This window comes from Mesorhizobium sp. J18 (assembly GCF_007829525.1).
GTDB lineage: Bacteria > Pseudomonadota > Alphaproteobacteria > Rhizobiales > Rhizobiaceae > VLJP01.
Genome location: NZ_VLJP01000001.1, coordinates 204,496 through 313,970, shown reverse-complemented (window position 1 = coordinate 313,970; position 109,475 = coordinate 204,496). Strand labels below are relative to the sequence as shown.

Annotated in this window: 110 protein-coding genes, 2 tRNA genes and 1 pseudogene (1 of these 113 running past the window's edge); 56 read left to right on the top strand and 57 right to left on the bottom strand. The window is 60.5% G+C overall.

All coding sequences use genetic code 11. From position 1 onward, the window contains the following. Together L598_RS01500 and L598_RS01495 are read right to left on the bottom strand one after the other, a co-directional pair. On the bottom strand, window positions 1-171 hold a 171-nt coding region (locus tag L598_RS01500; RefSeq protein ID WP_144859335.1), incomplete at its 3' end, for a transposase. A gap of 105 nt (window positions 172-276) precedes the next feature. Continuing rightward, window positions 277-1,608, bottom strand: a complete 1,332-nt coding sequence (locus tag L598_RS01495; RefSeq protein ID WP_144859333.1) for a lipopolysaccharide biosynthesis protein — start codon at window positions 1,606-1,608, stop codon at window positions 277-279. Between the two features lie 193 nt (window positions 1,609-1,801). Between L598_RS01495 and L598_RS01490 the strand changes: the two genes are divergently transcribed. After that, window positions 1,802-1,878, top strand: a tRNA-Pro gene (locus L598_RS01490). Here L598_RS01490 and L598_RS01485 read toward each other — a convergent pair. The 7 genes from L598_RS01485 to L598_RS01455 form a co-directional block, all read right to left on the bottom strand. Next, the gene (locus L598_RS01485; protein WP_144859331.1) at window positions 1,879-2,598 is read right to left on the bottom strand and encodes a Crp/Fnr family transcriptional regulator; all 720 of its coding nucleotides are present in this window, start codon (window positions 2,596-2,598) and stop codon (window positions 1,879-1,881) included. It lies immediately after the preceding tRNA gene. A 116-nt stretch (window positions 2,599-2,714) separates the two neighbouring features. Then, window positions 2,715-3,254 carry a MerR family transcriptional regulator gene (locus L598_RS01480; RefSeq protein WP_144859329.1) on the bottom strand — a complete coding sequence of 180 codons (540 nt, stop codon included), beginning with the start codon at window positions 3,252-3,254 and terminating at the stop codon, window positions 2,715-2,717. Between the two features lie 90 nt (window positions 3,255-3,344). Next, the gene (locus L598_RS01475) at window positions 3,345-3,677 is read right to left on the bottom strand and encodes an integration host factor subunit alpha (RefSeq protein WP_144859327.1); all 333 of its coding nucleotides are present in this window, start codon (window positions 3,675-3,677) and stop codon (window positions 3,345-3,347) included. Window positions 3,678-3,789: 112 nt separating this feature from the next. Beyond that, a complete protein-coding gene (locus tag L598_RS01470) occupies window positions 3,790-4,761 on the bottom strand; it encodes a beta-ketoacyl-ACP synthase III (protein ID WP_144859325.1) in 972 nt (323 codons plus the stop codon). A gap of 9 nt (window positions 4,762-4,770) precedes the next feature. Then, the gene (plsX, locus tag L598_RS01465) at window positions 4,771-5,838 is read right to left on the bottom strand and encodes a phosphate acyltransferase PlsX (protein WP_144859323.1); all 1,068 of its coding nucleotides are present in this window, start codon (window positions 5,836-5,838) and stop codon (window positions 4,771-4,773) included. A gap of 110 nt (window positions 5,839-5,948) precedes the next feature. Further along, window positions 5,949-6,497, bottom strand: a complete 549-nt coding sequence (locus L598_RS01460) for a DUF177 domain-containing protein (protein ID WP_144859321.1) — start codon at window positions 6,495-6,497, stop codon at window positions 5,949-5,951. Then, window positions 6,494-7,042 (bottom strand): ubiquinol-cytochrome C chaperone family protein, encoded by a 549-nt coding sequence (locus L598_RS01455; RefSeq protein WP_144859319.1) that lies wholly within the window; start codon window positions 7,040-7,042, stop codon window positions 6,494-6,496. The genes L598_RS01460 and L598_RS01455 overlap by 4 nt, the downstream gene beginning before the upstream one ends. Before the next feature lie 127 nt (window positions 7,043-7,169). On the opposite strand from L598_RS01455, the gene L598_RS01450 reads away from it, so the two are divergent. Then, window positions 7,170-7,685, top strand: a complete 516-nt coding sequence (locus tag L598_RS01450; protein WP_144859317.1) for an outer membrane protein assembly factor BamE — start codon at window positions 7,170-7,172, stop codon at window positions 7,683-7,685. Between the two features lie 70 nt (window positions 7,686-7,755). Here L598_RS01450 and L598_RS01445 read toward each other — a convergent pair whose 3' ends face one another. The 12 genes from L598_RS01445 to L598_RS01390 all read right to left on the bottom strand — a co-directional run bounded on the left by L598_RS01445 (window position 7,756) and on the right by L598_RS01390 (window position 19,623). Continuing rightward, window positions 7,756-9,888 carry a sodium-translocating pyrophosphatase gene (locus L598_RS01445; RefSeq protein WP_144859315.1) on the bottom strand — a complete coding sequence of 711 codons (2,133 nt, stop codon included), beginning with the start codon at window positions 9,886-9,888 and terminating at the stop codon, window positions 7,756-7,758. A gap of 90 nt (window positions 9,889-9,978) precedes the next feature. Next, window positions 9,979-11,229, bottom strand: a complete 1,251-nt coding sequence (locus L598_RS01440) for an MFS transporter (protein ID WP_144859313.1) — start codon at window positions 11,227-11,229, stop codon at window positions 9,979-9,981. After that, the gene (nusB, locus tag L598_RS01435; protein WP_144859311.1) at window positions 11,226-11,702 is read right to left on the bottom strand and encodes a transcription antitermination factor NusB; all 477 of its coding nucleotides are present in this window, start codon (window positions 11,700-11,702) and stop codon (window positions 11,226-11,228) included. The genes L598_RS01440 and nusB overlap by 4 nt, the downstream gene beginning before the upstream one ends. Before the next feature lie 31 nt (window positions 11,703-11,733). After that, a complete protein-coding gene (locus L598_RS01430) occupies window positions 11,734-12,177 on the bottom strand; it encodes a 6,7-dimethyl-8-ribityllumazine synthase (RefSeq protein WP_144859309.1) in 444 nt (147 codons plus the stop codon). A gap of 43 nt (window positions 12,178-12,220) precedes the next feature. After that, window positions 12,221-12,835: a riboflavin synthase gene (locus L598_RS01425; protein WP_144859307.1), complete on the bottom strand. Its 615-nt coding sequence runs from the start codon at window positions 12,833-12,835 to the stop codon at window positions 12,221-12,223. Further along, window positions 12,835-13,956, bottom strand: a complete 1,122-nt coding sequence (gene ribD, locus L598_RS01420) for a bifunctional diaminohydroxyphosphoribosylaminopyrimidine deaminase/5-amino-6-(5-phosphoribosylamino)uracil reductase RibD (RefSeq protein ID WP_144859305.1) — start codon at window positions 13,954-13,956, stop codon at window positions 12,835-12,837. Before ribD ends, L598_RS01425 begins: the two co-directional genes overlap by 1 nt. A 3-nt stretch (window positions 13,957-13,959) precedes the next feature. After that, window positions 13,960-14,424, bottom strand: a complete 465-nt coding sequence (gene nrdR / locus L598_RS01415; RefSeq protein WP_144859303.1) for a transcriptional regulator NrdR — start codon at window positions 14,422-14,424, stop codon at window positions 13,960-13,962. A 37-nt stretch (window positions 14,425-14,461) separates the two neighbouring features. After that, window positions 14,462-15,775 carry a serine hydroxymethyltransferase gene (gene glyA, locus L598_RS01410; RefSeq protein WP_144859301.1) on the bottom strand — a complete coding sequence of 438 codons (1,314 nt, stop codon included), beginning with the start codon at window positions 15,773-15,775 and terminating at the stop codon, window positions 14,462-14,464. Between the two features lie 162 nt (window positions 15,776-15,937). Then, window positions 15,938-17,194, bottom strand: coding sequence for a L,D-transpeptidase family protein (locus L598_RS01405; RefSeq protein ID WP_144859298.1), 1,257 nt, complete (start codon window positions 17,192-17,194; stop codon window positions 15,938-15,940). Between the two features lie 302 nt (window positions 17,195-17,496). Next, on the bottom strand, window positions 17,497-18,012 hold the full coding sequence (locus L598_RS01400) for a MarR family winged helix-turn-helix transcriptional regulator (protein ID WP_144859297.1): 516 nt from the start codon (window positions 18,010-18,012) through the stop codon (window positions 17,497-17,499). Between the two features lie 145 nt (window positions 18,013-18,157). Next, on the bottom strand, window positions 18,158-18,577 hold the full coding sequence (locus L598_RS01395; protein ID WP_144859295.1) for a DUF6163 family protein: 420 nt from the start codon (window positions 18,575-18,577) through the stop codon (window positions 18,158-18,160). Continuing rightward, on the bottom strand, window positions 18,577-19,623 hold the full coding sequence (locus L598_RS01390; protein WP_144859372.1) for an enoyl-CoA hydratase/isomerase family protein: 1,047 nt from the start codon (window positions 19,621-19,623) through the stop codon (window positions 18,577-18,579). The genes L598_RS01395 and L598_RS01390 overlap by 1 nt, the downstream gene beginning before the upstream one ends. A gap of 147 nt (window positions 19,624-19,770) precedes the next feature. Here L598_RS01390 and hemB point away from each other — a divergent pair, with 147 nt between their 5' ends. The 5 genes from hemB to L598_RS01365 all read left to right on the top strand — a co-directional run bounded on the left by hemB (window position 19,771) and on the right by L598_RS01365 (window position 25,020). Next, window positions 19,771-20,808, top strand: coding sequence for a porphobilinogen synthase (gene hemB, locus L598_RS01385; protein WP_144859293.1), 1,038 nt, complete (start codon window positions 19,771-19,773; stop codon window positions 20,806-20,808). Window positions 20,809-20,883: 75 nt separating this feature from the next. Continuing rightward, a complete protein-coding gene (locus tag L598_RS01380; RefSeq protein WP_144859291.1) occupies window positions 20,884-21,354 on the top strand; it encodes an RDD family protein in 471 nt (156 codons plus the stop codon). A gap of 113 nt (window positions 21,355-21,467) precedes the next feature. Then, the gene (locus L598_RS01375) at window positions 21,468-23,291 is read left to right on the top strand and encodes an SLC13 family permease (protein ID WP_144859289.1); all 1,824 of its coding nucleotides are present in this window, start codon (window positions 21,468-21,470) and stop codon (window positions 23,289-23,291) included. Window positions 23,292-23,310: 19 nt separating this feature from the next. Beyond that, window positions 23,311-24,066: an arginyltransferase gene (locus L598_RS01370; RefSeq protein ID WP_144859287.1), complete on the top strand. Its 756-nt coding sequence runs from the start codon at window positions 23,311-23,313 to the stop codon at window positions 24,064-24,066. A 111-nt stretch (window positions 24,067-24,177) separates the two neighbouring features. Beyond that, window positions 24,178-25,020, top strand: coding sequence for a DMT family transporter (locus L598_RS01365; RefSeq protein ID WP_144859370.1), 843 nt, complete (start codon window positions 24,178-24,180; stop codon window positions 25,018-25,020). Window positions 25,021-25,023: 3 nt separating this feature from the next. Here the strand turns inward: L598_RS01365 and L598_RS01360 are convergent, their stop codons facing one another. From L598_RS01360 to L598_RS01345, 3 genes are all read right to left on the bottom strand, one after another. Further along, window positions 25,024-26,532 (bottom strand): ATP-binding protein, encoded by a 1,509-nt coding sequence (locus L598_RS01360; RefSeq protein ID WP_144859285.1) that lies wholly within the window; start codon window positions 26,530-26,532, stop codon window positions 25,024-25,026. A 123-nt stretch (window positions 26,533-26,655) separates the two neighbouring features. Continuing rightward, window positions 26,656-28,557, bottom strand: coding sequence for an LTA synthase family protein (locus L598_RS01355; protein WP_144859283.1), 1,902 nt, complete (start codon window positions 28,555-28,557; stop codon window positions 26,656-26,658). Between the two features lie 377 nt (window positions 28,558-28,934). Then, entirely contained in the window at window positions 28,935-29,870 is a 936-nt protein-coding gene (locus L598_RS01345) for a GlxA family transcriptional regulator (protein WP_144859281.1), read from the bottom strand. A 94-nt stretch (window positions 29,871-29,964) separates the two neighbouring features. On the opposite strand from L598_RS01345, the gene L598_RS01340 reads away from it, so the two are divergent. Further along, a complete protein-coding gene (locus L598_RS01340) occupies window positions 29,965-31,116 on the top strand; it encodes a DJ-1/PfpI family protein (RefSeq protein WP_144859279.1) in 1,152 nt (383 codons plus the stop codon). 34 nt (window positions 31,117-31,150) lie between these two features. Here the strand turns inward: L598_RS01340 and parC are convergent, their stop codons facing one another. Continuing rightward, on the bottom strand, window positions 31,151-33,406 hold the full coding sequence (gene parC / locus L598_RS01335) for a DNA topoisomerase IV subunit A (protein ID WP_144859277.1): 2,256 nt from the start codon (window positions 33,404-33,406) through the stop codon (window positions 31,151-31,153). A 172-nt stretch (window positions 33,407-33,578) separates the two neighbouring features. Here parC and L598_RS01330 point away from each other — a divergent pair, with 172 nt between their 5' ends. Then, the gene (locus L598_RS01330; protein WP_144859275.1) at window positions 33,579-34,751 is read left to right on the top strand and encodes a hypothetical protein; all 1,173 of its coding nucleotides are present in this window, start codon (window positions 33,579-33,581) and stop codon (window positions 34,749-34,751) included. 12 nt (window positions 34,752-34,763) lie between these two features. Here L598_RS01330 and L598_RS01325 read toward each other — a convergent pair whose 3' ends face one another. Next, on the bottom strand, window positions 34,764-35,411 hold the full coding sequence (locus tag L598_RS01325) for a pyroglutamyl-peptidase I (protein WP_144859273.1): 648 nt from the start codon (window positions 35,409-35,411) through the stop codon (window positions 34,764-34,766). A gap of 145 nt (window positions 35,412-35,556) precedes the next feature. Between L598_RS01325 and L598_RS01320 the strand changes: the two genes are divergently transcribed. Genes L598_RS01320 through L598_RS01310 form a run of 3 tightly spaced genes read left to right on the top strand, consistent with a single transcriptional unit; the run spans window position 35,557 to window position 36,891 of the window. Next, window positions 35,557-35,871, top strand: coding sequence for a metalloregulator ArsR/SmtB family transcription factor (locus tag L598_RS01320; RefSeq protein ID WP_144859271.1), 315 nt, complete (start codon window positions 35,557-35,559; stop codon window positions 35,869-35,871). Continuing rightward, complete coding sequence (locus L598_RS01315) at window positions 35,868-36,230, top strand: SRPBCC domain-containing protein (protein WP_144859269.1); 363 nt, start codon at window positions 35,868-35,870, stop codon at window positions 36,228-36,230. The genes L598_RS01320 and L598_RS01315 overlap by 4 nt, the downstream gene beginning before the upstream one ends. Window positions 36,231-36,270: 40 nt before the next feature. Then, window positions 36,271-36,891 (top strand): ATP-dependent Clp protease proteolytic subunit, encoded by a 621-nt coding sequence (locus L598_RS01310; RefSeq protein WP_144859267.1) that lies wholly within the window; start codon window positions 36,271-36,273, stop codon window positions 36,889-36,891. A 15-nt stretch (window positions 36,892-36,906) separates the two neighbouring features. On the opposite strand, the gene L598_RS01305 is transcribed toward L598_RS01310, so the two are convergent. The 3 genes from L598_RS01305 to L598_RS01295 form a co-directional block, all read right to left on the bottom strand. Continuing rightward, window positions 36,907-38,586, bottom strand: a complete 1,680-nt coding sequence (locus tag L598_RS01305) for an NAD+ synthase (protein ID WP_144859265.1) — start codon at window positions 38,584-38,586, stop codon at window positions 36,907-36,909. An 81-nt stretch (window positions 38,587-38,667) separates the two neighbouring features. Continuing rightward, window positions 38,668-39,027 (bottom strand): diacylglycerol kinase, encoded by a 360-nt coding sequence (locus tag L598_RS01300; protein WP_144859263.1) that lies wholly within the window; start codon window positions 39,025-39,027, stop codon window positions 38,668-38,670. 37 nt (window positions 39,028-39,064) lie between these two features. After that, window positions 39,065-39,484, bottom strand: coding sequence for a GFA family protein (locus L598_RS01295; protein ID WP_144859261.1), 420 nt, complete (start codon window positions 39,482-39,484; stop codon window positions 39,065-39,067). Window positions 39,485-39,592: 108 nt separating this feature from the next. On the opposite strand from L598_RS01295, the gene L598_RS01290 reads away from it, so the two are divergent. Beyond that, a complete protein-coding gene (locus tag L598_RS01290) occupies window positions 39,593-40,498 on the top strand; it encodes a lipid kinase (RefSeq protein ID WP_144859259.1) in 906 nt (301 codons plus the stop codon). Window positions 40,499-40,535: 37 nt separating this feature from the next. On the opposite strand, the gene L598_RS01285 is transcribed toward L598_RS01290, so the two are convergent. From L598_RS01285 to rpiA, 4 genes are all read right to left on the bottom strand, one after another. Continuing rightward, window positions 40,536-41,915 carry a 3-deoxy-7-phosphoheptulonate synthase class II gene (locus L598_RS01285; RefSeq protein ID WP_144859257.1) on the bottom strand — a complete coding sequence of 460 codons (1,380 nt, stop codon included), beginning with the start codon at window positions 41,913-41,915 and terminating at the stop codon, window positions 40,536-40,538. A gap of 140 nt (window positions 41,916-42,055) precedes the next feature. Continuing rightward, entirely contained in the window at window positions 42,056-43,441 is a 1,386-nt protein-coding gene (gene gor / locus L598_RS01280; protein WP_144859255.1) for a glutathione-disulfide reductase, read from the bottom strand. Between the two features lie 115 nt (window positions 43,442-43,556). Next, window positions 43,557-44,132, bottom strand: coding sequence for a DUF2059 domain-containing protein (locus tag L598_RS01275; protein WP_144859253.1), 576 nt, complete (start codon window positions 44,130-44,132; stop codon window positions 43,557-43,559). A 20-nt stretch (window positions 44,133-44,152) separates the two neighbouring features. Beyond that, entirely contained in the window at window positions 44,153-44,851 is a 699-nt protein-coding gene (gene rpiA, locus L598_RS01270; RefSeq protein ID WP_144859251.1) for a ribose-5-phosphate isomerase RpiA, read from the bottom strand. Window positions 44,852-45,003: 152 nt separating this feature from the next. On the opposite strand from rpiA, the gene gph reads away from it, so the two are divergent. Further along, on the top strand, window positions 45,004-45,687 hold the full coding sequence (gene gph / locus L598_RS01265; RefSeq protein WP_144859249.1) for a phosphoglycolate phosphatase: 684 nt from the start codon (window positions 45,004-45,006) through the stop codon (window positions 45,685-45,687). Window positions 45,688-45,769: 82 nt separating this feature from the next. Next, window positions 45,770-45,844, top strand: a tRNA-Val gene (locus L598_RS01260). A 191-nt stretch (window positions 45,845-46,035) separates the two neighbouring features. Here the strand turns inward: L598_RS01260 and L598_RS01255 are convergent. Next, window positions 46,036-46,410 (bottom strand): hypothetical protein, encoded by a 375-nt coding sequence (locus tag L598_RS01255; RefSeq protein WP_144859247.1) that lies wholly within the window; start codon window positions 46,408-46,410, stop codon window positions 46,036-46,038. Between the two features lie 410 nt (window positions 46,411-46,820). On the opposite strand from L598_RS01255, the gene L598_RS01250 reads away from it, so the two are divergent. Continuing rightward, a complete protein-coding gene (locus L598_RS01250; protein WP_144859245.1) occupies window positions 46,821-47,582 on the top strand; it encodes a L,D-transpeptidase in 762 nt (253 codons plus the stop codon). Between the two features lie 167 nt (window positions 47,583-47,749). Continuing rightward, a complete protein-coding gene (locus L598_RS01245; protein ID WP_144859243.1) occupies window positions 47,750-49,204 on the top strand; it encodes a TrkH family potassium uptake protein in 1,455 nt (484 codons plus the stop codon). A gap of 9 nt (window positions 49,205-49,213) precedes the next feature. Here the strand turns inward: L598_RS01245 and L598_RS01240 are convergent, their stop codons facing one another. Beyond that, a complete protein-coding gene (locus L598_RS01240; protein WP_246658567.1) occupies window positions 49,214-51,103 on the bottom strand; it encodes a L,D-transpeptidase family protein in 1,890 nt (629 codons plus the stop codon). A gap of 397 nt (window positions 51,104-51,500) precedes the next feature. On the opposite strand from L598_RS01240, the gene L598_RS01235 reads away from it, so the two are divergent. Next, the gene (locus L598_RS01235) at window positions 51,501-53,120 is read left to right on the top strand and encodes a fumarate hydratase (RefSeq protein WP_144859239.1); all 1,620 of its coding nucleotides are present in this window, start codon (window positions 51,501-51,503) and stop codon (window positions 53,118-53,120) included. 33 nt (window positions 53,121-53,153) lie between these two features. Here the strand turns inward: L598_RS01235 and L598_RS21695 are convergent, their stop codons facing one another. Then, entirely contained in the window at window positions 53,154-53,717 is a 564-nt protein-coding gene (locus tag L598_RS21695; protein ID WP_246658566.1) for a lysophospholipase, read from the bottom strand. Then, window positions 53,638-53,823 (bottom strand): hypothetical protein, encoded by a 186-nt coding sequence (locus L598_RS21690; protein WP_246658577.1) that lies wholly within the window; start codon window positions 53,821-53,823, stop codon window positions 53,638-53,640. Before L598_RS21690 ends, L598_RS21695 begins: the two co-directional genes overlap by 80 nt. A gap of 347 nt (window positions 53,824-54,170) precedes the next feature. On the opposite strand from L598_RS21690, the gene L598_RS01225 reads away from it, so the two are divergent. Together L598_RS01225 and L598_RS01220 are read left to right on the top strand one after the other, a co-directional pair. Next, a complete protein-coding gene (locus L598_RS01225) occupies window positions 54,171-54,623 on the top strand; it encodes a MarR family transcriptional regulator (RefSeq protein WP_144859237.1) in 453 nt (150 codons plus the stop codon). Between the two features lie 30 nt (window positions 54,624-54,653). Next, on the top strand, window positions 54,654-54,977 hold the full coding sequence (locus L598_RS01220) for a YnfA family protein (RefSeq protein ID WP_144859235.1): 324 nt from the start codon (window positions 54,654-54,656) through the stop codon (window positions 54,975-54,977). Here the strand turns inward: L598_RS01220 and L598_RS01215 are convergent, their stop codons facing one another. Beyond that, a complete protein-coding gene (locus L598_RS01215) occupies window positions 54,978-55,589 on the bottom strand; it encodes a pyridoxamine 5'-phosphate oxidase family protein (RefSeq protein WP_144859233.1) in 612 nt (203 codons plus the stop codon). It abuts the gene before it with no gap. Window positions 55,590-55,648: 59 nt separating this feature from the next. Continuing rightward, the gene (locus tag L598_RS01210; protein WP_144859231.1) at window positions 55,649-55,999 is read right to left on the bottom strand and encodes a DUF971 domain-containing protein; all 351 of its coding nucleotides are present in this window, start codon (window positions 55,997-55,999) and stop codon (window positions 55,649-55,651) included. A 181-nt stretch (window positions 56,000-56,180) separates the two neighbouring features. Here L598_RS01210 and moaA point away from each other — a divergent pair, with 181 nt between their 5' ends. The 10 genes from moaA to L598_RS01160 all read left to right on the top strand — a co-directional run bounded on the left by moaA (window position 56,181) and on the right by L598_RS01160 (window position 64,671). Next, entirely contained in the window at window positions 56,181-57,194 is a 1,014-nt protein-coding gene (gene moaA / locus L598_RS01205; protein ID WP_144859229.1) for a GTP 3',8-cyclase MoaA, read from the top strand. 87 nt (window positions 57,195-57,281) lie between these two features. Beyond that, on the top strand, window positions 57,282-58,202 hold the full coding sequence (locus L598_RS01200) for a DMT family transporter (protein WP_144859227.1): 921 nt from the start codon (window positions 57,282-57,284) through the stop codon (window positions 58,200-58,202). Window positions 58,203-58,227: 25 nt separating this feature from the next. Next, the gene (locus L598_RS01195; protein ID WP_144859225.1) at window positions 58,228-59,433 is read left to right on the top strand and encodes a multidrug effflux MFS transporter; all 1,206 of its coding nucleotides are present in this window, start codon (window positions 58,228-58,230) and stop codon (window positions 59,431-59,433) included. A gap of 25 nt (window positions 59,434-59,458) precedes the next feature. Continuing rightward, entirely contained in the window at window positions 59,459-59,968 is a 510-nt protein-coding gene (gene mobB, locus L598_RS01190; RefSeq protein ID WP_144859223.1) for a molybdopterin-guanine dinucleotide biosynthesis protein B, read from the top strand. Between the two features lie 101 nt (window positions 59,969-60,069). After that, entirely contained in the window at window positions 60,070-60,834 is a 765-nt protein-coding gene (locus L598_RS01185; RefSeq protein ID WP_144859221.1) for an ABC transporter substrate-binding protein, read from the top strand. A gap of 130 nt (window positions 60,835-60,964) precedes the next feature. Beyond that, window positions 60,965-61,678: an ABC transporter permease gene (locus L598_RS01180; RefSeq protein WP_144859219.1), complete on the top strand. Its 714-nt coding sequence runs from the start codon at window positions 60,965-60,967 to the stop codon at window positions 61,676-61,678. After that, entirely contained in the window at window positions 61,675-62,508 is an 834-nt protein-coding gene (locus L598_RS01175; RefSeq protein WP_144859217.1) for an ABC transporter permease, read from the top strand. The genes L598_RS01180 and L598_RS01175 overlap by 4 nt, the downstream gene beginning before the upstream one ends. Before the next feature lie 34 nt (window positions 62,509-62,542). After that, on the top strand, window positions 62,543-63,412 hold the full coding sequence (locus L598_RS01170) for an NAD(P)-dependent oxidoreductase (protein WP_144859215.1): 870 nt from the start codon (window positions 62,543-62,545) through the stop codon (window positions 63,410-63,412). Between the two features lie 13 nt (window positions 63,413-63,425). Beyond that, window positions 63,426-64,121, top strand: coding sequence for a DNA alkylation repair protein (locus L598_RS01165; protein WP_144859368.1), 696 nt, complete (start codon window positions 63,426-63,428; stop codon window positions 64,119-64,121). A 4-nt stretch (window positions 64,122-64,125) separates the two neighbouring features. Next, complete coding sequence (locus tag L598_RS01160) at window positions 64,126-64,671, top strand: GNAT family N-acetyltransferase (protein ID WP_144859213.1); 546 nt, start codon at window positions 64,126-64,128, stop codon at window positions 64,669-64,671. Here the strand turns inward: L598_RS01160 and L598_RS01155 are convergent. The 5 genes from L598_RS01155 to L598_RS01135 all read right to left on the bottom strand — a co-directional run bounded on the left by L598_RS01155 (window position 64,668) and on the right by L598_RS01135 (window position 68,512). Next, on the bottom strand, window positions 64,668-65,156 hold the full coding sequence (locus L598_RS01155; RefSeq protein ID WP_144859211.1) for an Lrp/AsnC family transcriptional regulator: 489 nt from the start codon (window positions 65,154-65,156) through the stop codon (window positions 64,668-64,670). The two genes, L598_RS01160 and L598_RS01155, sit on opposite strands and share 4 nt — an antisense overlap. 101 nt (window positions 65,157-65,257) lie before the next feature. Then, entirely contained in the window at window positions 65,258-65,881 is a 624-nt protein-coding gene (locus L598_RS01150; protein WP_144859209.1) for a uracil-DNA glycosylase family protein, read from the bottom strand. A 28-nt stretch (window positions 65,882-65,909) separates the two neighbouring features. Then, window positions 65,910-66,521: a glutathione S-transferase gene (locus tag L598_RS01145; protein ID WP_144859207.1), complete on the bottom strand. Its 612-nt coding sequence runs from the start codon at window positions 66,519-66,521 to the stop codon at window positions 65,910-65,912. A 31-nt stretch (window positions 66,522-66,552) separates the two neighbouring features. After that, a complete protein-coding gene (locus tag L598_RS01140) occupies window positions 66,553-67,167 on the bottom strand; it encodes a thermonuclease family protein (RefSeq protein WP_144859205.1) in 615 nt (204 codons plus the stop codon). 358 nt (window positions 67,168-67,525) lie between these two features. Beyond that, on the bottom strand, window positions 67,526-68,512 hold the full coding sequence (locus L598_RS01135; RefSeq protein WP_144859203.1) for a nicotinate-nucleotide--dimethylbenzimidazole phosphoribosyltransferase: 987 nt from the start codon (window positions 68,510-68,512) through the stop codon (window positions 67,526-67,528). Window positions 68,513-68,660: 148 nt separating this feature from the next. Between L598_RS01135 and L598_RS01130 the strand changes: the two genes are divergently transcribed. Together L598_RS01130 and L598_RS01125 are read left to right on the top strand one after the other, a co-directional pair. Further along, window positions 68,661-68,894, top strand: a complete 234-nt coding sequence (locus tag L598_RS01130; protein ID WP_144859201.1) for a DUF1289 domain-containing protein — start codon at window positions 68,661-68,663, stop codon at window positions 68,892-68,894. Window position 68,895: 1 nt separating this feature from the next. Next, on the top strand, window positions 68,896-69,600 hold the full coding sequence (locus tag L598_RS01125) for a TIGR02281 family clan AA aspartic protease (RefSeq protein ID WP_144859199.1): 705 nt from the start codon (window positions 68,896-68,898) through the stop codon (window positions 69,598-69,600). Window positions 69,601-69,606: 6 nt separating this feature from the next. On the opposite strand, the gene dusA is transcribed toward L598_RS01125, so the two are convergent. Continuing rightward, a complete protein-coding gene (gene dusA, locus L598_RS01120) occupies window positions 69,607-70,599 on the bottom strand; it encodes a tRNA dihydrouridine(20/20a) synthase DusA (RefSeq protein ID WP_281407348.1) in 993 nt (330 codons plus the stop codon). A 206-nt stretch (window positions 70,600-70,805) separates the two neighbouring features. Between dusA and L598_RS01115 the strand changes: the two are divergent. From L598_RS01115 to L598_RS01105, 3 genes and pseudogenes are all read left to right on the top strand, one after another. Beyond that, a pseudogene (locus L598_RS01115) lies at window positions 70,806-71,059 on the top strand (PIN domain-containing protein); the annotation flags it as partial. Window positions 71,060-71,325: 266 nt separating this feature from the next. After that, on the top strand, window positions 71,326-72,297 hold the full coding sequence (locus tag L598_RS01110; RefSeq protein WP_144859197.1) for a nitronate monooxygenase: 972 nt from the start codon (window positions 71,326-71,328) through the stop codon (window positions 72,295-72,297). Between the two features lie 7 nt (window positions 72,298-72,304). After that, window positions 72,305-72,673, top strand: coding sequence for a DUF423 domain-containing protein (locus L598_RS01105; protein ID WP_144859195.1), 369 nt, complete (start codon window positions 72,305-72,307; stop codon window positions 72,671-72,673). 6 nt (window positions 72,674-72,679) lie between these two features. On the opposite strand, the gene L598_RS01100 is transcribed toward L598_RS01105, so the two are convergent. Further along, window positions 72,680-73,225, bottom strand: coding sequence for a TetR/AcrR family transcriptional regulator (locus L598_RS01100; RefSeq protein ID WP_144859193.1), 546 nt, complete (start codon window positions 73,223-73,225; stop codon window positions 72,680-72,682). A gap of 160 nt (window positions 73,226-73,385) precedes the next feature. Between L598_RS01100 and L598_RS01095 the strand changes: the two genes are divergently transcribed. The 6 genes from L598_RS01095 to lpdA all read left to right on the top strand — a co-directional run bounded on the left by L598_RS01095 (window position 73,386) and on the right by lpdA (window position 83,041). Beyond that, window positions 73,386-74,600 carry an efflux RND transporter periplasmic adaptor subunit gene (locus L598_RS01095; RefSeq protein WP_144859191.1) on the top strand — a complete coding sequence of 405 codons (1,215 nt, stop codon included), beginning with the start codon at window positions 73,386-73,388 and terminating at the stop codon, window positions 74,598-74,600. Then, on the top strand, window positions 74,597-77,674 hold the full coding sequence (locus L598_RS01090; RefSeq protein ID WP_144859189.1) for an efflux RND transporter permease subunit: 3,078 nt from the start codon (window positions 74,597-74,599) through the stop codon (window positions 77,672-77,674). Before L598_RS01095 ends, L598_RS01090 begins: the two co-directional genes overlap by 4 nt. Window positions 77,675-77,939: 265 nt before the next feature. Next, window positions 77,940-79,172, top strand: coding sequence for a 3-methyl-2-oxobutanoate dehydrogenase (2-methylpropanoyl-transferring) subunit alpha (locus L598_RS01085; RefSeq protein ID WP_144859187.1), 1,233 nt, complete (start codon window positions 77,940-77,942; stop codon window positions 79,170-79,172). Window positions 79,173-79,174: 2 nt separating this feature from the next. Next, on the top strand, window positions 79,175-80,188 hold the full coding sequence (locus L598_RS01080) for an alpha-ketoacid dehydrogenase subunit beta (protein ID WP_144859185.1): 1,014 nt from the start codon (window positions 79,175-79,177) through the stop codon (window positions 80,186-80,188). Window position 80,189: 1 nt separating this feature from the next. Next, window positions 80,190-81,548 carry a dihydrolipoamide acetyltransferase family protein gene (locus tag L598_RS01075; RefSeq protein WP_144859183.1) on the top strand — a complete coding sequence of 453 codons (1,359 nt, stop codon included), beginning with the start codon at window positions 80,190-80,192 and terminating at the stop codon, window positions 81,546-81,548. Window positions 81,549-81,652: 104 nt separating this feature from the next. Further along, on the top strand, window positions 81,653-83,041 hold the full coding sequence (gene lpdA, locus L598_RS01070) for a dihydrolipoyl dehydrogenase (RefSeq protein ID WP_144859181.1): 1,389 nt from the start codon (window positions 81,653-81,655) through the stop codon (window positions 83,039-83,041). A 171-nt stretch (window positions 83,042-83,212) separates the two neighbouring features. Here lpdA and L598_RS01065 read toward each other — a convergent pair whose 3' ends face one another. From L598_RS01065 to doeA, 4 genes are all read right to left on the bottom strand, one after another. Continuing rightward, window positions 83,213-85,714 carry a heavy metal translocating P-type ATPase gene (locus L598_RS01065; protein ID WP_144859179.1) on the bottom strand — a complete coding sequence of 834 codons (2,502 nt, stop codon included), beginning with the start codon at window positions 85,712-85,714 and terminating at the stop codon, window positions 83,213-83,215. Between the two features lie 139 nt (window positions 85,715-85,853). After that, window positions 85,854-86,591: a GntR family transcriptional regulator gene (locus L598_RS01060; protein ID WP_144859177.1), complete on the bottom strand. Its 738-nt coding sequence runs from the start codon at window positions 86,589-86,591 to the stop codon at window positions 85,854-85,856. A gap of 4 nt (window positions 86,592-86,595) precedes the next feature. Continuing rightward, window positions 86,596-87,768 (bottom strand): acetylornithine deacetylase, encoded by a 1,173-nt coding sequence (argE, locus tag L598_RS01055; protein WP_144859175.1) that lies wholly within the window; start codon window positions 87,766-87,768, stop codon window positions 86,596-86,598. A 6-nt stretch (window positions 87,769-87,774) separates the two neighbouring features. Further along, entirely contained in the window at window positions 87,775-88,959 is a 1,185-nt protein-coding gene (doeA, locus tag L598_RS01050; protein ID WP_144859173.1) for an ectoine hydrolase DoeA, read from the bottom strand. A gap of 209 nt (window positions 88,960-89,168) precedes the next feature. Between doeA and ehuB the strand changes: the two genes are divergently transcribed. The 12 genes from ehuB to maiA all read left to right on the top strand — a co-directional run bounded on the left by ehuB (window position 89,169) and on the right by maiA (window position 100,556). Then, the gene (gene ehuB, locus L598_RS01045) at window positions 89,169-90,023 is read left to right on the top strand and encodes an ectoine/hydroxyectoine ABC transporter substrate-binding protein EhuB (RefSeq protein WP_144859171.1); all 855 of its coding nucleotides are present in this window, start codon (window positions 89,169-89,171) and stop codon (window positions 90,021-90,023) included. A gap of 101 nt (window positions 90,024-90,124) precedes the next feature. Further along, complete coding sequence (ehuC, locus tag L598_RS01040) at window positions 90,125-90,790, top strand: ectoine/hydroxyectoine ABC transporter permease subunit EhuC (protein WP_144859169.1); 666 nt, start codon at window positions 90,125-90,127, stop codon at window positions 90,788-90,790. Window positions 90,791-90,793: 3 nt separating this feature from the next. Beyond that, on the top strand, window positions 90,794-91,462 hold the full coding sequence (ehuD, locus tag L598_RS01035) for an ectoine/hydroxyectoine ABC transporter permease subunit EhuD (protein WP_144859167.1): 669 nt from the start codon (window positions 90,794-90,796) through the stop codon (window positions 91,460-91,462). Further along, window positions 91,462-92,283 carry an ectoine/hydroxyectoine ABC transporter ATP-binding protein EhuA gene (gene ehuA, locus L598_RS01030; RefSeq protein ID WP_144859165.1) on the top strand — a complete coding sequence of 274 codons (822 nt, stop codon included), beginning with the start codon at window positions 91,462-91,464 and terminating at the stop codon, window positions 92,281-92,283. Before ehuD ends, ehuA begins: the two co-directional genes overlap by 1 nt. Further along, the gene (eutB, locus tag L598_RS01025; protein WP_144859163.1) at window positions 92,280-93,287 is read left to right on the top strand and encodes a hydroxyectoine utilization dehydratase EutB; all 1,008 of its coding nucleotides are present in this window, start codon (window positions 92,280-92,282) and stop codon (window positions 93,285-93,287) included. Before ehuA ends, eutB begins: the two co-directional genes overlap by 4 nt. Then, window positions 93,277-94,269 carry a cyclodeaminase gene (locus tag L598_RS01020; RefSeq protein WP_144859162.1) on the top strand — a complete coding sequence of 331 codons (993 nt, stop codon included), beginning with the start codon at window positions 93,277-93,279 and terminating at the stop codon, window positions 94,267-94,269. Before eutB ends, L598_RS01020 begins: the two co-directional genes overlap by 11 nt. A 6-nt stretch (window positions 94,270-94,275) precedes the next feature. Beyond that, a complete protein-coding gene (locus L598_RS01015) occupies window positions 94,276-94,773 on the top strand; it encodes an Lrp/AsnC family transcriptional regulator (protein ID WP_186444894.1) in 498 nt (165 codons plus the stop codon). Between the two features lie 170 nt (window positions 94,774-94,943). Further along, window positions 94,944-96,428, top strand: coding sequence for an NAD-dependent succinate-semialdehyde dehydrogenase (locus L598_RS01010; protein ID WP_144859160.1), 1,485 nt, complete (start codon window positions 94,944-94,946; stop codon window positions 96,426-96,428). A gap of 18 nt (window positions 96,429-96,446) precedes the next feature. Then, window positions 96,447-97,661 (top strand): Xaa-Pro peptidase family protein, encoded by a 1,215-nt coding sequence (locus tag L598_RS01005; RefSeq protein WP_144859158.1) that lies wholly within the window; start codon window positions 96,447-96,449, stop codon window positions 97,659-97,661. A gap of 11 nt (window positions 97,662-97,672) precedes the next feature. Next, on the top strand, window positions 97,673-99,043 hold the full coding sequence (locus L598_RS01000; protein WP_144859156.1) for an aspartate aminotransferase family protein: 1,371 nt from the start codon (window positions 97,673-97,675) through the stop codon (window positions 99,041-99,043). A 161-nt stretch (window positions 99,044-99,204) separates the two neighbouring features. Beyond that, window positions 99,205-99,909, top strand: a complete 705-nt coding sequence (locus tag L598_RS00995; RefSeq protein WP_144859154.1) for a fumarylacetoacetate hydrolase family protein — start codon at window positions 99,205-99,207, stop codon at window positions 99,907-99,909. Then, window positions 99,906-100,556 (top strand): maleylacetoacetate isomerase, encoded by a 651-nt coding sequence (maiA, locus tag L598_RS00990; protein ID WP_144859151.1) that lies wholly within the window; start codon window positions 99,906-99,908, stop codon window positions 100,554-100,556. Before L598_RS00995 ends, maiA begins: the two co-directional genes overlap by 4 nt. 4 nt (window positions 100,557-100,560) lie before the next feature. Here maiA and L598_RS00985 read toward each other — a convergent pair whose 3' ends face one another. Together L598_RS00985 and L598_RS00980 are read right to left on the bottom strand one after the other, a co-directional pair. Then, window positions 100,561-101,046 (bottom strand): MaoC family dehydratase, encoded by a 486-nt coding sequence (locus tag L598_RS00985; protein ID WP_144859149.1) that lies wholly within the window; start codon window positions 101,044-101,046, stop codon window positions 100,561-100,563. 166 nt (window positions 101,047-101,212) lie between these two features. Then, window positions 101,213-101,779 carry a GNAT family N-acetyltransferase gene (locus tag L598_RS00980; RefSeq protein ID WP_144859147.1) on the bottom strand — a complete coding sequence of 189 codons (567 nt, stop codon included), beginning with the start codon at window positions 101,777-101,779 and terminating at the stop codon, window positions 101,213-101,215. Window positions 101,780-102,034: 255 nt separating this feature from the next. Here L598_RS00980 and rirA point away from each other — a divergent pair, with 255 nt between their 5' ends. Beyond that, window positions 102,035-102,502 carry an iron-responsive transcriptional regulator RirA gene (gene rirA, locus L598_RS00975; protein WP_144859145.1) on the top strand — a complete coding sequence of 156 codons (468 nt, stop codon included), beginning with the start codon at window positions 102,035-102,037 and terminating at the stop codon, window positions 102,500-102,502. Between the two features lie 10 nt (window positions 102,503-102,512). On the opposite strand, the gene L598_RS00970 is transcribed toward rirA, so the two are convergent. The 5 genes from L598_RS00970 to hemP are packed head-to-tail and all read right to left on the bottom strand — an operon-like array spanning window position 102,513 to window position 106,592. Further along, window positions 102,513-103,304 carry a heme ABC transporter ATP-binding protein gene (locus L598_RS00970; protein ID WP_144859143.1) on the bottom strand — a complete coding sequence of 264 codons (792 nt, stop codon included), beginning with the start codon at window positions 103,302-103,304 and terminating at the stop codon, window positions 102,513-102,515. A gap of 10 nt (window positions 103,305-103,314) precedes the next feature. Continuing rightward, complete coding sequence (locus tag L598_RS00965; RefSeq protein ID WP_144859141.1) at window positions 103,315-104,376, bottom strand: iron ABC transporter permease; 1,062 nt, start codon at window positions 104,374-104,376, stop codon at window positions 103,315-103,317. Window positions 104,377-104,407: 31 nt separating this feature from the next. Beyond that, window positions 104,408-105,325, bottom strand: a complete 918-nt coding sequence (locus L598_RS00960; protein WP_144859139.1) for an ABC transporter substrate-binding protein — start codon at window positions 105,323-105,325, stop codon at window positions 104,408-104,410. 10 nt (window positions 105,326-105,335) lie between these two features. Then, window positions 105,336-106,397 (bottom strand): ChuX/HutX family heme-like substrate-binding protein, encoded by a 1,062-nt coding sequence (locus tag L598_RS00955; protein WP_144859137.1) that lies wholly within the window; start codon window positions 106,395-106,397, stop codon window positions 105,336-105,338. Window positions 106,398-106,406: 9 nt separating this feature from the next. Then, window positions 106,407-106,592: a hemin uptake protein HemP gene (gene hemP, locus L598_RS00950; RefSeq protein ID WP_144859362.1), complete on the bottom strand. Its 186-nt coding sequence runs from the start codon at window positions 106,590-106,592 to the stop codon at window positions 106,407-106,409. A 304-nt stretch (window positions 106,593-106,896) separates the two neighbouring features. On the opposite strand from hemP, the gene L598_RS00945 reads away from it, so the two are divergent. Beyond that, entirely contained in the window at window positions 106,897-109,095 is a 2,199-nt protein-coding gene (locus L598_RS00945; protein WP_144859135.1) for a TonB-dependent hemoglobin/transferrin/lactoferrin family receptor, read from the top strand. A 100-nt stretch (window positions 109,096-109,195) separates the two neighbouring features. Then, window positions 109,196-109,475, top strand: the 5' portion of a protein-coding gene (locus L598_RS00940) for a hypothetical protein (protein ID WP_144859133.1). 161 nt of this gene lie beyond the right edge of the window; only the first 280 of its 441 coding nucleotides appear in the window; the start codon lies at window positions 109,196-109,198; the stop codon falls past the right edge of the window.

Here is a 109,475-nt window from a genome sequence, read left to right as displayed (position 1 = left end):
AAGCTGGTCACGGCTCATGCCGCCATATTGCTTACGCCACCGGTAGAACGTCAGCTCGGAAACGCCGATCTGGCGAACAGCATCCGCCATCGCCATGCCTTGGCCGCGCAAAACCTCAMCCTGCCGAAGCTTCGTGACGATCTCGTCGGGCTTGTGTCGCTTGTTTGCCATTGTGGTCCTCCTTCATGGTCAAAACCATACTTCAAGGTGGACCCGTTCAATGGGGGTGGATCAGCGTATCTGGTATCAGGTATTAGGTTCGCGGAGTTCAATCCGTCAGCGGCGGGCCATCCCAAACATGGATGGGTCAATACCGAGATCACGCCTGGCTGTGTAGATCGCCAAAGCATTCCAGACTATCGAGGTAAAGGACGCGCCCACGGCGGCGCCGATCGTACCGGCGAAATAAACCAGGGAGACGATAATGATCACTCCCACTGCATTCGATACGATCAGCAAGTTCAGCAGCGTATGCTGTTTACCGGTTAACTGAAGCAAAATGCTGGTCGGCCCGGCCATAGCATTGAACAGCTGCCCAACCATCAGCACCATCAGCGCGATCCACAACTCGTGGGTGGCAAAGCCAGGGTCGAACAGCCCAAGGGCGCACCTTCCGAAGATCGCGAAAAAGATCAGTCCTAACAATCCCACGCTCGCGCTGATTGCCGCGCCAAGCGACACGAAATGCTGAAGCTGTTGCTTCTCGTCCCTATAGTAGGCACGTGATATCTGAGGAGCCAGGACCTGGTTCAAGCCGGCAAGCGCAACCGAAATCAAAAGCGCAGAGCGCTGTGCCGCAAAGAAGGCTCCTGCCTCTACCGGTCCGAGGATTGCCAGGACGACAAGCGATACGCCATGTGCGATCGCAGGATTGAGAGCCGTTACCCCCCAAAGGCCAAGTGTCACGGATCTGAATTCTGCTTTTTGTTTCGGCTCCAGGGCCTTTCGGGGACTCAAATATGCCCGCACTACCAGGATCACGGTTTGTGGCAGAAGGACAAGGATGAGCAATGTGCCAGCGAGCAGAACAGCTTCAACAGCACCTATACGGCCCCAAACGAACCCGCATGCCCAGGCCGCCGCAATAGCAAGAAACCTCCAAAGAACTTCCTTGGGAAGCAAGGCGAGAAGAAGCCGACCTTGCGCCCGCAAGGCGCTCGACAACACCTCCGCCCATCCAAGCGCCACAAGAAGAAGCGCGGTTGAAGCCCCGAACGCAAACCAAACCGAACGTCCGACCGCCAGATCATACAGATAGGCGGCTGCACAAAGGGCGGCTGCGACCACGATCAGCCCGATGGCGCCGACGGAAACAGAAAGAAGCAGGAATGAGCGAGCGGCATCCGTATCGCCTCTGCCCTCCCATTCAGGCCAGAACCGCAAAATCGCGCTTTGCTGCCCCAGAGAGCCGGCGAAGGCAAGCAGGCTTGCCAGAGCGAAAGCCGAAGCAAAATAGCCGAACGCGCTTTCACCCGTAATCCTGGCCATGGCAATGAACATGACATAGGTCAAACCCGCCCCGGCCAGCTTGACCATTGCCGCCACGGCACCATCGCTTGCGAGCCGTAGAAAGGCGGAGCTTTGACGCAGATGGGGCCGGATTTTCATGTCGTGTCGCTATCATCGGTCAGTCGGACGTTCAATGCTTCCTTTCCGTACCGCCTGACAGCCTTCTGCGCAGATGCCTGATTTCCGGCAACTGAGCCCCTCTCGAACTGGGAGCTGTTCTTCCGATTTGCTTCTTTTTCGCCGTCTCGGGGCTTGCGCCGGAAACCCAACAACTATAAGGCTTTCGGCGGTTCGGAGCGTAGCGCAGCCCGGTAGCGCACTTGACTGGGGGTCAAGGGGTCGTGGGTTCGAATCCCGCCGCTCCGACCACTATCTCGCTTCCACATTAAGGCTCAGATAGGTCGGATCGAACTCGGCGAGCTCCGATAGCCGGTCCCAATCCCTGATCGTCACCCGGGAGCCCTCCCAGACTATGAATCCGGTTTCGCGGAGCTTCTTCACGTTGCGGTTTACGTGAACGATGGAAAGGCCGAGCATGTCACCGAGATCGGCCTGCGTGACCGGCAGCACGAAGGACCATTCGGTCACCTTCCCCACCGCATGCAGGCGCAGATACATCTCGCACAAGAGATGCGCCAGGCTGGCCTGGGCCGATCTGCGACCAACGGAAACCAGCCATTCCCTGTGAATCGCGGCGTCGATCACCGTGTTCAGCCACAAAAGCCGTGTCAGATGGGGATAGCGCTCCGTGATGAGCTTCAGCCGCTCATGCGGAACGATCGCGATCCTGCATTGGGTGAGCGCCACGATTGTGTGATCCATCACCTTCAGAACAAAGCTGTGCAGGTCAATGAAGTCGCCGTCGATGTGCAGCGAGGCAATCTGTCTGGTTCCGTCACGAAGGATCTTGCAGCGCGCGGTAAAACCCTCGATCAATAATATACTGTGGTTCAGCCGCGCGCCTTCGGCCACCAACTCACGGCCAGCCGCCACCATATCGATCTTGGCGATGGCAGCCTCGACTGCCTGCCTTTCCTCGTCAGACAATTCGTCGCGACGGGCGAGTTTGATCAAGAGTGGCTGAGACATGGCCCCGCCCGGATTGGTTCTTGTTCTCGTGATGCAGCCAGAAACGCAGCAGACGGAATGGTTTAGCTGGAAGCCAGCCTTGTGAATATGTCCAAAGTTATATCACGGCCCGTTTGCTACCGCACCTGATCAAGCAGACGCTTGCATTCAAGGAGATCGAAAAGCGCTTCCTGAAGCAGCGCCCGGTTGTCCTTGGAAAGGCGGCCGTCATCAGCCTGCACCGGGCCGTCGTCGCTCTTGCCCAGGCCGAAGAATCGCCGGCTGGGTTTTGCCGTCGGCGCTCCGACAAGCATCTCGTCCTCGCTCCCCCGCGCACGCTCGGCACCTGAACCCGTCTCCGTCTCGGTGTGTGCCTTCTGGGCGATGGCCTCCACAGCCGCCAGATCACCCCGTCCGACAGCGACAACGAACTGATTGCCATTGTCCCGCAAGAGCTTCTGCACACCCTTGATGGTATAGCCCTGATCGTAAAGCATGTGGCGGATGCCCTTGATCAGGTCGACATCCTGAGGCCTATAGTAGCGACGGCCTCCACCGCGCTTCATCGGCTTTATCTGCGTGAAACGGGTTTCCCAGAAGCGCAGCACATGCTGTGGCAGGTCCAGCTCTTCGGCGACCTCACTGATTGTGCGGAATGCGTCGGGGCTCTTGTCCAAGTAACGTCCTCGCAACCTGTCTTTGCGATTCGCACGTTATTTCAGACCTTTATACCGCGCTTTTCAAGCCTTGGAGAGTCCGGAGTCGACTTATCCAGAGCTTTCGGCGATTCGGCGTGTATCCCTCTGATGCGCAGCCAGGATGCGATCCTTCAACACATTCGATGCCTTGAAGGTCATCACCCGGCGCGGCAAGATCGGCACTTCTTCGCCGGTCTTCGGATTGCGACCGATGCGCTCGTTCTTTTCACGGACATGAAAGGTCGCAAAGGAAGAGAGCTTGACCGTTTCGCCGCGTACAATCGCCTCGCAGATCTCTTCAAGGACCATCTCGACGAGTTGTGCGGACTCGGTACGGGAAAGACCCACCTTCCGATATACGGCTTCAGCGAGATCGGCACGCGTGACTGTCTTTCCCCCCATCCGGCCGTCCAACCATCTCAAAATCTGAAAAAATACTTACGTCTCGAAGACGTTACAAAAATTAGTCAAGGCAGGTCAAGTGCCTGTCCGGACAACTGAAATTTCGCTGGCTTTACCAGCGCAACAGCACCGCGCCCCAAGTAAAGCCGCCGCCCATAGCTTCGAGCAGGACCAGATCGCCGGTCTTGATCTTTCCTTCGCCGACCGCATGGGCCAGAGCAAGCGGTACGGAGGCGGCTGAAGTATTGCCATGAAGGTGGACGGTGACAATCACCTTTTCTTCGGCAATGCCAAGCTTTTTGGCCGAGGCATCGATGATGCGTTTGTTGGCCTGATGGGGCACGAACCAGTCCAGATCATCCGCGGTTATACCGGACTTGGCGAACACGTCCTCCACGACGTCGGTGATCATGGCGACGGCATGCTTGAAAACCTCGCGCCCTTCCATGCGCAAATGACCGACCGTGCCGGTCGTAGACGGACCGCCATCAACATAGAGCTTTTCCCGATGCGTCCCATCCGATCGCAGGCTTGAAGCAAGTACCCCGCGATCGGCGGTCGTTCCCTTGCCTTCCACAGCTTCGAGCACCAAAGCGCCGGCGCCGTCGCCGAACAGAACGCAGGTGGTGCGGTCTTCCCAGTCGAGAATGCGCGAAAAAGTTTCCGAGCCGATGACCAGAATGCGCTTCGCCATGCCGCCGCGGATATACAGATCGGCCGTCGTCACGGCATAGACGAAGCCCGTGCAGACGGCCTGCATATCGAATGCGTAGCCATGCCGCATTCCGAGCCGCTCCTGAATTTCGACGGCGCTGGCAGGAAAGGTGTTGTTCGGGGTCGAAGTGGCAAGGAGGATCATGTCGATATCGTCCGGAGTCATTCCGGCCGCATCGAGAGCCTTGTGTGCGGCGGCTTCGCCAAGCGACACGGTCGTCTCATCCTCGGCGGCGATGTGGCGCTGCCTGATGCCGGTGCGCTGCACGATCCACTCGTCGGATGTGTCCACAAGCTTCTCGAATTCGGCATTCTTCATGATGCGGCGAGGCAAGGCAGAGCCGACGCCACGCACGGCGGATCTTATCATTTCGAGGTCCTATTCGTTGAGCGCCGCGTCATCCAGGGCGGAATTCGTGTCCGGCGGTTGCTGGCGCGCGTGGTACAGATCGAGGCTTGCGCGGGTCTTGTCCACCAACCGACTGCGGACCATCTCATATCCGAGCTCGACAGCAGCCGCGAACCCTTCATCGTCGGCGCTGCCATGGCTCTTCACCACCAGGCCGTTGAGGCCAAGGAAAACACCGCCGTTTATCTTGCGCACATCCATCCTTTCGCGCAGGCGCTCGAAAGCTCCTTTGGCAAAAAGATAACCGATGCGGGCCATAAAAGTTCGGTTCATCGCCTCACGCAGATATTCGGCGATCTGCCGAGCCGTTCCCTCAGCCACCTTCAGCGCGATATTGCCCGAAAAGCCTTCCGTCACGACCACATCCACGGTTCCCTTGCCGATGTCGTCGCCTTCCACGAAGCCGCGATAGTCCATGGAGTCGAGATTGGCGTCGCGCAGCATGCGCCCGGCTTCCTTCACCTCCTCCTGGCCCTTGATTTCCTCAACGCCGACATTCAGCAGGCCGACGCTCGGGCGGGCCACATCGAAGAGCGCATTGGCCATGGCTGCACCGAGAATGGCGAAATCGGCCAGTTGCTGGGCGTCGCCGCCGATGGTGGCGCCGACGTCCAGAACGATGCTCTCCCCGCGTATGGTCGGCCAGATGGCCGCGATCGCGGGGCGCTCGATATCCGCCATCGTGCGCAGGCAGAATTTCGACATGGCCATCAGGGCGCCGGTATTGCCGGCGGAGATGCAGACATCCGCCTCACCCGACTTCACCGCCTCTATGGCCTTCCACATGGAGGATTTCCACCGGCCCTGGCGGAGCGCCTGGCTTGGCTTGTCGTCCATGCGGACCGACACTTCGCAATGATGGAATTCGCCGACCGCGCGCAGCTTCGGCAGCTTGTCCAAAACCGGCAAGACAGCATCATCACGTCCGTAGATAACGAAACGGACGTCAGGCCGGCGCTCCACCACCTTGAGAAGCCCGGGGAGTGTCACCCGTGGGCCGTGGTCTCCGCCCATTGCGTCAATCGAAATGCGTATCACGCGATAACCGTCTCATCTGTGCCGGGATGGCGCAGCCAGAAAGAAGTTGCGGGGAAAATACCGGTTTTGCGTGGTCGCACAACCGTGATTTCTTGCCAACCCACGCAATTTCAACGCTGCGGATAAAGCTTTCTGAGCTTTTCATGGAGCGGGCCGGAAGGTTCGGCCTCGGGCACCGGCAGTTCCGATTCGATCGTCGAGCCGGCTTTGCGCGGGTAAGGGTCGATGCCAAGCTCGAAGAACTCCTCGGCAAGCGCGCCGACATCGATCGTGTCGCCGCTAAAGGTTTCGGGACTATCCGGTCCTTCTGCATCCAGCACCATCTCGCCGCCTTCCACCTCGTCGCGCGCCAGGCTCGAGCCTTCCGGCACGAAGACGGCGGAAATTTCCTCCTCTATGTGAGCAGCGAGAGGTTCGAGAGTCACCACGCAGGTCTGGACGATATCCGCCTTGACCGAGCCGCTGACGCGAACACCGTCCTTCTTCCAGGGAAGGATCGTTACATCGCTGCGGAAGTCCTCGACGGAGACCAGATCGTGACCGGCCGCCAACGCCTTGCGCTGTTCGGTATCGGCGATGATGGTCACAGGCATCCCCCTCTGCGGCAGCCTTTGCACATTCGCCATAAAGGATACAGGACTCTTCGAAATGGATTTCATGGTGCCGCCCTTTCCAGTTTTGAGAAGGGAGATGCACCTCTCAGTATGGCCTCGACCGGGACGTTCGAGCTGAGGCCGAAGGTCGCCAAGGCGTAGTCAGCCAGTTGATCTGCCTCCGGCCATTCCCCTGCCTCTGGTCTGACATTGCGCCTGAGAGCGGCAGCAAGCCCTGCCCTGTCGCCGCGGTCAATGGCCTCGCCATAAGCGCTCGCGCGCCCGTAAAACATCTGTGCCAGCTTCTTCATACGCTTCGGCACTCCCATGTCACCGATTCCGAGTTCACGCAGGGAATGCTCGAGATCACGGAAGAATTCGTCCGTAACGCCTTGCGCGATCTCCCTCGCGGCTCCGGTCTCCGCACGCATGCGGTGCAGGAACAGGAAAACATGCAGCGCTAGCATCTCGTAGCGGCCGAGCGGAGTATCCGGAACCTTCCATTCCGCATAGAAGACCGGCTGSCGCGCCTCCGCCACGATTTGCTCATAGACGGCATCGATAGTGGTTTGGCTGGACTTTCGGCCGCTGCCGAACAACTGCTTGAACATGGTGGGCGCTCTCCTTCGGGCCGGATCAGACAAGCGTCAGGTTGCATCGGCGCCAAAGCTGGTTTACCGGTTTTGCCGTTCGGCGCAAGGCAGGCACGACCGGCAAGCGGCGAAGTGGGGATATCTGATGGAGATGTTGTTGCTGTTGCGTGAAGTCAAGACCAGAGGTGCCGGCCGGGTCCTTTTCGCTAGCGTGCTCGGTGGTGCCGCGCTGGCGCTTTCAGGGTGCAGCGTCTCACAGACACTCGACACCCGCGAAACCCTGACCCAGGGCTATGTGATGGATGAGGACGCAATCGAACTCGTCCCTGTAGGATCGAGCCGTGAACAGGTCATGCTGGCCCTTGGCACGCCTTCCACGACCGCGACGTTCGACAACGAGGTCTTCTACTACATCTCGCAGACGCGCGTGCGCAACGCCGCCTTCATGAAACCCAAGATCGTCGATCAGCGGGTGCTTGCGGTCTATTTCGGTGACGATGATCGCGTCACGCAGATTGCCAATTACGGCCTCAAGGACGGCAAACTCTTCGACTTCATTTCCCGCACGACGCCGACCGGCGGCAAGGATCAGAACTTCCTTGGCCAGCTCATCTCCGGTGTCGCCAGCGGTGCCGCACCGCCCAATCCGTTCGGCCGCTGATTGCCGCTCATTTAAAGAAAAAGCCCGCGGGGATCCTCCTCGCGGGCTTTTTCTTGGCGATGCTCTCCCGTCAGTGTGCAAGCACCGCGAGCAAAAGCAACGCAATGATGTTGGTGATCTTGATCATCGGGTTCACAGCCGGGCCGGCCGTGTCCTTGTAGGGGTCGCCTACCGTGTCACCGGTGACTGAAGCCTTGTGAGCCTCCGATCCCTTGACATGCTTGACACCATCCTTGTCGATGAATCCATCTTCGAAGGATTTCTTGGCATTGTCCCATGCACCGCCGCCGGCGGTCATTGATATTGCCACGAAGAGACCGGTCGCGATGACGCCAAGGAGCATTGCACCGAGCGCAGAGAAAGCCTCGCCCTTGCCTGCGATCAGATAGATCACAAAGAAGGCTATGATCGGCGACAGCACTGGCAGGAGGGAGGGCACGATCATCTCCCGGATGGCGGCGCGCGTCAGCATGTCGACCGCGCGGCCGTAATCGGGTTTCTCCTTGCCTTCCATGATACCGGGCTTCTCGCGGAACTGACGGCGCACTTCCTCCACAACCGCTCCGCCAGCACGGCCCACGGCCGTCATCGACAAGCCGCCGAACAGGAAGGGCAGAAGCCCGCCGAACAGGAGACCGACGACCACATAGGGGTTGGTGAGCGCGAAATCGACCGTCACACCATCAAAGAAGGAGCCCGGCTCCGCATTGGCGGAGAAGAATTTCAGGTCTTCCGTATAAGCGGCGAAGAGCACCAGAGCACCGAGACCCGCCGAACCGATAGCATAGCCCTTGGTGACGGCCTTGGTGGTGTTGCCGACCGCGTCCAGCGCGTCGGTGGTTTTGCGCACTTCCGGAGGCAGATCGGACATTTCGGCGATGCCGCCGGCATTGTCCGTCACCGGGCCGAAGGCATCGAGCGCCACCACCATGCCGGCAAGGGCGAGCATGGTCGTCACCGCGATGGCGATGCCGAACAGGCCAGCCAGATTGAAACTGACGATGATGCCGGCAATGATGACGATGGCCGGGAGCGCAGTCGCTTCAAGCGAGACGGCAAGACCCTGGATGACATTCGTGCCATGCCCTGTCACTGATGCCTGGCTGATGGAACGCACAGGCCGATAGCCGACACCGGTATAGTATTCCGTGATCCAGATGATCAGGCCGGTAACGGCAAGGCCGACCAGACCGCACCAGAAGAGATCGCTGCCTGTGAAGCTGACGCCATTGCTGGCGCTGAACTCCGTTCCGCCTCCAAGCCAGCCCCATATCACGACCGCCAGCGCCACGAGCGAGAGGATCGCAGTGGCCCAGAAGCCCTTGTATAGGGCGCCCATGATGGAGTTGTTGGCGCCCAGCTTGACGAAGAAGGTGCCGATGATCGAGGTCACCACGCAGACACCGCCGATAACCAGCGGGAAGAGCATCAAAGTGGTCGCGACGTCACCGGTAAAGAAGATCGAGGCGAGCACCATGGTGGCGACGATCGTCACGACATAGGTCTCGAACAGATCAGCCGCCATGCCGGCGCAGTCGCCGACATTGTCACCGACATTGTCCGCGATCGTGGCCGGATTGCGCGGATCGTCTTCGGGAATGCCCGCTTCCACCTTGCCCACGAGGTCGCCACCGACATCCGCACCCTTGGTGAAGATGCCGCCGCCGAGACGGGCGAAGATCGAAATCAGCGAAGCACCGAAGCCGAGCGCCACCAGCGCATCGACTACAATGCGGTCAGTCGGCGCATAGCCCATCGCACCGGTAAGGATCGCGAAATAGACCGAGACGCCGAGCAGCGCCAGACCGGCGACGAGAAGGCCCGTGATCGCACCCGATTTGAAAGCGATTTCCAGGCCCGCAGCCAGGCTGTTGGAGGCGGCTTGCGCGGTGCGCACATTGGCCCGCACCGATACGTGCATGCCGATGAAGCCTGCTGCGCCGGAAAGCACCGCTCCGATCAGGAAGCCGATCGCGGCCGCGCCGGTGAGCAGCCACCAAGCGAGAATGAAGACCACGACGCCGACGATGGCGATCGTGGTATACTGACGTGTAAGATAAGCTTGTGCCCCCTCCCTGATGGCGGCGGCGATTTCCTGCATGCGCGCATTGCCCTGGTCGGCCGCAAGGACCGACTGAGTCGCCCAGATGGCGTATAGGACAGAGAGCAGGCCGCAGGCGATGACTACGTAAAGCATTGTCATTGCCGATTCCCTTGATTTCGACCCAATGGAACCCCTCCCCGGGTCATGTGGACGAAGGCCGCTGGACTCAGTGTCGCATGCGACCTTTCGTCAGGGGTTATCGGAAACGCCTTGCCTATCGTCAAGTCCGGCTGTTGCAGTTGAGCGCCTGCCGAGCATGACCAGGCCCCCAAGGCCCAGGAGGCAAAGACCTACCACCGGAAAAACGATCCAGTTGAGCATCTCCCAGCCCCACCAGTTGTAGACCAGCCCGGAAGACAGCGAGGCAAGCGCCACACTGCCGAACAGGATCCCGTCATGGAGGCCGAGCACCCTGCCCTTCTCAGAAGGTCGATAGGTATCGGCAACCATGGCCGTGGCGGCGATGAAGCTGAAGTTCCAGCCCAGACCCAACAGGATCAGCGATGTCCAGAACTGCCAGAGCGCGATGCCCGAAAGGGCCACGACCGCACAGCCAACCAGAAGCAGGAGACCGGCAGTCAAGATCGTTTCGCGGCCGAATCGCGAGATCAGCCGGCCTGTAAAGAAGCTCGGAGCGAACATCGCCATGACATGCCAGGAAATGCCGAGGGTCGCCTCATCCGGAGAGAAGCCGCAGCCGACCATTGCGAGCGGCGCACCGGTCATGACGAAGCTCATTAGCGCATATGAGCCGACGGCACAGAGCAGCCCGACCGTGAATCGCGGCTGAAGCACGATGGTCGACAAAGGGCGAGGCGGCGCATCGGCTGCCAGATCGCCCGCACCGTCACGGTCGCGCACACGCAGAAAGGAAAGGATGAGAGCGCCGACCGCGGCTAACCCCAGTATAGCGGCGAACGAGCCGGCGAACATGACCGGCGCCAGCAGCTCGCGCGTAAAGATGACGATCTGAGGGCCGACTATGGCCGTGATCACGCCGCCGGCAAGCACGAAGGAGATGGCGCGGGCCTTGAATTCCGGCGGTGCATTGTCGGCTGCCGCGAAACGGAATTGCTGCACGAACGCATTGCCAAGTCCGATGATCGTTAGTCCGAAGGCAAAAAGCCAGAAACTGCCATTGAAGAGACCAAGCGTGGCCGTGGCTCCACCCAAAGCGGTAAAGCCGGTGCCGGTCATGAAGCCATGACGCTGCCCCAGTACCCGGATGAGCGCTGCAGAGGGAATCGCACCCAGCGCCACGCCGACGCTGAAACCGGTGATCGGCAAGGTGGCGAGCGACTTGTCGCTTCCCAGGAGATAATGTCCCGCCAGGCCGCCAATGGAGATCGCGATTGGAGCAGCCGAGCCGACGATGGCCTGCGAGGCAGCGAGAATGATCGCCGTGCGCCTCGCTTCCCTTTCATCGACGGTCGCCGTCATGAGGCTCGTTCTCGGCCTCTTCCCTCTCCACGCACACGCCGTGCGACGCGATCAAGAACTGCATTGACCAGCTTGGGCTCGTCCTCCTCGTAGAAGGCCTTGGCGATGTCCACATACTCCGAAACGATCACCGGAACGGGGACGTCCTGCCGCTTCAGCAATTCATAGACCGCCGCGCGCAATATGGCGCGCAGGGTCGAATCGAGACGTGATAGCGGCCAATCATCGGTCAGGGATTGGCGGATGACAGGATCAATGGATTTCTGGTTCTCGACCACACCGGACAGGATTGCGCGGAACCATTGCGGATCGGCCTCGCGGTAGAGTTCGCCGTCCACCTCCTTGCCAAGCCGAAAAGATTCATATTCGGCCGTGATTTCGAGCAATCCACTGCCCGCGACATCCATCTGATAGAGCGCCTGAACGGCAGCCAGCCGCGCGGCTCCGCGTTTGTTCGCCGGCTTGTAGTCCATTGGGCGATCGTCGGATTCGGACGTCACTTCGTCATGCCCCCAGGCGTTCGCGCAATTCGATCATGGTGAGCGCGGCGCGTGCGGCAAAGCCGCCCTTGTCACCTTCGCTGAGCTTCGCTCGCGCCCATGCCTGTTCTTCGTTTTCCACTGTCAGAATGCCATTGCCGATGGCCAGCGCCTCCTCGACGGCGAGGTCCATCAAGGCACGGCTCGATTCATTTGCGACGATGTCGAAATGATAGGTCTCGCCGCGAATGACGCAGCCAAGCGCGACGAAGCCATCATAACGGGTTTCGCCATCGAGCGCGAAGGAGATCGCCGCCGGAATCTCCAAGGCGCCGGGCACGGTCACCACGTCATAAGCCGCACCGGCCTTGTCGAGGGCCGTCCTGGCTCCCTCCAGGAGAGCATCGGAAAGATCGTTGTAGAAACGCGCTTCCACGATAAGCAGTTTGAGGCCTTGCGATGACGGCATGGGAACTCCGGCGGGGTGGTCGTGTCTGGAACGAGGAGCTGAATTAGGCTTCTTTGGCGGCTTCCGCAAGCCGGGCCGCATACCGCGCCATTGTGTCCACCTCCAGGTTGACCCGATCCCCCGCGGATCGTTCGCTCCATGTGGTCACGGTCAACGAATGATGGATCAACAGAACGTCGAAAATATTGCCCTGGACGCCGTTCACCGTCAGGGATGTACCGTCCAGCGCGACCGATCCCTTGGGCGCGATGAATTTTGCGAGTTCCTTGGGCGCCCGCAGGCGGAAGCGCACGGCCTCCCCTTCTTCGCGCCGTTCAACGATCTCAGCCATGCCATCGACATGACCGGAAACGATATGTCCGCCGAGCTCGTCACCGATCTTCAGCGCGCGCTCTAGGTTGACGCGCGCTCCTTCCGTCCATTCTGCAACGGTGGTCAGGCGCAGGGCTTCCTCCCAGGCCTCCACGTCGAACCAGCGCTGGTTCGAGCCGCTATCCGGCAGCGCCACTACGGTCAAACAGACGCCCGCGCAGGCAATCGAAGCCCCAATCTCGATGGTCCTAGGATCATATCTTGTCTCGATACGGATGCGCACGCCCTTGGCCAGCGGCTTGACAGAGGTGACCGTGCCTACGTCCGTTACTATACCCGTGAACATCAGCCATTCCTCGTGAATTCGACATAGCCGTCGTCGCCGAAACGTGTCCGCCGGATTTCCCTGAACCCCTCCGGCAGTTGCGAAGCGGTGATCGGTGAATCGATGCCGTCTGCGCCAATAGTACCCGGTCCATTGAGCAATGCGATCCGGTCGACAAGCCCCTCCTCCAGCAAGGTTGCCGCCGTGCGCGCACCTCCTTCTACAAGGACACTCATCATTCCTTGCGCCGCAAGGTCCTCCATCAATTCGGGCAGCGCGATCATACCGTCATAAGTCTCCGCCCCGAGAAAGCGCACTCCCTGCGCAGCCAGCGCCTCGCGTCTCCCGCCATCCGCATCCTGGCCTGCTACGACGAAAAGTGGCACCTGACGTGCCGTCGCGACGAGCTTAGAGGCGAGAGGCAGGCGAAGATTTCGATCAAGTACGATGCGTGCCGGCGAACGTTGCTCCAGACCCGGCAAGCGGCATGTCAGTTCCGGATCATCGGCCAGCGCCGTGCCGATGCCGATCAGGATGGCATCTGCCTCGGCGCGCATCAAATGCACCTGCCTGCGGGCAATCTCGCCCGTGATCGCTATCTGCCCTTCACCCTTTCTGCCGATTTTTCCATCTGCGGAAACTGCAATTTTCAAAACCACTTCCGGACGTTTCTTAAGAGATCGTGTCAAGTATCCGGCCATTGCGTCGGCTGCCTCGGTGGCCAGCACACCTTCCACGACCTCGACCCCTCCCTCCCTCAGGATCGCATAGCCCTTCCCGGAAACGCGCGGATCAGGATCGCTGGCACCGCCAACCACGCGCGCCACTCCCGCGGTAACGAGGGCTTCGGCACAAGGCGGGGTGCGGCCGTGATGGGCGCAAGGCTCAAGCGTCACATAGGCTGTCGCTCCGCGTGCCAGTTCACCGGCCTGGGCCAGGGCTTCCGTTTCGGCATGCGGTCTGCCGCCGATAGCCGTCACGCCGCTGCCGACAATATAGGGTCCCTGCCCGTCATCTCTCACGATCAGCGTTGCTACCGACGGGTTGGTCGCTGTCAGACCAAGATGGCGGCGCGAAAGCCGGATGGCGGCCGCCATGAAGCGCCGGTCAGTCCCAGAGGGACTTCCACCTTCCGAGGGCATGATTCAACTCGTTTCCTCTTCGCCCCGCAACTCGCCCAGCACTTCCTGGAAATCCTTCGGCTCGCGGAAATTACGATAGACCGAGGCATAGCGGACATAGGCGACGTCATCGAGCGCCTTCAGCGCCTCCATGACAAGCGTTCCTATGTCGCCGGACGGGATTTCCGCCTCGCCGGAGCTTTCGAGCTGGCGCACGATGCCGCTGACGGCACGCTCGACCCGTTGCGGATCGACATTGCGCTTCCTGAGGGCAATGTCGAAGGAACGCATCAGCTTGTCGCGATCAAACGGCACCTTGCGGCCGGTCTTCTTGATGACCACCAGATCGCGAAGCTGCACCCGCTCAAAGGTGGTGAAGCGGCCGCCGCAGTCGGGACATATCCTGCGGCGTCTTATCGCCGCCCCGTCCTCGGCGGGACGCGAGTCCTTCACCTGTGTATCTTCCGATTGGCAGTAGGGGCAGCGCATTGGCAGTTCCGTTCAAGCGACTCTCAGCCGCGTAGACTTACCCCAAATACGGATAAAGCGGAAAGCGGTCCGTAAGCGCCACGACTTTTGCCTTCACAGCCTCTTCGACGGCGTGATTGCCCTCGTCGGAATTGGCCGCTTTGAGGCCATCGAGAACTTCGGCGATGAGCTGGCCGATCTCCTGGAACTCGGCGACCCCGAAACCGCGCGTGGTGCCGGCAGGCGTTCCAAGACGAATGCCCGAGGTCACGAACGGCTTTTCCGGATCGAAAGGAATACCGTTCTTGTTGCAGGTGATGTTGGCGCGGCCAAGGGCGGCCTCGGCACGTTTGCCGGTTGCGTTCTTGGGCCTCAGATCGACCAGCATCAGATGATTGTCCGTGCCGCCGGAAACGATATCGAGGCCAGTGCTCTTCAGGCTTTCCGCAAGCGCCTTGGCATTGGCGACAACATCATGAGCATAGGTTCTGAAGGAGGGCTGCAGCGCTTCTCCGAGCGCAACCGCCTTGGCTGCTATAACATGCATCAACGGACCACCCTGAAGACCGGGGAAAACCGCCGAATTGATCTTCTTGGCGATATCCTCTTCATTGGTCAGGATCATGCCGCCGCGCGGACCACGCAGCGATTTGTGCGTGGTTGTCGTGACTACATGCGCATGGGGCAAGGGCGAAGGGTGCACGCCGCCCGCGACCAGTCCGGCGATATGCGCCATATCGACCATCAGCCAGGCGCCGACCGAATCCGCAATCTCGCGGAAACGCTTCCAGTCCCAGATGCGCGAATAGGCGGTCCCGCCGGCGAGGATCAGCTTCGGCTTGTGCTCATTGGCCAGTCGCTCCACCTCGTCCATGTCGAGCAGATGATCGTCGCGGCGCACGCCATAGGAGACGACGTTGAACCATTTGCCGGACATGTTGACCGGCGATCCATGGGTGAGATGGCCGCCCGAATTGAGGTCGAGGCCCATGAAAGTGTCGCCCGGCTGAAGCAGAGCGAGAAACACCGCCTGGTTCATCTGGCTGCCGGAGTTCGGCTGCACATTGGCAAATTTGCACTCAAACAGCTTCTTGGCCCGTTCGATCGCCAGTTCCTCGGCGACATCCACAAACTGGCAACCGCCGTAATAGCGCTTGCCGGGATAGCCTTCGGCATATTTGTTCGTCAGGATCGACCCTTGCGCTTCAAGAACGGCGCGGGAAACGATGTTCTCCGACGCGATCAGCTCGATTTCGTGACGCTGGCGACCGAGTTCGTTGCGGATCGCAAGGAAGATATCTGGATCTATTTCCTCGAGTGGTGACGAGAAGAACGAGTCGGCCTGTGCCGAAACGGCATTCGCAATTGCCATGGCAGTTTCAACCTCTTGGGAACGGCGCGGAATGGCGCGCCATTAACATGTTTCAGGCGACCCTGCCACGTTCACGGCGCGAAAATTCCTGCCCTTGTTGCGCCATTCCAAAAGAAAAGCCGCCCCATCCGGAGCGGCTTTCGGACCTTTGCGCCAAAGCGATCAGAGAGCGGTCGAAATCTGCAGTTCCGCCGCACCGTCGCGGCCATAGATGTCATCGCGGAAATGCACGATGCCATCTCCGGTGGACCAGGCCGTGAAATAGGTGAAGTAGACCGGCACCGGATCGGCGAGATTGACCGGTACATTCTCTTCGGTCTTGATCGTCCTTTCAAAACGCTGGCGATCCCAGCCCTGCGTATTGCGCAGAAGCCAGGTGACAAGATCACGCACATTCTGCACACGAACGCAGCCCGAGGAATAGAAACGGTCCATGTCATGGAACAGCGTTTGCTGGGGCGTGTCGTGCATGTAGACGGCATGCGAATTCGGGAAATTGATCTTGACCGAGGCCATCGCGTTGATCTGACCCGGATCCTGTCGGAAGCGAAGATTGGCGGCCTCGTCTGTGGACCAGTCAATCGTCATCGGATCGATCTCGTTACCATCGGGGCCGAGGACACGGATATTATTGTCGGCCAGATAATTCGGGTTCTTGCGCATCAGCGGAATGATGTCCTTGCGGACGATCGACGCCGGCGCGTTCCAGTACGGGTTGATGATAATCTCGTTGATCTTGGAGCTCAGGATCGGAGTCTGACGATCGACCTTGCCGACAATTGCCGTATTGCGCATCACCACACGGCCATTCTCCACCGCCTCGATCTGGGCGGCGGGAATGTTGACCATGACATAGCGGTCGCCGAGGGGACCCGCCATGGAACGCAGCCGGACCAGATTGGTCTCTAGCTGACCGAGACGAAGCTGTGCCGAGGCATTCAGCGCGGCATAGGTAAATCTGCCTGTGACGCCGTCGCCAGGCAGGCCGTGACGAGCCTGGAAGCGCTTGAGTGCCGAATCCACGTAGGAATCGAAGGCTGGCGACATACCCGCCTGTTGCGGCAGATCGCCCGAAATCATCAGCCTGCGACGCAAAATTTCAACATCAGGGTCAATGACGCCAAGCTGGAGCTTTTTGTTCTCCGGCACCATTGGCCAGCCGCCGCTAGCGACGATCTGCTGATAATCGCGGATCGCTGCCTCAACATAGGCGATTGTCTGCGGGCTCATGATCGGCAGATGGGAGATCACCTCGCCGCGGCTGCTGCCGCCACGAGCATCGAACTGATCGTTCCAGCTGCCGCGCCGTGGCGCGTTGATTATGTCGTTAAGAACATTCTGTGCCAGTGCAGAGCCTGAAAACGCCGTCGCGGCAAGCGCGCCGGCAGTGGTCAGAAACTTGCGACGATTGGTTTGCATCTTTTCCGCTATCCCATCAAAACATTCGCAGCGAGGACATTTCAGCCAATACTTTTGCCGGGCATCGTTAACATACCGCTAACCATGTCCAAACTCCGCAACCGCGGTCGAGCGTGCGGGGCGAGAACGTTCCTTGCAGCGAAACGAGACCGGTTCGCCGCGTCGATGCTTTTCCCGTTTTCATTGGAATATGGCCTTAACGTGACCGATTGAGCCACAAACAAGGGAAGCGGGAGCCACATCTGGCGCCCGCTTTCGTTTTGATGCGAACTGTGTCCATCGCGCCACCCGCGATGGAGCTGTCACATACGGTAGGCGATGGTGTCGTTCCAGAACCGGTCGAGCCGCTGCAGAGCCTTGTTCATCTGACGGAACTCTTCCTGATTGATGCCGCCCACCTGCTCGATGGACCCGACATGGCGCTGATAGAGTCCGGCCACGACATCGGCGATCTCCTGCCCCTTTGGCGTCAGGCTCACGCGAACCGAGCGACGATCGATACGCGACCGCTGATGATGGATGAAACCGAGGTCCACGAGCTTCTTGAGATTGTAGGAAACATTCGACCCCAGATAATAGCCGCGGGTGCGCAATTCGCCGGCCGTCAGCTCCGAATTGCCGATATTGAAGAGCAGCAGCGCCTGGATGGCATTGATGTCGGTGCGACCGTTACGCTCAAACTCATCCTTGATCACATCAAGAAGGCGACGGTGAAGCCTCTCAACGAGTTGCATGGATTCCAAGTAAAGCGAATGAAGAGTTTCCACACGTTCATCATTGATATATGAATTCTTCGCGGCGAGTCGCGAGTTGATCATGATTTTTGCCTCTCTGTTGACGCCGGTGATTGTTTTTGTTTCTCACCTTGGTCGCGACCCTATCGAATACATCTAAAATTCGACTTAAACGCCAAGCTTAACAGGAGCTTACGTTTGCCGGACTACAAAGAGGGCTAATCTGGAGTTAAGAAGCGGCGCGCCGCTTCCTGATATAGAAGGCAAGACGGAAGCCGGCATAGATGATGGCAACCGCCGCATGCATCGCCAGTATTTCCGGCTTGCGGCCGAAGAGAGCCGGGAACCCGCCATGCATGACCGCCTCGATCGCCGCGCACAGAAACCAGATGACCGGCCCCCATGAGGCAAGCAGCCAAAGGCCGACAGCGGCAAACGGGAAGAGGACGGCCAGGGTGACGGCTGCAATCTGCCAGTGCAGGGGCATGATGTCGAAGCGCCAGAGCGTGCCGTCGTAAAGGCCGATCAGGCGCACCCAATAGAGCAGGCCGAGATACATGCAGCCAGCCGCCGTCAGGCGGAGGAACCAATCGAAAGCAATGTCTAGCGTACCCGGTCTCGGCACGAGGTGTGCGGCCGGCTCATTCATTATAATTCGAGTTCCCCGTTCGGAAGCGGCGCGAAATAAGCTTCGATGTCTGCCGGATCGACATCCTCCAGCCGTGCCGGTTTCCATTGCGGCGTAGACCCTTTGTCGATCAGTGCAGCCCGGATGCCTTCATAGAAATCATGGCCGGTAAGCATACGATTGAGGATGCGATATTCCATCCGCATGCACTCATCCATGCTCAGCATGCCTCCAGTGCTGATCTGCCTGAATGCGACATGCATGCTGGTGGGAGAGCGTTTGAGCATCGTCTCCAGCGTGGCACGAGCAAACTCATCACCGTCATTGGCTGCTTCACGCAGGCTGGCGAAAATCGCCTCAAGCGTGTCGCAGGAGAAATGGTGCGAGATGGCATGGACAGCCGCCTCATCTATCTCACGCGGTGCCTGCACCGTTCGGGACCGCAAGGCTGCGCGGATATTGCCGGTGACGGTCAGTTCGCCGAGAAGCTCCGGCAACAATTCGGCGTCGACCACATGGGTCGCCAGACCGGACCAAAGCGCATCGCCGCGCTTGATACGATTTCCGGTCAGTCCAAGATACATGCCGAAACTGCGAGGGAGGTTTGCCAGGAGAAAGCTGCCCCCCACATCGGGGAAGAAACCGATCCCCACTTCGGGCATGGCGAAAACGGCGTTTTCCGTCATGATGCGATGCGAGCCATGGAAGGATATGCCCACCCCTCCCCCCATGACGATTCCGTCGATCAGTGCCACATAGGGTTTCGGAAAACGCGCGATGGCTGCATTGAGCCGGTATTCGTCGGCGAAGAATTGTGGGCTTGCCTTGCCCTCCATTCCGGCCCTGTAGACGTCGAGGATATCGCCGCCGGCCGAAAAGGCGCGTCCTTCGCCCTTGACGATGACGAGGGCGACCTTGCTGTCAGCCTCCCATTCCTGCAGGGCGCGGGAAAGCGCGTTGACCATGCGATGATTGAGCGCGTTCAGGGCCCTGGGCCGGTTGAGCGTCACGACGCCGGCTTTGCCTATGCGTTCGAAAAGGATGTCTTCCTCGCCGCCGAAGTCCAAGCGCAAATCAGCCTCCTCGCTTCTTTCTCAAGCGTGATTATTGACGCCGCGGTGCCGCGTCAATGCCGCGAATATCGGGCTGCGACAAGACGGGGTTGGTCACGCCCCTTCGCCCATGATAGAAACGCGCCAATCTGGAGGCGAGCCGTGAACAGGATCAGCCGGGCCAAGCCCGCCAATATCAGAAGTGTAGACGAGATCACTGACAGCCGCAGGCTGCGCCGTATGCGCAAGGCGGACTGGTCGCGCCGGCTGGTGCAGGAAAACCGGCTGACGGTGGACGATCTCATATGGCCGATTTTCCTCATCGACGGCGAGAATCGGCGTGAGGAAGTCGCCGCCATGCCGGGCGTCTATCGCTATTCGGTCGATCTGGCGGCGAAAGAGGCCAAACGCGCAGCAGGTCTGGGAATTCCTGCGATAGCAACCTTCCCCAACATAGATATGAAGCTTCGCGACCGGACCGGCTCGGACATATTGAACCCGGACAACCTCATCAACCGCGCCACGCGGGCGATCAAGGATGCCGCGCCGGAGATCGGCATTATCACCGATGTCGCGCTCGATCCGTTCACCGATCACGGCCATGACGGCATCCTCATCAATGGCATCATCGTCAATGATGAGACCGTGGCGCAGATCGCCGAAGCGGCCGTGCTGCAGGCGGCCGCAGGGGCCGACATCATCGCGCCCTCCGACATGATGGACGGGCGCATCGGCGCCATTCGCGACGCGCTCGACGGCAGCGGCTTTCAGGATGTGGCCATCATGTCCTATGCGACCAAGTTCGCATCCGCCTTCTACGGCCCCTATCGCGAGGCGATCGGGACAGGCGGGCTGCTGAAAGGCGACAAGAAGACCTACTACATCGATCCCGCCAATTGCGACGAGGCGGTCCGCGAGACGGAGCAGGATCTTGCCGAGGGCGCCGACATGATCATGGTCAAGCCCGGCCTGCCCTATCTCGATATCGTCCGGGTCCTGAAGGATGAGTTCCGAATGCCGACCTTCGCCTATCAGGTATCGGGCGAATATTCGATGATCCGCGCCGCTGCCGCCAATGGCTGGATCGACGGCGAGCGGGCGATGATGGAAAGCCTGCTGGCCTTCAAGCGGGCCGGCTGTGATGGCATCCTCACCTATTTCGCCCCCGAAGTCGCCGAGCGGCTTTCCGCCGGAGCTTGAAAACAACGGCCCATCTCCCCATTTGCCTCTGGTTGGGAGCAGCGAGGCCGCTGCCGGTAGATGCAGGGAAGTTCGATGGCCACACGTATCCTTGACGGCGAAATCCTGACCTCGCGTTTCGATGACGTGAGGCTCTATGATGGTGTCCGCACCCGGCGCGTGCTTGCCTTCGTGCTCGACTATCTGATCGTCGGCCTCTTGTGCATTCCCTTTGCGATCATCGTTGCATTGCTTGGCATTATCACTCTCGGTCTCGGATGGGCGCTTTTTGGCGTGCTCGGGCCGGTAGTGGCCCTTTTCTATGTTGCGGCAACGCTGGGCGGGCGCGAACAGGCAACGCTTGGCATGCGCATGATGTCCATTCGCCTGGAAAGACTCGACGGCGGCTCGATAGGCCCCGTGATTGCCGTGGTCCATACCGTGCTCTTCTGGGCTGGCAATGTGATCCTGACGCCATTGATCCTGCTGGCGACGCTCTTCCTCGACCGCAAGCGCACCCTGCACGATCTACTGCTCGGCACCGTCGTGGTGCGCACCGACAAATAAGCAATCTAACAGCGATCCATTTTTGCACAGGCTGACCTCGGTTTCCTAAAAGTCAGCTTGCGGCCCGATAAACCGGCCCTATGCTGCGCCGCACATTTGCGACGGGACAAGCAATGGCCGATCTTCACATTTGGGCGACCTATCTGATCATCGTGCTTTCGGTCGTCGCCTATGCGAGCGAGCGCTTTGCGCTGGAGATGGTCGCACTGGCGAGCCTGGCGGCTTTCCTCGCCCTTTTTGCCGTCTTCCCCTATGAAGGCCCCAGCGGGCCGCTGCATCCTGAAGCTCTGCTTTCCGGCTTCGCCAACCCCGCACTGGCAACAGTGATGGGGCTGCTTATCGTCGGCCAGGGGCTTTTCGCCACCGATGCGATGGATCGGCCCGTCCGGATGATTGCGCGAGTGGCCGGAGGGTCGAGTACCCGCGCCATGGCGATAACGCTGCTTTCGGCTGCCACCCTCAGCGCTTTCCTCAACAACACGCCTGTCGTGGTCATCTTCATTCCTATCCTGACCATGCTCGCCGCACAGCGGAATTTCGCTGCCTCCAAAGCGCTGATGCCGCTTTCCTTCCTCACCATCCTCGGCGGCATGACGACGTTGATCGGCTCATCTACGAACCTTCTCGTGGCTGGTGTGGCGGCCCGATCGAGCATAAATATTGGCTTCTTCGACATTACCATTCCCGGCCTTTTTCTGGCGGCCGCGGGCGCGGTCTATGTGCTTTTCGTCATGCCGCGCATCCTGCGCGATAAGACCACCCAGAGAAGCTTCCGCCAGAGCCAGTCCGGCACTCAGTTCATCGGCGAGATAAGGCTGGGGCCGCGACACCCGTTTCTCGGAATCGAATCGCGCGCCGGCCTGTTTCCCGGTCTCGGTGAGCTGACGCCCCGTCTCATCATTCGGCGCGGCATCAGCTTCTTTCCGCCTTTCGAAAATGTCGTGCTCTCGGAAGGCGATTGCCTTGTGGTGACGGCCACGCGCCGCGTCTTCATGCAGACGCTTGCACGGGCTTCAGGCGGCCTTATCGCCAGTGACAGCGAAACACCGCCACCGGGCAACCCGCTGCAGCCACTCGGACCCGACTATCACGTAGCCGAGGCGGTTATTCCGCCTGGATCGCGCCATGCCGGCCGGACGGTGCGCAATGCCGGCATCGAAACCACGCACGGCGTCCATATGCTCGGCGTGCAGCGCAAAAGCCGCATGGGCCGTCTGGCAATGTCTGATATCAGGCTGGAGCCGGGCGATACGATCCTTGTCGGAGGCACCGACAAGGCCTTCGAGGATCTGCGCGAAAGCCATGATCTGCTCGTGCTTGAATGGTCGGCGGAAGCTGTTCCCCAGCGCCGAAAGGCAGGCATCGCCTTCGCCATCTTCGCGGCTATCGTGCTGACTGCCGCCTTCAATATCCTGCCTATCGTGGCGACCTCGATCATCGGTGCCTTCGCCATGATCGCAACCGGCTGCCTCACCCTGCCGCAGGCCGGGCGCTCCTTCGACCGGCAGATATTCCTGCTGGTGGGGTCTTCCATCGCAGCCGCAACGGCACTCGAACGAACGGGGGGCGCACAGCTGATCGCGGACGGCGCGGTCGCCTTGCTGAACGGACAGAGCACCGCAGTCATTCTATCCGGTTACTTCGCCGTGGTGGCCATCCTCACGAATTTCCTGTCGAACAACGCCACTGCGGTCCTGTTCACGCCGATCGCCATCGGTATCGCCAGTGCAAGCGGGGCTCCGGCAGAAGCCTTCGTCACGGCGACGATCTTCGCAGCCAATTGCTCCTTCGCCACACCAATCGGATATCAGACCAACCTGATGGTGATGGGCCCGGGCCATTATTCCTTCGCCGATTTCATAAAGGCCGGAATTCCTCTTGTCGCGATAATATGGTTGACGTTTTCTATCGTGGGGCCATGGTATTACGGCTTGTGAATCCAAGACTCACCGCTCCATGACGCAGCATCCGACCCAGTCACCGCAATTCTTTCTCACCGCTCCTTCGCCCTGTCCGTATCTCGAGGGGCAACTGGAGCGGAAGGTGTTCACGCATCTGGTAGGAGACAAGGCGCCGGAACTGAACGATCTTTTGACTCAGGGCGGTTTTCGCCGGTCGCAGAACATCGCCTATCGTCCGGCCTGCGAAACGTGCCGCGCCTGCGTCTCGGTGCGTATCCTTGCCCAGGAATTCGAGCCGACGCGCAACATGAAGCGCGTCTGGAGGCGCAATGCGGACCTGATCGGCACCGCACATGAGGCCGAACCCACCACCGAGCAATATTCTCTCTTCCGCACCTATCTCGACGCGCGACACCGCAAAGGCGGCATGTCGGACATGACGGTGCTCGACTATGCGATGATGGTGGAAGACAGCCATGTCATCACCAAGATCATCGAATATCGGCAGCGGGGCCCGAATTCCTTCATTACCGGCAAGGGCGAAGGCGAACTCATGGCGGTAGCCTTGACCGATCAGATGGCTGACGGCCTTTCGATGGTCTATTCCTTCTTCAATCCGGAGCTGGAAGACCGTTCGCTCGGCACCCTCATGATCCTCGACCATATCGAACGCGCCAAGGCAGCCGGTCTGCCCCATGTCTATCTCGGCTACTGGGTCAACGGATCGCGCAAGATGGCCTATAAGGTGCGCTTCAGGCCGCAGGAACATCTCGGCCCGAAAGGCTGGGAACGCTACGACGGCGACGCCTGATCGGGCAGCCCCTTCACGCCTCTTCCTTCTTCCCGCCTTCACGGAGCTTCCGCAGTGTCGACGCTTGACGCCAACCATTCCAGGGGTCTGCTTTTGACCGCCATTGGCGGTATGACGCTTACAGTCGATATTCCGCTGATCCGCCTTGCCGACGGCAATTCCTGGTCGATCCTGATGATGCGTAGCGGCACGACGGTGGTTGCGACGCTCCTCATATGGCTCGTCTGGCGATCCTTCTCGCGCAACGTGCCGCCGCTGATCCCTGGCCGAATCGGTCTGGTGGTGGCGCTCCTTTATGCGCTTTCCTCCATCACTTTCACGATAGCGGTCTTCCATACCTCCACGGCCAATCTCGTCTTCATTCTCGCCTTCAATTCGATGTTCGCCGCGCTTCTGTCCTGGATATTCCTCAAAGAGCGACCGAAGCCGGTGACGCTGGTCACAATGGCTGTGATGCTTGTCGGCGTGCTGATCATCGTAGGCGACAGCCTCGGCGCCGGCAATTTCTTCGGCGACATGCTGGCCCTCACCTCGGCCTTCCTCATTGCCTCGGCCATCACGATCACGCGCGCCAGCGGCAGGGACATGGGATTTGCCGCCCTTATCGCGGTAATCCTGCCTTTCGCTGTTTCGACTTTCCTGGTCTCGCAGGTGGGCTACAGGGTCGAAGCACCGTGGTGGATCATCTTCAACGGCGCCGTCATCATGCCGATCGCGTTCTTCTGTCTCGCCAACGGGCCGAAATACATCTCGGGCCCAGAGGTGGCCATGTTCTACTTGCTGGAAACCGTGCTAGCGCCTGTCTGGGTGTGGATGATCTTCAGCGAGGTTCCATCCACCCAGAGCCTGATCGGCGGCGCGATCCTGATCGTGGCGCTGATCACGCATTCCCTCTGGCAGCTTCACCAGGGGCGCAAGCGGCGGCCCGCGCAGACCATCCGGCATCCGGTCTGACAGCTATTCCGCCGCGTCGCGGGGCTCCAGAATATCATCGGGGGCGTTCGGATCTCCCGGAGCCGTTTCGCAGCCGAGATCAGGGAAATTGACGACGCGACCTCCGCGCAAGTCCTTTCGCACGACCAGCAGCCCGCGCTCCTCAAAATAAGTGAGCAACCGTCGCGCGCGGCTGGGTGAATGCGTGCCGTAAATGGTTGCCAGCCTGGCATCGGATGGACAAGGCTCACCGGCAATGGCGGCGCGCGCCACGGCCAGGAATACGCCCTGTATGTCCTCCGTCAGGCTTTCCGACAAGGCGAGCGCCTGCCGCCACGTTTCGCCCGAGGCCATCTCGTCATCAACGCCCGATCGGGCCACCGCCAACCGACGGCGGAAAGCTGACAGGGTCAGCGGCGTACCGGGCACGCGATGGATGCGACAGCGGACGAGAAAATCCTGATAAAGCACAGAATTCGTGCGAAAACCCGCCTCCGGATCAGCGACTATCTCTCCAATGATCCGGTCCAGCATGGCCGTCCGCCCGGCCTCGTCAATCTCGGCAGGCGCCGAGGAGTTGGCTGCATTTGTCTCGGCAGCCCGGACAAGCTGTGCCATGATGTCGGCTGTAGGCGTGGGCGGAGGTTCCGCGCGTTTCCTCGGCGGGGGGCGGGTTTCCTCCGGTTCGGCAGCAAAGATCAACTCGGCTGCGTCCTTCGGAGGCGTTTCCGGCAATGGCAGCAGCTTCGGGCTGATGGAACGAGCCGATGTTTCGACCGGGCCAATGGTGACGGCGACCGGGCGGCGCGAAATCGCCGGGCCCAAAGCCACGAAACAGCCGCGTTGGAGATCCCGGAATTGTTCGGCCTGCCGGCGATCCATGCCGAGAAGATCAGCAGCGCGCGCCATGTCGATATCGAGGAAAGTGCGTCCCATCAAAAAGTTCGATGCTTCGGCGGCGACATTCTTGGCCAGCTTTGCCAGGCGCTGGGTGGCGATGACGCCGGCAAGGCCGCGCTTTCGCCCGCGGCACATCAGGTTGGTCATCGCCGCGAGCGATAGCCGCCGGGCATCTTCGGCCACCTCGCCGGCTGCCGCGGGCGCGAAAAGCTGCGCCTCGTCAACCACCATCAGGACCGGATACCAATGATCGCGATCCGCATCAAACATGCCGCCAAGAAAAGCTGCTGCCGCTCGCATCTGCTGGTCGGTTTCAAGACCCTCCAGATTGAGCACGACCGAAACGCGATGCTGGCGGATTCGGCCTGCAATACGGGTCAGTTCGGTCTCGGAACGGGCAGCATCGACCACCACATGGCCGAACTTGTCGGACAGCGTGACGAAATCGCCCTCGGGGTCGATCACGCATTGCTGAACCCAAGGCGCGCTCTGCTCCAGCAGCCGGCGCAGCAGGTGCGACTTGCCCGAGCCGGAATTGCCCTGAACGAGCAGGCGCGTGGCAAGCAACTCCTCCAGATCAATCATGGCTGGCGCGCCGTTTGCGCCGGTTCCCATGTCGATGCCGACCTTCATTCCCTTGGCCTCGTGACTTGACGGAGCCCTGTCTATCATCCCGGGGACGGGTATGGCGGGCCATTCCCGCCCAATCCACAGGAGGATGAAGGAATAAAGGGGATGGCCCCTCCGGGTGGGAACCTAGTGCTGCGCCGAGAAGGAGTAATCTCCGGCTGAGACCGAAAGCCGTGGCTCGACAGGGTTCTTCGGGAACATGGTATCGGTTGCGAAACCCCGGCCGAACATCTGGTCATACTGGACGAGCCAGAAGAATTTCAGAGACGGCGGCAGGGGACGGTGACGCGTCCAGTCGATCTTGTAGCTGTCCAGCCGCTCTTTCAGCAGCCTGCGCTCGACGACGGGATATTGCTCGAAAAGGTGGCCGAGAAAGCCCGTATAGAAAGGATGGCTGATGCCAGCCAGCCGCAACAGATGCAGCGGGATATAGGCGGGGCTGATCGTGCCGAGGTCGCGCACTGCGCCGGTGCGGTTCGACCATATGACGAGCGGTGTCTCGCGCTGGCGCATCAATCCCTCTACCAGTTCGTCGCCCTTGGCGGTCGGATCGTGCAGATAACCGGTATCGGTATAGACTGAGGCCAATGGGGGCAAATGATCGCCGAACGCGATGATGATGGTCGGTCGCTGGCGATTCTCGGCCCACTCGATCAGCCGCGCCAGCATGCGATCGGCATCCAATGCGCCTTCGGCATAGGAAAGCACCGGCCCATCTACTTTACTGCCATATGGGCTGGAGACTTCGAGCGTCGTGTCCTTGTAGCGGCCAGGTCTGTAGGGGCCGTGATTCTGAAGGGTTACGCCGAAGAAGAAGAAAGGCTTCTTGATCCTGTCTGCCTGTCGAATAAGCTCCTCGACAAAGGCGCTGTCGGAGGCTTCCGGTCCGCGCTTCTCAAGAACGGGCAGCCGTTCCTTGGAGCGGAATTCGTCGAAGCCGAATTCCTTATAGACGGAGGCCCTGTTCCAGAACCATTCCCGATAAGGATGCAGTGCGCGGGTCACATAGCCAAGATCGCCGAACATGGAGGCAAGCGACGGCGTCTTGTGGCGCACATATTGCTGGTAGGGGACGCTCCCGTCCGGCAGAAAGGCGTTTGAAAAACCGGTCAGTGCCTCGAATTCGACATTGGCTGTCAGCCCACCCATCTCCGGCGAAAAGACATGCCCGGATGAGTATTTCCGGAAGGTCGCCAGCGGATCGGGCTCTATGGTCACGCCTTCCAGCCGCCTCGGATCCCATAGGGATTCCACCATGACCATGACGACATCGGGCTTTTCCGTCGGCGTCACGAAGACCCCGGGAGCGGGAATGGTCGCCATGATCTTCTTGGAGTAGCCGGATGGGGTGGAAACCATCGCCATCGGCACGTTCATGGCGAAGGCGGCCAGGAAGCCGTTGTGCCGGTAATTGGCGGCCTGATCCCAGACCATGGGTTCCAGGCCAAGGAAGATGCGCAACTGCGAGAAAGACCGGTAGTTGAGATTCGCCCCAACGATCACGAGTGACGGCACCGATATGGCCACCATGGCTGCCCGCGCCAGAGCCGGCAGGGGCCTCGCCCGGCGATAACGCAATATGCCGGTACCGAAGGCAGCGAAAAGCGCGACCGGGATCGCGACGGCTGCCGTCAGCAGGAACATTCTGTTCTCGATCAGCAACGGAAAGAGATCAATGATCTGGTGCAGGAAAACGAAGTCAGTGGGATAAAGCGGTGCGCCGAGGAAGAGGTTCTTTACGCGACTGGATAGCGCCATCAGCAAAAGGGCCGAGGCCACGAAGCCCATGCCGACATAGGAGCGGCCGACTACCGCATCGATGATCCACAAGCCAAACGTGATGGCGAAGGTGGTCGTGAGCATTGCTCTCGGCTCGGTGCCAAGGAAGTGCCAGACCCCCTCACCCGTTCCGCGCACGATGAATTCGATGCAGATTGTGAGGATGGCAGAGAAAACTATCGTGATGGGAATATAGCTTAGCCGCCTTATGGAAAAACGCGCGCCTGAAATGGCTTCGGTGGTGGTCATTGGGTCCGCTCTCCGCCGCCAACCCCGCTGACGCCGACGCGCAAGGCTCAACGTCGTTGGCGGTTGATGAAACTGTCATCCAAATGACATGAAACTGTCATATTGGGTAGAAGATGGACATAAAAAGGGCGGCAGTCCAGGATCGTTCCACAACCGGCATGACTTATTTGCCAAGCCCGCTGCGATCGGGCTCAAAGCGGCCTCGCCAAAAGACCCGCAGCCGGATGGCGTGGAACCACCGCCATGCGGGGCCTGTTGGGCGGGGGCGCCACGGTCATGGATATCTTTGCTTGCTCTGCACGCGCCCGTGGTGCTGACCGCCGTACTGGCTCCGACTACGCTGTGGCTCTATCTCAGACGCTGATGCCGGCCACGGCCTACGCCCGAGCCGCGCGCCTGAGCGCCTGAGGCGGCTGACCCAACCCTCGCAAAAACGCACGGCGCATGCGGCCAGGATCGCCGAAGCCGGTGACTTCGGCAATGCGTTCGAAAGGAGCGTGGCTGGTCTCGATCGCCGTACGGGCGGTTTCCAGACGCAGGCGCTCCACGGCTTTTGCCGGAGTAATCCCGGCCTCGGCCGCGAAGGCGCGGGCGAAATTGCGAGGGCTCATCGCAGCGCGATCGGCAAGACGTTCGACGGTCAAGGGCTCGGCGAGATGGTCGCGCATCCACTCGATGAGCCCGGCGAACCGTCCTGTCCTTCCGCCCAGTTCCACGATAGCCGAAAACTGGGACTGACCGCCCGGCCGCCGCTGATGGACGACGAGCTGTTGTGCCGTCCGCCGCGCGATCTCCGGGCCAAGATCATCCTCGATGAGGGCCAGAGCGAGGTCGATCCCGGCGGAGATGCCAGCCGATGTCCAGACGTTGCCGTCGCGGATGAAGATACGGGCCGCATCGAGCTTCACCTGCGGATAGCTGCGGGAAAAAAGACCCGTGCTGTCCCAATGAGTGGTAGCACGGCGGCCATCGAGCAGACCCGCTTCCGCCAGCAGGAAGGCGCCGGAGCATACGCTGGCTACACGCCTCGCCTTCATGCGCTTCAACCAGGCGACGATCTCCCGTGCCGCCTCCATGGAACGCACGATCTCCCCGCCGGATATGATGATCGTATCGAAAGGGTCATCGCTCAACGGCTTGGCCGAAAGGCAAAGCCCCGATGAGCTTTCCACTTCCCCGCCCTCAGGTGCGAGAAGCACTTGTTCGTAGCTTCCGGGCTGAAAACGTTCTGCGATCTCGAAGGCCGCTGTAGGTCCGGCAGTATCCAGCAACTGGAAACCGGGATGGATAATGACGGCGATCGAGCGGCGCATGGCAGCTTTTGCCTGTTTTATGTCATTTCGGACAAACCCTAGTCTGGCTAGCTTGCATGTCAAGCGATGTAGTTCGAGCCGCAGGAGAAGAGCCATGAACCTGAAGCTTGCTTTATGGAGCTTGCTTGGCATCGTCGTGCTTGGCTTGGCGGGATTTGCCGGCTGGATCCTGACATTGCCGCCCACTCCGGCGGCTGCGGCCGCGCCGGCGATCGCCGAACAGGAAATCGATGCCGCTCTGGCGGCTTTGAAGCCGCAGAAGCGTGAGCGGCCGGTGATCGCCATCATAGCCATCAACGATGCCACCGAGGTCACAGACTATCTCGTGCCCTATGGCATCTTGCGACGGGCCGACATCGCCGATGTGATGACGCTTGCTACGGAGCCGGGCCCGGTCACGCTGTATCCGGTGCTGAAAGTCGAACCTGATACAACTGCGGGCGAGTTCGATGCGCGATATCCGGAAGGGGCTGACTACGTCATCGTTCCGGCCATGAGCCGCGACGACGATCCCGCGGTCATGCAATGGCTGAAGAAGCAAGCGGACAAAGGAGCGATGGTCATTGGAGTCTGCGCCGGCGCCAAGGTGGTGGCCGCAGCCGGGTTGCTCGACGGCAGACGGGCAACCACCCACTGGTATTATCTCAAAGAGTTGCAGGAAGAGCATCCGGGCATCCACTATGTCGCAGACCGCCGGCTGGTGGTCGATGAGCGTGTGGCAACGACAACCGGCATCACGGCGTCCATGCCGATGATGCTCACCCTGATCCAAGCCATTGCCGGCCAGGCAAAGGCTCAGACCGTTGCGCAGGACCTGGGCCTTTCGCAATGGGATATGCGGCACAGCAGTGATGCGTTCAAATTCACGCGGCCTTTCGCCTTGACCGCGCTGGGCAACGGGCTCGCATTCTGGAACCGCGAACGGCTTGGCATCGAGCTTCAGCCCGGCATGGACGAAGTTTCGCTTGCTCTCGCAGCAGATGCTTGGTCTCGTACCTATCTATCGAACACAGTCACCTTTGCCGGCTCGCCTGAGGCCGTAGAGACCCGAAACGGGGTCCGCCTCCTTCCCGACGAAAAGACAAAGGACTGGCCTGAAGACCGTCTCCTTCCGATGATGGAGAACCGGCGGCCGGCAGCAGCCTTGGATCAGACCTTGCGCGGGATCGCGGAACGCTACGGCGCGCATACCGCTAACCTTGTTGCCATGCAGCTCGAATATCCGGGACGGAACTGGCTGGACTGAGGGACGCGGGAACCCTAGCTTCGGGTTCCGGCCGTCAGAACTTTCCCGTACGCGGAAAACCCTTCGGCGCGATGCGGCCGGCGGCGGCGCGGTTGCCAAGCCATTCGGCAAGCTCGTCTGCCGACTTGGTAAAGGTGCGATCGGCCGAATCCTGCCAGGTGAGGCCCTCGGCCATGGCAAAGGTCTTGGCGTCGGAAACGCCACCATCCTTGTATTTCTGCAGGCGCACGCCTTTGCCGCGCGTCATCTCCGGTACTTCGACAAGCGGGAAGACAAGAAGCTTGCGATTCTCTCCCACGATGGCGACGTGATCGCCTGAAACAGGCACGCACAGCTTGGCCTCGTCAGGCGACTTCACATTCATTAACTGCTTGCCCTTGCGGGTGTTCGCCACGACTTCCTTCTCCGGCACGATGAAGCCGTTCCCAGCATGGGAAACGAGCAGCAGGCGGCGCTCGGGATCGTGGGCGAAAGCAGTGACGATGTCCTGGTCGTTCTCCATGTCGACCATGATGCGGATCGGCTCGCCATGGCCGCGGCCGCCAGGGAGGCGATCGGCACCGATAGTGTAGAACTTGCCGCCGGTGCTGAAGACGAGGATCTTGTCCGTGGTCTGCGCGTGGAAGGCCAGCTTGAGTCCGTCGCCTTCCTTGAAGGAAAGTGTCGAAAGATCGGCCAGATGGCCCTTCAGGGCGCGCAGCCACCCCTTTTCCGATACCACCACAGTGACCGGCTCGCGCTCAACCAGTGCGTGATGCACGTCACCGATATCGTGTTCCGGCGGCTCCGCGAAAGTGGTGCGGCGGGCGCCGAGTTCCGGATTCTTCTCCGGATCGAAGCGGTAGCGGACATTCTGGATTTCCCAGCGGACCGTCTTCCATTGCTGTACGTCCGAGGCAAGAAGCGCCTCGATCTGCTTCTTCTCCTCGGTCAGTCCGTCGAATTCCTTGCGGATCTCGAATTCCTCGAGCTTGCGCAGGGCGCGCAGGCGCATGTTGAGAATGGCTTCGGCCTGCACATCGGTGAGCGAGAAGCGCGCCATCATCACCGGCTTCGGCTCGTCCTCCTCGCGGATGATGCGGATCACCTCGTCAATATTGAGATAGGCGATGAGGTAGCCGCCAAGGATTTCCAGCCGCCGCTCGATCTCGGCGAGGCGATTGCGCGAGCGGCGCAAGAGCACGTCGCGGCGATGGTCGAGCCATTCGCGCAGCACTTCCTTGAGGGAGAGCACCCCTGGCACCTTGCCTCGCGAAAGCACGTTCATATTGAGCGGAAAGCGGCTTTCGAGCTCGGTGAGCCTGAAAAGCGATTCCATCATCAATGCCGGATCGACCGTTCTGCTCTTTGGCACGAGGACGATACGGATATCCTCAGCACTCTCATCGCGAATGTCCTCGACCAGCGGCAGCTTGCGGGCGAGAATCAGCTCGGCGATCTTCTCGATCAGACGCGACTTCTGCACGCCATACGGGATTTCCGTTACGACGGCATTCCAGGTGCCGCGGCCCATATCCTCGGTATTCCAGCGGGCGCGCACGCGAAAGCCGCCGCGACCCGTCTCATAGGCTTCGAGGATGGAGGACCGGTCCTCCACTATGATGCCGCCGGTGGGGAAATCTGGTCCCTGCACGAATTCCACAAGTTGGGCGACCGTGGCATCCGGATGGTCGATCAGATGTATGGCGGCGTCGCAAAGCTCGGCGGCGTTATGCGGTGGGATCGAGGTCGCCATGCCGACCGCGATTCCGGAGGAGCCGTTTGCAAGCAGGTTCGGGAAATTTCCCGGCAGAACGATCGGTTCCTCGTCCTCCTCATTATAGGTGGGACGGAAATCGACGGCATCCTCGTTGATACCCTCCAGCAGGAGTGTCGCCACTTCCGTCATGCGCGCTTCGGTGTAGCGCATGGCGGCGGCGTTATCGCCGTCGATATTGCCGAAATTCCCCTGCCCGTCGACCAGGGGGTAGCGCATGGAGAAGGATTGCGCGAGACGCACCAGCGCGTCGTAGATCGACTGGTCGCCGTGAGGATGGAATTTGCCCATCACCTCGCCGACGATGCGGGCGCATTTGGCGAAGCCCTGGTCGGGATTGAGGCGCAACAACCGCATGGCATGCATGATGCGGCGGTGAACGGGCTTTAACCCGTCACGCACATCCGGAAGCGCGCGATGCATGATGGTGGAGAGCGCATAGGCGAGATAGCGCTCCTCGAGCGCTTTCTTCAGATCGACGGGCTCGATCGAATCGTCTTCGCCGCCGGAAGGCGGTATGAGGCTCTTTCCCATGGGTTCCGGTTAGCCGACAGGGTGATTCGCGGCAAGTGCCGCAACGCCGCGGATCGATGCAAGAGCGAAATTGACACCATTGTCATTTTCCCGTCCAGTTCATGGCCGATTAAAGACAAGCCACATCACGCCAAATCTTCCGCGGGGGATCAGGATGTCACGATACCGCACAATGATGAAGACGCTCGCGATTTCGGGCCTCCTCATCTCCGCCACCTCAAACGGCGCTCTCGCCTGGGAAGCCGAGACCGTGACCGAGCGGCTGAAGCAGCTTTTTGCGGCGCAGGGGATCGACCTTGCCTGGACCGGGGTGAGCGACGACGGTTCGTCGATTACCATCGAGGACCTGAAGGCTACGCCGGCGGACGAAAACCGATCCGTTGATCTCGGCACGATTGTCCTCGAAGACGTGACCGAGGATGACAAGAATTATCAGATCGGCGAGGTCAGCCTGCCTTCATACGAGAGCACGAGCGCAAAAGGATCGGTATCGATGCAGGATATTTCGGTCTCTGGACTCATGCTGCCGAAGGAGAGCACCGATGATCCCCTGGCCGACGTGATACTTTATGAGAGTGCCAATCTCGGCGGATTGCAGATCTCGTCCCAAGACACGGATGTCTTCACGTTGAGCGCCATCCATGTGGAGATGATGCCGCCTGCCGACGACGGCACGCTTGAGTTCACGGGCGCGGCAGACCGCTTCACGCTCGACATTGGTGCCGTAACAACCCAGGCAAAGAGCCGCGAGACCCTGGAAAAGCTCGGCTATTCGCAAATAGAGGGCACGGTCGAAATGGCCGGAAGCTGGCGCCCATCGGACGGACGGCTGATGCTGTCGCAAAACGATGTGACGGTCGCCAGTGCCGGAAAGCTCGGCCTCACGCTCGACCTCAGCGGCTACACGCCGGAATTCGCCAATGCGCTGCGCGAGATGCAGGCGGAAATGGCGGCCAATCCGAAGGGCGACAAGTCCGCCCAGGGCATGGCCATGCTCGGCCTCATGCAGCAACTCACCTTCAACGGCGTGGTCATCCGTTTCGACGACGACAGCCTTACCAACAAGCTGCTCGACCATGCGGCGGAACGGCAGGGAGTGGAGCGCGCCGACGTGGCGAACCAGGTAAAGGCCATGGTGCCAATGAAGGCAGCATCATTTCTGGGTCCCGAACTGACGGCAAGCGTCACCGAGGCTCTTTCCACCTTTCTTGAAGACCCGGAAAGCCTGGAGATCCGGGCCCAGCCGGAAAGCCCAGTGCCTTTTGCGCTGCTGATGGGTGCCGCCCTCGCCTCACCGCAATCGCTGGCGGGTCAACTCGGGCTGAAGATCAACGCCAACCAGTAGCCTGGCACTGGCTCAAGCCATCTCCGCTCGCCTTTCCGCCAGCCAGGCGGCACTGCAGGTATCGATTATAACAGTCGCGCCGGCGACGAGATCCTGCAACGCCATCGCGTTGAGTGGAGCTTCCCCGTCAGCGAGCGGCGGCACATGGATGAAACCCGCCATGTCGGGCGCGAAGCCTGCACAGACCTGCCCGCAGGAATGATAGAAGAGATAGTTGCAGAGATAGCCGCCAGCATCATCGGACAATGAAACCGGAAGGTTCCTGGCGACCAGCGCCTCCTGGATCGCCTTGACCGGCAGGGTCGCGGCAATATCTCCGCCGCCTCCGACAATTTGCGTCAGCTCCGGCAGGCAGCCGGCATTGTCCGGTCTGCCGGCAGCAATTTCGTTGCGCGCCAGCCGTTCCAGCGTAAATCCTTCCGCCTTTGCGCTGAGACCGAAATGAATGGCGATATCGGGCGCGAATTCATTACCCAATGCCTCCAGTCTGCCGGGGATTTGCCCATATTCAACCGGCAGCACTTCCAGCCGGATATTGCCATGACGCGCCAGCCAGACTGCGTCACCACGGAGTCTCTCGATCACCTTCTCGGTCGGGTTCACCGGCGCTCCGGGAAAGACCGAGAAGCCGGTAACGAGTATGCGGGGGCGATCGCTCATCTGCGCAGTGTCCCGTTTTGATCCCGACAATGCAAGCTGGATGGGTCGGAATGAGTCCAGACTACCGAAGGACAATCCATCCAAATCAATGCTTGCATAATATCAATGCTTGCATAATAGATAAGTAAATGCTTATCTCAATTCCATGAACGAAACAGATGTCTTTCGCGCTCTCGCTGACCCGACCCGCAAGACCGTCTTTGAAAGACTGCTGTCCGGGGAGAAGAACGCGACCGAACTGCGCGAAGGGATGACGATATCTCAGCCGGCGATATCGCAGCATATTGCTGTACTTCGCCAGGCCGGCCTGATCACGGAAACCCGCGTCGGACGACATATCCGCTACGGCGTCGATCCGGAGGGGCTGCGACCTGTCATAGATTGGCTGGCCAAATACCGCGGCTTCTGGCCCGAGCGCATCGACAGGCTCAAGACCCTGCTCAAGGAGATGGATCAATGAAACCATCCGACGACGAAACCATGAACGAAGAGGTCATGGTGGAATGCGAGCTTGATGCCGCTACGGAAAAGGTATGGCGTGCCCTCACGGTGCCGGAGATTGTCCGCGAATGGCTGGGGGCGAAATCCACGCATGTCGCTGGCGAAACGAGCTATGAATTGGTCGATGCCGAGCCTTTCACCCGCGTGCGCTATGCCTGGCACGATCCAGAGACGGAGCCGGCCGAGAGTCTGGTGACATTCGAAATCGCGCCGAGAGACCAGAAAACCTTCTTCCGGGTCATCCACAGCATCTCAAATAAGGCGGATGTTCCGCGAGCGGCGAACACCAATATCCCGCCCCGCGCCATGGCGGCCTGAACCAAACAACCAACCTCAAGTCCAGATGGAGCTTCGCGAGATGCGCGACATGATGAATCTCGTCCCCGTGGTGGTGGAGCAGTCGCCGCGTGGCGAACGCTCCTTCGACATCTTTTCACGCCTTCTGCGCGAGCGGATCATCTTCCTGAACGGTGTGGTGGACGACAATTCGGCGTCGCTGATCTGCGCCCAGCTTCTGTTTCTGGAGGCAGAGAACCCCAATCGCGAGATATCGTTCTACATCAATTCACCGGGCGGTGTGGTGACAAGCGGCTTTGCGATCTACGATACCATGCGCTTCATAAAGAGCCCTGTCTCCACCCTTTGCATGGGTACGGCGCGCTCCATGGGCTCGTTTCTGTTGATGGCCGGCACGAAAGGTCGCCGCATCGCCCTGCCGAACGCCAGCATCCTGCTCCACCAGCCGTTAGGGGGCTTCCAGGGCCAAGCCTCAGATATCGAGCGCCATGCCGAAGACATCATCAAGGTCAAGCGGCGGATGATCCGGCTTTACGCCGAACACTGCGGCAGGACGGAAGAGGAGGTCGAGCGCGTATTGGACCGGGATTTCTTCATGACCGCCGATGAGGCGTGTGACTGGGGTCTCATCGACCACGTCTACGACACTCGCCAGACCGTGGAAGAGTTGGCGCCGGGTTGAAGATTCCGCTTCCGCTCAACTGCGGTCGCGGAACTTGTTGGTGATCGGATAACGGCGGTCTCGGCCAAAATTCTTCCTGGTGATCTTCACGCCGGGAGCGGCCTGCCGGCGTTTATATTCAGCGATGTAGAGCAGGTTTTCCACCCGATGTACAAGCTCGCGGTCGTGGCCTCTCTCCACGATCGCATCGACGGACATCTCCCCTTCTACGAGACATTCGAGGATATCGTCGAGAATGGGATATGGCGGCAGCGAATCCTGGTCCGTCTGGTTTTCGCGCAATTCGGCCGACGGTGCCTTGTCGATGATATTTATGGGGATGACCTCGCCGGACGGGCCGAGCGCGCCGGGCGGCACATGGGCATTGCGCCAGCGCGCCAGCGCATAGACCTGCATCTTGTAAAGGTCCTTGATCGGATTGAAGCCTCCATTCATGTCGCCGTAAAGCGTAGCATAGCCCACCGACATTTCCGACTTGTTGCCCGTCGTCACCACCATCGAGCCGAATTTGTTGGAAATCGCCATGAGGATCGTGCCGCGGGCGCGGCTTTGCAGGTTTTCTTCGGTGATGCCGGCGGTCGTGCCCTCGAACAATTGGCCGAGCGCGTTCGAAAAACCTTCGACCGGCTCGGAAATGGGCACGATATCGTAGCGGCAGCCGAGGGCGCGGGCGCAATCCTCGGCATCCTTGAGCGATTCCTTCGAGGTGTAGCGGTAGGGCATCATCACGGTGCGTACCCTCTCCTCGCCCAGCGCATCGACTGCCAATGCCGCGCAGATGGCCGAATCGATGCCGCCGGAAAGGCCCAGCACGACGTTCTTGAAGCCGTTCTTGTTGACGTAGTCCCGCAGCCCCAGCATGCAGGCACGATAGTCTGCTTCCTCCTTATCAGGGATAGCGGACGTCGGGCCTCCGGAGCACTTCCAGCCTTCCTCCTCCCTTTTCCAGGTCGTGACGGCAATAGCCTCCTCGAACTGGCTTATCTGGAAAGCGAGCGTCCTGTCCGCGTTGATCGCGAAGGAGGCGCCGTCAAAGACGAGTTCGTCCTGGCCTCCGAGCTGGTTGGCATAGATGATCGGCAGTCCGCTTTCGATCACCTGCTTGATCACGATCTGATGGCGGACGTCCACCTTGCCGCGATAATAAGGCGATCCGTTCGGTACGAGCAGGATTTCCGCCCCGCTCTCGGCCAGCGTCTCGCAGACGCCTAGGTCGCCCCATATATCCTCGCAGATGGGAATGCCGAGGCGTATGCCGCGAAAATTGACAGGACCGGGCATCTGCGGGCCGGCCTGAAAGACGCGTTTCTCGTCGAATTCGCCATAATTCGGCAGGTCCAGCTTGTAGCGTTCGGCGATCACCTCGCCGCCGTCCAGCACCATGATCGAATTGTGCGTGCCACTCTCGCGCGTCAGCGGCGTTCCTACAATGATTCCGGGGCCGCCATCAGACGTATCGGCCGCCAGTTCCCGCACAGCCCGTTCGCATGCCGCAACGAAAGCGGGCTTCATGACGAGATCCTCCGGCGGATAACCGGCGATGAAAAGCTCGGTGAAAAGGACCAGATCCGCACCTTGCCGCGACGCGTCAGCCCTCGCTTCCCGCGCCTTGGCGAGATTGCCGGCAACGTCGCCAACGGTGGGATTGATCTGGGCAATCGCTATGCGGAGGATATCGGGCGTGGAAGTATTCATGTTTCCGCTTTACCGTTCCGATTTGCCAGGAGCAATGCCCGACGATCGAGGTGGATGCCGAACTTCTTCTTGCGGCATGGCTCAGAATGGCGAACCGGAAAGCCATTCTCCAAGCGCCACCACCCAAAGCCCGACGGCCATCAGCGCGGCCAGCGCGACCGCCAGCGAGCCGCAATCCTTGGCGACCTTGATGTCGATATTGGTTTCCCGCGTGATGGCGTTGCAGGCGGCCTCCACGGCGGTATTCAGAGCTTCGACGATCATCACCAAGAATATGGATGCAATCAGCAGCGTGAAGCCGCGCCATGTCGCCGACAACAGATAGGCAGCGGGAAGCGCGACCACCAGGAGAACCAGTTCCAGCCGGAATGCCGCTTCGTTCGCCGTCAAAAACCGCAGCGCGCGAAAGGAATTCGCCGCCGCCAACATCAGTCTCCGCATCGCGCCTTGCCCCTGCCGGCAGAAATTTCGCCTCGCTTCATTCGCCGGCAACCTTTACCGAATCGCTCGATTCCTGAAACTGCGGCAAGCCGTCCTCGATCGTATAATAGTCCCCCTTGTCGGCGACAAAGATGTGGCTCTCCGCCGTCAAGCCGCTCGGCCTGTCAAAGGCGCCAGCCATGACCGACGTATAGTCGAGCTCGTTGTGCTTCCAGAACAGCGCCGACCCGCAAATGGAGCAGAAGCCGCGGCGCGCAGCGTCCGAAGCAGCATACCAAGTCAGGTTCTCGCCGCCCTCGATCTCGAGATTGGCATCCGGAACATTCGTCGCCGCGTAATGATGTCCGGTCTGCCGGCGGCACTGAGAGCAATGACAGTAAATGACGCCGCGCAAGAAACCGGTCGTGCGAAACCGGACCGCGCCGCAAAGACACGCACCCCTACGATCCTCCACCATCACGTCCCTTCCTTTTGCACTCGGCCGTCATCAGTCCATATCGAAATTGCCGCAATCTGTACCTACTTGGGTGCGCACGACAAGCTGTTCCTGCAAGCGGTATAGTTCATGACTCCAACCGGAAAACCGCCTTCCACTGTCCGAGGCAAGCGTGCTCTCTTGCTCGTCAACCCCAAAGCCCGGCGCGGTAGTGAGACCATCGAACCGGTCCTGAGCCGCTTTTCGGCCGGCGGACTGGAGATCACGATAGAGCAATTCGAGGCTCTGCCCGAGATCGCGCGCGACATCACCCGCATGCGGGAAATGGCCGATCTCGTGATCATCTGCGGCGGCGACGGTTCCATCTCGTCCGGCGCCATGGCGGTAATGGAAAGCGGTCTTCCACTCGGCATCATGCCCATGGGGACAGCAAACGATCTGGCGCGGACTCTCGGCATTCCGCTTGATCTGGAAGAGGCCGCCGATGTCATCAGCGCCGGACATCTGCGCAAGATCGACATGGGCACCGTGAACGGCCATGCCTTCTTCAACGTCGCCAGCATCGGCGTCAGCACCGAGCTCGCACAGGGGCTCGATCCCGTCCTGAAACGCAGGTTCGGACGGCTTGGATATGCACTCGCCGCCATAAAGGTGCTCACCAGGGCGAAGCCCTTCGAAGCGGTCATCACCGAGAAAGGCGAAAAGACCCATGTCTCCACCTTCCAGATCGCTGTCGGAAACGGCCGACATTATGGCGGCGGCAATGTCGTGGAAGAGAGCGCGCAGATCGATGACGGCCATCTCGATCTCTACAGCCTCGAGATGAAGAATGTCTGGAAGCTGGCGCTGATGCTGCGCTCGTTCCGTTCAGGCACTCATGGCGCCTGGAACGAGGTGCGTACGGCCCGCTGCGTCGAATTCGACATCGAAACCCGAAAGCCGATGCCGGTGAATACCGATGGCGAAATCGTCACCTCGACGCCGGCCCACTTCAAGGTGTTGCCGGCGGCGATCCCGGTATTCGTTCCACGCTGAGCCCGGCCGCTGGACTCCTGCCCGCAACCAGTAGATGTCAGCCGTTGGCGGCCTTCTTCGCCGGAAGGCTCACTTTGTTCTTCTTCAGGAGCTCCGCCACCATGAATGCCAGCTCCAGCGACTGGTCGGCATTCAGCCTCGGATCGCAATGGGTGTGGTAACGGTCCTGCAGTTCCTCGTCGCGGATGGCGCGGGCGCCGCCGGTGCATTCGGTGACGTTCTTGCCCGTCATCTCGATATGGATACCGCCTGGATGCGATCCTTCCGCACGATGTACGTCAAAGAAAGCCTGCACTTCCTTCAGAATGCGCTCAAAAGGCCGGGTCTTGTAACCCGCCGCAGCGGTGACGGTGTTGCCGTGCATCGGATCGCAGGACCAGACGATCTTGCGGCCCTCGCGCTCCACGGCCCGGATCAGCTTCGGCAGATGCTCTCCCACCTTGTCGGCACCGAAGCGTGCGATCAGGGTCAGACGGCCGGGCTCATTCTCCGGGTTCAGGAGATCGATAAGCTGCAACAGGCCGTCCGGCGTCATAGACGGGCCGCATTTCAGGCCAAGCGGGTTCTTGATGCCGCGGCAATACTCCACATGGGCATGGTCCGGCTGCCGGGTGCGGTCCCCGATCCAAATCATGTGGCCGGACGTGGCATACCAATCCCCCGAGGTCGAATCGACACGGGTCAGCGCCTCCTCGTAGCCCAGAAGGAGCGCCTCATGACTGGTGTAAAAATCCGTCTCGCGCAGGGCGTAGTTCGTTTCGGAAGTGATGCCGACCGCGCGCATGAAACTCATCGTTTCCGAGATCCGGTCGGCGAGCGCCTGATAGCGCTCCGCCTGCGGACTGTCGGAAACAAAGCCGAGCATCCATTTATGGACGTTCTCGAGATTGGCGAAACCGCCCTGGGCGAAGGCGCGCAGGAGGTTCAGCGTCGCGGCCGATTGGCGATAGGCCATTTCCTGCCGCGCCGGATCAGGCGTGCGCGATTTCTCGTCGAATTCGATGCCGTTGATGATGTCGCCGCGATAGCTCGGCAGCACCACGTCGCCCTTGGTCTCCGTACCGGAAGAACGCGGCTTTGCGAACTGTCCGGCAATACGACCGACCTTCACCACCGGTTGGGAAGCAGCGAAAGTTAGAACAACTGCCATCTGCAGGAAAACACGAAAAAAGTCGCGGATATTGTCGGCGCCATGCTCGGCGAAGCTTTCCGCACAATCGCCGCCCTGAAGCAGAAAACCCTCGCCATTGGCGACGGCGGCGAGTTGCTTCTTGAGCTTGCGGGCTTCACCCGCAAAAACGAGCGGAGGAAAGGTGGCAAGACGGGCCTCGGTTTCAGCCAGGGCGGCCTGATCCGGATAGGTAGGCACCTGCTGGATCGGCTTTGCTCTCCAGGAATTCGGTGACCAGTTCGTCATATTCGTACCCACTATATCTTGCCGGCGACAGCATGCGGCCGCGCCTCTTCTTACCCGCCGCGGCTTAATACAGTATGCCGCAACGACATACTACCCTGCTTTTCCGCCCGAATCGAAGTGATTCGCATCCGGCAAGCCTGTTAATCGATGCGTTCGCCGTCTTTCACGCGATAGGTGGGCTTGTACATGGTCACCAGCTCCTCGGCGGCTGTCGGATGAACCGCCATCGTCCGGTCGAAATCGTCCTTCGTCAGCCCGGCCTTGATCGGAATTCCGAGAAGCTGCGCCATTTCGCCGGCATCGGGGCCAAGCACATGCGCACCAAGCACGCGCCTGGTTGCGGCATCAACGACGAGCTTCATGGTCATGCGCTCCTGCCGGCCGGAAAGTGTGTGGCGCATCGGGCGGAAGCGCGCCCGATAGATTTCGATTTCATCGAATTTCTTCGCCGCGTCGTCCTCGGACAATCCGACCGTGCCGATTTCCGGCTGAGAGAATACGGCTGTCGCGATGGCTTCATGGTCGACTTTTACCGGATTGGACTTCATGGCCGTCTCCACGAAGCACATGGCCTCGTGAATGGCGACAGGTGTGAGTTGAACGCGATTGGTGACATCACCGATGGCCCAGATATTGTCGACACTGGTCTGCGAATAGTCGTCGACCACGATCTCGCCAGTCTTGCCAGTCTCTACTCCGGTCGCTTCAAGGCCGAGCTTTTCGGTATTGGGAATGCGCCCGAGCGCAAGCAGAACCTGGTCGGCCGTCAATACCTTGCCCGAGACCAGATGCGCATCGAGCCTGCCGTCGGAGCGCTTCTCGATCTCGGTGAAATGCTCCTGGCAATGGATGCGAATGCCCTTCGCTTCCATTGCCTCGTGGAGCCCCCGGCGCATGTCCATATCGAAACGGCCGAGGATTTCCTTGCCCCGATAGACGAGGCAGGTCTCCACGCCGAGACCATGGAAGATGTTGGCGAATTCAACGGCGATGTAGCCGCCGCCGGCGATCACGATTGATTTTGGTAGTTCCGGCAGGTCGAAGACCTCGTTGGAGAAGATGCAATGCTCGTGGCCCGGCAATGCCGCATGCGGGTTGGGACGCCCGCCCGTTGCGATCAGAATCTTGTCCGCTGTGTATGTCCTGCTGCCAGCCTGGATCGTATGACGGTCGAGCAGAACCGCGCGATCCTCTATGATCTGCGCTCCTGCATCTTCAAGACCCTTGCGATAGACGCCTTCGAGACGGGCGATCTCTCGATCCTTGTTGGCGATCAGGGTCTTCCAGTCGAAACTCGCTTCCGACACCGTCCAGCCATAGCCGGCAGCATCCTCGAAATGTTCGGGAAATTGCGAGGCGTAGACGAAAAGCTTTTTCGGCACGCAGCCGCGGATCACGCAGGTGCCGCCGAAGCGGTATTCCTCGGCGATGGCAACACGCTTGCCGAGTCCGGCCGAAAGCCGTGCCGCACGCACGCCGCCGGACCCACCGCCGATTACGAAGAGGTCGAGATCGTATTTCGCCATTTCCAACCTGCCTGATGCTTTCCCATGCCGCTCGTGCCTGAACGAGATGAACCCAAAAGAAAAGCCCGGCAAGGCCGGGCTCAGAGACTCCCCCGAGATATGGGGAACATTTGCGTTACTGATTCTGCTCTTCCGGCGCTGCGGGCGTGTCAGTGCCTTCAGCCGGCGTCACAGGCTGGCCCGAAACCTGCGCGCCGACGGCAGCCTGGATCTGCGTGCCGACATTCTGCGCAAGATCGCGTGCGACGCCCCGCTGCCAGATTTCGGCGGCTCTCAGGACTTCGCGCGCGACAATCGGTCCATCCGACAGCAGCTTCTGACCGGCGGGCGAGGTGTAAAAAGTGGTGATCGACTCCAACTCTTCCTCGCTGAAAACACGCGCATAGGCGAGCGCGGCTTCCTTTTCCAGATCCGCCCTGCGAGGCGCCAGCTTCAGGGCGTTCTCTTCAACAGTGGCGTTGATAAGCTCGACCAGATCAGGATTCTTCTGGATGAGTTCGGCCTTCAGCGCCTGCGTAGCCTGCGGCAGCACATTGTCGAACTCGTCCGTGGCATTGAGCGCATCAAGCGCCTTATGCGCGGCCTGAAGGTGCGCATCGGAAATTTCCTGTGCACTGGCGGGCATCATGAAAACCGTTGTCGCCAAAGCTGCGGCAGCGATGAAGAGGCGGGCGCGTTTGGCCAAAATCATTTTCGATCCTAACTCCCTGTCTAACGGGTCGCTTGTAGTGTCCTGATGCCGTCGTCGCCGGCCACGATTGCAGTGTCGGCCATTCCGATGAAAAGCCCGTGCTCCACGACGCCCGGTATGGAATTGAGTCCATCCGATAGCGCTCTTGTATCCGGAATGCGGCCAAAAGATGCATCGATTATGAGATGTCCGCCGTCGGTGACGAATGGCTCTCCGTTCGTTTTCCTGATCGCGAGCGGACCGGAAAGGCCAAGCCGGGATGCCAATTTTTCGACCGCACCCATGGTGGCGTGCAAACCGAAGCGGTTGACCTCGATCGGCAATGGAAACTTCCCCAGTTCCTCGACGAGCTTGGTATCGTCGGCGATCACGATCATGCGGGCAGATGCGGCAGCCACGATCTTCTCGCGCAGCAAGGCGCCGCCGCCGCCTTTTATCAGGGCGAGATCGGGGCCGATCTCGTCGGCACCGTCGATCGCAAGGTCCAGTTCCGGCATGTCGTCAAGGGTAGAAAGCGGCACGGAAAGCTCCTTGCACAGACCGGCCGTGCGTTCCGAAGTCGGCACGCCGGCGATCCTCAGCCCGCCGGCAACCTTTTCAGCCAGCAGGCGCACGAATTCCTCCGCCGTCGAGCCTGAGCCGATGCCGAGCTTCATTCCGTCCTCGACATGCTCCAGCGCCGCGCGCGCTGCTTCGATCTTCAGAGTCCTTGCATCCACCTTGTCTGGCCTTTCACGTGAAGCGCGGTTCCTATCATCTTTGCGGCCCGTGGCAAATGCCATCGAGCCAAATTGCCTCAAGAGCGCCTGCCTTGCACGCTCCTGCAAGGCGGGCTATGCGGCGGGCATGAATATTCCGGAAGGAAATGCGAATGCCAGCTCCGACCATCGTCTTCGATCTTGACGGCACGCTTGTCGATACCGCCCCCGATCTTCTCAACAGCCTCAATCATTGCCTTTTGAGCGTAGGCATTCCCGCCATTCATGAGGGCGAAATCCGGCGCTATGTAGGGCTTGGCGCCCGTGTCATGATCGAACGCGCCTTCGCAGCCCATGGCAAGGATCTGGCTGAGGGCCAGTTGGATGCATTGCAGGCTCTTTTCATCGAGCACTACACGGCTGAAATGCCCGGAAAGTCAGTGCCTTTCCCCGGTGCGCTCGACGCCCTGGAACGGTTTGCCAAGGCCGGCTATGTCTCTGCGATCTGCACCAACAAGCTTGAAACCCTTTCGCTCAAGCTTCTTGACGCACTGGAGATTGCGCCGCGCTTCGCTGCCATCTGCGGCGCCGACACCTTTGCCTTCCGCAAGCCGGACCCGCGCCATCTGATTGAAACCGTCGCCCGTGTCGGCGGCGATCCAGCCCATGCCATCATGGTCGGCGATTCGCGAACCGACATAGACACCGCCAAGGCGGCAGGGATTCCTGTGGTTGCCGTCGATTTTGGCTATACCGACCGGCATGTCAGCGAATTCGGCCCCTCGCGCGTCATTTCTCATTTCGACGAATTGACCGTCGAGTTCATTGAAGACCTGCTGCGCGTTGCCGCCGATTGAGCATTTCCGCCCCTGAACCCTCCTTGACTTGCGCGCGGTGCGCACCTTATATCGCCGCTCGTTTTCGGCGATGTCGGAAGCGGGGCGCGTAGCTCAGCGGGAGAGCACACCCTTCACACGGGTGGGGTCACAGGTTCAATCCCTGTCGCGCCCACCATTTTTCCTAATGAAATCAATTGGCCAGGCGCTAGAGCTTGTCGTCCCCCTGCACGACCTTTCGCAGAGCCGGCTAGAAGTACAGCTTCGCGCAGCGTCTCAACGACGCCAAGTCATCGCACAAGATCGAGGCGCATGCATCGTGCTGAAAGAAAAGCCCGCCACCTTTCGGCCGCGGGCTGTAAGGTCAGATTAGCCGAGCAGGTCGCCGTCGCCAATACCGCCCAGAAGGCCGTCAGCCGTGCCCAGCAGACCGTCGGCAGTCCCGAGGACATTGCCGAGCACGCCCTCGATACCAAGACCACCACCGCCGGCAAGATCGTTGATGACACCGCCAGGAGCGGTAAGGTCGACATAGACATCAGCGACACCTCCGGTGAGGTCGCCTTCCTCCAGACCGGCGATCAGATCACTGGTCACTCCGCCATTGCTGATGAGATTTCCCGTTGTCGTCTCACTGGAGGTTGCGCCGGGCGATACGGTTTCAGCCACATCATTCACGACGTCATTGACCCCCCGCAATGCGGAGCCAACGGTACCAAGCAGTCCAGACAAGCCACTAAGCATTTGCACTTCCTTCTTTAGGTTACACACGACTGCTCGTAGACAGAGAATGAGGCTAATTCCGAGGCCAAGAATGCGGCAGTGCAATCACAATTGGTTTCCTTGCGTAACCCCAAGGGCCTGTGGCCGAGCCGGGTTCGAAAATGCCACGGCGGATGGCTCTGGTCCGGTAGTGAGCGCTGTGACCGGATTCACAATTCAACGATCGCAGTGCATCCGGTCCATTCTTCAACGGTGGCAATGCGGCACGGACAGCTAAGCGGCTGCCTGCTTTGGAGGGCATTGTCCGCCGCACATTCGCTCCACGCCTTTCAATTTGCCGGGGACGCCGGGGAGACAAACCTTGGCTGTGGCGGTAAATTTTCCCGATTCGCGTGGTCGCGGTTCGGAGTCCCGGATTTTGGAGAGGGGTAATGCCAAGTTTCAATCGCCGGAAGTTTTTGGCAACGGCGGTGACAGGTGCCGCCTCTGCAACTCTCTACACATGCTCGAGCGTTCGATCCCGCCACGACTCCGCATATGTTCAAACCCAATTCGCACAGCCCATCCCGCTGTCGCAATTCAATCCTGATATCATCGACGAACGCCAGATATATGGCGCCATGTCCGACGACGGCCACGAGATCCCAGCAGTTCCGGTTGACAAGATCGACCCGAAATATCGCCGGCAGCTTGTAGCAGACCCCACCGGTGAGCAGCCGGGCACCATCGTCGTCGATACGTCGAACCATTTTCTCTATCTGGTCGGTGGTTGGGGCGAGGCCCTGCGATATGGCGTCGGCTTGGGCCGCCAAGGCTTCGAGTGGTCGGGCCGTGGTGTGATCGAATGGAAACAAAAGTGGCCGCGTTGGTTTCCGCCGGATGAAATGATTGACCGCCAACCCGAACTGGAAAAGTACCGGGCACGGCAGATCCCCGGCAAAAACGAATGGGAAGGCGGCATGGAACCGGGTGTTATGAACCCTTTGGGGGCGCGGGCGCTCTACATCTTTCAGGACGGCAAGGATACGCTTTATCGCATTCACGGTTCCCCGGAATGGCAGTCCATCGGCAAATCGGTATCTTCCGGATGTGTAAGACTGATCAACCAGGACATTATCGATCTGTACGACCGCGTATCGGAAGGCGCGCCATTGGTTGTCACCAGCGGCTTGCCCACCGTAGTACAATCCTGACGCCGACCTTCACCTGCCATATGGGTGATCCCACAGGTTCACCTTCTGTTGCGTCCACCTGTTTCACAGGTGGCACTGGCCGTTCCGCAAGAAAAGCTTGCCCGGCAGGCCTGTCTCCCCTACCAGCGACCGGATAGATGGTCTGAGATTTCCGGAGCGAAATCGCCGTGCAAACTTCGCCGATCCGGGCCGCCGTTTTTGTATCGTCGGTTTTCGCCCTGTATATCTCCGCCGCGATGCTGATACCGGCGGCCGTGGACATCTATTACGGCAACGCCGACTGGCAGGTTTTCGCCTTCTGCGCCATGACCACGGGCGGCCTGGGACTTATCGTCGCCGCGGCAACCCGTTCGCGCCCGCCGATCCAGTCCACCCGGTTTGCCTTTCTGCTGGTCGCATTATTGTGGGTCACTCTGGGCTTGGTCGGCGCAATTCCGTTTTATGCTGCCTCGCTCAAGCTCAACATCGCCGACTCCGTCTTTGAATCGGTCTCAGCAATCACCACGACCGGCTCAACGACCATCGCAGGTCTCGACAATGTTGCGCCGGGCTTGCTCCTTTGGCGCTCGCTATTGCAGTGGATCGGCGGCCTGGGCGTGATCGCGCTGGGTCTCTTCCTGCTGCCCTTTCTGAATGTCGGCGGCTTTTCCTACTTTCAAATCGAATCGTCGGATATCGACGAACGCCCTTTCGAGCGGTTCTCTACATTCATGGTCGCACTCCTCGGCATCTACGCCAGTCTGACCGTATTGTGCGCCATAGCCTATGCCGCTGCCGGAATGAGTTCCTTCGATGCGGTCAATCACGCGATGACCACGCTCGCAACAGGTGGTTTCTCAACGCATGACGCTTCTTTCGGCTATTTCGAGGGGCAGGCCGTGCTGTGGATCGGTACGATCTTCATGCTCGTCGGCGCCATCCCCTTCTCGATCCTGATCCTGCTTGCCGTCCGGGGCAGGCTCGACGCCCTTCGCGATCCGCAGATCCGTGTTTTTCTCGGCTATGTTGCAGCCTTCGCTCTCACCGTGGCGATCTATCGCAGGGTGACGGCGGATATTCCTTTTGGCGAAGCACTGGCCCATTCCGCCTTCAATTTCGTTTCGATCATCACAACCACCGGCTTTGCGAGCGAAGATTACAGTTTGTGGGGACCATACGCGGTTGTCGCTGCCTTCTTCGCCACTTTCCTGGGCGGCTGCTCAGGCTCCACGGCCGGCGGCATCAAGGCCTATCGCTTCTACATCCTTGCAAAGATGCTGGCCAACGGCTTGCGTCAGCTCATCCACCCTCATGTCGTCCAGAGCATCCGCTATGGCAGCCGCACTGTCGATGCCGACATGCAGCGCTCCGTCGTTCTTTTTATGACGGCGTTCATGCTGGCATGGGTGGCATCGACCATGGCTTTGGCGGCTGGAGGGCTCGATTTCGTTACAGCCTCGACAGCAGCTCTGACTGCAATCACGAATGTCGGCCCGGGTTTGGGTGATCTTGTCGGACCGGCAGGCAACTTCGTGCCGCTCGACAACTATGCCAAATGGATACTTTCCTTCATGATGCTGCTCGGAAGGCTCGAAATCGTTGCTGTCCTTGTGCTGCTGATGCCAAGCTTCTGGCGCAATTGATGATGGCCGTCAGCTGCTGGGGGCGCGGATGTCGGCAACCTTCTCGAGAGCGGCTTTCAGACGCACGTCACGCTCATAGATGTCGCCGGCATATGACACCGCCCCGTTCCCACCCGGCCAGGCAGTGAAATAACCGACATAGACCGGTATTTTCCTCGGCGCATTCTGCCGGTTGTGGCCGCGTTTCAAACGTTCTTCAATCTGCTTTCGATCCACGCCGAGCACCGCGGACGCCATGCCTCGGGGATCCTGCAGCCTGACGCATCCATGGCTGAAAGCGCGCGTGTCCCGCTGAAAGAGATCCTTCGCAGGCGTGTCGTGCATGTAGATCGCATGCTTGTTCGGAAACATGATCTTCAGTTCGCCAAGAGCGTTTGCCTCACTCGGCACCTGCCGGACGCTATAGGGAATATTTGCGCCGTAGCGCGCCCAATTGATCGAAGCAGACGAAATACGCCGCCCTTTGGAATCCATGACCTCGTAGCCTGCCCGATCGAGATAGCCAGGGTCCCTGAGAAGACGCGGCAGCATCTCGTTGACTATGATCGACCGCGGAACCCCCCAATAGGGATTGAATTCCACATATTCGATCTCGTCATAGAAAAAGCTCGTCTGGTTGGTGGCCTTGCCAACCACCGTGCGCATCGAGAGCTTCTCCCTGCCGTTTTCGATGAAGCTGGCGGTAAAGGCCGCCGTATTGAGAAACACCCGTGTGTCACCAAGGTTCGAAGGATGCCAGCGAAGCCTTTCGAGCGCCAAAAGCACCTTGTCGATCTTTGCAGTCTTTGTGTCGCCGACGAGCTCCTGCACCGTGCGAGGACCGATCACGCCATCCGGATTGAGGTCCTTCGCCTTCTGGACAGCCTTGATGACCGGCACCAGTTCATCCGCATAGCGGTCGCTTTCGGCATATTTCGTCAGCACCATCCCGTATTCGGCAAGGAATTCGGGATCGGCGTCGCGTTGGATGATCTGCAGGATTTTCGGCAATTCGATATTCATGCCGCCGGGCCGCACGAACATCTTGGGGTCGACGACAATCTCATCTTCGGCACTGGCGCGCAGCGCCTCTAGCTCGACGCGCAGGGCGCGATACTCGTCATTCTGTGGGTGCCGCGATTCCAGATAGGCGCGCAGATCGCGGGTCGTGGAGATCGCGTCGAGCGCTTTGGCCAAATCAAACGGTTTTGGCGGAAAATCGTGATAGCCGGACAATTTATTTGGATCGACGCGACCGGAATAGGCATCGCGCGCGTAACGCAATACACGGGCCGAAAGCGTCATTTCCAGGCGGACCAGATTCTTCAGCCGCGCCGGCGCCCGCTGGTTGGAAAAATTCGCAGGCGCAATCGAGACGGCATAGTCCGCTTCGGACAAACCATAGCTGCCGGCATCCCCCAGGACACGCAGCGCCTGCTCGGCACGTTCATTCGTCTGATAGCCGGATATCCAGATGAAGGCCGGCTTTGACGTGTAGTGCTGGGCGATGGCTTCGGCAATCTCTTTTTCGGCATAAAGGTCGAAATCGCCGATTTCCCTGATCGCGTCACGGAAGACGGGATCTGCCACGGCGGCTTCCAGCGGAATGGCCGACGCCCCTTGGGCCAATGTGCCGAAATCGACACGAACAAGCGCCTGGGGCTTGTAGTCATAATAGGAGGGCGCGGAGACCGTTGGCATTGCCTTTGGGCGGACCGGCTGCTGCGGCGCCTGCTCGTGTTGCCGGGGAAGATGTTGCTGCCGCCGCATCTGTTGATAAGGCGCGCCGTGCTCGACCATGGGCCTGTTGGCCCGATTGCCGCCGAAAATTCGTTCGAGCAGATTCTGCGCGCTTGCATCCGTCACCGTGCCAGCAAATGCGGCGGTGAGCGCAATGAGCGAAATCGCGAGACGGTTCATCCTGCCAGTTTTCATCGAGCACCCGCAAATATCGTCTGCTTCCATGTTCCGGCAGCCAAAGCCGATGCCCGCTCGGCATCTTAATCCGTCGTCGCCTACCCTTTATTGTTGTTGCAACCACTCATGGCAGTCGTATGCGAAAGCACTATAATGATTCATGCGCCGCGCGTTAAGCGTCGAGCAGACGCGATCACCCTATTCTGATCGCAAAAGCAGCCATCCGGACGAGGACTGTTGCCTTTCGGTGTCAGTCGGCGGATGGACTTTGCCGAGGCGCACTGTAAAAACGCCGCCAGCGTTTCCGACATTTGCCGCTTTGGCATTCGAGCAAGTGGGCGACGGAGGCGGCACACAAATGTCAAACTCGTTCCACTAGCCTGCAGCCAAGGAGTCCGGCATGGCCGAAACCGTTCTCGCCGATCTTTTTCCCCTGTCCGCAGATACCACGCCCTACCGGAAACTCACCTCCGATCATGTCGGCCTGGATACCTTTCGCGGTCAGAAGATCCTGACGGTCGAGGCGGAAGGCCTGCGGCTCCTCTCGGAAGCCGCCTTCTCGGACATCAACCACCTTCTGCGGCCTGGACACCTCAAGCAACTCGCCAGCATTCTCGAAGATCCGGAGGCCACCGACAACGACCGTTTCGTCGCCTATGATCTGCTGAAGAACGCCAATATTGCGGCGGGCGGCGTGCTTCCCATGTGCCAGGACACCGGCACTGCCATCATCATGGGCAAGAAAGGGCGGCACGTCTGGACCGAAGGTGGCGACGCCGAGGCGCTAGGCCGCGGCGTACTCGATGCCTATGAACGCAAGAACCTGCGTTATTCGCAGCTCGCGCCGCTTGCCATGTTCGAGGAGAAGAACACCAGGAACAACCTGCCCGCCCAGATCGAGATCTATGAGGAGGGCGAGGACACCTACAAGTTCCTCTTCATTGCCAAGGGCGGCGGCTCGGCCAACAAGACCTTCCTCTATCAGGGTACGCCTTCGCTGCTCACTCACGACCGGCTGGTCGACTTTCTGAAGGAAAAGATCCTGACGCTCGGCACCGCCGCCTGCCCGCCTTACCACCTTGCCGTCGTGATCGGCGGGACCTCGGCGGAGATGAATCTGAAAACGGTCAAGCTTGCCTCGACCCGGTATCTCGACGGCCTGCCCACATCGGGAAGCGAGGCTGGCCATGCCTTCCGCGATCTGGAGATGGAAGCAGAAATCCATAAGCTCACCCAGTCCATGGGCGTCGGCGCGCAGTTCGGCGGCAAATATTTCTGCCATGACGTACGCGTCATCCGCCTGCCGCGGCACGGGGCGTCACTGCCCATCGGGCTTGGCGTCTCCTGCTCTGCGGATCGTCAGGCGCTGGGCAAGATCACGAAGGACGGCATCTATATCGAGGAGCTGGAAACGAACCCCGCGCGCTTTATGCCGGACATCGACGAAGAGAAGCTGACTTCGCATGTGGTGCGCATCGATCTCAGCCAGCCTATGATGCAGATTCTCAAGGAGCTGTCCCAACATCCGGTAAAAACACGGCTTTCTCTGTCGGGTCCGATCATCGTGGCGCGCGATCTGGCGCATGCCAAGATCCGCGAGCGGCTGGAAAAGGGCGAGCCCATGCCGGACTATTTCAAGAATCATCCGATCTATTATGCGGGGCCCGCCAAGACGCCGGCGGGCTATGCTTCGGGCTCTTTCGGCCCGACCACGGCGGGCCGTATGGATTCCTATGTCGACCAGTTCCAGTCCTTCGGCGGCTCCATGGTGATGCTCGCCAAGGGCAACCGTTCGCGCCAGGTGCGTGAAGCCTGCGCCCGTCATGGGGGCTTTTATCTCGGCTCGATCGGCGGTCCGGCTGCGCGTCTGGCACAGGATTGCATCAAGAAGGTCGAGGTCGTCGAATATCCCGAACTCGGCATGGAAGCGATCTGGCGCATTGAGGTGGAGGACTTCCCGGCCTTCATCGTCATCGATGACAAGGGCAACGACTTCTTCAAGGAATTGAACCTCGGCTGAACCAGCGGCGTGCAACAGGCGGCCTGCCTATTCTCACGCGACAACCCGCCCAAGATCGCCGGCCGCGAATGCCTTCACCTGGGCCAGTATTTCGGGATCGGCAATGATACGCCTGTGGCCCCTGCCCGGAGCCCAGAAAAGCCGGACATGCGGCCCCGCTTCTGCGAAAGCTTCCGCATCGCGCGGCGGAACCTCCTTGTCGTCCGGAGCATGGATGACAAGCGCCGGCACGTCGAGGCCGGCAAGCTGGGCCGCGCCGACATAGTCCTCCAGGGGATGTCCGGCTATGCGTTGCACCTGGTCAGCGACGGCGGTCTGCGTTTTTGGTCCGAGACCAAGGAATCTTCCGAAATCCTCGAAAATAGCCGGCATGGAGCTTGGCGCGGCGATCAGGACCAGCCGTCCGACATCGATCGGCGGAATGCCGTCCACGGAACCGGCAACGGCATTGACAGCCACCGCGCCGCCGAAGGAATGGCCGACAATGACGTCGAAGGGACCGAACCATTTCGCCGTTTCATGGGCCGCCGCAACGGGACGCCGGCCCGGAGACTGGCCGTGCCCTGGCAGNGGGACCGAACCATTTCGCCGTTTCATGGGCCGCCATATGGAGACGCCGGCCCGGAGACTGGCCGTGCCCTGGCAGATCAATGGAGAGGACGCGAAACCCCTCCCCGCGCAAGGTCTCTATCACGCCGCGCATATGCTCCGTGCGCGATTTCCAACCATGGATCACGAGAGCGGTTGGCCGGCGCGGCCGGCCGCTTCCCTGTCGGAATTCATGGACCGTCACATTGCCGAATTTCGCCGTCAGGCAATGCCGCCGCGCATCGATCATGAAGGATTGAGCCGATTGTACGATCCGCTTCTCCTTGGGAGAGAGGCGCACCGGGTTCGGAGTGCGGCAAAAGAGTTCGAACGCGGCACGTCCACCAAGTCTTGGCGCGAGGTGCTCCGCCATGCCAAATAGACCACGGATGACCAGATAGCCGAAGGATGCCATAGTGGTGACTCGAGAATTGGTTCAATGCTGAACATATTAGTTCAACCATGAACAAAAGACAACATCTGCCTTGGGACAATCCGCGTTTTCGCAACTGGATCGCCGTCGTTCGCGCCGAAAAGGCCGTTGTTCGCGCCCTGACGCGCGCGCTGGCTCCGCTAGACCTGAAGATCGGCCAGCTTGATGTCCTGATGAACCTCTACCGCCATCCTGGCATGTCGCAGCACGATCTCGCCCGCCGGCTGCTCGTGGGACGTTCCAACATCACCATGCTCCTGCCACAGCTTGAAGCGCAGGGGTTGCTGGAACGCGAGAGCGATCCGAAGGACAAGCGCATCATGCGGCTCCGCCTGACCGAAAAGGGCGAAGCTCTCCTGATGCGGGCGCTGGAGATTTATCAGGGGCTGATCGACAAGGTGATGGCGCAATCGACTCCCGCCCAATGCGACGCCATGGGCGAGCAGATGCGCCGCATCGTCGAGGTGTTGAAGGATGATTAGCCGAAGACGATCTTTCGGGATGGAAGCCTGATGCCAGCGAGTCTCGCGGCCTATATCGGCGCGGCGCTCGCGGAAATCGCGGGCTGCTTCGCCTTCTGGGCCTGGCTGAGGCTGGGCAAATCCGCCATCTGGCTACTCCCAGGCACCGCCTCGCTCATTGTATTCGCCTATCTTCTGACGCTTGTAGAAAGCGGTGCCGCCGGCCGCACATTCGCGGCCTATGGCGGCGTGTATATCGCAGCATCGCTGGCTTGGCTGTGGATTGTGGAAGGCGTCAGGCCCGACCGCTGGGACATCACCGGAGCCATGATCTGCCTTGCCGGCGCCGCCGTAATCATTGCAGGTCCACGATAGTTACCATATGGATTTGGTGGCGCGTTCGGGCCACTCTTTGTCATAGGTTTTCGCGTTGATGCGGGCGGCGCTCGTCCGCTCGAGAATCTGCCCCGGCGTCGGAAGGCTTTTGGGATCGACGTGGCGATCCGGATTCCATAACTGCGACCTGATGATAGCCCGAGCGCATTGGAAGTAGACCCGCTCGACCTCGACAATGATCACCGATCGCGCCGCCTTCCTGTCCATGGTGAAGCTTTCGCAGAGGGTGGGATCGATGCTGATCTTGGCCTTGCCATTCACCCGCAACGTAGTGCCGGAGCCGGGCACAAGGAAAAGCAGGCCCACGCGCCCGTCGCGGATGATGTTCTTCAGCGAATCCGCGCGATTGTTGCCGTGCCGGTCCGGCATCATCAGGGTGCGCTCGTCATGGATGCGGACAAAGCCGGCGAGATCGCCGCGCGGCGAGCAATCGAGCCCTTCCGGGCCGGCTGTGGCAAGGGCAACGAAGGGTGACGCCTCGATGAAAGCCGCATATTCCGGGATGATGTGGTCGACTTCCTTGACCAGCGATGCCTCTCCCGGTTCCCCGTAAAGGGCTTCCAGTTCCTCGACGGATTTGATGATGCTCATTCTGCCTCGCTTTCAGCGGTCATTTGCACGGCTTTGATAAAGGTCGCATGACAGTGCACTCAGTCGCGCGACAATCCTTTTTCGGAGAGTTCGTCGAGATAGGCCTGCCAGCGCTCGGCCTTTTCCTCACCGAGCCTGTGGAGATAGATCCAGGTGAAGATGCCGGTGTCATGCCCGTCATCGAATATGATCCGTACGGCATAATTTCCAACCGGCTCGATATTGGCGATCATGACATTCCTCTTGCCAGGAACGGTCACCCGCTGCTCCGGCGAATGTCCTTGCACTTCCGCCGATGGCGAAAGCACCCTCAGCATCTCTGCCGGCAGTTCAATCGGGGTCTCGCCATCAAATGTGACGGTCAGAAGCTTGCGGTCCTTCGAGACGCGTAATTCCTTCGGCGGCTTCATGTAGCAAAATCCCTCCAAGGCTTCCCTACGCCGGATTCCTTGAACAGGGAAGCCGTATCAAGGCATCGTTGCAGATGCGGAGCCATCGATGATAGCGTGCGCCGGTCTCGCAGCCTTGAAGATGCCGCCGGGCACACGATTTTGACCAAGAACAGCCTTTTCGGCTGAGAACGGTAAGGAAATGACGGAATTCAACGGTAGCAGCATGATCGATCCGTTTGGACGCGCCATCACCTATCTGCGCGTTTCCGTCACCGATCGCTGCGATTTCCGCTGTGTCTATTGCATGGCGGAGGACATGCATTTCCTGCCCAAGAAGGACCTGTTGAGTCTTGAGGAACTGGATCGACTCTGCACCCTCTTCATCGAAAAGGGCGTCAGGAAACTGCGGCTGACCGGCGGCGAGCCGCTGGTGCGCAAAAACATCATGCATCTGGTGCGCGAGCTCTCGCGCCATTTGAAATCCGGTGCGCTGGAGGAACTGACGCTCACCACCAACGGATCGCAGCTTGCACGCTTCGCCGACGAGCTTGCCGATTGCGGCGTGCGCCGCATCAACATCTCGCTCGATACGCTCGATTCGCAGAAATTCCGCTCGATCACCCGTTGGGGCGATCTCGACAAGGTGATGCGCGGCATAGAGGCAGCCGAGCGTGCCGGGCTGAAGATCAAGCTTAACGCCGTCGCCCTTAAGGGTTTCAACGAGTTCGAGATTCCCGACATGATCCGCTGGGCGCACGGTCGCGGCATGGACCTCACGCTCATCGAAACCATGCCGCTCGGCGAGATCGATGCCGACCGGACGGACCAGTACCTCCCGCTATCGCATATGCGGGCCGAACTGGAACGTCAGTTCACCCTGACCGACATCCCCTTCAAGACCGGCGGTCCGGCGCGCTATGTGGAGATCTCGGAGACAGGGGGCCGGCTCGGTTTCATCACACCCCTCACCCACAATTTCTGCGAAGGCTGCAACCGCGTCCGAATCACCTGTACCGGAACGCTCTATATGTGCCTTGGACAGGAGGATGCCGCAGACCTTCGTGCGCCTCTGCGCGCCTCGGAGGGCAACGAACTGCTTTCGCAAGCGATTGACGAAGCAATCGGCAGGAAACCCAAGGGCCACGATTTCGTCATAGACCGCCAGACAAGGCGACCCGCCGTCTCACGCCACATGAGCGTGACCGGCGGCTGACAACAAGTTCGGTCTTCTGGCCCGATTGCCTTTCGCGCAGCACCACCGTAAGGCTCTGCTTCTCCGATAGCAGTCTGCAGGACAGTCGTGCCCCTCTCCCCCAATCTTCGCGGGGCGTTGTTCATGTCGATCTCGATGGCGGGATTCACCATGAACGATGCTCTCACCAAAGCAGTGATCGGATCAATGAATGCCGGCCAGGTCATGCTGGTTCGCGGCCTTTTCGCCACTTGCCTTATCGGACTGCTGGCCTGGCGACTCGGTGCCTTGCGGGCGCCTGGCGTGATCCTTCATCCGATGGTCGGCCTGCGCATCCTGGGCGAAGTCGGCGGCACGGTCACCTTTCTGACCGCTCTTGCCCATATGCCTCTCGCCAATGCATCGGCCATTCTGCAGGCCCTGCCGCTGGCGGTGACGATGGGCGCTGCCCTGTTTCTGGCCGAGCCGGTCGGGTGGCGCAGATGGTGCGCCATTAGCGTCGGGTTCCTCGGCGTCATGGTGATCGTTCGTCCCGGCTTCGAGGGCTTCAACACCTATTCGCTCTTTGCGCTGATCTGTGTGATGTTCTGCGCGGTGCGCGATCTTGCGACGAGACAGGCGCCGGCGAAGATCCCAACGCTTTTCCTGTCCACGGTGACAGCCGCTTCGGTCACGATTTGCGGAGCGATCCTCATAGTTCCCCTCGGCGGTTGGTCTCCTCCGAGCCCGACCGAAACCAGTCTGCTCTTCGCGGCCGCCGTTCTCCTCCTGTTCGGCTATCAGTTCATCATCATGTCCTTGCGAGAAGGTGAGATATCCTTCATCGCCCCCTTCCGCTATACCGCGCTGTTATGGTCGATCTTCCTTGGCTTCCTGGCTTTCGGAGACATGCCCGATATCGCCATGATGATCGGGGCGGGAATGGTCGTGCTGTCCGGTCTCTATTCGCTGTATCGCGAACAGGTCGTTGGGCGGAAGACGCCGATCGCCGAGAGCACCAGTCCAGCCATGGCCCCCGACGGCACCTGATGAAGTCGAAAGCTGCTCCCGCACAATGACTGTCCGCCGCCCAGACCGCACGACACCGCCGCATATCCTGACGCTTGTTACGGCAACGGCGACGGGTGCGGTCGCCATGAATGTCTTCCTCCCTTCGCTGCCCGGCATGGCGCGCCATTTCGAGGCCGACTACGGCGTCGTTCAACTCGCCGTCTCACTCTATCTGGCCGCCATGGCTGTCCTGCAACTGGGTATCGGCCCGGCCTCCGACCGCTTTGGCCGCCGGCCTGTCATGCTTGTGAGTTTTGCGATCTTCATCCTGAGCACGGCGGCAGCCGTAGCCGCGCCAACGATCGAATTCCTTCTCGGTTGCCGTATCCTGCAGGCTTTCGCGGCCTCGGGCATGGTGCTCTCCCGTGCGATCGTCCGCGATACGGTGGGACCGGACGAGGCAGCCAGCCGCATTGGCTATATCACCATGGGCATGGCGCTGGCGCCCATGATCGGGCCGGTGATCGGCGGTGTTCTCGATGAACTGTACGGCTGGCAGGCGACCTTCATGCTCATGCTGGCCTTCGGGCTGATTGCCTTTGCCGTAGTCTTCTTCGATCTCGGTGAAACCAACATGGCAGCCTCATCCAGCATTGCCGAGCAGATGGGGAACTATCCGCAGCTTTTCGGCTCGCGCCGTTTCTGGGGTTACACGGCAACCGCCGCATTCACCTCGGGAAGCTTTTTCGCCTTCCTTGGCGGCGGGCCCTATGTGGCGACAGAGATCCTGCATCTCTCGCCATCGGGCTATGGACTCTATTTCGTGCTTCTGTCGGTCGGCTATATGCTCGGCAACTATGCTTCCGCTCGCCATTCCCGCACTGTCGGCATCAACCGGATGATGCTGTTGGGCAATGTCATCTCGACGGTCGGCGTGCTTCTATCCATGTCGCTGTTCGCTGCGGGCTATTTCCATGCTCTGGCTCTTTTCGGCCCGATCTTCTTCGTCGGCGTAGGCAACGGAGTGACCATGCCCAATGCGAATGCCGGGATCGTCAGCGTGCGCCCGCATCTCGCAGGTTCCGCCTCGGGTCTCGGCGGCGCGCTGCAGATCGGTGGCGGCGCAGCTCTTTCCGTCGCCGCAGGCGCGCTCCTGTCGCAGGAGAGTGGCCCTTCCCCCCTGCTCTGGGTGATGTTGGTCTCCTCACTCGCGGCAGTCGCCGCTACCTTCTATGTGATGCATGTGGCGCGGGAAGCAGGCGATCTTTAGGACCATCCATGGCAAGCAGAGCGGCATGACCCAACGCGTTTTCGGCATCACCGGCTGGAAGAACTCAGGCAAGACAACCCTGACCGAGAAGCTTGTCGCGGAATTTTCCAGGCGTGGCCTGAAGGTTTCAACCGTCAAGCATGCCCATGACAGTTTCGACATAGACAAGGAAGGCACCGATTCCTTCCGTCATCGCACTGCCGGTGCTTCGGAAGTGGCCATCGTCTCGTCAAATCGCTGGGCGCTCATGCATGAGATGAGAGGTGAGAAGGAGCCCGCCCTGAAGGAAATCCTCGCCTGCCTTTCGCCTTGCGACCTGGTCCTCGTGGAAGGCTTCAAGAAGGACCGTCACGAGAAAATCGAATGCAGGCGTGCAGATGCCCGGGACCATTCGCCTCTTTCGGCACCGTCCATCGTTGCCATTGCCTCGGATCACCCCTTGAAGAACGAAGCGCGGCCCGTATTCGCGCTCGACGACGTGCCTACAATAGCCGATTTCATCCAAAGACGGACGGGGCTGTCTCCACGTAGTTGATAAAAGCTTTTCCGGTTGCTTTTTCATTTCAAAGGGTGGGAGTATTCGTTACTGCTGCCCTGCGTGATTGGCAGGCAACACAAGAACAGAGAGGAACACAAATGGGTATCTCACGGCGGATCGTTCTCGCATTGTCGGCGACAGCACTGGCTATGTCGATGGGGGCTGCGAGCGCTCAGGACGCGACGAAGCTCAAGATCGGCACGGAAGGCGCCTACCCTCCCTTCAACAATCTGAATGCCAGCGGCGAGCTGGAAGGCTTCGACATCGACATCGCGAAGGCCCTTTGCGAGGAGATGAATGCCGAATGCGAGTTTGTGACCCAGGAGTGGGACGGCATCATCCCCGCGTTGCAGGCGGGCAAGTTCGACGCGATTATCGCTTCGATGTCGATAACGGAGGAACGTGCGCAGCAAGTGGATTTCACGGATCCCTACTACACCAATTCGCTCACATTCATCGCGCCCAAGGAATCCGATTTCGATCCGTCGGCCGCTGACGGCAAGGTGATCGGCGTGCAGCAGGGAACCATCGCAGCAGCCTTCGTGGAGGAAAATTATCCGAATGCGGATCTGAACGCCTATCCGTCGCAGCTCGAAGCATGGGCCGACCTTTCGAATGGCCGCGTCGACGCCGTGCTCGCGGACTTCGGTGTGCAATATGGGTGGGTCCAGAGCGACGACGGACAATGCTGCGAATTCAAGGGAGATCCCGTCGACAGCAATGACCGCATCGCCATTGCCGTGCGCAAGGGAGAGACCGAACTGGCGGAGAAGTTCAACACCGCCATAGCCGCCATTCGTGAGAACGGGAAATATGCCGAGATAAACAAGAAATATTTCCCCTTCGACATCTTCGGCGAATAATCGATTGACGGGGACGCCGGAAGCTACGTATCCGCATATTCGGATATGATCCGGCGCCCTCTTCTATCGTGCCATTGAAGGTCCGAACTGAATTGGACGTCTCCGGCGCGATCGATCGCAGGACGGCCTGATGACCGACTACCGGACACTTCTGAGTTTCGGGCCGGAAGGCTGGGGCGACGACATAGCGGCAGGCGTTCTGGTCACGGTGGCGCTGGCTCTCGCAACGCTTCCCTTCGGCCTCGCTATCGGCTTCCTGGTCGCGCTGGCCAAGCAATCGGGCGAAAAGACGCTGCGTCTTGCCGGAAATATCTACACCACCGTCTTTCGCGGCCTTCCCGAACTCCTGACGCTGTTCCTGGTCTTTTACGGGGCGCAGATCGGAATCCAGCAGTTCGTGCGGCTCTTCGATGCGAAAGCGACGGTAGAAATCAATTCCTTCGTAGCCGGCATGGTGGCGCTTGGCGCGGTCTTCTCCGCCTATGCCAGCGAGGTCTTCCAATCCGCTTTCCGCGCCATTCCCAATGGGCAATATGAAGGCGGCTATGCCATCGGGCTTTCGAAACTGCAGACCATGCGGCTCGTCATCCTGCCGCAACTGATCCGCATCGCCCTGCCTGGTCTCGGCAATCTGTGGCTGATCCTCCTGAAGGACACCGCGCTGGTCTCCGTCATTGGTCTTGCCGATATCCTGCGCCAGACGGGCATCGCCGCGCGCGTCACCAGGGAGGCGTTCCTCTTCTTCGGCCTGGCCTGCCTGATCTATCTGGCACTGGCGATTCTTTCCTCCATCGCCTTCGGGGCGATCGAGCGCTGGAGCGGCAAGGGTGGAGTCCAGCGATGACGGCCGAAAACCTGACCACCGTCCCCCATGTCGATCGTCCACCGCCGCTGCCGGCCCGCTGGACGCAGGCGCGCATTCTTGGAACCACGCTGCTTTGCCTGTGGGCCGCAGCTGGCCTTGGATTAATCTATTTTCTCGTTCGCTCCTGGAACCCCGATCTCTTACACAGATACGCGCCCAATTACCTGTCCGGATTGTGGGTCACGATCCAGCTCGTTGTAATCTCGATCATCATCGGCGCGCTGCTGTCGATTCCGATTGCCTGTGGCCGCATGTCGAAGAACCGGATCTGGTCCGGCCTCGCCTATGGCTATGTCTATTTCTTTCGCGGTACGCCGCTACTGGCGCAAACCTTCCTTGTCTATTACGGCCTCGGCTCGTTCCGGCATCAGCTCGATGCCATCGGCCTCTGGACCTTCTTCCGCGACGCTTGGTATTGCGCGCTCTTCGCCTTTTCTCTCAACACAGCCGCCTATCAGGCTGAAATCCTTAGAGGCGCGATCGAGAGCGTCGGCAAGGGGCAATGGGAGGCCGCAAAGGCGCTCGGCCTCTCGCGCATCCAGGCCCTCCGCAAGATCATCCTGCCGCAGGCCCTCATCGTGGCTCTGCGGCCCTATGGCAACGAGATCATATTGATGATCAAGGGCTCGGCCATCGTCGCCATCATCACCGTCTACGACCTTATGGGCGAAACACGCCGCGCCTATTCGCGTACTTTCGATTTCCAGACCTATATCTGGGCGGCGATCATCTATCTCGCCATTGTCGAAGCATTGCGTAATATCGTTGACTGGATCGAGCGGCGCATAACGCGTCACCTGCAGCGATAGCCGCTGGCACAATCAGCAGACATGGGAGCAGAAAATGGCAAGAGTAGCATTTCTCGGCATGGGCGTTATGGGCTATCCGATGGCCGGCCACCTGAAGAACAAGGGCGGCCACGAGGTCACCGTCTATAACCGCACCACCGCAAAGGCCGAGAAATGGGCAACCGAATATGGCGGCGACCATGCCCCTACTCCGGCGGAAGCTGCCCGCGACAAGGATTTCGTCTTCGCCTGCGTCGGCAATGACGACGACCTGCGCTCCATCACGCTGGGGGAAAACGGCGCCTTCGCCGCGATGAAGAAGGGCGCGATCTTCATCGACAATACGACCGCCTCGGCGGAAGTGGCCCGCGAACTGGCGGCCGAAGCGGAAAAGCGCGGTTTTTCCTTTCTCGACGCTCCCGTATCGGGTGGTCAGGCCGGAGCCGAGAATGGCGTTCTGACCGTCATGTGCGGCGGCGAGCAGGAAGTCTTCGATCGCGCCAAGCCTGTCATCGACGCCTATGCGCGCATGGTTGGGCTGATGGGCCCTGTCGGCGCAGGGCAGCTTACCAAGATGATCAACCAGATCTGCATCGCGGGCCTCGTACAAGGTCTCGCCGAAGGCATCCATTTCGGCAAGAAAGCCGGTCTCGACATAGAGAAGGTGGTCGAAGTCATCTCCAAGGGCGCCGCCGGCTCCTGGCAAATGGAGAACCGCTACAAGACCATGAACGAAGGCAAGTACGATTTCGGCTTTGCGGTCGACTGGATGCGCAAGGATCTGGGCATCTGCCTCGAGGAGGCAAACCGCAACGGCGCCAAACTGCCCGTCACGGCCCTGGTGGATCAATTCTACAAGGAAGTCCAGGCGATGGGAGGCAACCGCTGGGACACCTCATCGCTTCTGGCGCGGCTTGAAAAATGAGGCCAAGGCCGCGCTGACGCCGGCATCCACCGCCGAGGAGATCGTCGCCCATCTCAGGACTCTCGGCTCGCAGGATAACCGTCAGGGCATGTTGCGCTACGGCATCAGGATAGACCGTGCCCTCGGCGTTCCGCGTGGCGTCCAACGGGACATCGCCAGGAAGATCAAGCACAATCACGAGCGCGCGTTCGAACTTTGGGAAACCGGCATCACCGAAGCGCAGTTCATCGCCGCGCTCACTGCCGACCCGGAGCTATTTACCGTAGAAGATGCAAGACGTTGGGCGGCAGAGTTCGACTCCTGGGACATTGTTGACGGCGTATCCGACCTCTTCGTGGATACGGATCACTGGCGCTCGCTGATCGAGGAATTCGCCGAGGATGAGCGCGAATTCGTCCGCAGAGCCGCCTTTGCGATGATGGCCTGGTCGTCCGTACACCGAAAGCGGGAACCGGAAGAGACCTTTCTCACCTTCCTGCCGATCATCGAGCGGCACTCGACCGACCGACGGAATTTCGTCAGGAAGGCGGTGAGCTGGGCCTTGCGCTCCATCGGCAAGCGCTCATCATCTCTTCGCGCAGCGGCCTTGAGGATTGCCGAGCGGCTGGCCGCCTCGGACCACAAGACGGCGCGCTGGATCGGCAAGGACGCAATCCGCGACCTCAACTCCGCAGCAACGCAGCGTCGGCTCGCAGCCAAAAGCAAATGAAGCCATGTCAAACTGGCGGTTCGCACCGGTCACTTCGGCAAACTGGAATGATTTCAACTCCCTGTTCGAAGCCAAAGGGGGACCAAGCTATTGCTGGTGCATGGCATGGCGCCCCATGTCGGATCGTCAGACGGCTTCCAATGCCGACAGAAAAGCGGCCATTTCGGCGCTGGTCGAAACAGGGAAGCCGATCGGCATCCTTGCCTATGATGGCGCAGGAAAGGCTGTGGGCTGGTGTTCCGTCGCGCCGCGAGAAACGTTCCGTAAGCTCTCCCCCCAACAGAACGACGAACAGGAAGGCATCTGGTCGATCACCTGCTTCTTCGTTCGGCGAGAGCATCGGGGGACAGGGCTCAGCTCCGCCCTGCTCGATGCGGCCGTGAACCATGCATTGGGGCAAGGTGCCAAGGCGGTGGAAGCCTATCCGGTGGATCCGGAGTCACCAAGCTACCGATTCATGGGATTCAAGGCGATGTTCGCCGCCCACGGCTTCCGCCAGACAGGAAAAGCCGGTTCACGGCGCTATGTAATGCTCCTCGAGGAGCTCTAAGCTGCGTTGCTTGCCTCTTTGTCGAGCACCAGATAGTCCAGCGGCAATTCGGTCGTGTATTTGATCTGCTCCATGGCGAAGGACGACGACACGTCGCGGATCTCGATCTTGCTGATCAGCTTCTTGTAGAAGACGTCATAGGCCGCGATGTCAGGCACCACCACGCGCAGCAGATAGTCGACATCGCCGCTCATGCGATAGAACTCGATCACCTCCGGGAATTCCTGAATCACCTCGGAAAAGCGACGCAGCCACTCATGGCTATGCGAATTGGTGCGAATGGCGACGAAGACCGTAACCCGCGCATTGATCTTCGCAGGATCGAGGATCGCCACGCGGCGCTTGATGACGCCCTCCTCCTCGAGCTTCTGGATGCGCCGCCAGCATGGCGTGGTCGAAAGGCCAACCTTCTTTGCTATATCGGCCACGGCAAGGGTGGAATCTTCTTGCAGCAGACGCAGAATCTTACGGTCGAGGCGATCCATATGGGAAGCTCCAGTAGAATTTTTCCCTATTTTCGCCTTTGATAGGCAGATCTACAAGAAAATTTTTCTCATGGCCTGCGAAAGTGAAGGCAGCACGTGCCTCATTTTGGTTGGAGGCGACTACGGATTTCCCCTTTCAGCAAAGGGAGCAAATCTGTTTCAAACCACGCATTCCGCTTCAGCCAGCCGGTATTGCGCCACGACGGATGCGGCAGAGGCAGGATTTTGGGCCTATAGGAAGAAAAGAATATCTCACGCCAGTCCATCACCGTCTCGGTCAACGATTTCCGCCTGCGAGCGCCGAGATGCCATCGATGTGCATATTGGCCGATGGCGAGCACCAGTTCGATCTGCGGCATGGCCGCCATGAGCCTCCCGTGCCAGCGAGCGGCACATTCGCGGCGCGGCGGCATATCTCCGCCCTTGTCATCGTATCCCGGGAAACAGAACCCCATCGGGACGATCGCAAACCGCGAAGCATCGTAGAATTCCTCGCGCGTAACACCCATCCAGTCGCGCAGGCGGTCTCCCGAGCGGTCGTTGAAAGGAAGACCGGATTCGTGAACACGAAGGCCTGGAGCCTGACCGGCAATGAGAACCCTGGCCGTGCGCGAGCCGACCACGACCGGCCTTGGTTCATGCGGCAAGGGCCGGCCGTCCGGCCGTTCGACACAAATCCGGCAAGCCCGGATGTCGGCGAGCAGCCGTTCAAGAGTTTCGGTCATGACTCCAGATGGTTGTTTGGCGGCAGGTCTAAGCCTTGGCACTCGGACGCGCCGCAACGGTCTCGTACCAGCGCCTCAGATGGGCAAGGTCAGAAGGCATTTCAATGCGCGCCGGCTTCATGAAATCGACGGTGATCAAGGCCGTGATGTCGGCAATGGAATATTCGTCACCCGCAATGAACTCCCTGTCGGCCAGTTCCTTGTCGAGCAGCCGCATGAATTCGACCGCCTTGGGCTTGTTCGCCTCACCCCATTCCGGGACCTGAGGCACTTCCCATTCCTTCATCGCCGGATGGATATGGCGGAAGGCGGCCGCTACTGCCGCATAGAAATTCAGTTCCACTCGCCGCTGCCACATCTCGACCAGCGCCTTGCCGAGAGCGCCCTTGCCGAAAAGGACAGGCTCGGGACGAAGCTCCTCGAAATAGCGGCAGATCGCGATCGATTCGGTGATGATGGTGCCGTCATCGAGCTCCAGGATCGGCAGCCGCTGCAAAGGGTTGCGCCTGGTCAGCTCTTCGGATTTGTGGCCCATAGCGCCCATATCGACAGGCACCATAGGAATTGCGATGCCCTTTTCCGCCAGGAATACCCGCACGCGGCGGGGATTGGGCGCACGGCCTCCGTCATAAAGCTTCATGATCCTACCTCCATCCTTGTCTCAAGACTGCTCAGCCGGCACCGGAAAAGCCGACTATCTGGCGCAGCCAATTCATCAACCGCCCGAAAGCATCATGCGGCATGCCCGCCGCCGTCCCGTGGCGGACCCGCCAATCGTGCGGACGTTCGAAACTGCCGGCCCAAAGTCCCGCCCCCGATTGCCGCGCCTCGGCCTCCGTGGCGTGGTAATCGCCATAGGCAACTGCCCAGCCGGACCTCACCAGTGCCTCGCCCAGATCCTTGCCGCTGGCCTCGCATCTGGCAAGAAGCCGGTCATAACGATCGCGCTCCCATCCCTTGCATGTGACGCCACTGCCCGCCGTCAGCCGCCGTAATTCCCTGATCGCCTCCTTCCCACAGGCATATTCCGCGCCGTTGCGAGTGCAGAGCTGATCGAATTCGGGAGCATCGATGCCGCGCAGGCGGATGCGCTGGTCGTTCAGCGTCAGCGTATCGCCGTCATTGACGACGACCCTCCCCGATACAGTTCGTTCGGCGACCTGCTCCAGCCTTGCGGTAACGATGAAACCCAATCCCAGAATGCCCAAGGCAAGCGCAACATCCAGGAAGAAGCGCGCCGGGCTACGGCGGCTCCTGCGAGGTCGTGCAAAGCGGCGGACGCTCATGGGCGAAGAGAACCCTTACTCATTCAGCTGCAGCTTGCACAATTCAGTCGGATAGTAGCCCATGGCGTTTGAAGGCCCGCATATGTCGGGACAAGTTCATTGTGGACCCCTGGAAACCGCATCGCAACAGCCATATGGCGCTTTCACATCGACACGGAGGCGATCGTCGCCTTTCCCGCAGGCAGGATGACAGAAGCCCTGCGGCACAGCCCGGCGAGCAGCCGCTGAGGATGGCCGCCGGACTGGTTGAGGATCGCGCCAGAGGTGAAGCGTACCCGCCGGTACGGCTGGCCACCGGGAATTCCGGCACAAATCGGCTCGTTCCATCATAGGCGTACCGGCCGGTACGCCTATGGAATCAGGCCGAAGCGGAGTGGCTGCGCATTCGCACTTCCGCGAAACCCGCCGCTATCTGGGCGGCTGCCTTGATGATCCCGGCGGCAAGGGCGGCGCCGGTACCCTCGCCTTCCCTCACATGGAAGTCGAGGAGCGGACCAAGGCCGAGGCGATCCGCCACCCTTTTGTGCGGCTCACTGATGCTGCCGGCGAGGATGCAATGATCGATCGCCGCCGGATTCGCGGCATGCAGGACTGCGGCAGCGGCCGTGGTGGCAAGCCCGTCGAGTATGACCGGCACCTTTTCTATCCGCGCGGCGAGGATGGCGCCGGCGATTGCCGCAACCTCACGGCCCCCGAGCCGCCGCAGGATCTCCAGCGGATCGGCATGACGGTGGAGATTGATTGCGGCGTCAATCAACTTCACGCGCTCGGCTCCTTTATCCGTCCAGTCTTTCGCGCCGCCTCCGAAAAGTGCGGCAAAGATCGCCGTCGCGGGAATATCGTTGTCTGTGCCGAGATCACCGATGCAGATGAGATCGGTACCGCCGGCAACGGCCTCCATGCCGAAAGCCATGGTGGCAGCGCATCCGCGTTCATCCAAGGCGGCCGCACGGCTGATGTCTTCGACCGGCAGATCGAGAGCGAGATCAAAGACCTTCAGGCTCAGATCGTTGACGGAACAAAGCCTGTTGAGTGCGGCCGCGCCCGCCGCAAGCCGCTCGACGCGATGCTGTGTTTCGGCAATCGGGTCCGGCGTTCCCAGTGCCGCCGAAACGCCATGAGTGCCGGCGAACACCGCCATGAGCGGCCTTCCGGGCAGAGCCGCCGGACGGCCCGTCCAGGCAGCGAGCCAGAGAGCGATTTCCTCGAGCCGGCCCAAGGCTCCCGCCTCCCTGCCGCCGAGTTCGAAGGCGCGGTGCACGAAAGTGGCAGCGGCCTCGTCCGGGCCGGGAAGCTGTCTCAGCAGGTTGCGGAAATCATCGAAGGGAAGCCCGGAAGCAGTCATGGGGACACTCTCTGTCTTGCATGAGGACGGCATACCGACGCCAAAGGCCAAAGACAATGGCGGCCTGCCGCCAAGGCCCTTGTGCTTCCTCCTCGATTACACCATGTGGATTAAGGGCAATCGCCCGTGTGGAATGGAAACGGGTCTGATGTCAGCGATCGAATCCCCCTGCATCCTCGTCTGCTCGATAGACATGAAGACCGGCTACTGCTTCGGATGCGGCCGCACGCGCGAGGAAATCACCGATTGGCTGACCATGAGCGCCGAGAAGCGCCGCGAGGTCATGGAGGCGCTCCCCGCCCGGCTTGCCACGGTCGAACGCCGCCCGCGACGCGAGACGAGGCGCGCCCGCATGGCCCGTGAACGCAGCGGAACTTCGTGAGATGTCGGAACGCTTCCTGTGGATCATTCTCGCCGTTATAGGCGGCGGCCTGATCCTGCTGATCGCCAACAATGATTCCGGCCAGACCTTCGGCATCGGCAATGATGCTTTCGCCCGGACCCTATATCTCGGTGTGTGGGGCCTGGTCCTTGCGGCCGCCATTCTCGGTTCGGGAATGCGGCTAGGCCACATAGCAAGAAGCCTCGCCATCTGGCTGTTCGTGATCCTGGTGCTCATGGCCGGCTATCAATACCGTTATGAATTGCAGGACATCGCCAGCCGCGTTACGGCCGGCCTCGTTCCAGGCAGTCCCTTGTCCATTACCGAAGAGGATGGCAACCTCGTCATGCTGGAAAAGGGCGCGGGCGGCCATTTCGAGGTGCGGGCTGAATTCAACGGCCACACGATCCGAACATTGGTCGATACCGGAGCGACAAGCACCGTTCTTTCGTCTGAGGATGCCTCCCGAATAGGCTTCGACCCGGCGAACCTCACCTACAATGTGCCTGTTTTCACCGCGAACGGCACCGCGCGCGCCGCTCGCGTGACGATGGAGGAGATCCGCATCGGTTCGATATCCCGGACGAACATGCCGGTTCTCGTGGCCGAGCAGGGACGGCTCGGCCAAAGCCTGCTCGGCATGAACTTCATAGGCTCGCTTTCGGGCTTCGACGTGCGTGGAGACCGCATGATCCTGCGCGATTGACGCGGCCTAAGCAGCGCGTCGGCTGGCGCTCAGATCGACTTCGGCGGCGGCGCGCAGCAACACCTCCGCTCCCGCACCGTGCCGCGTGGCTTCCGTCGAAAGCATCTGACGATAGCGTCTTGCCCCCGGGAAGCCATGGAACAGTCCGGTCATGTGCCGCGTCACATGTACGAGACGGCCTCCTGAAGCAATGTGCCTATCGGCATATTCCACCATCGCCTCGACAACGACCGTCAGATCGCGCGGCACTGACTTTGCCCCGTAAATCACCCGATCGACATCGGCCAGGACCGAGGGGCTGTGATAGGCGGCACGCCCCAGCATGGCGCCGTCGACACGTTCCAGATGCCGCTGCGCTTCCCCAAGATCCTGAATTCCGCCGTTTATCCCAATGAATCGATCCGGATATTTATCCTTCAATCGGTAGACCCGGTCATAGTCAAGCGGCGGGATATCGCGGTTCTCCTTCGGGCTCAGCCCTTCCAGCCAGGCCTTGCGCGCATGCACCCAGAGTGCATCGGCACCGGCAGAAAACACGCCTTCCGCAAGCGTGTCCAAGGCGAGCTCGGGATCCTGATCGTCCACCCCGATACGGCATTTGACCGTAACGGGAATCGAGACCGCCTCCTTCATCGCCGCCACGCATGCAGTAACCACCTCCGGCCTTTTCATCAGGCACGCGCCGAAGGTGCCCGACTGAACCCGATCCGAAGGGCAGCCGACATTCAGATTGATCTCGTCATAGCCGAATGACTCGCCGATACGCGCAGCCTCGGCAAGCTTGGCGGGTTCGGAGCCGCCCAATTGCAGCGCCACCGGTTGCTCCACCGGATCGAAGCCGATGAGGCGCGACCGATCGCCATGGATGACAGCATCCGCCACCACCATCTCGGTATAAAGCAGCGCACGGCCGGTCAATTGCCGATGAAAATATCGGCAATGCCTGTCCGTCCAATCCATCATCGGCGCGACGGAAAATTTATTATGACTTTCAGTCACTTAATTGACATCTCTAAATCTGGACTGTGCACCGGCATCGCATAACTCATAGGTCGCCATCCCACTCGCACACTTGTACATCGATACTTTCCCGCCTGATGGCAGAAAGCTAGTTAAGAGGTTATGGGATCAAATTCCACTGCCCGCCATTGCGCTTTGCATCCGCTACCATAGGTAGGCACATACCTACATAGAAGTGCACCAGCCGCGACGCCACGCAAGGTGCACGTCTGCGCGGCTGGCTCGACAATCATATCCGGCCCGGGTTCTCCGGGCGCATCCTGCCGTCGACGACGAGATCGCGACGCGCTGCGCGCATCTGCATATCCCCGATCGGCGCAACGAGGCCGACGCCTTGATCGCCGCCACTGCGCTGGTCCGCAGCTTGACCGTGGTGACGCGCAATGTCCGGGACTTCGAGGGTACCGGCGTCATCGTCATCGATCCTTGGCATGGCTGACCGGACCCTCATTGCCGATCCAGCCCACGTGGCACCATATTTCAGATGAACGAAAGTCTCCGAAAATTCACCCCCAAAATTTGGTACCAGCCCACAAGGTTCCCGTGCACGGAACCCGCAATAGAGCACATCGCGAACCGCATACCACCACTACTACCGCTACCTGCCGCGCGTCATCTCGCCTCTCGCGACTGGGCCGGGTTCGGTTTATGAACATATCCGGTGGATGATCGTCCGGTGCCGAGCAACGACAAAGGAGTGGCTAGATGGCAATTCCAGAGAAATTCCGAAACAGGCTGCGCCTGCCGGCGATTGCCGCTCCCATGTTCCTCACATCCGGGCCCGATCTGGTGGTCGAGACCTGCCGCGCGGGGCTGATAGGCACTTTTCCGAGTCTGAACCAGCGGACGAGCAAAGGCTATGGCGAATGGCTGGAACAGATTGAGGAGCGCCTGGACACGTTGCCTGACGCCGCTCCCTACGGCGTGAACCTGATCGTTCACAAATCCAATCCGCGCGTCGAGGCGGACTTGAAGGTGACGGTCGACCACAAGGTCCCGCTCGTCATCACGTCGCTCGGCGCCGTCCGCGACGTGGTTGACGCGGTTCATTCCTATGGCGGACTCGTATTCCACGATGTCATCAACCGTCGGCATGCGGAAAAAGCAGCCGAGGCAGGCGTGGACGGCATCATAGCGGTCTGTGCAGGTGCGGGCGGTCATGCGGGCACCATGAGTCCATTTGCCCTGATTCCGGAAATCGCCTCCTTCTTTTCCGGCACGATCGTGCTCTCCGGCGCGATCAGCACAGGCCGGCAGATCGCGGCCGCACGTATGATGGGCGCCGATTTCGCCTATCTCGGCACGCGCTTCATCGCGACCCGCGAATCCATGGCGGCCGACGCCTACAAGGAAATGATCATCGCATCCTCTGCGGCCGATGTCGTCTATACGCCGGCTATCAGCGGCGTGAACGCCAATTTCCTGCGCCCCAGCATCGCGGCCGCGGGACTCGACCCGGACAACCTGCCGGATCACGGAAAAATGGACATGAGCAACGAGTCTCGTGCCTGGAAAAATGTCTGGTCGGCGGGCCAGGGCGTCGGCTCGATCAGCGCGGTTCCTCCCGTCGCCGAACTTTGCAAGGACCTGATTTCGGAATATCGCAAGGCCATGGAGGAAGCGGCGGAAGACCCGTTCCAGGATCTGTCGGCCCGCTCCATGCGGCTGATGGCCTGACCCGATCATGGCGTCCAGTCCGAACACGGCAAGCGCCCGCCTCCTTCTTGTTGCCGGAGGCCTTTGCGGGGCGGCGGGCGTAGCGCTCTCCGCCGTCGCGGCTCACATTGGCGGCGGAAACATCGGCACCGCCGCCTCTTTCCTGCTCGTGCATGGGCCTGCCTTCCTGGCGCTGGCGTCTCTGCCCTTCTCGCGCGGAACAATGGCGGGCGCCTATTCGATACTGCTTGGCCTTGCGCTTTTTGCCGGCGATCTTCTCTCCCGCCACTATCTCGGCGGACGACTGCTCCCGATGGCTGCTCCCGCGGGCGGACTTCTCCTGATCGCGGGATGGCTTGCAATCGCCCTGTCGGCCTTGCTGCGGCCTTCCACCTGATGCGGCTCAGGCCGGCTTTACCAGTTCCTTGAGTCTGGCAATGACCGCATCGAACTCTTCTTCCCCCAGCGCCCTGGTATTAAAAAGCTCCATGCTGCGGATTCCCTCGATGGCGAGAAAGACGATCATCGCCATGGTAGGATCCACGGAATTGTTCTTCATGCGATCGAGCAGGATACGGTTGAAGCGGCGCACCGGATCGAGCAGGTTCGGATTTTCCGCCAGCGCCACCATCAGGCCCGAAGGCGGCGGCTGCTTGCGTTTGTGCTCGCGCGTGAAAAGGTCGACATAAGCATTGACCACATTGTTGGGGGCGCCTTCGTTCAGCCTTTCCCTCTTCTTCATCCCCTCATCGAACGCGTGGAGATGATATTCCACCAGAGCTTCCAACAGCTTCGCTTTGGTCGGGAAATGGTATAAAAGACCGCCCTTCGACACACCGGCGCGCTGGGCAACGGCATCGAGCGAAATATGCCCTGGTCCGACCTCCCGCGCCAAATGGTCTGCTGCAGACAGGATTTTATCTCGTGCGCCCGATCTTCCGTCTGCCAATTGAGGGAAACTCCTTGAGTGAGGTCTTGACAATACCGTCCAGACGGTACAGTAAACGAGCCCCGTATGGCAAGGTGCACGTGGAAAACCCAGCTACAGCGGCGCTGATCGCGGATCGCACCGATTTTTTCACCTCGCAAGCCACTGGATCGCCACTCTCATGATCAAGCGCTTCATCATCGCTTTCATCCTTCTTGTGATTGTCGTCGGCGGACTGGTCGGCTTCAATATTTTCCGAGACCGGGCGATCGAGCAGTTCTTCGCAGACATGCCGACACCGGCGGTTACGGTCTCAACCACGGAGGTGAAATCGGGCGAATGGAGTCCCGTCATAGAGGCGATTGGCACGGTCAAGGCAGCCAGCGGCGTCGATCTGACCGTCGAGACGACCGGTATCGTCAAGGAGATCAACTTCGACGCCAACGAGCATGTCGGGCAGGGACAGATTCTTATCCAGATGGATGACGCAGTGGAACGGGCCGATCTTGAAGCGGCCCGGGCGCAGGCCAAGCTGGACCAGACCAATCTGGACCGCGCTCTTGAACTGCAATCCCGCGGCGTAGGCTCCAACGCATCGCTCGAAAGCGCAGCGGCGGCTGCGACGGCATCCAAGGCGCAGGTCGCAAAGCTCGAAGCCGTCCTCGACCAGAAGCAGTTGAAGGCTCCGTTTGACGGCGTGATCGGCCTGTCTCGCGTCGATGTAGGCCAGTATCTTTCCCCCGGCACGATCGTGGCCACGCTGCAGGATCTGGAGACCATGCGCGTCGATTTCACGATCCCGGAGCAGCATCTCGGCGAATTGAAAATCGGTCAGCCAGTCAGAATGGGGCTCAGCTCCGAAGATATGCCCTATGAAGGCGAGATCGTCGGCATCGATCCCAAGATCGACCCGACAACGCGGCTGATCTTCGTTCGCGCGCGTATCACCAATCCCGACGAACGCCTGAGCCCCGGCCAGTTCGCTCAGATTCGCGTCCAACTGCCGGCAGAGGATGATGTTCTCAGCCTGCCGCAGACCGCGCTCATCACGAGCCTCTATGGCGACTATGTCTATGTCGTGCGCGAGGCCGAGAATGACGGAGAGTCAGACGACGCCGGACAGGAAGCACAAACCAGCCAGGAAAATCCGGAGGGCGCAGCCCAGGAGCAGCCTGCGGAACAATCCGGCGAGCAGCAGCCGCAATATGTGGTCAAGCAGGTCTTTGTCGAATCCGGCCGCCGTCTCGACGGAATGGTAGAAATCGTGAAAGGGCTTTCGGCCGGCGACATGGTCGTAACGGCCGGACAGAATCGCCTGACCAGCGGAACCTCAGTCAAGATCGACAACTCTATCGACCCGACCCGGCTCGTACAGGAAGGAGCGGCAGAGCAATGAACTTTGGCCTCTTTGTCCGCCGGCCGGTTCTTTCGACGGTCCTCGGTCTGCTCATCCTGCTCCTCGGCTTCCAGGGGCTCTTCAATCTCGCCGTCCGGGAATATCCCGAGGTCGAGGAGACCGTGATTACGGTCACCACTACCTATCCCGGTGCAAGCCCTGAACTGATCCAGGGCTTTATCACCTCTCCCATAGCAGCGGCGGTTTCAACGACGGAAAACGTTGACTACGTCACCTCGCAAAGCCGTCCGTCGGTGAGCATCGTCACGGTTCAGATGCGTCTCGGCTCCGATCCGGACGTGGCGCTGACGGAGGTCATGTCCAAGGTGCAGCAGGTACGCAGCCAGCTGCCCGATGATTCCGAGGATCCGACCATCGTAAAGGGTACGGGCCAGCAGTTCGCGATCATGTATCTGGCGCTGCAGAACCCGAATATGAGCGCGGAGGAACTGACCGAATATATCGAACGTGTCATCCAGCCGCGCATGTCCACCATCGAGGGCGTCGCCGAAGTCCAGATCATGGGCGCCCAGACCTTCTCAATGCGGGTATGGGTCGATCCGATCCGGCTTGCCGCACGCGGCATCACGGCATCTGAAGTGCTCGCCGCCATCAATGCGTCGAATGTCCTTTCCGCGCCCGGCAAGACGAAGAACAAGCTCGTCACCTATCCGATAACGGTCGAATCGACGCTCCAGTCACCGGAAGCCTTCGGAGCGCTGCCGCTAAAGGCGGACGGAGACGAAGTCGTGCGCCTGCGCGACGTGGCACGCGTGGAACTCGCGGCCGAAAGCACGGATACGATCGTCAAGTTCAACGGTGAACCCGGAACCTTCATCGGCATCTTCCCCACACCTTCGGCCAACCCGCTCGATACGGCAGCAGCCGTCATCGAGGAACTGCCCCAGATCCGCACCACCCTGCCGGAAGGCATGACGATCACCAGCGTTTACGACGCCACCGAGGCCATCAGCGCATCGATTGAAGAAGTTTTCAAAACCATCGGCGAAGCGGTGGCTATCGTCGTGCTGGTCATCCTGCTCTTCCTGGGATCCTTCCGCTCGGTGCTGATGCCTATCATCACCATCCCGCTGTCGCTGATCGGCGTCTGCTTCTTTCTTTATACGATGGGCTATTCGATCAACCTGTTGTCGCTGCTCGCCATGGTGCTGGCGATCGGTCTCGTGGTCGATGATGCCATCGTGGTCGTGGAAAACATCCACCGGCATATCGAAGAGGGCCTGACACCGGCCCAGGCGGCGCTGACGGGCATGTCGGAGATCGCGTCTGCGGTTGTCGCGATGACCGTCACGCTTGCGGCCGTCTTCGCTCCCCTGGCCTTCACCGGCGGCCTTACCGGTTCGCTGTTCCGCGAATTTGCGCTCACCCTTGCCGGCGCGGTCGTCATTTCTGGTATCGTCGCACTGACGATAACGCCGATGATGTCGGCCCGCATCCTCAAGGCCGATATACATAGCCGCTTCCAGAGCTTCGTCGACCGGACCTTCGACAATGTCGCGGACCGCTACGAGCGGCTCGTGCAAGGTTCACTGAAATACCGCCCGGTGACGCTGATGATCGTCGTGGCGCTGGTGTCGCTGACGGGCTTCCTGTTCATGAAGACTTCGAGCGAACTCGCGCCCGAAGAGGACGTAGGCGCGCTTTTCGCGCTGATCACGGCTCCGCGCTATGCGACCAGCGAATATACCAGCACCTATGCCGACCAGATGCGCGAACTGACGGAAGACCTTCCAGAGCTGCGGGCCAATTTCTCGATTGTCGGCATGGAGCAGCAGACCAACAGCGGCTTTTCCGTCTGGGCCTTCAAGGATTGGGCCGAGCGCGAACGTTCCCAGAAAGAGATCCAGCAGGACATCCAGGGGCGGCTGTCGAATGTCGCAGGAGTCGAGGCGCTGGTTTTCGCGCCACCTTCCCTCCCCGGCGCTGGCGGCGGTCTGCCCATCTCGATCATTGTCCGCTCCACCGGCGAGGCGAGCCAGGTCTATGAGGTTGCCGAAGAGATCAAAAAGAAAGCCGAGGAATCCGGCCGCTTCATCGTCGTGCAGAATTCGCTTGCCTTCGACGCGCCCCAGGTCCGCGTCACCATCGACCGCGACCGCGCAGCCGCGCTGAACATTCCCATCCAGGATATCGGTGCAACGCTCAGCCTCCTGGTCGGCGGCGGCTCGATCGCGCAGTTCGACCGCGACTCGAACAGTTATGACATCATCATGCAGGTTCCGGAGGAGTATCGGAACAATCCGGAACGACTGGGAGATTTCTTCGTTCGCAGCGCGACGGAGGATATGGTGCCGCTGTCGGCGGTGGTGTCGATCTCGACAAATGCCTCCGCTGCCTCCATCGAGCAGTTCAATCAGTTGAATTCGGCGACGATCTCTGCTTTGCCCGTGCCTGGCGTGACCACCGGTCAAGGCCGGCAGCTCATCGTCGATATCGCACAGGAAGCCCTCCCCCAGGGTTTCTTCATCGACTATTCCGGCCAGTCGCGCCTGGAGGTGACCGAAGGCAACACGATCCTGATTGCCTTCATGCTCGCCGTGGTCGTGATCTACCTCGTGCTTGCGGCGCAGTTCGAAAGCTTCCGCGATCCACTCATCATCATGATGACGGTTCCCCTGTCGATCTTCGGCGCCGTCGTGCCGCTCAATATCGGCCTTGGCACGCTGAACATATACACGCAGGTCGGTCTGATAACCCTTGTCGGCCTCATTACGAAGCACGGAATCCTTCTGGTCGAATTCGCCAATCAGCAACGCGAGGAGCGCGGGCTTTCGCGCCGCGAGGCCATCGTGGCTTCGGCCAAGGTCCGTCTGCGGCCGATCCTGATGACAACCGCCGCCATGTCGCTTGGCGTCGTGCCGCTGATCATCGCCACTGGCGCCGGCGCGGCCGCGCGCTACTCCATGGGCCTGGTCATCTTCACCGGCATCCTGATCGGAACCATGTTCACGCTCTTTGTCGTGCCGATGTTCTATACCTTCATCTCGCGCAAGGAGATCGTGCACAGGGGCGTGCTGCCCGATGAGGTGGAAGGGCAAACGCAGACGACGTGAGACCGTATCTTCGCGTCTCATGTCGCGGGCGGCGATGCGCTGCCTTGTGAGGCACGATTCGGGGGGCAATTCAGGCTCTCTCCGCAAGCCTTGAAAAAACGCTCAAAAGATGCGGTTTTTCTTTCCATAAATTGCGCAAAACAAAGCCGGTTTGAAACGCAAATCGGCTTTGCCGGAATGTCTTGACCGCCCCCTGTTCTTCCTCTCGCAATTGCCTTTTTATGTCTCCATGAAATGCCGCGCGATAGATGCGAGGGAGGAATACATGGACGACAGGGCACCGCTTCGTTTCCATGTGCCGGAGCCGGAATTCAGGCCCGGCGACACACCAGATTTTTCAAATGTTCCAATTCCGAAAGCCGGTTCGGTGCGCCGCCCGGAGATCGATGCCGATCCGGAATCCATCCGCGACCTTGCCTTTTCCATCATTCGGGTTCTGAACCGGAAAGGAGAGGCCGTCGGCCCGTGGGCGGGATTTTTGACCGACGAGGAACTGTTGGAAGGCCTGCGGCATATGATGCTGCTGCGCACTTTCGACAAGCGCATGTTGACGGCTCAGCGGCAAGGCAAGACATCCTTCTACATGCAGCATATGGGCGAGGAAGCGGTGAGTTGCGCCTTTCGCAAGGCCCTCGAACCGGGCGACATGAATTTCCCCACCTACCGGCAAGCAGGCCTGCTGATCGCAGGCGGCTATCCGATGGTGGACATGATGAACCAGATCTATTCCAACGAGGCTGACCCGCTGAAGGGCCGGCAACTCCCGGTGATGTATTCGTCGAAGGAATACGGCTTCTTCTCCATATCGGGGAATCTCGGCACGCAATTCGTGCAAGCGGTCGGCTGGGCAATGGCCTCCGCCATCAAGAAGGATACGAGGATAGCTGTCGGCTGGATCGGCGACGGCTCAACAGCCGAATCCGATTTTCACGCAGCGCTTGTCTTCGCCTCAACATACAAAGCACCGGTCGTCCTCAACATCGTCAACAATCAATGGGCGATCTCTACCTTCCAGGGCATTGCGCGCGGCGGTTCCGGCACCTTTGCCGCGCGCGGGCTCGGCTTCGGCATTCCGGCGCTGCGTGTCGACGGCAACGACTATCTCGCGGTTCACGCGGTGGCAAAATGGGCAGTCGAGCGGGCGCGCAGGAATCTCGGGCCAACACTGATCGAGCATGTGACCTACCGCGTCGGCGCCCACTCCACCTCCGACGACCCCTCCGCCTATCGGCCCAAGACCGAATCCGATGCCTGGCCGCTCGGCGACCCCGTTCTGCGGCTCAAGAATCATCTGATCGTCCGTGGTGTATGGTCGGAAGAAAGGCACAGGCAGGCGGAAGCAGAGATAAACGACACGGTGATCTCTGCCCAAAAGGAAGCCGAACGGCACGGCACGCTGCATTCGGGCGGCAAACCGTCGGCGCGCGACATGTTCGAAGGCGTTTTCGAAACCATGCCGCCGCATCTGCGACGCCAGCGCCAGCAGGCGGGAGTGTAGCCATGCCGCGCATGAGCATGATCGAGGCCATTCGCGACGCGCTCGACGTCTCCATGGGCCGCGACGACAATGTCGTTATCTTCGGCGAGGATGTCGGCTATTTCGGCGGCGTCTTCCGCTGCACGCAGGGCCTGCAGCAGAAATACGGCAAGGAACGTGCCTTCGACACGCCGATCAGCGAGCTCGGCATCGTCGGCACCGCGATCGGCATGGCCGCCTATGGCCTGCGCCCCTGCGTCGAGGTGCAGTTCGCCGACTATGTCTATCCCGCCTATGACCAGATCGTCTCCGAGGCGGCGCGCCTGCGCTACCGTTCCAATGGTGGCTTCACCTGCCCGATCGTCATCCGCATGCCGACGGGCGGCGGCATTTTCGGCGGGCAGACGCACAGCCAGAGCCCAGAAGCCCTGTTCACCCATGTTTCCGGGCTGAAAACGGTGGTTCCGTCCAATCCGGTCGATGCGAAAGGGTTGCTGATCGCCTCCATCGAAGACCCTGACCCGGTGATCTTTCTCGAGCCCAAGCGACTCTATAACGGCCCGTTCGACGGCCATCACGAACGGCCAGTCACCGCATGGTCCAAGCATCCGCTGGGAGAAGTACCGGCCGGACATTATACGGTGCCGCTTGGCAAGGCCGCCGTCCGCCGCGAGGGCAGCGACGTCACCGTGCTTGCCTATGGAACCATGGTGCATGTTGCCGAAGCTGCTGCGGACGAGGTCGGCGTGGAAGCCGAGGTGATCGATCTGAGAACCCTCATCCCCTATGACCTAGAGACAATCACGGCATCGGTGAACAAGACCGGCCGCTGCGTCATCGTGCACGAAGCGACCCTTACGAGCGGCTTCGGCGCCGAGCTTGCGGCGCTGGTGCAGGAGCATTGCTTCTATCATCTGGAAGCCCCGATCGCACGTGTGACGGGATGGGACACACCATATCCTCACGCGCAGGAATGGGACTATTTCCCAGGGCCTGGCCGCGTCGGCCGGGCGATCCGCGAAGTGATGGAGGCCTGACATGGGCGAATATGCGATCAAGCTGCCCGATGTCGGCGAAGGTGTCGCCGAGGCCGAGCTTGTAGAATGGAACGTCAAGGTAGGCGATGTGGTGCGCGAGGATGATGTGCTCGCCGCCGTCATGACGGACAAGGCCACCGTGGAAATCCCCTCGCCCGTCGAAGGCACCATTGCATGGCTCGGCGCCGAAGTGGGCGAAACCGTTGCCGTCGGCACGACTATCGTGAAGGTCGATGTCCAGGGCGAAGGCAATGTGACAGGCTCCGCCGTCACTCCAGAGCCTAGGAAAGCGGAAAGCGATGAGGCCGCAGGGAAAGCCGAAGCTGCCGCCGAAGGCGAGGCTGCCGGGAAGCCTCAGAAGGAGGAACCGGCACGCCAGGAGCCGAACCGGCAAGCTCCTACCAGTTCCGCACCGGCCGTTCCGGCCGCCAGACCGACGCCGGGCACCGCCCCGGCCCGCCGCTTTTCAAGCGGCGTACCACGTCCGGAAGGCGAGAAGCCGCTGGCTTCGCCCGCCGTCCGGCTACGGGCGCGGGAAGCCGGAATCGACCTTCGTCGGGTGCCGGGATCCGGTCCGGCCGGGCGCATCACCCATGAGGATATTGACGCTTTCCTGAGAGAGGGCGACCGCCCGGCCGCAGGAAAGGGCCGGGTGGCGGATACCTCCGTGCAGGAGATCCGCGTCGTTGGACTGCGTCGCCGGATCTCCGAGCGTATGACCACGGCCAACCGCATCCCGCACATCACCTATGTCGAGGAGGTAGATGTCACGGCGCTGGAAGAATTGCGCGCCAAGCTCAATACCGGCAAGCGCGCCGATCAGCCGCGGCTGACCATGCTGCCGTTCCTGATGCTGGCTCTCGTGCGCGCCATCGCCGACCAGCCGCACCTCAACGCCCATTTCGATGACGAAGCCGGCATCATCCGCCAGCATGGCGGCGTCCATGTCGGCATGGCCGCGCAGACCGCCTCCGGCCTCGTCGTGCCGGTCGTGCGGCATGCCGAGGCACGCGATCTCTGGGATTGCGCCGCCGAGGTGAACAGATTGGCCGAAGCCGCGCGCGCCGGCACCGCCTCGCGCGACGAACTCACCGGCTCGACCATCACAATCACCTCGCTGGGCGCACTGGGTGGCGTGGTGACGACACCGATCATCAATTATCCGGAAGTGGCGATCGTAGGCGTCAACAAGATCATGACGCGGCCCGTCTGGGACGGCGGCACTTTCGTCCCGCGCAAGATGATGAACCTTTCCTCCAGCTTCGATCACCGCGTGATCGACGGCTGGGATGCTGCCGTCTTCGTCCAGCGCATCAAGGCGCTGATCGAGACGCCGGCGACAATCTTTATGGAGGGGTGAGGAGTGGTTTGCGAAGCGGATAAGAAGCCAGCGATTTGGCTTCTTAAACGACGAACGCCCGGAGCCATAGCGAAGGGCAGGATGCATCGGGAGTACTGAATAGAATGAAAGAAATCTCCTGCAAGCTGCTCGTCATCGGTGCTGGTCCCGGCGGCTATGTCTGCGCCATCCGCGCCGGCCAACTCGGCATCGACACGGTGATCGTGGAGGCTAACAAGCCGGGCGGCACCTGCCTGAATATCGGCTGCATACCCTCCAAGGCGCTGATCCATGCCGCCGACGAATTCGCCATGGCGGCGGAAATGGCAGCCGGCCACTCGCCCGTAGGCATTTCCGTCTCAAAGCCGGAAATCGACCTTGCCAAAACCGTCGCCTGGAAGAACCAGATCGTTGGACGGCTCAATCTCGGTGTCTCGGGCTTGTTGAAAAAGGCGCAGGTGAAATCCGTTCAGGGCACAGCCCGCTTTCGCGACGGCAGGACGGTCGAAGTCGACACGGAAACCGGCCCGCAGGTCATCCGTGCCGAAAATGTCGTCATTGCCACGGGTTCGGTACCGGTCGAACTGCCCGACCTGCCTTTCGGCGGCGATGTCATTTCCTCAACCGAAGCTCTGTCGCTGACCAAAGTGCCGGAAACGCTCGCAATCGTCGGCGGCGGCTATATCGGGCTCGAGCTCGGCACCGCCTTCGCCAAGCTCGGCTCACAGGTGACGGTGGTCGATGTCGCGCCGCGCATCTTGCCGCAATATGACGCCGAGCTGACGAAACCCGTCGCCGCGCGGCTGGAAGCGCTTGGCGTCACGGTAATGACGGAGACGAAGGTCAAGGGTCTGAAGAGCGGAACGGTGCTCGTGGAAGCCAACGGCGCCGAACAGCAGCTAAATGCGGAAAAAGTGCTGTTGACCGTCGGCCGCCGTCCTTTGACCTCCGGCTGGGGCCTTGACGAAATCGATCTCGATATGGACGGCCGCTTCATCCGCATAGATGAGAAGTGCCGCACCTCAATGCGAGGCGTCTATGCCATCGGAGACGTGACCGGCGAGCCGATGCTTGCCCATCGCGCCATGGCGCAAGGCGAAATGGTCGCCGAGATCGTCGCCGGCCACGATCGTGTCTTCGACAAAATGGCGATCCCGGCCATCTGCTTCACCGATCCCGAGATTGTCACCGTCGGCCTGTCGCCGGAAGAGGCGAAGAAGACGGGCCGTGAGTTGCGCATAGGCATCTTCCCCTTCAAGGCGAACGGCCGTGCCATGACCATTGCCGGCGAGGACGGTTTCGTGCGGGTTGTCGCACGTGCCGACAACAATCTCGTGCTCGGCATTCAGGCAGTCGGCCAAGGCATTTCCGAAATGGCCTCGGCCTTCTCGCTGACCCTGGAGATGGGCGCGCGGCTGGAGGACATCGCCGGCACAATCCATGCCCATCCGACGCAGGGCGAGGCCATCCAGGAAGCCGCGCTGAAGGCGCTCGGCCACGCGATCCATATCTGAGGCCACTGCCCGTCATCCCCGCCAGGCGGCACCGCCGCATAGAGCCGGGATCAGCGAATATTCACCTCGGTCACGGAATACTGGATAGCCGTCCGCCACCTTGTGGCGCCCGGCTTCCGGCATAGCGCACATTTTGGGGCCGTTCCGAGGGCAGCAAAAGCCGCCCTCGCCTCACAATTTCAGCGTCCGCAGCCTCAGCGCGTTGCCGATAACCGAAACGGAAGACAGGCTCATCGCCGCCGCTGCAAGCATCGGCGAAAGCAGCATCCCTAAGACCGGATAGAGCACGCCTGCGGCCACCGGTACGCCAAGCGCATTGTAGACGAAGGCGAAGAACAGGTTCTGCTTGATGTTCCGGATGGTAGCCTGCGCCAACACCCGCGCCCGCACGATCCCCGTCAGATCGCCCTTGACCAGGGTGATGCCGGCGCTTTCGACGGCAACGTCGGCGCCTGTGCCCATGGCAATGCCGACATCGGCGGCGGCAAGAGCCGGCGCATCGTTGACGCCATCGCCCGCCATGGCGATCTTCGCGCCCTTCGCCCGCAACGCGTCGACAAGGTTCTTTTTATCCTCCGGCAGCACGTCGGCGCGCACTTCATCAATGCCGAGCTTGGCGGCGACTGCCCTCGCGGTGCGCTCGCTGTCGCCGGTTGCCATGATGATCTTGAGGCCGGATTCGCGCAATGAACGGATCGCCTGAGCACTTGTCTGTTTAATCGGATCGGCAACGGCGACTATGCCGGCAAGCCTGCCGTCCACGGCGACGAACATCGCGGTCTTGCCCTCCTCGCGCACCCGGTCTGCATCGCTGTTCAACTGCCCGAGATCGAGCCCGAGTTCCTCCATCATGGCGGCATTGCCGAGCGCGACGTCGCGGCCGAACACTTTGCCTGTCACGCCCTTGCCGGTAACGGCGTCGAAATCCTCGGATTTCTCCACCTTGACACCACGCTCTCGCGCACCTTCCACGATCGCTTCGGCCAGCGGATGCTCCGAACCCTGCTCAAGGCTGGCCGCCAGCGAAAGCAGCTCGTTTTCGGAAATGTCGCCCTTGACGATGACATCCATCAGCTTCGGACGGCCTTCGGTCAGCGTACCGGTCTTGTCGACAATGAGAGTATCCACCTTGGCGAAGCGCTCCAGCGCCTCTGCATCCTTGATCAGCACGCCCGCCTGCGCACCGCGGCCGGTCGCCGTCATGATGGACATGGGCGTCGCCAGTCCCAGCGCACAGGGACATGCGATGATCAGCACCGAGACGGCCGACACGATGGCGAAGGTCATGCTCGGAGACGGCCCAAAGAGCACCCAGACGACGAAGGCGACGATCGCGACCAGCACGACGGTTGGCACGAAATAGAAAGAGACGCGGTCTGCCAATCCCTGGATCGGCGCACGCGAGCGCTGGGCCTTGGCGACCATTTCCACGATCTGCGACAGCACCGTCTCGGCGCCGACCTTCTCGGCGCGCATGACCAGCGAGCCATTCTTGTTGAGCGTGCCGCCTGTGAGCGCATCGCCCTTAGTCTTTTCTACAGGAACCGGCTCGCCGGTGATCATGGATTCGTCTACCGAGGAGCGGCCTTCCACCACCACGCCGTCCACCGGCACCGCATCGCCGGGACGTACGCGCAGATGGTCGCCGGCTTTCACTTCTTCCAGCGGAACATCGCATTCCGTGCCGTCCTCGGCTATGCGCCGCGCGATCTTCGGCGCCAGGTCGAGCAGCGCGCGGATAGCAGACCCCGTACGCTCGCGGGCGCGCAATTCCAGCACCTGCCCGAGAAAGACGAGCGCGACGATGACCGCTGCGGCCTCGAAATAGACCGGCACCGCGCTGCCATGTCCCCGGAACGAATGCGGAAAGATATACGGAAAGAATGTCGCAACCACACTGTAAAGATAGGCCGCGCCAACGCCGAGCGAGATCAGCGTCCACATATTGGGGCTGCGATTTACGATGGATTCATAGCCGCGATGGAAAAAGGGAAGCGCAGCCCACAGGACGACCGGCGTGGCAAGCGCGAGCTCAACCCATACGGCCAGCCCTTCGCCGATCCAGTCGCGAAACGGCAGGCCGATCATGGGCGCCATGGCAATGACGAAAAGCGGGGCCGCCAGAAACGCACTGACCCATAGCCGCCTGGTGAAGTCGATGAGTTCAGGGTTAGGCCCCTCCTCGCCCGTCGGCACGCCCATCGGCTCCAGCGCCATGCCGCAGATCGGGCAGGAACCGGGCCTGTCACGGATGATCTCCGGATGCATCGGGCAGGTATATTGGGTGCCCTTTGGCATGGGCTCAGGCGCAGGCTGTCCGGCCAGATATTTTTTCGGATTTGCCTCGAACTTCTGTCGGCAACCGGCTGAACAGAAATAGAAGCCTTGCCCTTCATGGCGGGTGAAGTGTTTTGCCGTCACGCGATCCACGCTCATGCCGCAGACAGGATCGGTGGCCGTCAAATACTTTTCCGGCTCCTTCATGAATTTGCCGCGGCAGGATTCGCTGCAAAAATGGTAGGTGTGGCCATCATGCTCAACGGTAGGCTTGCCAGCTTCAGGGTCAACGGTCATGCCGCATACCGGATCCCGAATCACAGGATCGGCGGTGCCGCCATGCTCGTGGCGGCAGCAATTTTGGTCATGCCCATGTTCTTGGCGAGCCTTTTCCATCGATCGACTCCGGTCTGCAGATTGCTCGTTTTGCCGCAGATAGGGCTTCCAGTCACTGGAAGGTCAAGCGCCGGAGAAAACTTCATTTGTGCCATCCAATGTGGAAATGGCGCTCCCGAGCCTGACTTGTGTTGCCGCTTCAAGAGCCTCGCGATGGATCCCCGGAATGCGCCTGCGCAAGCAGGCGCGCAAAGCTCATGGCAATGTGCGAGCGGCGAATATGGCCGACGGATTCGAGGTCGCCAAGTTCGACCGCAGCAACGATATCCGCCACTTCGCGGTGGAAGATCACAATCTCCTCATGCAGCATCTCCTTGTATTGGCTGAGACGCGAGGCCGTCTTCAGCCAGATGCGCGTCGTCTGGTAGTAGAGCCGTTCGCTGATGTCGCGCAGCGGTTCGTTGCCGGAGAGAGACGAAAGGAGATGGAAGAATTCCATATTGATGCGGGCGAATTCTTTTGCGTCCGGCTGAGCGACGAGCTTGTCGCAGCGCGCCAGTATCGACCGGAACGCAGCGAGCTTCTCCGCGTCCGGCGGTAGCGGACAGAGCTTGCCGATAAGTTCGGCAAGCTCCACGCGAAGCTGGTAGACCTGCTTCAACTCGTCGATATCGATATCGGTGACGATGGTGCCGACGCCATGGACGGAGCGCAGCAAGCCTTCATCCTCCAGCCGCGCAAGCACACGGCGGATGGGCGTGCGGCTGGTTTCGAACTCCTCCGCCAGATCCTCCTCGCGCAGCCGCATGCCGGGCGGATAGTCAAGCAGACAGATACGCATGCGCAGCGCGCCATAGATGCGGTCGAAGCGCTGGCGCGAATCCTCCTGCCTTCCGGCCGGTCCGCGTGTGCTTTTTCCGCCTGCTTCGCTCGCCATGATATCAGCAGGCCAGCTTTGCCCGCAGTCGCTCAAGCATTTCGAGACAGGAACGCAATTGGTCGATCGACACGAATTCATCAGCCTTGTGGGCCTGATCGATCGAGCCCGGACCGCAGACTACAGAGGAAATACCGGCCTGCTGGAAGAGTCCCGCCTCCGTGCCGAAGGCAACGGCTTCCGCGTCATCAGATCCAGTGAGTTCCGACACGATGCGGCGTGCTTCCGATTCCGTGACTGGCTCCAGCCCGACCACCTCGCCGATCACATGAGTGACGATGTCGGCATCGGCATGGACAGCCTTCATCGCCGGCTTCAACTCGTTCTCGACATAGGCGAAGATATCGGATTTCACATAGTCCGCATCGCTCGCCTGCACCGGTCGCATCTCCCAGTCCACGGTGCATTGGCCGGCAATTACATTATGGGCAACGCCGCCAGCTATGCGGCCTATCTGCAGCGTCGACCAGGGCGGCTGGAAACGGCTATTGGCCGGAGCCCGGGCCTTCAGATCTTCTGCCAGGGCCATCAGCCGCGAGACGTAGCGCACCGCATACTCCACTGCATTGACACCGCGATCGGGCACCGAGCCGTGCCCTTCGAGCCCACGGAATTCCGCAGTGTATTCGTAACAGCCCTTGTGCGCCTCGATGATGCGCATCGAGGTCGGCTCGCCGATGATGGCAACGGAGGGGCGAACGCCTGCATTGGCGATCTCGCCCATAAGGGCACGCGCGCCGAAGCAGCCGATCTCCTCGTCATAGGTAAAGGCAAAATGCACCGGCCGGCTGAGCTTCGCCTCGGCAAAATACGGTGCCATCGCCAGGGTGCAGGCAATGAAGCCCTTCATGTCGCAGGTGCCACGGCCATAGAGCCGGCCGTCCCGCTCGTCGAGCACGAAGGGATCGCTCGACCAATCCTGCCCCTCGACTGGCACGACGTCGCTATGCCCGGAAAGCACTATGCCGCCATCGCCCTCCCCGCCGAGCGTGGCGAAGAGGTTGGCCTTGCTGTCGGATGGATCGAGCGACATCGAAAGCTGGGCTCCTGCTCCGCTCAATATGTCGCCCGCATAAGCGATCAGCTCGAGATTGCTTTGGGTCGAAACGGTCGGAAAGGCGACGAGATCGGCAAGGATTTCCCGAGTCCGCCCAAGAAGTTCGGATGTACCCGGCACTTTCAATCAATCCTTCACGAACATCTTGCGCGGCTGGCTGCACAGGCATTCGGCAGGCCCGTCCTCGCGGATCAGGATGCTTTCGGTGATTTCCATGCCCCAGTCCTTCATCCACAAACCCGGCATGAAGTGGAATGTCATGCCCGCCTGCAGGATGGTGTCGTCATTGTCGCGGAAGGAGATCGTGCGCTCACCCCAGTCGGGTGGATAGGAAAGTCCGATCGGATAGCCGCAACGCGCCGAGCGCTCGATGCCCCACTTCTTCAGCTCCGCATGCAGCGCCCGTGACACGTCGCCGGCGCGATTTCCCGGTCGGGCGGCCTCGAGGCCGGCTTCGAGGCCGGCGATCAAGGCTTGTTCGGCATCGAGCAAATATTGCGGCGGCTTGCCGAGGAAGACCGTCCGGCAGAGCGGTGCGTGATAACGCCGATAGCAGCCGGAGATTTCAAAGAAGGTTGCTTCGCCCTTCTCGAAGGTCGTCCAGTTCCACGTCAGATGCGGCGCCGCCGCGTCCGATCCGCTCGGCAGAAGCGGGACGATAGCCGGATAGTCACCCCAATTGTCGTCGACTCCGCGCACCGCGTCGGCGTAGATCTCGGCGACCAGCTCGTTCTTCCTGACGCCCGGCTCAACGCGCTGAAGAATGCCGTCGATGATCTTGTCGGAGATGCGCGCCGCGCGCCGCATGAATGCGATCTCCTCATCGGACTTCACGCCCCGCTGCCAATTGACCAACGCGGTAGCATCCACCAGGGTCGCATTGGGCAATTCCTTCTGGAGCGTGAGAAACGCCTTGGCCGAGAAGTAATAATTGTCGAGTTCGAGACCGATACGCTTGTTCCCATAGCCCTTGCTGGCAAGGAACGCGGCAAGGTCCTCCATCGGGTGGCAATCGGGCGATTGCACGAAATGATCGGCATAGGAAACGGCGCGATCGTCATCCATCCAGCATGTACGGATGGCGCCGTTGGCATCCTGCGAACGGCCCCACCAGATCGGATCCTCATCGGGAAAGACGATGACGCCCTGATGGACGTAGAACGACCAGCCATCATAGCCCGTCAGCCAGGCCATATTGGAAGGGTCCTCGACGAAGAGAACGTCGATCCCCTTGTCTTCCATCGACTGACGAACCCTGGTGAGGCGTGCAGCATATTCCTGCGCGCTGAAAGGCAGCTGTGAGCCTGGCATATACCCTCCGAAGAAAGGCGCCTCGCGGGCGCCTGTAGAGCCGCCGGGTCTTCCGGCATGTATACATCTATTTGAAAATTTCGCGGACTGGAATGGGAACGTTGCTTTCCCTTGCGGAAAAATTCGTTGACAGCTTCCGGGTGCGTGATGTTGTGTACATCACTTCTATCCAGCATCGAAAATCATTCAACAGAAACAGGGGAATTACGATGAGAAGAGTCTTCCTAAAGGGCATGGCCGCGCTCGGCATCGCGGCGCTTGCTGCGGGCTCGATGATGGGCTCGGCCAGCGCACAATCGCTGCTGGAGAAGGTTGAAGGCGGTGAGCCGATCCGTATCGGTTTCGCCAACGAGATACCGTTCGCATATCCTGGCGATGACGGCAGCCCCAAGGGCTTTGTCAACGTCATCACCATAGGCATCCTGAAGAGCATGGGTTACGAAAACATCGAGCCGGTGCAGACGGAGTGGGGCGGCCTTATTCCCGGCTTGAATGCGAACCGCTTCGACATCATCACGGGCGGCATGAACATCCTGGCGAGCCGCTGCGAGAATATCGCCTTTTCCGAACCGATTGCCACGGTCGGTGACGCTTTCATCGTGGCGCCCGGAAATCCCAAGGGGATCGGCGACTACAAGAGCCTTGTCGACAATGAGGCGATCATGGTGACCGGCGCAGGCTATTCGAACATCGAGGCAGCGAAGGCCGCCGGGCTGGCCGAGGACAGCATCATGCAGGTCCCTGGTCCGACCGAGATTCTCGCCGCAGTCAGGGCAGGCCGGGCCGATGCCGGAGCGGGCACCTATTTCACCATGAAGCAGCTTGCCGACAGCTCGGACGGAGCTGTCGAAGTGACCGATCCTGGCGCCATGCCCGAGGAATCGTTCAATTGGGCCGGCATCGGTTTCCGCAAGAATGACCAAGACTTCCTCGACAAGTTCAATGCCGCATTGAAAGATTATGTCGGCTCCGAAGAGATGCTCGCCGCAGTCGCCGAATATGGCTACGACGAAGGCTCGTTGCCTGGTGACAAGACCACCGAATGGGTCTGCGCCAACCGCTAGCCTGACGGCATGGCGGACTGGCTTGCCCGGTCCGCCGCCTAACGCGAGCATCCCGCCGGGATGCGTGACTTCCGCCTTTCGTCGCCTTGAGGGGAAGCGGCATGTCCTATTTCGAATTCCTCAGCCAGTATGGCGACCGGCTCGCCAGCGGCACGCTGATCACCATGCTGCTGACGGTGCTTTCGGCACTGCTGGCGATCGCGATCGCGCTGGCCATGGGTCTGATGCGACTGGCGCCTAATGCTCTGATACGCGGCATCGCAACCGTTTATATCGAAATCTTCCGCGGGACGTCTCTGCTCGTCCAGCTCTACTGGATCTTCTTTGTGCTGCCGCTCTTTGGCATCACGCTTGAGAAGTTCACCGCCGGCTTCGTCGCCGTCGGAATGAATCTTGGCGCTTACGGGGCCGAACTGGTGCGCGGCGCGATCCTGTCCGTCCCAAGAGGCCAATGGGAGGCGGCACTGGCGCTCAACATGTCTCCGGCCAAGCGCATGCTGCGCGTGATCCTGCCGCAAGCGCTTCTCATCATGCTGCCGCCTTGGGGCAATCTCATGATCGAGCTGCTGAAGGGGACTGCCCTGGTCGCGCTGATCGCCGTCGCCGACCTCATGTTCCAGGCCAAGCAGATCAACGGCAGCACCTTCTTGTCGGCCCAGACCTTCGGGACCGCGCTGATTGTGTATTACATCCTTGCCCGTTTCATGATTACGCCCTTCATGCGTTGGCTGGAGCGTTTCATGACCCGCAAGCTGGGAAGGGCCTGAGCCATGTTCGACTGGCGCTGGGACTTCACCTGGGAGATCCTGCCTCGTCTCGTCGCGGCCACGGGCAACACGCTCATGGCGGCGGGGTTCGGTTATGCCCTCGCCGTCGTGCTGGGACTTGTCTTCGCGCTCGCCCAGCGCACGCCCTACCGCGCGTTGACTCTGGCAGTTCGCGAGACGGTCGAATTCATACGCTCGACGCCGCTGGTTCTCCAGATTTTCTTCGTATTCTATGTCGGGCCGCAATTCGGCCTCAGGCTGTCGCCATGGACGGCTGGCATGATCGCCATCGGCCTGCACTACGCCTCTTATCTGTCGGAGGTCTATCGCGGCGGTCTGGAAAGCGTGCCCAAAGGTCAGTGGGAAGCGGCGACCTCGCTGAACCTCTCGACGGCACGGACCTACTTCCGGGTCATCATTCCGCAGGCCCTGCCGCCCTCACTGGCCGGCATGGGCAATTATCTGGTCGGCATCTTCAAGGACACACCCATGCTGTCGGTTATCGGCGTGGCCGAATTGATGCACACCGCCACAGCCATCGGCTCCGAGACTTATCGCTATCTCGAGCCCTACACGCTGGTCGGAATCATCTTTCTGGCCATCTCGCTGCCCACGGCCGCCGGCATTCGCATCTTCGAGGCCTGGGTGCGCAGGAAACTGGGAATGAGCTGATGACGAACGAATCCCTCTCGGATTTCCCCCTCGCTCTCGAAGGCGACAACATGCCGATGGTGAGCTTCAGGAAGGTCACCAAGCGCTACGGCGATCTGGTCGTGCTAGATTCGCTCGATCTCGACGTTGCCGAGGGCGAAATGGTCACCATCATCGGCCCCTCGGGCTCGGGCAAAACCACCGTGCTCAGGATGCTGATGACACTGGAAACAATCAATGACGGCGTAATCTATGTCGATGGTAAACCGCTCACCCACATGCCTCAGGGTGATCGTCTGGTGCCTGCCAGCAACCGTCATCTGCGACAGATGCGCTCCAATATCGGCATGTGCTTCCAGCACTTCAATCTTTTCCCGCACATGACGGCGCTGGAAAACTGCATGGAAGGTCCGGTTCACGTGCTGGGCCTTTCGAAGAAGGAGGCGCGCGAACGTTCGGAGGAGCTGCTCGAGATGGTCGGCATGGCCGACAAGCGCAACCAGCATCCCTCCCGCCTGTCCGGCGGCCAGCAGCAGCGGGTTGCCATCGCCCGCGCGCTGGCCATGCGGCCCAAGGTGATGCTGTTCGACGAGGTCACGTCGGCGCTCGACCCCGAGGTGATCGGCGAAGTGACCAATGTCATCAGACGGCTCGTGACCGAGCACAATCTGACCATGCTCATGGTCACCCATCAGATGGGCTTCGCCAAGGACATCTCCGACCGCGTCTGCTTCTTTTACGGCGGCCGCATCGAGGAACAGGGCACGCCTGATGAGCTGTTTGGCAATCCGCAGAAGGAGCGCACACAACAATTCCTGAGTGCGGTGAAGGAGGCGACTTGAGCCTATCGCTCGCCGACATTCTGGCCGCCCGCCGAAGGATTTCCGGTGTTGCGGCCAAAACGCCGCTGGTTCCCTCCCCTTTCCTCGAAAAGACAGCAGAGACGGAATTCCTGCTCAAGCTTGAGATTGTACAGCCGATCGGAGCCTTCAAGCTGCGCGGGGCTGCAAACGCCGTTTTCGCTCTTGGACGGGACGTGAAAGGGGTCACCTGCTGCTCGACCGGAAATCATGGCCGCGGCATCGCCTATGCAGCGAGAGCGCGCGGTCTGCAGGCCGTCGTATGCATGTCGCGGCTCGTGCCACAGGCCAAGGTCGACGGTATTCGTGCGCTCGGCGCAGAAGTCCGTATCGTCGGGGAAAGCCAGGATGAAGCCCAGGCCGAAAGCCGCCGGCTTGCGAAGGAAGAAGGCTTTGCCGAGATTTCACCCTTTGACGATCCCCTTGTGATTGCCGGCCAGGGTACGATCGGGCTGGAACTTCTCGAACAGCGGCCTGATCTCGGCACCGTCCTTATCCCGCTTTCCGGCGGCGGGCTGGCCGGCGGCATTGCATTCGCCACCAAGCGCATCAAGCCGGATATCCGCGTCGTCGGCATCACCATGGATCGCGGCGCGGCCATGTACGAATCCATCCGGGCCGGCAGGCCGGTGGAGGTCCGGGAGGTCGAAAGTCTTGCGGATTCGCTCGGCGGCGGGATCGGTCTCCACAACCAGCATTCCTTCGCGCTTTGCCGTGACTATCTCGACGATATCGTGCTCGTAACCGAGGAGGAGATTTACCGCGCCATGCAGGTCCACTATTTCGAGGACAGGATCGTCTGCGAGGGCGCAAGCGCGGTCGGCGCGGCAGCGTTGTTGGCCGGCAAACTCGGCAAGGTGCCGGGGCCGATTGCCAGCATTGTCACCGGCCGCAATCTAGATATGGGCGTCTTTACTGACATTATCAGCGGCCGAGATGTCCGGCTGGGAGACATCACGATCAAGGGAATGCCTTATGGCGCATGACATAACCATCCTCACCGAGGCCGACCTGCGCCGTGCCGTTCACCTCAATCTCGAAGCGGTCGGCGTGGTCGAGAATGCCTTCACTGCGCTCGCCTCCGGCAAGGTGATCATGCCGCCGATCCTGTCCATGGCCATTCCCGAGGCCAATGGCGAGGTGGATGTGAAGACCGCCTTCATCCCCGGTTTCGATGGTTTTGCCATCAAGGTTAGTCCCGGTTTCTTCGACAACCCGAAGCTCGGTCTGCCTAGCCTCAATGGTCTCATGATCCTGTTTTCCGCCAAAACGGGGCTGGTCGAAGCCCTGTTGCTCGACAACGGCTATCTCACCGATATCCGCACGGCGGCGGCGGGTGCCGTCGCCGCTCGTCATCTGGCGCCGGTAAACGTCAAGACCGCCGGGGTTATAGGCACCGGCGTGCAGGCGCGGCTGCAGATGCAGGCCGCTCATCTGGTCCGCCCCTTCGAGCGCGCACTGGTCTGGGGCCGCGATGGCGCCAAGGCCGAGCGCTGCGCCGGGGAACTGGCCGACCTGCTCGGCATCGAGGCACGGGCGGAAGCCGATCCGGCCAGGCTGGTCGCCGAAAGCCAGTTGGTTGTCACGACGACGCCAGCGGAAGAGCCTATTGTCAAGGCCGAATGGCTGCATTCCGGCCTCCATATCACGGCCATGGGCTCCGATCAGTCCGGCAAGAACGAGATCGACCCGCAGGCGATCGTCAAGGCAGGGCTCTATGTCGCCGACCGGGTCAGCCAATGCGAGAAGCTGGGCGAATTGCGCGCGGCAATCGAAGCAGGACTATGGAAAGGTGGAACTCCGCCCGAGCTTGGTGAAATCATCGCCAAGACCAAACCGGGCCGGGAGAATGAGCGGCAGATCACCATCTGCGACCTGACCGGCACCGGCGCGCAAGACACAGCCATCGCCACCTTCGCGTTGAAGAGGGCTCGGGCCGCCGGCGCCGGGTCGATAATTTCGACCTAGCGCGAAATGATCCGGCTCGACGACCGTGACCTGAAGATACTCGCCATTCTGCGGCAGGAGGGCCGCATCTCCAAGGCAGCGCTTGCCGAGCGCGTGAACCTCACGGCGGCCCCCTGCTGGGAACGGCTCAAGCGGCTGGAGAAGGCTGGTATCATAACCGGCTATCATGCCGAGGTGGCGCTGAGGAAGATCGCGCCGCATATCGTGGTCTTCATGGCGGCGGAGCTGGAAGGCCACCGTACGGAAAACTTTCAGACTTTCGAGCGCGCGATCGAAAAATACGAGGAGATTGTCGGCTGCTGGGCCGTTGGCGGGGGTTTCGACTACATTCTCCAGATCATCACGAGGGACATCGATTCATACCAGCGGCTGATCGATCATCTGCTGGACTCCAAGGTCGGCCTGGCCCGCTATTTCACCTATGTGGTGACCAAGCCCGTCAAACAGTCGAAGCACCTGCCTTTGAGCCTCCTGCTTTCCGGTGAAGGCGACCCGAAGGACTGATCGGCCCGAGGGCAAATCTTCAGAAGAACCGTTGGCGCGGACTGCTCCTTACCGAAGAAACTTCTTCGTTCGAGAGCGCATGATCAAACATCACAGACGAATCGAGCAACACGTCTCCGTGTTCGCACTCGTAACCGCCGCCATGTTCGGATTGTGCAATGGAGGTCCTCATGTCCGCCGTCGCAATGCTGCAGAAAGCCTCGCTTTCTCATCTCAAGGACCCGCGGCTCTTCCGCGAATATTCCTATTCCGCCGGCCATTGGATCGCCGCAAGCAACGGTGACAGCGTCGATGTGACCAATCCCGCCGACGGCAGCCGGGTCGGCTGCGTACCGGCGCTTCAGGCCGCGCAGGTCGAAGAGGCAATCGACGCCGCCCATGCGGCCTTTCCTGCCTGGGCGGCACGCCTTCCGCAAGAGCGATCGGATATCCTGAAGGCCTGGCACAGCCTCATAATGGACGCGCGCGAGGATCTGGCGCAGTTGATGGTTCAGGAACAGGGCAAGCCGATCTCGGAGGCGCGTGGCGAAATCGACTATGCCGCCTCCTTCGTCGAATTCTATGCAGAAGAGGCTAAACGGCTGAACGTCGAGAGCGTGACCTCGCATCTGCCGGATGCCGAGATGCTCATCTCTCGTGAGCCCGCCGGCGTCGCTGCCCTCATCACGCCGTGGAACTTCCCGTCCGCCATGCTCACCCGCAAGGCAGCCGCGGCACTCGCCGCCGGCTGCACGGTTGTCGCCCACCCCTCCTCCGAGACGCCGTTCTCGGCACTTGCGCTGGCCGAACTCGCAGAACGTGCGGGCTTTCCCGCTGGCGTCTTCAACGTGCTGACCGGCCATGCCCCCGAGGTCGTGGGGGCCATGACGGCATCGCGGAAAGTGCGGGTTGTCTCCTTCACCGGCTCGACGGAGATCGGGCGCCTACTTTACCAGCAGAGTGCACCCACCGTGAAAAAACTGGTTATGGAACTCGGTGGGCATGCGCCCTTTATCGCCTTTGCCGATTGTGATTTCGGCCATGCCGTCGATATGGCCGTAGCGGCGAAATTCGCGACCTCCGGCCAGGACTGCCTGGCCGCCAATCGCTTCTATATCGAAAGACGTATCTACGAACGCTTCGTCGAAGCATTCGCGGCCAGGGTAGAAGTCATGCGCGTTGGGCCGGGCTCGACCGATCCGGATATCGGCCCTCTGATGAACGAAAGCGCCGTCGCCAAGCAGCAGGGCCATGTGATGGATGCTCTCGAAAAAGGTGCCAGACTTGTCACGGGCGGCGGGTTTCACTCGGCAGGCCCGCTTTTCTATCGGCCGACAGTGTTGGCCGATGTCGCCGAAACCGCCCTCCTCTTCCGAGAAGAGACCTTTGGGCCTGTAGCCGGTTTTGCGCCATTCGACAGCGAAGAAGAGGTTTTGGCCCGCGCCAACGACACGGAAACCGGGCTCGTCGCTTATCTGCATACGCGTGATCCCGGACGCATCGCACGCTTCTCGCGCCGTCTGGAATTCGGCATGGTGGCGGTCAACCGCACCAAGATCACCGGCGCTCCCATTCCCTTCGGCGGCATCAAGCAGGCCGGTCTGGGCCGCGAAGGCTCCTGCATGGGTATGGAGGACTACACCAACGTGAAGTATGTCTGCCGGGACATCCGCTGATCCCGCGAAGGTGCATTGATGTTCGACAACCCATTCTCCGATGAGGAACTGCACGGCCGGCTCACTGCCTTGCGCAGGATCATGCAGGCGCGCGGCATCGAGTTGGTTCTGCTTTCGACGCCGGAAAACATCTTCTATCTGACCGGTCTCGACCACTGGGGCTATTTCGCACCGCATCTGCTGATCGTTCCGGCGGAAGGCGAGATGGTGCTGGTCACACGCCAGATGGAACGCGTCTCGATCGAAAAACAGGTGCGCAACGCACTTTTCCAGGGGCACACCGACAGCGAGACGGCGGCCGATCTCGCCGTGCGCGTGCTGCGGGATTCCTTCGCGGCCAAGGAGCGTTCCCGTCAGGTTCTCAAGACCGTGGTTGAGGAAGTCGGCGAACGCACCGGTCATGCGCCGACGATCGGCGTCGAAACCTGGTCCTCCGGTCATTCCTACGGCTTCGGCCATGCGCTGCGCGAAAGCCTTGGCGATGTGCAGTGGGTGGATGTCACCGGACTTGTGGACGATCTGCGGCTCGTGAAATCACCTGCCGAACAGGAGCTGATGCGCAGGGCGGCCGCGGTTTCTGATGCGGCAGCCGAAGCGGCGATCGCGGCGATCCACGACGGCGCGGCCGAGCGGGATGTGGTCGCGGAATGCCACGCCGCCATGATCCGCGCCGGCGGTGACGCCCCTGGCTTCGGCCCCTTCATCCGTCCCGGCGCGAGGCTCGGCGAAGAGCACGCGACCTGGGGCAATGGCACTTATCAGGCGCATGAACCGGTCTTCCTGGAGCTTTCGGGCTGCGTCAGCCGTTATCACGCTCCGCTCGGCCGTCTCGTTCATGTGGCGAGCATCCGCGAGGGGGACGAACAGATGGCCGAAACGGCTATCGCCGCTTTCAAGGCCGTACTCGGCGCCTTGAAGCCCGGCGCCAGCGCCCGCGACGTTTACGCCGCCTGGCAGCAGGAGGTGGACGATGCCGGCCTCTCGCATTATCGCCGGCATCACTGCGGCTATTGCGTCGGCATCGGCTTTCCCCCCTCCTGGACGGGCGGCAACCGCGTCACCGGCCTGCGCCACGATTCGGATATGGAGATCCGCGAGGGCATGAGCTTCCATATCCTTTCCTGGCTGATGGGCACCGGCAAAGGCGACTATTTCGTATCCAATCCCGTGCTGCTGACAGCCAGCGGCGCGGAAGTACTTTCCCGGACCCCTGTCGGTCCCACCATCAAATAAGGAGAAGAACAATGCTCAAGAACGATATGCTGGATCAGTGGGACCGCGAGAATTTCTTCCATCCCTCGACACATCTCGCCCAGCATGCGCGCGGCGAGACGCCGAACCGTATCGTCACCGGCGGCTCGGGCGTCTATATCGAGGATCGCGACGGCAATCGTCTGCTTGATGCCTTTGCCGGCCTTTATTGCGTGAATGTCGGCTATGGCCGCACGGAAATCGCCGAGGCAATTGCAGAGCAGGCCAAGGAACTTGCCTATTACCACGCCTATGTCGGTCACGGCACGGAAGCCTCGATCACACTCGCCAAGATGATCATCGAGCGGGCACCGAAGAACATGTCGAAGGTCTATTTTGGCCTCGGCGGGTCGGACGCCAACGAGACCAACATCAAGCTCGTCTGGTACTATAACAACATGCTCGGTCGGCCGGAGAAGAAGAAGATCATCTCGCGCTGGCGCGGCTATCACGGCTCCGGCCTCATGACCGGCTCGCTGACCGGGCTGGAGACCTTCCACAACAAATTCGACCTGCCGTTCGACAAGGTCATCCATACCGAAGCGCCCTACTATTATCGCCGGCCTGATCTCGGCATGAGCGAGGCGGACTTCACCGCCCATTGCGTGGCGGAACTGGAGGCGCTGATCGAACGCGAGGGCGCCGACACCATCGCCGCCTTCATCGGCGAGCCGGTGCTCGGCACGGGCGGTATCGTGCCGCCGCCGGCCGGTTACTGGGACGCGATCCAGAAGGTGCTGAAAAAGCACGACATCCTGCTGATCGCCGACGAAGTGGTGACCGGCTTCGGCCGTCTCGGGACGATGTTCGGCTCCGACCACTACGGCATCGAGCCTGACATCATCACCATCGCCAAGGGACTGACCTCGGCCTATGCACCGCTTTCCGGCTCCATCGTCTCGAAGAAGGTCTGGGACGTGCTGGAGCGCGGCACCGACGAGAACGGCCCGATCGGCCATGGCTGGACCTATTCCGCTCATCCGATCGGCGCCGCCGCCGGCATCGCCAATCTGAAGCTGGTTGACAGCCTTGGTTTGGTCAAGAATGCCGGAGAGACCGGCGCCTATTTCGTCAAGACGATGAAAGAGGCGCTTTCCGACCACGCCAATGTCGCCGAAGTGCGCGGCGAAGGCATGCTTTGCGCGGTGGAATTCGTGGAAGACAAGGCCGAGCGCCGCTTCTTCGATCCGGCAGCGAAGATCGGGCCGCAGATGGCCGCCGCCCTTCTCAAGGAAGGCGTGATCGGCCGTGCCATGCCGCAAGGGGACATCCTCGGCTTCGCCCCGCCCCTCTGCTTGACCCGCGAGGAAGCCGACAAGGTGGTTGCCGCGACGGTGAAGGCGGTGAAGGGCGTATTCGGATAAGGATGTTGCGCCGGCTTTACCGCCAGCGCACTTCCGTCATCGAGAGGAAGCCAGGCGACCGCGTCGCCTAAGACGATATCGGTTGCCTTCGCCGGTCCTCCGTCGCTAATCATGCGGCAGACTTGAATGCCTGCCGCCAGCGGCGATTTGGAGGATGATGAATGCCAAAGACGGTTCTGCCCGTTCCACCTGCGCCAACCGTCGCAGTCGCCGGCAGTGACGCGCGCTTTCCAGTCAGGCGCATATTCTGCGTCGGACGCAATTATGCCGCCCATGCGCGCGAGATGGGCAAGGACCCGGACCGCGAACCGCCCTTCTTCTTCACCAAACCTGCCGATGCGGTGGTGGACAGCGGAACGGCGATCCCCTACCCGCCGCTGACCAGGAACCTGCATCATGAGATCGAACTGGTCGTAGCTATCGGTAAAGCCGGTTCCGATATCCCGGTTGAGGATGCGCTCGACCTTGTGTGGGGCTATGGCGTCGGAATCGACCTGACCCGCCGCGACCTGCAGGACGAGGCAAAACGGATGAGTCGCCCCTGGGACTGGAGCAAGGCATTCGACAATTCAGCCCTTTGCGGCCCGCTGATGCCGGTATCCGAAATCGGCCATCCCTCAAGCGGCCGCATCTGGCTGTCCGTCAATGAGGAAATGCGCCAGGATGCTGATCTTTCCGAGCTTATCTGGCCCGTCGCCGACGTGATATCCATCTGCAGCCGCTCAGTGCGGCTCCAGCCGGGCGACCTCATCTATACCGGTACGCCTGCCGGCGTCGGGGCGTTGCAGCCAGGTGACAGGGTCGAGGGCGGCGTGGACGGCCTGGGAGCCATCACCTTCGAAATCGCATCAGAGGGAAAGCGGTGAGCGAGATCATCCTGCACAATTATTTCCGCTCCTCCACTTCCTATCGCGTGCGCATTGCCCTGGCGATGAAGGGGCTGAAATACGACTATGTCGCCCATCACCTGAGACATGGCGAACATCGTGGCGAGGGCTATCTGGCGGTCAATCCGCAGGGCCTCGTGCCAGCTCTCATCTGGACCGACGGCACGATGATAGCGCAATCATTGGCGATCATCGAATTCCTGGACGAGATGGCTCCGCAGCCGCCACTCCTGCCAGCCGATCCGCATGGCCGGGCGCGGGTGCGCATGCTTTCCCAGATGATTGCCTGCGACATCCACCCGGTGAACAATCTGCGCATCCTTAGCGCGCTGCGCTCGCGCTACGGGGCGGACGACGCGGAGAGCGCCGACTGGTTCAGGCATTGGGTGAACGAAACCTTCCAGCCGCTTGAAAAGATTCTTTCCTTATCGCCGCAGACGGGAAAGTTCTGCCATGGCGACCAACCCACGATGGCCGATCTTTGCCTCGTTGCGCAGATCGCCAACAATGCGCGCTTCAACGTCGATATGGCGCCTTATCCGGTCATTTCGCGTATCCGCAACGCCTGCATGGAAATCCCGGCTTTCGTGGAAGCCGCGCCGCAGCATCAGCCGGATGCCGAATAGGTACTCAGGCATCTGCAGTCGCACTCTCGGTCACGAAGAGAGTAAGCGTCTCGGCGATCAGGGCCGGTTTTTCCTGGCCTTCGATCTCCATGACGCATTTGGACTTCATCAGCCAGCGACCGGGATCCTTTTCCTCCAGCGACAGCAGAGACTTGCGCAGCCGGAGCCGGTCGCCCGCGCGCACGGGCGCCAGGAAACGAACCTTGTCGAGCCCGTAATTGATGGTTACTTCAAGCCCTTCGGGTTCCGGGCCGATCTCGTAGGAAAAGCCTGAGATGAGCGACAGAGTCAGGAAACCGTGCGCGATCGGCGCACCGAACGGGCTTTCGCGCGTTGCCCGTTCCACATCGACATGGATCCACTGATGGTCACGCGTGGAATCGGCGAACTGGTCGATGACGGTCTGATCCACCGCAATCCAGTCTGAAACGCCGAGCTCCGCGCCCACGAGTTTCCTGAACTGGTCGAACGTTACTTTTCTTGCAGCCATTATTGATTATTCTCTTCTTGATTTGGAAATCTGCGCCTGGGCGATCTGACAGGCGCCTGCGGTCGACGATCTGCCGACATCTTCGAACGCGCCACCGGTGTCGCGGCGGCAGAACTTAGGCGATGATGGTAATGCTATCAATCCGGGCTTTTGGGACAGAATGGGTTCAGCGTCTGGCCGCACCTGCTTCGCGGCTCGTGTTCAGGAAGGGAAAGATGCCTGCGGGAAACATCGCCGCCGGAGGCTCGCCAAGCTCGATGACACCGATCGTCTCGCCATCCTTGAATGTCAGCCTGGCATCGAATTTCCTGGCCAATGCCTTCATGGCGCTGTTCTGGGCATGGGTCGTCACGTGGAGCCTCGTATAGCCGAGAGCATAGGCATGTGCGATCAGCCGCTCGAACAGCCGACTGCCAAGGCCGCGATGCTGAAGCTCCTTCTCGACGCTGAAGGCGATCTCACCCGTTGGTGGCTCGAGTTCCGGACGCTCATGCAGTTCGGCCGCACCAAGCACTCGTCCGTCCTCGACATAGCCGACAACCGTCGTACCCTTTTGAAAGCAGCTCTCGGCATAGCGAACGAGGAATTCGTCATTGGTCGCGCCGTTGAAACGGTCGGCGCGGCTGTCCCGGTCGAGCCGCAGCAGGTGGTCGCGGAAAAGCGGCAGCTCCGAGGGTCTGAGATGCCGCACGGTTCCTTTAAGGGTGGGATGGATTTTGATCGGTTTGCTCATCGGTCGTACTTCTCGCGGGTTCCTCCCCGAGCCGTTCGACTCGCCACGACACCGATATTGTGCACTGCAACATAAAATTCAAGCGCCGGAAGCTCATAACAGCCCCGCACTGGGCGCATGTCAGGGGCTTTTCGGCGGGAAAAATTGTCGCTCCCGAAAAAAGATGATAATATAAATCAGGTTTTAGGATTCTTCTCTGGAATTATTCTAAACTGTCGTCCATATTGAAGTGACAAGATAAATGAGGAACGCCTGATGCGTCTCACGCGACAAACCAATTACGCAATCCGCATCCTGATGTATTGCGCGGCGAATAATGSCCAGCTCAGCCGTATTCCAGACATAGCCGAAGCCTATTCGCTTTCCGAGCTCTTCCTGTTCAAGATCCTGCAGCCGCTTGTCGAGAACGGCCTGATCGAGACCGTGCGGGGCCGCAATGGCGGCGTGCGGCTGGGCAAGCCGGCCGAGCAGATCACGCTCTTCGACGTGGTGCGCGTCACCGAGGATAATTTCGCCATGGCGGAGTGCTTCGAGAACGATGCTATAGACTGCCCGCTGGTCGACAATTGCGGCGTCAACGAAGCCCTGCGCAAGGCGCTTAATGCCTTCTTCGAGGTGCTGGAGAGCTATTCGATCGCCGATCTGGTCGAGGCGCGTCCGAATATGCGCAACCTCTTGGGCATAGACGAATTGCCGCAACGCGTTGCAGCAGCCGCGAACTAAGCGGTCGCCGCTAGATTCCTGCTGACTGAGGCAGCACGAACGGCATGGTTCCGGGCGGCACCGCCCCTACCCTGAGTCGGCACTCGAATACGCGCGAGATCAGTCCGTCTTCCAGAACCTCCGCAGGCGAGCCCGCCGCGGCCATGCGGCCCCGGTGCATGACCAGAACGCGGTCCGCAAACATGGCGGTCAGGTTCAGGTCGTGCAGGATCGCGATCACTCCGCCTCCACGAGCCGCAAAATCCCGGGCGATATCCATGATGATGAGCTGGTGCTTGATATCGAGACTCGAAACCGGCTCGTCGAGGAACAGATAGCGCGGAACACCGGCAAGCACGGGCGACCATACCTGGCACAAGACCCGCGCCAGTTGCACCCGCTGTTGCTCGCCGCCGGAAAGCTCCTGATAGAGTCGACCTGCGAAACCATCCAGATCGACGCGCGCAAGCGCTCTTTCAGGCAGGCGCCCTTCTTCGCCGGCGAGCGCGCCAGTACGTCCGTTGGACAGGCCGAGACTGACGATTTCGCGCACGGTGAAGGGAAAGGACAGCGTGGTCGCTTGCGGCAGCACGGCTCTGAGGGATGCCGTCTGCCACGGCTTCAGCGAAGAAATTTCCGCACCGTTGATGTGAACCTCGCCTTCATAGGGAAGATCGCCCGACAAGGCCTTCAGCAAAGTGGTCTTTCCCGAACCGTTCGGCCCGACGATCGCCGTTACATTTCCAGCAGCCGCATCAAAACTGATGCCGGAGATGATGCGCTTGCGGCCGATTGAGACGGAAAGATTGCGCACTTCGATCATGGTGGCCGCCTTACAGATCCAGAATGCCGCGCCGGCGGAGCAATATCCACAGGAAGAACGGCGCGCCCACGGCAGCCGTCACGATACCGATCGGCAGCTCGGTCGGAGCCACGATCGTCCGGCTGACCGCATCGGCCAGCAAAAGCAGGCTTGCGCCGAGCAACGCCGAAGCCGGCAGAAGATAGCGGTGATCAGGCCCGATAAGCAGGCGCAGGAGATGCGGCACGACGATACCGACAAAGCCGATGCCGCCGGAAACGGCAACCGACGCGCCGGTAGCGGCGGCAACGGTGACGATGGCGACATTCTTGAAGCGCTGGACAGGTATGCCGAGATGAGCTGCGGAAGCCTCGCCGAGCGCCAGCGCGTTCAAGGCGCGAGCCATGAATGGCGCGGCCGCGAGCGAAAGCGCGATGATCGGCCCGGCAGCGGTGATCTTGGTCCAGGTGGCACCCGCCAGCGAACCGAGTCCCCAGAATGTCAGGTCGCGCAACTGCCGGTCATCGGCCAGATAGACGAGAACGCCCGAGAACGCGCCTGCCATGGCTCCGAGCGCGATGCCCGCCAGAAGCATGGTGGCGACGGAGGTCTGGCCGCGGCGTGTCGCGATCCGGTAAAGCAGCATGGTCGTGATGAGACCGCCGATGAAGGCAGCCAGAGGCAAGGCGTAGATGCCTGCCAGGGCCACGAACGGTCCCATGACCGTACCGCCGAGTACGATCATGGTGATGGCGCCGAGCCCCGCTCCTGCCGAGACGCCGACGAGGCCGGGATCGGCCAGCGGATTGCGGAAAAGCCCCTGCATCACAGCGCCCGATATGGCAAGTGCCGCGCCGATCAGGATGCCGAGCAGAACCCTAGGCAGCCGGATATCATAGACGATGATACGGTCACGCTCGGAAACCGTACCGCCGAGTACGGAGAGGACAGACACGTCCGATGCGCCTGCGGTCAGGCTGAAGAGCGCGACAAGCACCAGCAATCCGCAAAGCGCAGCGATCGCCAGGCGCGCCCGCGCCGAACGGTCACCCTCGCCCGCCTCCCGGCCGGCCAACACGCTCCAGCCCGTCATTCGGCCAATAAATTCCATGGTCAGGAACCAGTCAATTCGCAATCGAGGCGCCATAAAGCGCTGTCGAGAGATCGCGGACCGCCGATGCCGTCCGCGGTCCGAAACCAAGCAGATAGGCTCCGTCCATCCTGACCAGAGCCTTGTTTTTCGCAGCCGGGGTCGATGCCAGAGCAGGATGCGCAAGCACATCCTCCCCGGCAGGATCGAGATCGCCCCCGCGATCCATCATCAGGACGACATCCGGCCTGGCCTCGATGATCGCCTCATCGGTCAACTGCTTGTAGCCCTGGTAATCGGTAATGGCGTTGACGCCACCCGCCATCGTGATGATGCCGTTCGCGGCGGTTCCCGTGCCGGAGGCCAAGATGCGCCCACCCTGCATGCTGAGGATGAAGAGAACGCGCTTGCGCTCTGTGACATCGGCAGTCAGCGCTTCCGCTGCCCCGACGTCCTGGCGGATTTTTTCGGCAAGTTCGGCCGCCTTGTCCTCGATGCCGAGCGCGGCGCCGACCGTCTCTACCTTTCCAATGATCCCTGCTAGATCGAAGGTTTCAGGAACGAGAACCATGGGAATGCTGGCTTTCTGCAGAACCTCCATGGCTTCCGGCGGGCCGCTGCCCTCCAGAGCCAGGATAGCGCTCGGATTGACCGATAGCACGCCTTCCGGCGACAGGGCGCGCATATAGCCGACATCTGGGAGCTCCAATGCCTCCTGCGGAAAGATGCTGGTCGAATCGCGGGCGATGAGCTTCTCCTCCTCGCCAAGCGCATAAATGATCTCCGTCAGCGATCCGCCAATGGAAACGAGTCGAGAGGGATCGGCAAAGGCCTCCACGGCCTCCTGCGCGCGAGCCGAAAAGCCGGCCGACACAGCGAGCAATCCGGCGAGGCAAAACGTGACAAGGAGGCGTCGCGCGCCTCCGTTTCCTGAAACGGAAAAGGGAATCATGCCGTTTTCCTCATGCGGCGGTGGAACGCGGAACCCGCGGCAGATTCTCCGCCAGGAAGCGCCAGTCTTCCCGTTCCGCCTCGCCCTCGTGCCGTTTGCCGAAAAACTGGATGATGAGCTGCCGATCCGCGCCATAGGCTTCGATCGAGGTGACATGACCGTCCTTGGTCGGCTTGCGCACCGCCCATAGCTCGCGCACGTGGTCCTGGCGCAGATGGAGATGGAAGGTCGGATCCATGACATTGATCCACGGTCCCATGGGCGTCACGTTGTGGATCGGGCCGGAGTGGATCTGGATACAGCCCTTGTTGCCGACGAAGCACATGATCGGCACTTCTTCCCGAACCGAAAGGTTCATCATTGCCGCCAGCGCGTCGCCGTCAAGCGGCCAGGCATAGTCGTCGCCGATCATGCTGACGGCCTGGTGACGCGACAGCTTCAGGCTCTTCAGCAGACCGAAGAACTGGTGCACGTCCGTCATGTTGCTCCAGCGGGTGCGCAAATCCTCAAGATCAGGCCGCTCGTTGATAGCGGCCATCGCATCGTCATTGTCCGCTATCGTCACCTCCAGTTCCTGCGATTGGTCCGACACCGCCAGGTCGTCGACGAGTTTCTGATAGGCATAGAGGTTGGAGGCAGGCCTCAGATGCACTTTGTGGACCGCCTCACCGGCGGTGTCGAAGAACTGCAGACTGCGCCGGATACTGTCGCCGTCGCGCTTTTCAACGGCAAAGCCGTGTTTCCATTGCGACGGGAAGATCCTGAGGTCGATGTCCGATCCAAGAACCAGGGCGCTGTGTTGTCCCCGCACGACGTTTTCATACACGCCGATTTTCTCGTGTACGGCACTTTCGTTCCTGGTGAGCGCCATCACCTCGCCAACGGCCTCGAGCCCGCTAAGAATATCATTTGCGCGGGGATCGATTCGCACCACCCCTTCCCCGCAATGGGCGGCGACGAGTTCCGCTTCCGAGATGCCGAGCTTATTGGCGAGATCGCGTTCCCGCATCTTCGGATTCTCGATGCGTGCGGCGCGAATCTGTTCCGGGGTCGGCTTCGTATCAGCCTGCATGGAATGGTCCTACTTGTTCAGGATGAGCTTGCCCTGGCGCGTTATCTTCAACCGATAAATCGCGCCGGAGTGGTTGATCGCAATCTCGTGGGAGCCGCGAAAGAGATCCTCGCTGACGATTGTGCGCACCGCCTGCAAGCCTTGAGACGGTTTCAGGCGGCGCTGGTCGTTGAACTGAGGATTGGCGTTGTTCATGGAGAAGTGGCTGTTCACGGCGTGACCCTCTCTTGCGCCTCATACTGTTTTCTTGACAGTGATAATCAAGTTTACTAGTGAGCGCAATACCGGAGTGAACGGATCATATTTTATCCAACTCTGGGATCGAATGCCAGCCAGCCATTGAGCCAGCCAGCGCGTCACCATTTACAATGAAGGAGATGGGGCAGTGGCTTGGGGAAATGAACAATCGCGCGCGAGGCGTGGGGGCGCTCTAACAGTATCTTCGGCACCGGGTTCACGGGCACGGATAAAGACGGCACTGCTGGCCGGCGTGGCGACAATGACGATCAGCACGGCCGCGGCCATCGCGCAGGAGGCACCACAGGTGCTCTCACCGGTCGTGGTCACCGCTCCCCAAGAGCGTCCGGACACCCTGCAAGATCGAACGGTATTGACCACCACTACAGATAGACAAGAACTCGATCGTCAGATGGTCGAGGATATCAGCGATATCTCTCGCCGCATCGATGCAGGCGTCATCTTCAATGAGAATACGAAAAGCATTAATCTCCGTGGCCTCGACCAGAACCGCGTCCTGACGACGATCGACGGTATCCGGGTGCCTTGGTTGAACGATCCGCGAGAGAGTGCCCAAGGCGGGCTCAACGCTTTTGATTTCGATACAATCTCGACAATTGACATAACACGCGGCGCCGATGCTACCCGATACGGGTCCGGCGTCCTCGGTGGCGTCATCTCTTTACGCACCCTCGATCCAGAGGACCTTCTGACCGATGGTCGTCAGTATGGAGCTCTGGTCAAGGGAACATATGACAGCGTCGATCAAAGCTGGCGTACCAACGCCGCTGTGGCCGGCCGATACAATGACACCTATGTCTTGATCCAAGGTGGCTATCGCGCCGGCCATGAGACCGACAATATGGGAACGGTCGGCGGTTACGGTTCCGGGCGCACCGAAGCGAACCCCTTGGATTATGATCAAGGCAACCTGCTCGTTAAGCTACACCAGTATGTAGGAAACGGTCACCGATTCGGTTTCACGGGAGAGCTCTTCGAGCGTGACGAGGACATAGACAATCGCATCGGTACGACGAGTAGCTATCAAGAAGGCAGCCTGAAGTCGGGCGACATAGTTAAACGACAGCGCCTTTCTGCCTCTTATGATTTCATTTCACCAGACGGGACGGACTGGGTCGATATCGCCCATGTCACCGCCTATTGGACGCGCCAGCAGCTAAATAATACGACTGATGCTTTCCGCCTAAGGGACCCTCGGGCTGACGCCATTCCTGGCGATCCGTTCTTTTACGGTTATCCGACTGGCGTCTACAAGCGCGATAATGAACTTGAACAAGCCTCTTACGGTGTTACAGGCAACGTCTCGAAGGAGGTCGAACTTGGGGGGCTCGGTCATACCTTCCGCTTCGGCAGCGAGCTGTATCGCCAGGACACCCACCAATATTCGTGGGGCCAGGACAATTGTCCTGATGTAGATTGGACGATGATCCCTGATTTCATGGGGCCGCAGGCATGCAGGTTCCTGCACACCAATGCGTCTGACATGCCGGATGTCGAGAGCCTTTTCTTCGGCATCTTTGCCGAAGACGATATTGCTCTACCGTATAATATCACTCTGACGCCGGGTATTCGTTTCGACTGGTACGATCACGATCCGAAATCAACGGCAGAGTATGAGCGTGGCCCGAACTTTGATGGCACGTTGCCTGGCTCCAGCAGCGATTCCAGAGTGTCAGCAAAATTGCGGGCCGCGTGGCAGGCTACCAATGAGTTGGAGCTCTATGCGCAATGGGCACAAGCCTTCCGCGCGCCTTCGGCTCTCGAGCTCTACCAGAACTATGGACAACCTGGGTCATACGCCAGAATTGGGAATCCCGATCTCAAGCCGGAAACCAGCAATGGCTTTGAAGTCGGCGCACGGTACGAGACTGAAATCTATGGCGCCTCGATCAGCGTGTTCAACAACTACTACCGTAACTTCATCGATGCAGTGCAAATTCGACCACCAGATGACGAGTACCCCATAGCTGGCGTCACGGGTTACGAGAACCGCGCCCGTGTCCAGATTTACGGAGCTGAGTTGAGCGGCTACTGGAACTTTGCTCCAAACTGGCGGACATGGGGGTCGCTGGCCTGGTCGCACGGACGCGATACGCGAGAGGATGAATACCTCAACTCGATCCCACCGCTGCGCGCTATTGTTGGCCTCGGCTATGCTGCCGAAACCTGGGGCAGTGATGTATCCCTGACCATGGCGAGTGCCCGAACCAAGGTCGGCGACGGCGGCTTCGAGGCACCAGGTTATGGGATCGTCGACCTGACCGCCTGGTGGGAACCTGAGCAGTTGAACGGTCTCCGCATCCAAGCCGGTGTGTTCAATCTGTTCGATCAGAAATACTGGAACGCCACTGACGTGCCGGACAGCGTATCGGATACGATCCGTGATCGCTATACTGAGGCTGGACGTTCTTTCCGCGTGTCGATCTCCAAGCGCTTCTAAGATGTCGAAGGGCGAGAAATGCGATCATCGCAGAGCCGATCTTCCGACCGGGTATGAACGTCAAATTGCTGCAACGCTACGTTTCGGAGGTTGAAGAAGCATGATCCGTCATTCCGTCATCCGGTCTCTTGCGCTCGCGCTGGCCTTTGCCGGCGCGGGAGCCACCTCGGCCCAGGAAGCCGCGGCGCCGTCATCGGCCCTCAAGCTCGACCTCAACGCGGTCGAGCCCTCCAATGGCGGCTGCCGGATGACCTTCGTGGTCGAGAATGCCGTCGGCAAGGAGATCACCAAGGCGGCTTACGAGATCGCCCTTTTCGACAAGGAAGGCCGCGTCAGCCGGCTGATGGTGCTTGATTTCCAGGCGCTGCCCGCCGGCAAGA

Excerpts from the sequence above, each read along its gene's own strand:
- L598_RS01495 (WP_144859333.1), bottom strand. The coding sequence starts at position 1,608 with ATGAAAATCCGGCCCCATCTGCGTCAAAGCTCCGCCTTTCTACGGCTC.
- L598_RS01485 (WP_144859331.1), bottom strand. The coding sequence starts at position 2,598 with ATGTCTCAGCCACTCTTGATCAAACTCGCCCGTCGCGACGAATTGTCT.
- L598_RS01475 (WP_144859327.1), bottom strand. The coding sequence starts at position 3,677 with ATGGGGGGAAAGACAGTCACGCGTGCCGATCTCGCTGAAGCCGTATAT.
- L598_RS01470 (WP_144859325.1), bottom strand. The coding sequence starts at position 4,761 with ATGATAAGATCCGCCGTGCGTGGCGTCGGCTCTGCCTTGCCTCGCCGC.
- L598_RS01460 (WP_144859321.1), bottom strand. The coding sequence starts at position 6,497 with ATGAAATCCATTTCGAAGAGTCCTGTATCCTTTATGGCGAATGTGCAA.
- L598_RS01450 (WP_144859317.1), top strand. The coding sequence starts at position 7,170 with ATGGAGATGTTGTTGCTGTTGCGTGAAGTCAAGACCAGAGGTGCCGGC.
- L598_RS01445 (WP_144859315.1), bottom strand. The coding sequence starts at position 9,888 with ATGACAATGCTTTACGTAGTCATCGCCTGCGGCCTGCTCTCTGTCCTA.
- L598_RS01440 (WP_144859313.1), bottom strand. The coding sequence starts at position 11,229 with ATGACGGCGACCGTCGATGAAAGGGAAGCGAGGCGCACGGCGATCATT.
- nusB (WP_144859311.1), bottom strand. The coding sequence starts at position 11,702 with ATGGACTACAAGCCGGCGAACAAACGCGGAGCCGCGCGGCTGGCTGCC.
- L598_RS01430 (WP_144859309.1), bottom strand. The coding sequence starts at position 12,177 with ATGCCGTCATCGCAAGGCCTCAAACTGCTTATCGTGGAAGCGCGTTTC.
- L598_RS01425 (WP_144859307.1), bottom strand. The coding sequence starts at position 12,835 with ATGTTCACGGGTATAGTAACGGACGTAGGCACGGTCACCTCTGTCAAG.
- ribD (WP_144859305.1), bottom strand. The coding sequence starts at position 13,956 with ATGCCCTCGGAAGGTGGAAGTCCCTCTGGGACTGACCGGCGCTTCATG.
- nrdR (WP_144859303.1), bottom strand. The coding sequence starts at position 14,424 with ATGCGCTGCCCCTACTGCCAATCGGAAGATACACAGGTGAAGGACTCG.
- glyA (WP_144859301.1), bottom strand. The coding sequence starts at position 15,775 with ATGGCAATTGCGAATGCCGTTTCGGCACAGGCCGACTCGTTCTTCTCG.
- L598_RS01405 (WP_144859298.1), bottom strand. The coding sequence starts at position 17,194 with ATGCAAACCAATCGTCGCAAGTTTCTGACCACTGCCGGCGCGCTTGCC.
- L598_RS01400 (WP_144859297.1), bottom strand. The coding sequence starts at position 18,012 with ATGATCAACTCGCGACTCGCCGCGAAGAATTCATATATCAATGATGAA.
- L598_RS01395 (WP_144859295.1), bottom strand. The coding sequence starts at position 18,577 with ATGAATGAGCCGGCCGCACACCTCGTGCCGAGACCGGGTACGCTAGAC.
- L598_RS01380 (WP_144859291.1), top strand. The coding sequence starts at position 20,884 with ATGGCCACACGTATCCTTGACGGCGAAATCCTGACCTCGCGTTTCGAT.
- L598_RS01375 (WP_144859289.1), top strand. The coding sequence starts at position 21,468 with ATGGCCGATCTTCACATTTGGGCGACCTATCTGATCATCGTGCTTTCG.
- L598_RS01370 (WP_144859287.1), top strand. The coding sequence starts at position 23,311 with ATGACGCAGCATCCGACCCAGTCACCGCAATTCTTTCTCACCGCTCCT.
- L598_RS01365 (WP_144859370.1), top strand. The coding sequence starts at position 24,178 with ATGACGCTTACAGTCGATATTCCGCTGATCCGCCTTGCCGACGGCAAT.
- L598_RS01360 (WP_144859285.1), bottom strand. The coding sequence starts at position 26,532 with ATGAAGGTCGGCATCGACATGGGAACCGGCGCAAACGGCGCGCCAGCC.
- L598_RS01355 (WP_144859283.1), bottom strand. The coding sequence starts at position 28,557 with ATGACCACCACCGAAGCCATTTCAGGCGCGCGTTTTTCCATAAGGCGG.
- L598_RS01345 (WP_144859281.1), bottom strand. The coding sequence starts at position 29,870 with ATGCGCCGCTCGATCGCCGTCATTATCCATCCCGGTTTCCAGTTGCTG.
- L598_RS01340 (WP_144859279.1), top strand. The coding sequence starts at position 29,965 with ATGAACCTGAAGCTTGCTTTATGGAGCTTGCTTGGCATCGTCGTGCTT.
- parC (WP_144859277.1), bottom strand. The coding sequence starts at position 33,406 with ATGGGAAAGAGCCTCATACCGCCTTCCGGCGGCGAAGACGATTCGATC.
- L598_RS01330 (WP_144859275.1), top strand. The coding sequence starts at position 33,579 with ATGATGAAGACGCTCGCGATTTCGGGCCTCCTCATCTCCGCCACCTCA.
- L598_RS01325 (WP_144859273.1), bottom strand. The coding sequence starts at position 35,411 with ATGAGCGATCGCCCCCGCATACTCGTTACCGGCTTCTCGGTCTTTCCC.
- L598_RS01320 (WP_144859271.1), top strand. The coding sequence starts at position 35,557 with ATGAACGAAACAGATGTCTTTCGCGCTCTCGCTGACCCGACCCGCAAG.
- L598_RS01315 (WP_144859269.1), top strand. The coding sequence starts at position 35,868 with ATGAAACCATCCGACGACGAAACCATGAACGAAGAGGTCATGGTGGAA.
- L598_RS01310 (WP_144859267.1), top strand. The coding sequence starts at position 36,271 with ATGCGCGACATGATGAATCTCGTCCCCGTGGTGGTGGAGCAGTCGCCG.
- L598_RS01305 (WP_144859265.1), bottom strand. The coding sequence starts at position 38,586 with ATGAATACTTCCACGCCCGATATCCTCCGCATAGCGATTGCCCAGATC.
- L598_RS01300 (WP_144859263.1), bottom strand. The coding sequence starts at position 39,027 with ATGCGGAGACTGATGTTGGCGGCGGCGAATTCCTTTCGCGCGCTGCGG.
- L598_RS01295 (WP_144859261.1), bottom strand. The coding sequence starts at position 39,484 with ATGGTGGAGGATCGTAGGGGTGCGTGTCTTTGCGGCGCGGTCCGGTTT.
- L598_RS01290 (WP_144859259.1), top strand. The coding sequence starts at position 39,593 with ATGACTCCAACCGGAAAACCGCCTTCCACTGTCCGAGGCAAGCGTGCT.
- L598_RS01285 (WP_144859257.1), bottom strand. The coding sequence starts at position 41,915 with ATGACGAACTGGTCACCGAATTCCTGGAGAGCAAAGCCGATCCAGCAG.
- gor (WP_144859255.1), bottom strand. The coding sequence starts at position 43,441 with ATGGCGAAATACGATCTCGACCTCTTCGTAATCGGCGGTGGGTCCGGC.
- L598_RS01275 (WP_144859253.1), bottom strand. The coding sequence starts at position 44,132 with ATGATTTTGGCCAAACGCGCCCGCCTCTTCATCGCTGCCGCAGCTTTG.
- gph (WP_144859249.1), top strand. The coding sequence starts at position 45,004 with ATGCCAGCTCCGACCATCGTCTTCGATCTTGACGGCACGCTTGTCGAT.
- L598_RS01255 (WP_144859247.1), bottom strand. The coding sequence starts at position 46,410 with ATGCTTAGTGGCTTGTCTGGACTGCTTGGTACCGTTGGCTCCGCATTG.
- L598_RS01250 (WP_144859245.1), top strand. The coding sequence starts at position 46,821 with ATGCCAAGTTTCAATCGCCGGAAGTTTTTGGCAACGGCGGTGACAGGT.
- L598_RS01240 (WP_246658567.1), bottom strand. The coding sequence starts at position 51,103 with ATGAACCGTCTCGCGATTTCGCTCATTGCGCTCACCGCCGCATTTGCT.
- L598_RS01235 (WP_144859239.1), top strand. The coding sequence starts at position 51,501 with ATGGCCGAAACCGTTCTCGCCGATCTTTTTCCCCTGTCCGCAGATACC.
- L598_RS01225 (WP_144859237.1), top strand. The coding sequence starts at position 54,171 with ATGAACAAAAGACAACATCTGCCTTGGGACAATCCGCGTTTTCGCAAC.
- L598_RS01220 (WP_144859235.1), top strand. The coding sequence starts at position 54,654 with ATGCCAGCGAGTCTCGCGGCCTATATCGGCGCGGCGCTCGCGGAAATC.
- L598_RS01215 (WP_144859233.1), bottom strand. The coding sequence starts at position 55,589 with ATGAGCATCATCAAATCCGTCGAGGAACTGGAAGCCCTTTACGGGGAA.
- L598_RS01210 (WP_144859231.1), bottom strand. The coding sequence starts at position 55,999 with ATGAAGCCGCCGAAGGAATTACGCGTCTCGAAGGACCGCAAGCTTCTG.
- moaA (WP_144859229.1), top strand. The coding sequence starts at position 56,181 with ATGACGGAATTCAACGGTAGCAGCATGATCGATCCGTTTGGACGCGCC.
- L598_RS01195 (WP_144859225.1), top strand. The coding sequence starts at position 58,228 with ATGACTGTCCGCCGCCCAGACCGCACGACACCGCCGCATATCCTGACG.
- mobB (WP_144859223.1), top strand. The coding sequence starts at position 59,459 with ATGACCCAACGCGTTTTCGGCATCACCGGCTGGAAGAACTCAGGCAAG.
- L598_RS01185 (WP_144859221.1), top strand. The coding sequence starts at position 60,070 with ATGGGTATCTCACGGCGGATCGTTCTCGCATTGTCGGCGACAGCACTG.
- L598_RS01180 (WP_144859219.1), top strand. The coding sequence starts at position 60,965 with ATGACCGACTACCGGACACTTCTGAGTTTCGGGCCGGAAGGCTGGGGC.
- L598_RS01175 (WP_144859217.1), top strand. The coding sequence starts at position 61,675 with ATGACGGCCGAAAACCTGACCACCGTCCCCCATGTCGATCGTCCACCG.
- L598_RS01170 (WP_144859215.1), top strand. The coding sequence starts at position 62,543 with ATGGCAAGAGTAGCATTTCTCGGCATGGGCGTTATGGGCTATCCGATG.
- L598_RS01160 (WP_144859213.1), top strand. The coding sequence starts at position 64,126 with ATGTCAAACTGGCGGTTCGCACCGGTCACTTCGGCAAACTGGAATGAT.
- L598_RS01155 (WP_144859211.1), bottom strand. The coding sequence starts at position 65,156 with ATGGATCGCCTCGACCGTAAGATTCTGCGTCTGCTGCAAGAAGATTCC.
- L598_RS01150 (WP_144859209.1), bottom strand. The coding sequence starts at position 65,881 with ATGACCGAAACTCTTGAACGGCTGCTCGCCGACATCCGGGCTTGCCGG.
- L598_RS01145 (WP_144859207.1), bottom strand. The coding sequence starts at position 66,521 with ATGAAGCTTTATGACGGAGGCCGTGCGCCCAATCCCCGCCGCGTGCGG.
- L598_RS01140 (WP_144859205.1), bottom strand. The coding sequence starts at position 67,167 with ATGAGCGTCCGCCGCTTTGCACGACCTCGCAGGAGCCGCCGTAGCCCG.
- L598_RS01135 (WP_144859203.1), bottom strand. The coding sequence starts at position 68,512 with ATGACTGCTTCCGGGCTTCCCTTCGATGATTTCCGCAACCTGCTGAGA.
- L598_RS01130 (WP_144859201.1), top strand. The coding sequence starts at position 68,661 with ATGTCAGCGATCGAATCCCCCTGCATCCTCGTCTGCTCGATAGACATG.
- L598_RS01125 (WP_144859199.1), top strand. The coding sequence starts at position 68,896 with ATGTCGGAACGCTTCCTGTGGATCATTCTCGCCGTTATAGGCGGCGGC.
- L598_RS01110 (WP_144859197.1), top strand. The coding sequence starts at position 71,326 with ATGGCAATTCCAGAGAAATTCCGAAACAGGCTGCGCCTGCCGGCGATT.
- L598_RS01105 (WP_144859195.1), top strand. The coding sequence starts at position 72,305 with ATGGCGTCCAGTCCGAACACGGCAAGCGCCCGCCTCCTTCTTGTTGCC.
- L598_RS01095 (WP_144859191.1), top strand. The coding sequence starts at position 73,386 with ATGATCAAGCGCTTCATCATCGCTTTCATCCTTCTTGTGATTGTCGTC.
- L598_RS01090 (WP_144859189.1), top strand. The coding sequence starts at position 74,597 with ATGAACTTTGGCCTCTTTGTCCGCCGGCCGGTTCTTTCGACGGTCCTC.
- L598_RS01085 (WP_144859187.1), top strand. The coding sequence starts at position 77,940 with ATGGACGACAGGGCACCGCTTCGTTTCCATGTGCCGGAGCCGGAATTC.
- L598_RS01080 (WP_144859185.1), top strand. The coding sequence starts at position 79,175 with ATGCCGCGCATGAGCATGATCGAGGCCATTCGCGACGCGCTCGACGTC.
- L598_RS01075 (WP_144859183.1), top strand. The coding sequence starts at position 80,190 with ATGGGCGAATATGCGATCAAGCTGCCCGATGTCGGCGAAGGTGTCGCC.
- lpdA (WP_144859181.1), top strand. The coding sequence starts at position 81,653 with ATGAAAGAAATCTCCTGCAAGCTGCTCGTCATCGGTGCTGGTCCCGGC.
- L598_RS01065 (WP_144859179.1), bottom strand. The coding sequence starts at position 85,714 with ATGGAAAAGGCTCGCCAAGAACATGGGCATGACCAAAATTGCTGCCGC.
- L598_RS01060 (WP_144859177.1), bottom strand. The coding sequence starts at position 86,591 with ATGGCGAGCGAAGCAGGCGGAAAAAGCACACGCGGACCGGCCGGAAGG.
- doeA (WP_144859173.1), bottom strand. The coding sequence starts at position 88,959 with ATGCCAGGCTCACAGCTGCCTTTCAGCGCGCAGGAATATGCTGCACGC.
- ehuB (WP_144859171.1), top strand. The coding sequence starts at position 89,169 with ATGAGAAGAGTCTTCCTAAAGGGCATGGCCGCGCTCGGCATCGCGGCG.
- ehuC (WP_144859169.1), top strand. The coding sequence starts at position 90,125 with ATGTCCTATTTCGAATTCCTCAGCCAGTATGGCGACCGGCTCGCCAGC.
- ehuD (WP_144859167.1), top strand. The coding sequence starts at position 90,794 with ATGTTCGACTGGCGCTGGGACTTCACCTGGGAGATCCTGCCTCGTCTC.
- ehuA (WP_144859165.1), top strand. The coding sequence starts at position 91,462 with ATGACGAACGAATCCCTCTCGGATTTCCCCCTCGCTCTCGAAGGCGAC.
- L598_RS01020 (WP_144859162.1), top strand. The coding sequence starts at position 93,277 with ATGGCGCATGACATAACCATCCTCACCGAGGCCGACCTGCGCCGTGCC.
- L598_RS01015 (WP_186444894.1), top strand. The coding sequence starts at position 94,276 with ATGATCCGGCTCGACGACCGTGACCTGAAGATACTCGCCATTCTGCGG.
- L598_RS01010 (WP_144859160.1), top strand. The coding sequence starts at position 94,944 with ATGTCCGCCGTCGCAATGCTGCAGAAAGCCTCGCTTTCTCATCTCAAG.
- L598_RS01005 (WP_144859158.1), top strand. The coding sequence starts at position 96,447 with ATGTTCGACAACCCATTCTCCGATGAGGAACTGCACGGCCGGCTCACT.
- L598_RS01000 (WP_144859156.1), top strand. The coding sequence starts at position 97,673 with ATGCTCAAGAACGATATGCTGGATCAGTGGGACCGCGAGAATTTCTTC.
- L598_RS00995 (WP_144859154.1), top strand. The coding sequence starts at position 99,205 with ATGCCAAAGACGGTTCTGCCCGTTCCACCTGCGCCAACCGTCGCAGTC.
- L598_RS00985 (WP_144859149.1), bottom strand. The coding sequence starts at position 101,046 with ATGGCTGCAAGAAAAGTAACGTTCGACCAGTTCAGGAAACTCGTGGGC.
- L598_RS00980 (WP_144859147.1), bottom strand. The coding sequence starts at position 101,779 with ATGAGCAAACCGATCAAAATCCATCCCACCCTTAAAGGAACCGTGCGG.
- L598_RS00970 (WP_144859143.1), bottom strand. The coding sequence starts at position 103,304 with ATGATCGAAGTGCGCAATCTTTCCGTCTCAATCGGCCGCAAGCGCATC.
- L598_RS00965 (WP_144859141.1), bottom strand. The coding sequence starts at position 104,376 with ATGACGGGCTGGAGCGTGTTGGCCGGCCGGGAGGCGGGCGAGGGTGAC.
- L598_RS00960 (WP_144859139.1), bottom strand. The coding sequence starts at position 105,325 with ATGATTCCCTTTTCCGTTTCAGGAAACGGAGGCGCGCGACGCCTCCTT.
- L598_RS00955 (WP_144859137.1), bottom strand. The coding sequence starts at position 106,397 with ATGCAGGCTGATACGAAGCCGACCCCGGAACAGATTCGCGCCGCACGC.
- hemP (WP_144859362.1), bottom strand. The coding sequence starts at position 106,592 with ATGAACAACGCCAATCCTCAGTTCAACGACCAGCGCCGCCTGAAACCG.
- L598_RS00945 (WP_144859135.1), top strand. The coding sequence starts at position 106,897 with ATGACGATCAGCACGGCCGCGGCCATCGCGCAGGAGGCACCACAGGTG.